Source organism: Bradyrhizobium sp. AZCC 2230 (assembly GCF_036924495.1).
Classification (GTDB): Bacteria; Pseudomonadota; Alphaproteobacteria; order Rhizobiales; family Xanthobacteraceae; genus Bradyrhizobium; species Bradyrhizobium rifense.
In genome coordinates this window covers 5,406,242-5,521,584 of sequence record NZ_JAZHRS010000001.1, presented here as the reverse complement: position 1 = coordinate 5,521,584, position 115,343 = coordinate 5,406,242, and the positions used below count along the sequence as shown (strand labels likewise).

97 protein-coding genes and 3 pseudogenes (2 of these 100 running past the window's edge) are annotated in these 115,343 nt (G+C 61.3%); 58 read left to right on the top strand and 42 right to left on the bottom strand.

Annotated features, from left to right (window positions below; genetic code table 11):
- A protein-coding gene (locus V1280_RS26435; RefSeq protein ID WP_334530949.1) for a bestrophin-like domain crosses the window boundary here: on the bottom strand, nt 1-278 show its 5' portion. The gene continues 472 nt to the left of window position 1, outside the view; only the first 278 of its 750 coding nucleotides appear in the window; the start codon lies at nt 276-278; its stop codon lies off the left edge, out of view.
- A gap of 468 nt (nt 279-746) precedes the next feature.
- On the opposite strand from V1280_RS26435, the pseudogene V1280_RS26430 reads away from it, so the two are divergent.
- From V1280_RS26430 to V1280_RS26385, 10 genes and pseudogenes are all read left to right on the top strand, one after another.
- Nucleotides 747-1,022 (top strand): annotated as a pseudogene (locus V1280_RS26430) (tail fiber domain-containing protein); the annotation flags it as partial.
- A 48-nt stretch (nt 1,023-1,070) separates the two neighbouring features.
- Complete coding sequence (locus V1280_RS26425; protein ID WP_334530946.1) at nt 1,071-3,017, top strand: DUF3604 domain-containing protein; 1,947 nt, start codon at nt 1,071-1,073, stop codon at nt 3,015-3,017.
- Complete coding sequence (locus tag V1280_RS26420) at nt 3,014-3,874, top strand: peptidylprolyl isomerase (RefSeq protein ID WP_334530943.1); 861 nt, start codon at nt 3,014-3,016, stop codon at nt 3,872-3,874. Before V1280_RS26425 ends, V1280_RS26420 begins: the two co-directional genes overlap by 4 nt.
- Before the next feature lie 26 nt (nt 3,875-3,900).
- The gene (locus V1280_RS26415; protein ID WP_442895251.1) at nt 3,901-4,893 is read left to right on the top strand and encodes a HupE/UreJ family protein; all 993 of its coding nucleotides are present in this window, start codon (nt 3,901-3,903) and stop codon (nt 4,891-4,893) included.
- 839 nt (nt 4,894-5,732) lie between these two features.
- Nucleotides 5,733-6,155 carry an IS66-like element accessory protein TnpA gene (gene tnpA / locus V1280_RS26410; RefSeq protein ID WP_334518652.1) on the top strand — a complete coding sequence of 141 codons (423 nt, stop codon included), beginning with the start codon at nt 5,733-5,735 and terminating at the stop codon, nt 6,153-6,155.
- The gene (tnpB, locus tag V1280_RS26405) at nt 6,152-6,505 is read left to right on the top strand and encodes an IS66 family insertion sequence element accessory protein TnpB (RefSeq protein WP_027545641.1); all 354 of its coding nucleotides are present in this window, start codon (nt 6,152-6,154) and stop codon (nt 6,503-6,505) included. Before tnpA ends, tnpB begins: the two co-directional genes overlap by 4 nt.
- Nucleotides 6,506-6,574: 69 nt before the next feature.
- Entirely contained in the window at nt 6,575-8,164 is a 1,590-nt protein-coding gene (gene tnpC, locus V1280_RS26400) for an IS66 family transposase (RefSeq protein ID WP_334518647.1), read from the top strand.
- A gap of 672 nt (nt 8,165-8,836) precedes the next feature.
- Nucleotides 8,837-9,058, top strand: a complete 222-nt coding sequence (locus tag V1280_RS26395; RefSeq protein WP_334525123.1) for a hypothetical protein — start codon at nt 8,837-8,839, stop codon at nt 9,056-9,058.
- A gap of 6 nt (nt 9,059-9,064) precedes the next feature.
- Nucleotides 9,065-9,307, top strand: coding sequence for a PilZ domain-containing protein (locus tag V1280_RS26390; protein WP_334525120.1), 243 nt, complete (start codon nt 9,065-9,067; stop codon nt 9,305-9,307).
- A gap of 684 nt (nt 9,308-9,991) precedes the next feature.
- Nucleotides 9,992-11,328, top strand: a pseudogene (locus tag V1280_RS26385) (serine hydrolase domain-containing protein).
- Nucleotides 11,329-12,184: 856 nt separating this feature from the next.
- Here the strand turns inward: V1280_RS26385 and V1280_RS26380 are convergent.
- From V1280_RS26380 to V1280_RS26360, 5 genes are all read right to left on the bottom strand, one after another.
- Nucleotides 12,185-12,997, bottom strand: coding sequence for an aminoglycoside phosphotransferase family protein (locus V1280_RS26380; protein ID WP_334530937.1), 813 nt, complete (start codon nt 12,995-12,997; stop codon nt 12,185-12,187).
- 197 nt (nt 12,998-13,194) lie between these two features.
- Complete coding sequence (locus V1280_RS26375) at nt 13,195-13,947, bottom strand: phosphotransferase (RefSeq protein ID WP_334530934.1); 753 nt, start codon at nt 13,945-13,947, stop codon at nt 13,195-13,197.
- Nucleotides 13,948-14,047: 100 nt separating this feature from the next.
- The gene (locus tag V1280_RS26370; protein WP_334530931.1) at nt 14,048-15,823 is read right to left on the bottom strand and encodes an adenylate/guanylate cyclase domain-containing protein; all 1,776 of its coding nucleotides are present in this window, start codon (nt 15,821-15,823) and stop codon (nt 14,048-14,050) included.
- 353 nt (nt 15,824-16,176) lie between these two features.
- A complete protein-coding gene (locus V1280_RS26365; RefSeq protein ID WP_334538421.1) occupies nt 16,177-17,262 on the bottom strand; it encodes a Gfo/Idh/MocA family protein in 1,086 nt (361 codons plus the stop codon).
- A 168-nt stretch (nt 17,263-17,430) separates the two neighbouring features.
- Nucleotides 17,431-18,417: an aldo/keto reductase gene (locus V1280_RS26360; RefSeq protein ID WP_334530928.1), complete on the bottom strand. Its 987-nt coding sequence runs from the start codon at nt 18,415-18,417 to the stop codon at nt 17,431-17,433.
- Nucleotides 18,418-18,554: 137 nt separating this feature from the next.
- Here V1280_RS26360 and V1280_RS26355 point away from each other — a divergent pair, with 137 nt between their 5' ends.
- Nucleotides 18,555-19,454: a LysR family transcriptional regulator gene (locus V1280_RS26355; RefSeq protein ID WP_334530925.1), complete on the top strand. Its 900-nt coding sequence runs from the start codon at nt 18,555-18,557 to the stop codon at nt 19,452-19,454.
- 230 nt (nt 19,455-19,684) lie between these two features.
- Here the strand turns inward: V1280_RS26355 and V1280_RS26350 are convergent.
- The 6 genes and pseudogenes from V1280_RS26350 to V1280_RS26325 all read right to left on the bottom strand — a co-directional run bounded on the left by V1280_RS26350 (nt 19,685) and on the right by V1280_RS26325 (nt 28,300).
- A pseudogene (locus tag V1280_RS26350) lies at nt 19,685-21,122 on the bottom strand (IS1182 family transposase).
- Nucleotides 21,123-21,277: 155 nt separating this feature from the next.
- Nucleotides 21,278-21,871, bottom strand: coding sequence for a tyrosine-type recombinase/integrase (locus tag V1280_RS26345; protein ID WP_334530922.1), 594 nt, complete (start codon nt 21,869-21,871; stop codon nt 21,278-21,280).
- 944 nt (nt 21,872-22,815) lie between these two features.
- A complete protein-coding gene (locus V1280_RS26340; RefSeq protein ID WP_334530919.1) occupies nt 22,816-24,291 on the bottom strand; it encodes a hypothetical protein in 1,476 nt (491 codons plus the stop codon).
- A gap of 53 nt (nt 24,292-24,344) precedes the next feature.
- Nucleotides 24,345-25,622, bottom strand: coding sequence for a hypothetical protein (locus V1280_RS26335; protein WP_334530916.1), 1,278 nt, complete (start codon nt 25,620-25,622; stop codon nt 24,345-24,347).
- A 569-nt stretch (nt 25,623-26,191) separates the two neighbouring features.
- Complete coding sequence (locus V1280_RS26330; RefSeq protein ID WP_334530913.1) at nt 26,192-26,944, bottom strand: TIGR02594 family protein; 753 nt, start codon at nt 26,942-26,944, stop codon at nt 26,192-26,194.
- A 3-nt stretch (nt 26,945-26,947) separates the two neighbouring features.
- A complete protein-coding gene (locus V1280_RS26325; protein ID WP_334530910.1) occupies nt 26,948-28,300 on the bottom strand; it encodes a hypothetical protein in 1,353 nt (450 codons plus the stop codon).
- 240 nt (nt 28,301-28,540) lie between these two features.
- Between V1280_RS26325 and V1280_RS26320 the strand changes: the two genes are divergently transcribed.
- The 8 genes from V1280_RS26320 to V1280_RS26285 all read left to right on the top strand — a co-directional run bounded on the left by V1280_RS26320 (nt 28,541) and on the right by V1280_RS26285 (nt 40,245).
- On the top strand, nt 28,541-29,002 hold the full coding sequence (locus V1280_RS26320) for a hypothetical protein (protein ID WP_334530907.1): 462 nt from the start codon (nt 28,541-28,543) through the stop codon (nt 29,000-29,002).
- A gap of 112 nt (nt 29,003-29,114) precedes the next feature.
- The gene (locus tag V1280_RS26315; protein WP_334530905.1) at nt 29,115-29,813 is read left to right on the top strand and encodes a L,D-transpeptidase family protein; all 699 of its coding nucleotides are present in this window, start codon (nt 29,115-29,117) and stop codon (nt 29,811-29,813) included.
- A 977-nt stretch (nt 29,814-30,790) separates the two neighbouring features.
- Nucleotides 30,791-31,213, top strand: coding sequence for a hypothetical protein (locus V1280_RS26310; RefSeq protein ID WP_334530903.1), 423 nt, complete (start codon nt 30,791-30,793; stop codon nt 31,211-31,213).
- Between the two features lie 511 nt (nt 31,214-31,724).
- Nucleotides 31,725-33,716: an McrB family protein gene (locus tag V1280_RS26305; protein ID WP_334530900.1), complete on the top strand. Its 1,992-nt coding sequence runs from the start codon at nt 31,725-31,727 to the stop codon at nt 33,714-33,716.
- Nucleotides 33,713-35,008: an McrC family protein gene (locus V1280_RS26300; RefSeq protein WP_334530897.1), complete on the top strand. Its 1,296-nt coding sequence runs from the start codon at nt 33,713-33,715 to the stop codon at nt 35,006-35,008. Before V1280_RS26305 ends, V1280_RS26300 begins: the two co-directional genes overlap by 4 nt.
- Nucleotides 35,009-35,429: 421 nt before the next feature.
- On the top strand, nt 35,430-37,076 hold the full coding sequence (locus V1280_RS26295) for a hypothetical protein (RefSeq protein ID WP_334530894.1): 1,647 nt from the start codon (nt 35,430-35,432) through the stop codon (nt 37,074-37,076).
- Between the two features lie 543 nt (nt 37,077-37,619).
- Nucleotides 37,620-39,788 carry a DEAD/DEAH box helicase gene (locus tag V1280_RS26290; RefSeq protein ID WP_334530891.1) on the top strand — a complete coding sequence of 723 codons (2,169 nt, stop codon included), beginning with the start codon at nt 37,620-37,622 and terminating at the stop codon, nt 39,786-39,788.
- Nucleotides 39,789-40,047: 259 nt separating this feature from the next.
- Complete coding sequence (locus tag V1280_RS26285) at nt 40,048-40,245, top strand: hypothetical protein (RefSeq protein ID WP_334530886.1); 198 nt, start codon at nt 40,048-40,050, stop codon at nt 40,243-40,245.
- A gap of 78 nt (nt 40,246-40,323) precedes the next feature.
- Here the strand turns inward: V1280_RS26285 and V1280_RS26280 are convergent, their stop codons facing one another.
- Complete coding sequence (locus V1280_RS26280; protein WP_334530883.1) at nt 40,324-41,550, bottom strand: cytochrome-c peroxidase; 1,227 nt, start codon at nt 41,548-41,550, stop codon at nt 40,324-40,326.
- Between the two features lie 127 nt (nt 41,551-41,677).
- On the opposite strand from V1280_RS26280, the gene V1280_RS26275 reads away from it, so the two are divergent.
- On the top strand, nt 41,678-43,255 hold the full coding sequence (locus tag V1280_RS26275; RefSeq protein WP_334530880.1) for an acid phosphatase: 1,578 nt from the start codon (nt 41,678-41,680) through the stop codon (nt 43,253-43,255).
- A 138-nt stretch (nt 43,256-43,393) separates the two neighbouring features.
- Here V1280_RS26275 and V1280_RS26270 read toward each other — a convergent pair whose 3' ends face one another.
- The gene (locus V1280_RS26270) at nt 43,394-44,605 is read right to left on the bottom strand and encodes an MFS transporter (RefSeq protein ID WP_334530877.1); all 1,212 of its coding nucleotides are present in this window, start codon (nt 44,603-44,605) and stop codon (nt 43,394-43,396) included.
- A 68-nt stretch (nt 44,606-44,673) separates the two neighbouring features.
- On the opposite strand from V1280_RS26270, the gene V1280_RS26265 reads away from it, so the two are divergent.
- The 3 genes from V1280_RS26265 to V1280_RS26260 all read left to right on the top strand — a co-directional run bounded on the left by V1280_RS26265 (nt 44,674) and on the right by V1280_RS26260 (nt 47,525).
- Entirely contained in the window at nt 44,674-45,675 is a 1,002-nt protein-coding gene (locus V1280_RS26265; protein WP_334538419.1) for an AraC family transcriptional regulator, read from the top strand.
- Nucleotides 45,676-46,297: 622 nt separating this feature from the next.
- A complete protein-coding gene (locus tag V1280_RS46875; protein WP_442895161.1) occupies nt 46,298-46,546 on the top strand; it encodes a helix-turn-helix transcriptional regulator in 249 nt (82 codons plus the stop codon).
- 79 nt (nt 46,547-46,625) lie between these two features.
- Complete coding sequence (locus V1280_RS26260) at nt 46,626-47,525, top strand: hypothetical protein (protein ID WP_334530874.1); 900 nt, start codon at nt 46,626-46,628, stop codon at nt 47,523-47,525.
- Here the strand turns inward: V1280_RS26260 and V1280_RS26255 are convergent.
- The 4 genes from V1280_RS26255 to V1280_RS26240 all read right to left on the bottom strand — a co-directional run bounded on the left by V1280_RS26255 (nt 47,509) and on the right by V1280_RS26240 (nt 52,556).
- On the bottom strand, nt 47,509-47,973 hold the full coding sequence (locus tag V1280_RS26255; protein ID WP_334530871.1) for a hypothetical protein: 465 nt from the start codon (nt 47,971-47,973) through the stop codon (nt 47,509-47,511). The two genes, V1280_RS26260 and V1280_RS26255, sit on opposite strands and share 17 nt — an antisense overlap.
- A 172-nt stretch (nt 47,974-48,145) precedes the next feature.
- A complete protein-coding gene (locus V1280_RS26250) occupies nt 48,146-49,525 on the bottom strand; it encodes a SagB/ThcOx family dehydrogenase (RefSeq protein ID WP_442895250.1) in 1,380 nt (459 codons plus the stop codon).
- A 93-nt stretch (nt 49,526-49,618) separates the two neighbouring features.
- Nucleotides 49,619-51,865 carry a TOMM precursor leader peptide-binding protein gene (locus tag V1280_RS26245; protein ID WP_334530865.1) on the bottom strand — a complete coding sequence of 749 codons (2,247 nt, stop codon included), beginning with the start codon at nt 51,863-51,865 and terminating at the stop codon, nt 49,619-49,621.
- A gap of 250 nt (nt 51,866-52,115) precedes the next feature.
- The gene (locus tag V1280_RS26240; RefSeq protein WP_334530862.1) at nt 52,116-52,556 is read right to left on the bottom strand and encodes a hypothetical protein; all 441 of its coding nucleotides are present in this window, start codon (nt 52,554-52,556) and stop codon (nt 52,116-52,118) included.
- 242 nt (nt 52,557-52,798) lie between these two features.
- On the opposite strand from V1280_RS26240, the gene V1280_RS26235 reads away from it, so the two are divergent.
- Together V1280_RS26235 and V1280_RS26230 are read left to right on the top strand one after the other, a co-directional pair.
- Entirely contained in the window at nt 52,799-53,668 is an 870-nt protein-coding gene (locus V1280_RS26235; protein WP_334530859.1) for a VOC family protein, read from the top strand.
- A gap of 166 nt (nt 53,669-53,834) precedes the next feature.
- Nucleotides 53,835-54,083 carry a hypothetical protein gene (locus tag V1280_RS26230; protein ID WP_148775685.1) on the top strand — a complete coding sequence of 83 codons (249 nt, stop codon included), beginning with the start codon at nt 53,835-53,837 and terminating at the stop codon, nt 54,081-54,083.
- Between the two features lie 9 nt (nt 54,084-54,092).
- Here V1280_RS26230 and V1280_RS26225 read toward each other — a convergent pair whose 3' ends face one another.
- The 3 genes from V1280_RS26225 to V1280_RS26215 are packed head-to-tail and all read right to left on the bottom strand — an operon-like array spanning nt 54,093 to nt 57,852.
- The gene (locus V1280_RS26225) at nt 54,093-55,958 is read right to left on the bottom strand and encodes a di-heme-cytochrome C peroxidase (RefSeq protein ID WP_334530856.1); all 1,866 of its coding nucleotides are present in this window, start codon (nt 55,956-55,958) and stop codon (nt 54,093-54,095) included.
- A gap of 44 nt (nt 55,959-56,002) precedes the next feature.
- Nucleotides 56,003-57,394 (bottom strand): Dyp-type peroxidase, encoded by a 1,392-nt coding sequence (locus V1280_RS26220; RefSeq protein ID WP_334530853.1) that lies wholly within the window; start codon nt 57,392-57,394, stop codon nt 56,003-56,005.
- A 5-nt stretch (nt 57,395-57,399) separates the two neighbouring features.
- Nucleotides 57,400-57,852, bottom strand: a complete 453-nt coding sequence (locus V1280_RS26215) for a hypothetical protein (RefSeq protein ID WP_148775660.1) — start codon at nt 57,850-57,852, stop codon at nt 57,400-57,402.
- A 337-nt stretch (nt 57,853-58,189) separates the two neighbouring features.
- Here V1280_RS26215 and V1280_RS26210 point away from each other — a divergent pair, with 337 nt between their 5' ends.
- From V1280_RS26210 to V1280_RS26200, 3 genes are read left to right on the top strand one after another with little or no spacing between them, the layout of a single operon-like run.
- On the top strand, nt 58,190-58,864 hold the full coding sequence (locus V1280_RS26210) for an FABP family protein (protein WP_334530846.1): 675 nt from the start codon (nt 58,190-58,192) through the stop codon (nt 58,862-58,864).
- Nucleotides 58,865-58,886: 22 nt separating this feature from the next.
- Nucleotides 58,887-59,591 carry a RibD family protein gene (locus V1280_RS26205; RefSeq protein ID WP_334530843.1) on the top strand — a complete coding sequence of 235 codons (705 nt, stop codon included), beginning with the start codon at nt 58,887-58,889 and terminating at the stop codon, nt 59,589-59,591.
- Between the two features lie 9 nt (nt 59,592-59,600).
- Nucleotides 59,601-60,869, top strand: a complete 1,269-nt coding sequence (locus V1280_RS26200) for a flavin monoamine oxidase family protein (RefSeq protein ID WP_334530840.1) — start codon at nt 59,601-59,603, stop codon at nt 60,867-60,869.
- A gap of 49 nt (nt 60,870-60,918) precedes the next feature.
- On the opposite strand, the gene V1280_RS26195 is transcribed toward V1280_RS26200, so the two are convergent.
- The 6 genes from V1280_RS26195 to V1280_RS26170 all read right to left on the bottom strand — a co-directional run bounded on the left by V1280_RS26195 (nt 60,919) and on the right by V1280_RS26170 (nt 65,857).
- Entirely contained in the window at nt 60,919-61,236 is a 318-nt protein-coding gene (locus tag V1280_RS26195) for a hypothetical protein (protein WP_334530837.1), read from the bottom strand.
- A 110-nt stretch (nt 61,237-61,346) separates the two neighbouring features.
- The gene (locus V1280_RS26190) at nt 61,347-61,922 is read right to left on the bottom strand and encodes a cysteine hydrolase family protein (protein ID WP_334530834.1); all 576 of its coding nucleotides are present in this window, start codon (nt 61,920-61,922) and stop codon (nt 61,347-61,349) included.
- Nucleotides 61,923-62,056: 134 nt separating this feature from the next.
- The gene (locus V1280_RS26185) at nt 62,057-62,635 is read right to left on the bottom strand and encodes a hypothetical protein (RefSeq protein ID WP_334530831.1); all 579 of its coding nucleotides are present in this window, start codon (nt 62,633-62,635) and stop codon (nt 62,057-62,059) included.
- Between the two features lie 202 nt (nt 62,636-62,837).
- Nucleotides 62,838-64,151, bottom strand: coding sequence for a tetratricopeptide repeat protein (locus V1280_RS26180; protein ID WP_334530828.1), 1,314 nt, complete (start codon nt 64,149-64,151; stop codon nt 62,838-62,840).
- 16 nt (nt 64,152-64,167) lie between these two features.
- Nucleotides 64,168-65,178, bottom strand: a complete 1,011-nt coding sequence (locus V1280_RS26175) for an aldo/keto reductase (protein WP_334530825.1) — start codon at nt 65,176-65,178, stop codon at nt 64,168-64,170.
- A 253-nt stretch (nt 65,179-65,431) separates the two neighbouring features.
- Nucleotides 65,432-65,857: a PaaI family thioesterase gene (locus tag V1280_RS26170; RefSeq protein WP_442895160.1), complete on the bottom strand. Its 426-nt coding sequence runs from the start codon at nt 65,855-65,857 to the stop codon at nt 65,432-65,434.
- Nucleotides 65,858-65,929: 72 nt separating this feature from the next.
- Between V1280_RS26170 and V1280_RS26165 the strand changes: the two genes are divergently transcribed.
- Together V1280_RS26165 and V1280_RS26160 are read left to right on the top strand one after the other, a co-directional pair.
- On the top strand, nt 65,930-66,556 hold the full coding sequence (locus tag V1280_RS26165; protein ID WP_334530819.1) for an NUDIX hydrolase: 627 nt from the start codon (nt 65,930-65,932) through the stop codon (nt 66,554-66,556).
- A gap of 53 nt (nt 66,557-66,609) precedes the next feature.
- Nucleotides 66,610-67,827: a hypothetical protein gene (locus V1280_RS26160; protein WP_334530816.1), complete on the top strand. Its 1,218-nt coding sequence runs from the start codon at nt 66,610-66,612 to the stop codon at nt 67,825-67,827.
- A 116-nt stretch (nt 67,828-67,943) separates the two neighbouring features.
- Here V1280_RS26160 and V1280_RS26155 read toward each other — a convergent pair whose 3' ends face one another.
- Nucleotides 67,944-68,246, bottom strand: coding sequence for a hypothetical protein (locus V1280_RS26155; protein WP_334538417.1), 303 nt, complete (start codon nt 68,244-68,246; stop codon nt 67,944-67,946).
- 193 nt (nt 68,247-68,439) lie between these two features.
- On the opposite strand from V1280_RS26155, the gene V1280_RS26150 reads away from it, so the two are divergent.
- Together V1280_RS26150 and V1280_RS26145 are read left to right on the top strand one after the other, a co-directional pair.
- Nucleotides 68,440-68,919 (top strand): hypothetical protein, encoded by a 480-nt coding sequence (locus V1280_RS26150; protein ID WP_334530814.1) that lies wholly within the window; start codon nt 68,440-68,442, stop codon nt 68,917-68,919.
- 87 nt (nt 68,920-69,006) lie between these two features.
- The gene (locus V1280_RS26145) at nt 69,007-69,813 is read left to right on the top strand and encodes an SDR family NAD(P)-dependent oxidoreductase (RefSeq protein WP_334530811.1); all 807 of its coding nucleotides are present in this window, start codon (nt 69,007-69,009) and stop codon (nt 69,811-69,813) included.
- Nucleotides 69,814-69,978: 165 nt separating this feature from the next.
- On the opposite strand, the gene V1280_RS26140 is transcribed toward V1280_RS26145, so the two are convergent.
- The gene (locus V1280_RS26140; protein ID WP_334530808.1) at nt 69,979-71,556 is read right to left on the bottom strand and encodes a cation:proton antiporter; all 1,578 of its coding nucleotides are present in this window, start codon (nt 71,554-71,556) and stop codon (nt 69,979-69,981) included.
- A 70-nt stretch (nt 71,557-71,626) separates the two neighbouring features.
- Between V1280_RS26140 and V1280_RS26135 the strand changes: the two genes are divergently transcribed.
- From V1280_RS26135 to V1280_RS26110, 6 genes are all read left to right on the top strand, one after another.
- The gene (locus tag V1280_RS26135; RefSeq protein ID WP_334530805.1) at nt 71,627-72,388 is read left to right on the top strand and encodes a tetratricopeptide repeat protein; all 762 of its coding nucleotides are present in this window, start codon (nt 71,627-71,629) and stop codon (nt 72,386-72,388) included.
- 185 nt (nt 72,389-72,573) lie between these two features.
- Entirely contained in the window at nt 72,574-74,301 is a 1,728-nt protein-coding gene (locus V1280_RS26130) for a caspase family protein (protein ID WP_334530802.1), read from the top strand.
- 47 nt (nt 74,302-74,348) lie between these two features.
- Nucleotides 74,349-74,936 carry a DUF1353 domain-containing protein gene (locus V1280_RS26125; RefSeq protein ID WP_334530800.1) on the top strand — a complete coding sequence of 196 codons (588 nt, stop codon included), beginning with the start codon at nt 74,349-74,351 and terminating at the stop codon, nt 74,934-74,936.
- Nucleotides 74,937-75,059: 123 nt separating this feature from the next.
- On the top strand, nt 75,060-76,445 hold the full coding sequence (locus tag V1280_RS26120; protein ID WP_334530798.1) for a tetratricopeptide repeat protein: 1,386 nt from the start codon (nt 75,060-75,062) through the stop codon (nt 76,443-76,445).
- Nucleotides 76,446-76,816: 371 nt separating this feature from the next.
- A complete protein-coding gene (locus V1280_RS26115; RefSeq protein ID WP_334530795.1) occupies nt 76,817-78,727 on the top strand; it encodes a propionyl-CoA synthetase in 1,911 nt (636 codons plus the stop codon).
- Nucleotides 78,728-78,814: 87 nt separating this feature from the next.
- The gene (locus tag V1280_RS26110; protein ID WP_334530792.1) at nt 78,815-79,075 is read left to right on the top strand and encodes a hypothetical protein; all 261 of its coding nucleotides are present in this window, start codon (nt 78,815-78,817) and stop codon (nt 79,073-79,075) included.
- A gap of 182 nt (nt 79,076-79,257) precedes the next feature.
- On the opposite strand, the gene V1280_RS26105 is transcribed toward V1280_RS26110, so the two are convergent.
- Complete coding sequence (locus tag V1280_RS26105; protein ID WP_187437228.1) at nt 79,258-79,953, bottom strand: DUF1013 domain-containing protein; 696 nt, start codon at nt 79,951-79,953, stop codon at nt 79,258-79,260.
- A 264-nt stretch (nt 79,954-80,217) separates the two neighbouring features.
- On the opposite strand from V1280_RS26105, the gene ispH reads away from it, so the two are divergent.
- From ispH to rnhA, 3 genes are read left to right on the top strand one after another with little or no spacing between them, the layout of a single operon-like run.
- The gene (ispH, locus tag V1280_RS26100) at nt 80,218-81,186 is read left to right on the top strand and encodes a 4-hydroxy-3-methylbut-2-enyl diphosphate reductase (RefSeq protein WP_148749947.1); all 969 of its coding nucleotides are present in this window, start codon (nt 80,218-80,220) and stop codon (nt 81,184-81,186) included.
- A gap of 6 nt (nt 81,187-81,192) precedes the next feature.
- A complete protein-coding gene (locus V1280_RS26095; RefSeq protein WP_334530783.1) occupies nt 81,193-82,176 on the top strand; it encodes a homoserine kinase in 984 nt (327 codons plus the stop codon).
- Complete coding sequence (gene rnhA, locus V1280_RS26090; protein WP_334530780.1) at nt 82,173-82,637, top strand: ribonuclease HI; 465 nt, start codon at nt 82,173-82,175, stop codon at nt 82,635-82,637. The genes V1280_RS26095 and rnhA overlap by 4 nt, the downstream gene beginning before the upstream one ends.
- A 143-nt stretch (nt 82,638-82,780) precedes the next feature.
- Here the strand turns inward: rnhA and V1280_RS26085 are convergent, their stop codons facing one another.
- The 6 genes from V1280_RS26085 to V1280_RS26060 all read right to left on the bottom strand — a co-directional run bounded on the left by V1280_RS26085 (nt 82,781) and on the right by V1280_RS26060 (nt 90,401).
- Entirely contained in the window at nt 82,781-83,266 is a 486-nt protein-coding gene (locus V1280_RS26085) for a peroxiredoxin (RefSeq protein ID WP_007597501.1), read from the bottom strand.
- Between the two features lie 108 nt (nt 83,267-83,374).
- On the bottom strand, nt 83,375-83,929 hold the full coding sequence (locus V1280_RS26080) for a DUF924 family protein (protein ID WP_334530775.1): 555 nt from the start codon (nt 83,927-83,929) through the stop codon (nt 83,375-83,377).
- A gap of 14 nt (nt 83,930-83,943) precedes the next feature.
- Nucleotides 83,944-85,629, bottom strand: a complete 1,686-nt coding sequence (locus tag V1280_RS26075; RefSeq protein ID WP_334530772.1) for a long-chain fatty acid--CoA ligase — start codon at nt 85,627-85,629, stop codon at nt 83,944-83,946.
- A 197-nt stretch (nt 85,630-85,826) separates the two neighbouring features.
- Nucleotides 85,827-87,284, bottom strand: a complete 1,458-nt coding sequence (locus V1280_RS26070) for a D-alanyl-D-alanine carboxypeptidase family protein (protein WP_334530769.1) — start codon at nt 87,282-87,284, stop codon at nt 85,827-85,829.
- 189 nt (nt 87,285-87,473) lie between these two features.
- The gene (locus tag V1280_RS26065; protein ID WP_334530766.1) at nt 87,474-89,270 is read right to left on the bottom strand and encodes a glucan ABC transporter ATP-binding protein/ permease; all 1,797 of its coding nucleotides are present in this window, start codon (nt 89,268-89,270) and stop codon (nt 87,474-87,476) included.
- A 90-nt stretch (nt 89,271-89,360) separates the two neighbouring features.
- Nucleotides 89,361-90,401, bottom strand: a complete 1,041-nt coding sequence (locus tag V1280_RS26060) for an ABC transporter substrate-binding protein (protein ID WP_334530763.1) — start codon at nt 90,399-90,401, stop codon at nt 89,361-89,363.
- Nucleotides 90,402-90,628: 227 nt separating this feature from the next.
- Here V1280_RS26060 and V1280_RS26055 point away from each other — a divergent pair, with 227 nt between their 5' ends.
- From V1280_RS26055 to V1280_RS26025, 7 genes are all read left to right on the top strand, one after another.
- Entirely contained in the window at nt 90,629-91,006 is a 378-nt protein-coding gene (locus V1280_RS26055) for a hypothetical protein (RefSeq protein ID WP_334530761.1), read from the top strand.
- Between the two features lie 104 nt (nt 91,007-91,110).
- Nucleotides 91,111-91,515, top strand: a complete 405-nt coding sequence (hisE, locus tag V1280_RS26050) for a phosphoribosyl-ATP diphosphatase (RefSeq protein ID WP_148773518.1) — start codon at nt 91,111-91,113, stop codon at nt 91,513-91,515.
- Between the two features lie 56 nt (nt 91,516-91,571).
- Complete coding sequence (locus V1280_RS26045; RefSeq protein ID WP_334530756.1) at nt 91,572-92,153, top strand: YqaA family protein; 582 nt, start codon at nt 91,572-91,574, stop codon at nt 92,151-92,153.
- A 48-nt stretch (nt 92,154-92,201) separates the two neighbouring features.
- Complete coding sequence (locus tag V1280_RS26040; RefSeq protein WP_334530753.1) at nt 92,202-92,720, top strand: hypothetical protein; 519 nt, start codon at nt 92,202-92,204, stop codon at nt 92,718-92,720.
- A gap of 28 nt (nt 92,721-92,748) precedes the next feature.
- Nucleotides 92,749-94,149: an aspartate ammonia-lyase gene (locus tag V1280_RS26035; RefSeq protein WP_334530750.1), complete on the top strand. Its 1,401-nt coding sequence runs from the start codon at nt 92,749-92,751 to the stop codon at nt 94,147-94,149.
- Between the two features lie 260 nt (nt 94,150-94,409).
- Nucleotides 94,410-95,378, top strand: a complete 969-nt coding sequence (locus tag V1280_RS26030; RefSeq protein ID WP_148773521.1) for an NAD(P)H-dependent flavin oxidoreductase — start codon at nt 94,410-94,412, stop codon at nt 95,376-95,378.
- Nucleotides 95,379-95,389: 11 nt separating this feature from the next.
- A complete protein-coding gene (locus V1280_RS26025; protein ID WP_334530746.1) occupies nt 95,390-96,163 on the top strand; it encodes a thioesterase family protein in 774 nt (257 codons plus the stop codon).
- A 411-nt stretch (nt 96,164-96,574) separates the two neighbouring features.
- Here V1280_RS26025 and V1280_RS26020 read toward each other — a convergent pair whose 3' ends face one another.
- On the bottom strand, nt 96,575-98,137 hold the full coding sequence (locus V1280_RS26020; protein WP_334530743.1) for an AMP-binding protein: 1,563 nt from the start codon (nt 98,135-98,137) through the stop codon (nt 96,575-96,577).
- Nucleotides 98,138-98,245: 108 nt separating this feature from the next.
- Here V1280_RS26020 and V1280_RS26015 point away from each other — a divergent pair, with 108 nt between their 5' ends.
- From V1280_RS26015 to V1280_RS25975, 9 genes are all read left to right on the top strand, one after another.
- Entirely contained in the window at nt 98,246-99,211 is a 966-nt protein-coding gene (locus tag V1280_RS26015) for an NAD(P)H-dependent flavin oxidoreductase (RefSeq protein ID WP_334530740.1), read from the top strand.
- A gap of 123 nt (nt 99,212-99,334) precedes the next feature.
- A complete protein-coding gene (locus V1280_RS26010) occupies nt 99,335-99,583 on the top strand; it encodes a hypothetical protein (RefSeq protein ID WP_200471728.1) in 249 nt (82 codons plus the stop codon).
- Between the two features lie 132 nt (nt 99,584-99,715).
- Nucleotides 99,716-100,438: a hypothetical protein gene (locus V1280_RS26005; protein ID WP_334530733.1), complete on the top strand. Its 723-nt coding sequence runs from the start codon at nt 99,716-99,718 to the stop codon at nt 100,436-100,438.
- 115 nt (nt 100,439-100,553) lie between these two features.
- Entirely contained in the window at nt 100,554-101,243 is a 690-nt protein-coding gene (locus V1280_RS26000) for a hypothetical protein (protein ID WP_334530731.1), read from the top strand.
- A 130-nt stretch (nt 101,244-101,373) separates the two neighbouring features.
- Nucleotides 101,374-103,116: a hypothetical protein gene (locus V1280_RS25995; protein WP_334530728.1), complete on the top strand. Its 1,743-nt coding sequence runs from the start codon at nt 101,374-101,376 to the stop codon at nt 103,114-103,116.
- Nucleotides 103,117-103,126: 10 nt separating this feature from the next.
- Entirely contained in the window at nt 103,127-103,594 is a 468-nt protein-coding gene (locus tag V1280_RS25990; RefSeq protein WP_334530725.1) for a hypothetical protein, read from the top strand.
- A gap of 2 nt (nt 103,595-103,596) precedes the next feature.
- Entirely contained in the window at nt 103,597-105,486 is a 1,890-nt protein-coding gene (locus tag V1280_RS25985) for a hypothetical protein (protein WP_334530723.1), read from the top strand.
- Between the two features lie 97 nt (nt 105,487-105,583).
- Nucleotides 105,584-106,447: a hypothetical protein gene (locus tag V1280_RS25980; RefSeq protein WP_334530721.1), complete on the top strand. Its 864-nt coding sequence runs from the start codon at nt 105,584-105,586 to the stop codon at nt 106,445-106,447.
- Between the two features lie 92 nt (nt 106,448-106,539).
- On the top strand, nt 106,540-107,103 hold the full coding sequence (locus V1280_RS25975; protein WP_334530718.1) for a hypothetical protein: 564 nt from the start codon (nt 106,540-106,542) through the stop codon (nt 107,101-107,103).
- Here V1280_RS25975 and V1280_RS25970 read toward each other — a convergent pair.
- The 5 genes from V1280_RS25970 to V1280_RS25950 form a co-directional block, all read right to left on the bottom strand.
- A complete protein-coding gene (locus tag V1280_RS25970) occupies nt 107,100-109,778 on the bottom strand; it encodes a patatin-like phospholipase family protein (protein ID WP_334530715.1) in 2,679 nt (892 codons plus the stop codon). The two genes, V1280_RS25975 and V1280_RS25970, sit on opposite strands and share 4 nt — an antisense overlap.
- Nucleotides 109,779-109,816: 38 nt before the next feature.
- Nucleotides 109,817-111,220, bottom strand: coding sequence for a hypothetical protein (locus tag V1280_RS25965; RefSeq protein WP_334530712.1), 1,404 nt, complete (start codon nt 111,218-111,220; stop codon nt 109,817-109,819).
- Between the two features lie 340 nt (nt 111,221-111,560).
- On the bottom strand, nt 111,561-114,254 hold the full coding sequence (locus V1280_RS25960; RefSeq protein ID WP_334530709.1) for a DUF2235 domain-containing protein: 2,694 nt from the start codon (nt 114,252-114,254) through the stop codon (nt 111,561-111,563).
- Between the two features lie 244 nt (nt 114,255-114,498).
- Nucleotides 114,499-114,750, bottom strand: a complete 252-nt coding sequence (locus V1280_RS25955; RefSeq protein WP_334530706.1) for a GCG_CRPN prefix-to-repeats domain-containing protein — start codon at nt 114,748-114,750, stop codon at nt 114,499-114,501.
- Nucleotides 114,751-114,775: 25 nt separating this feature from the next.
- Entirely contained in the window at nt 114,776-115,018 is a 243-nt protein-coding gene (locus V1280_RS25950; RefSeq protein WP_148755338.1) for a hypothetical protein, read from the bottom strand.
- Between the two features lie 292 nt (nt 115,019-115,310).
- On the opposite strand from V1280_RS25950, the gene V1280_RS25945 reads away from it, so the two are divergent.
- Nucleotides 115,311-115,343 carry the 5' end (the start) of a helix-turn-helix transcriptional regulator gene (locus V1280_RS25945; protein WP_334530698.1) on the top strand. Its footprint extends 927 nt past the window's final position, so only the first 33 of its 960 coding nucleotides appear in the window; the start codon lies at nt 115,311-115,313; its stop codon lies beyond the right edge, outside the window.

Genomic DNA, 115,343 nt, shown 5'->3' with positions numbered 1-115,343 from the left:
TGTGCATCGGCACCTGAAAGCATGAGCATGTTGTCAAGCAAAATGACGTTGGCGGTCATTTGCTTGATCTGATTGCTCTGCGTTTGCAGCGCGCTCTGCGCGGAGGCGATGAGAAGGCCAAGAACGAGGGCCGACAGCGTCGCAATCAACCCGGTTCCTACCCTGACGACATCCCTTGTGTCGGAATTCAGATGGTGCTCGGGGAAGGCCTTGCGCAGGAAGATTCCTACTAAGGCTCCGCCGAACATAAACACGAACGCGACTGCCGCAACAAACATGCTTACCTTCGCCAATTCGTCGGAAAATTATTGCGCTGCGTCGCTTGTTCTCTTTTGGGAAAATGCCCTCGCATAGGGGGTGGACACAAGCACCCATGATCCTGGCCATTGCTGGCAGGGCCCCAGTCGGCACGTCAAGCACGGAGGTGTCGAATTGAACTTAGCGCGGCAGGTGCTCTTCTAAGGACAATTGCTCGCCGGACCATAATCTGATCCTATTGTGCGGGAAGCTTCCCAGTCAACAATAGAACGAAGGAGACAATGATGCGCTCGATGATCTTCACCGTGCTCGGCATTACCGCCTTCTGCGCAACCATGACTGTCCAGGCACCTGAGGCAAATGCTGTTGTCTATTGTGCCGCCGGTGTCTACCGCGCCGGCTGCGTCGTTCGACCTGTTGTCGCGCCCGTCGTTGCGCCGGTGGTCGGTGTGCGCGGTGTTGCACGGCGGACCACCCGGCGTGTCGTCCGGCGATCGGACATGATGCTCAAGCACGACATTGTCCTTCTCGGCCACCTCGAAAATGGCCTCGGCTTCTACCGCTTCACCTACAATGGCGGCAACAAAACCTATGTCGGCGTGATGGCGCAGGAAGTGCAGACGATGATGCCCAGCGCGGTGCTGCGCGGCAGCGACGGTTACCTGCGGGTCTCTTACGATATGCTCGGCGTGAAGTTCCAGACCTACGATCAGTGGACTGCGTTAGGCGCTCATGTCCCGGCTGGCACACCAGTCGAGCAGTAACGCTGGGCCCAAGCAAGGCCAGCATTGACCTTTGACAGGGGCCTGACCATGATCCGTTTCCCTTGCATTGTCGCAGCTGCGCTCGCCGGTTTTTGTGCGGCATGTGTGTCTGTCACGGCGGTTGCCGCCGAAGATCAAACCACGGACATCGGCACGCTCGACAAGGAGACGGCCGATAAGGCGTTTCCGGCCAAGCCGCCATATTCCCCGTATGCGGGCCGCAATTTTCCGACCCGGCCATTTTTTGGCGACACGCATACACACACCGCCTTCTCGTTAGACGCGGGTGCGTTCGGCGCTCGGCTCGGTCCAAAGGACGCGTATCGCTTCGCCAAGGGGGAGGAAGTGATCGCCTCCGGCGGGCAACGCGCCAAACTGTCGCGTCCCCTGGATTTCATGGTCGTCGCGGATCATTCGGACGGCATGGGTTTTTTCCCGCAACTGGTCGGCGGCGATCCCGGCCTGCTGGCAACCCCGCAGGGCCGGAAATGGTACGACGAGATCAATTCAGGAAAGGGTGCGCAAGCCGCCCTCGATATCGTCACCAGCTTCGGCAAGGGCCAGATGCCCAAGGGATTCCCCACGCCAGGGACGCCGGCCTATCGCGGCGCCTGGCGCGAGACAATCAAGGCCGCGGAAGAAGCCAATGAACCTGGCCGCTTCACTGCTTTCATCGGCTATGAGTGGACCTCGAACGCGGGCGGCAACAATCTTCATCGCAATATCATTTGGCGCGACAACGGAGCAAAGGCCGGTCTCGTCGAGCCTTTCACCACGCTGCCGCCGCTGGGCAGCCCAAATCCTCGCGATCTCTGGAAATGGATGGCGATGGTCGAGGAAAAAACTGGCGCCGAGATTCTAGCGCTGGCGCACAATGGAAATTTGAGCAACGGCCGGATGTTTCCAATCATCGAGTCGTTCAATGGAAAGCGCATCGATCGCGAATATGCCGAGAACCGTATGAGGTGGGAGCCGCTTTACGAGGCGACGCAGATCAAAGGCGATGGCGAGACCCATCCATTTCTTTCGCCGAACGACGAGTTCGCCAATTTCGAGCGCTGGGACAAGGGTAACCTCGACCTGACTGAGCTGAAGAAGCCTGAAATGCTAGAGTTCGAGTATGTCCGTTCGGCATTCAAGAACGGGCTCAAGATGGAAGCCGAGCTTGGCGTAAATCCCTATAAGTTCGGTCTCGTCGGCAGTACCGACGCGCATACCGGGCTCGCAGCGGTCGAGGAGGACAATTTCTTCGGCAAGACATCTTCTGCCGAACCCAGTGCCGACCGCGCGATGCATCCTTTCGTCAAGACTGACAAAGCCGTCATCATGGGCTGGGAGACGACTGCATCTGGCTACGCTGCGGTATGGGCCACGGAAAATACCCGCGAAGCGATTTTCGACGCGATGAAGCGGCGCGAAACCTATGCCACCACTGGTCCACGCATGGTCGTTCGCTTCTTCGGCGGCTGGGAATTTGAGGCTGCCGACGCAAACAGCCGCATGCCCGCGCGTGTTGGCTACACCAAAGGCGTGCCGATGGGCGGAGACCTGAACACCGCGCCGACCGGAAAGTCGCCTTCCTTCCTTGTCGCGGCATTGAAGGATCCGATCGGCGCTAATCTGGACCGCATCCAAGTCATCAAGGGTTGGGTCGGAAAGGACGACCAGGCGCAGGAGCGAGTTTACGACGTTGCAGTGTCCGGCGGTCGCACGATCGGCCCCGACGGCCGCAGCAGGACATCCATCGGCAGCACTGTCGATGTCGCAAACGCGACGTGGACCAACACGATCGGCGCGGGCGAGATGATCACGGTCTGGAAAGATCCCGACTTCGATCCATCCTTGCGGGCATTCTACTATGTACGCGTGATCGAAATACCGACGCCGCGCTGGACGGCCTATGACGCCAAATATTTCGGCATCAAGCTGCCGGCAGAAGTCACGATGACGACGACCGAACGCGCCTATACGTCACCGATCTGGTACACGCCTTGAGCGTTCGGCTACTGCGAGAACCGTTACTCCAGTTCCTCGCGCTCGGTGCAGTGCTGTTCGCGCTCTACGGGCTTGCCGGCAAGCGAAGCGCGGATGTGCCCGAAAAAATAGTGGTATCCGCCTCACGCATCGCCAATCTCGGCGACGGATTTGCGCGGACGTGGCGGCGGCAGCCCAACGAGCAGGAACTACAAGGCCTGATCGAGGACTACATTCGCGATGAGGTGTTCTACCGCGAGGGCAGAGCGGCCGGCCTGGACCGCGACGACGTCATCATTCGCCGCCGCGTGCGACAGAAGATGGAATTTCTCGCCGATGACATGTCTGGACCCGAGCCTAGTGACGAGCAGCTCACGGCCTATCTGGCGTCTAATCCGGAGCGCTTCAGAACCGAGGATCAACTTACATTCCATCAGGTATTCGTGAGTGCCACGCGGCGCGCGAATACCATCGAGAGCGATAGCAAAGAGATTGCGAGTATTCTTGCGGCCGACGGAGATGTGGACGCGACGGGACTCGGCGATCCGTTCCCGCTTGGCGAAGAGTTTCGCGGCGTCTCGCCGAGCAAGGTAACAAGCATATTTGGTGAGAGCTTCGCGAAACAGATATCCACCATGGAAAAGGGCCGATGGCAGGGACCGATTTCTTCCAGCTTCGGGCAGCATTTCGTCTTCATCAGCGAACGCGTTTCGGGAAACCTGCCGGCGCTCGATGATGTTCGGCCATCCGTCCGCCGAGAGTGGGCGAACGCGCGCCGCCTGGAGGGGAAACAGAACTTGTACGTCTCACTACGTGACCGCTACGAAATCGTGGTGGAGGTGCCTCGAGCAAAGGCGGCGGGGGCTGCCAGTCCATGAATCGTTTGCGCTTGTTCTTTGCCATCATGGCAATGCTGCTCGCGCAGTCCGCTTCATCAGATGAACTGCGGCCGGGCTATCTTCAACTGCGCGAGACGGGCCCTGGCGCTTATAATGTGCTTTTCAAGATTCCCGCGCGGGGCGAGAACTTGCGGCTCGCGGTTTACCTCAAATTGCCCGAGGGCACTCAGGAGGTAGGGCCCCCTCGCGCGTCGTTTAGCGACGGAGCATATGTCGAACGCCGCAGCATTCGGCGGGAAGGTGGACTTGCGGGGCAGGCGGTGTCACTGGAGGGCCTGTCGGCCACGTCGACCGATGTACTGGTTCGCGTCGAAAGCCTTGCCGGCGCAACCCAGACCGAAAGGCTTTCTCCGACCAAGACAGCATTTATTGTTCAAGCCGTGGCCGGGGCTGGAGAGGTGGCGGCCACTTATCTGCGCCTCGGCGTCGAACACATTCTTTTCGGCTTCGATCACCTGCTATTTGTGCTGGCGCTGGTGATCCTCGTTCGAGACTGGCACCGGGTGGCCGTCACAGTGACGGCCTTCACGATTGCGCACAGCATTACGCTCGCTGCGGCGACGCTGGGTTTCGTGAACGTGCCGGGTCCGCCCGTGGAAGCGACCATAGCCCTGAGCATCATGCTGGTTTCGGTCGAAATCCTGAATGCACGTGGTGAAAAGCCAAGTCTGACCGCGCGCCTGCCGTGGCTGGTTGCCTTCAGCTTTGGGCTCTTACATGGTTTTGGCTTTGCTGGAGCACTGACGGAGGTGGGATTACCTCAACATGCGATCCCTATTGCGCTGCTGCTATTCAACCTCGGCGTGGAGATCGGGCAGTTGATTTTCGTCGCCGCCGTCCTGACCGTGGGTGCCTTGTTCCGCACCGCAATGGCGCGAGGCCTCGGATCTGCCCTGGCTCAGCGGACGGTCAACCGGCTCGACGTGTTCGCAGCGTACGCGATCGGTACGGTGGCAGCTTTTTGGCTGATTGAGAGGACCACTGCCTTTTTCGTGTGAAGTCCGCAAAGGCGGTTCGAGCGTCTCGTCGAGATGGAGTGCTTCCGCATATGGCCCGAAAGCGAAGTGACGGCGCGGCTCGCTGACGTCCGCTCAGCAAGGCACAGCGGACTAGATTTACTCGGGTTGAGTTCTTCGCATTTTGACCCTAAGCGGAAGTGCAAGTCGGCGCCGCTGACATCGGCTTTAGAGGGTGGAGCGGGCGTGATCAACACGCCGGTCAGGTTGCCTAATGACCCAAGGCGGAATCCATTGGAACGACGTGGCTCTTGGCTATTGACGAATGAACACCTTGGCATATGGCCGACGTGGCGCAATGTAGAAACGAGCTTCGCACTCGCTGCAGGTCAGATGCTCGGCGATATCGACGCGGAGTGCGGATCGCAATTTATTTGCGCCGCAATCCGGACACTCATGGTTGTTTAGCACGTCAAGAATATCGGTCTCGCTCATCATGCTCACGCTTGGGCGACGACAGGTGCAATTAGGCACCAAAGGAGTGTCTAATCTGCTTGGCCATCATGATGACCGCATCGGTATATTGGCCATTGGATGTGTATTGATCGCACATTGATAAAAAGATTAGCGCTAGAACGGCAATCATGAACCCCTTGAGCATAACGGCCTCTCGCATGAAGAGACTGCCAACCGAGCAGGTCTTGATCAATCGAACTTCGATATTGGCGTCGCCGCCGCGACGATTTGCAATGGCTACAGGTTGGCAATGAGCCGTAACTAATTCCTTAAAGCGCGATAAGGGGTAAGCGCTTAGCCGGAACCCTTGCTTCGGGATCGGGATAGCTGTGCGAAGAAGCCTCCGGCTTGGACGGAGGTTTGGGATGGGATTGGACAGCAAAAAGGACGTCCATTTGGACGGCTCATCGGCGGGGGCGGTGAGCCGGCTGGAGGTTCTTGAAGGGCCATCGGGGCGCCGCGTGCGTTCGGAAGCTGAGAGAGCCCGGATCGTCGCCGAGAGTCTGCTACCCGGCGCCCAGGTGTCCGAGGTGGCGCGCAAGCACGGAGCGACGCGCTGGCAGATTTACGATTGGCGACGACGCTTTCGACAGCGAGGCATGTTGGCGCCGTGCGAGGTATCGCAGTCGACATTCGCACCGCTGGTCGTGGAAAGCGCGTTGAAGGAGCGTCACGTTCCGGCGATCAAGCTTGAGATCTCGATCGGTGATGTCGTGCTGCGGACGGACACAGCCATAGATGGCGAGCAGCTGTCCCGGGTGATCCGCGCAGTGCGAGCGTCACGATGATCGCGGCCGGTGCCGATCTGAAGATTTACATCGCGACGCGGCCGATCGACTTCCGCTGTGGCCACGATGGGCTTGCGGCGAAGGTGCAGGAGATGCTTCGTCTCGACCCGTTCAGCGGCGCAGCCTTCGTGTTCCGATCGAAACGAGCGGACCGGATCAAGATTTTGGTCTGGGATCGAACGGGCCTGGTGTTAGTGCACAAGCGTCTCGAAGGTTGCAGGTTCGTTTGGCCAACGATTGCAGACGGCGTGATGCGCATATCGCCGGCGATGTTCGCAGCCCTGTTCGAGGGGCTGGATTGGAGGTTGGTCCGCCCGGAAGAAGCGCGACGTCCCCAGGCGGCTGGATAGCTGCGGCAGAATGACTCGGCAGCTATTTTGAATGTGGCACGTGCGGCGGCGATGTGCTCGAAATAGCGCATGAGCATCGCGGCGCTGCGCGACGAAAATGAACAACTCAAAGCGCTTTTGGCGCAAACGCAGGCGGCGTTGAGCGAGCATCAGGGGGCGCTGGCGGCGTCGGAGGAAGCGCGGCGTCGGCTGGAGGTCATCCTCGGCGAATTGCGACGCGAGAAGTTCGGCGCGAAGTCCGAGAAGCTGCGGCCAGATCAGTATCACTTACCGCTGGAAGACGTAGAGATCGCGCAAGGCATCCTGGACGCCGCGCAGGAGAGAGCCGAGGCTGTGATCAAGGGCCGATCGCGGAGCGTGCCGGATCAAGGTTCTCATCGCAATCGCGGCTGCTTGCCTGCCCATTTGCCGCGGGTGGAACGGATCATCGAGCCTGCGAGCACGCTCTGTCCGTGCGGTTGCGGCGCCATGACGAAGATCGGCGAGGACGTCAGCAAACGCCTCGACGTGATCCCGGCGCAATGGCGGGTGTTGGTCACGCGCCGCCCGAAATACATCTGTCGCCGCTGCTCGGGCCCTGTCGTGCAGGCGCACGCACCGGAGCACGTCGTGCCCAGCGGGCTGCCGACCGAAGCGGCCATTGCGCACGTGATCGTCTCCAAGTTTGGCGACCATACGCCGTTTTACCGTCAGGCCGAGATCTATGCGCGCCAGGGGATCCGGCTTGATCGGGCAACACTGGGCAACTGGTCCGGCCGCGCCTGCTTCCATCTTCAGCCCATCGCGGACCACATGCGCCGCCGCCTGGCCATGGCGGATCGTCTGTTCATGGACGAAACCACGGCGCCGGTGCTCGATCCCGGGCGAGGCCAAACGAAGAAGGGCTACTTCTGGGCGATCGTCTCCGACGACCGCGGCCACAGCGGCCCAAGTCCGCCGATCGTGCTGTTCCGATATGCCCCCGGTCGCAGCGGTGCCTTCGCGGAGCAGTTCCTGGACGGCTTTGGCGGACGCTTCCTGCAATGCGATGCCTATGACGGTTATGACCGGCTGACCGAAGTCGCTCGACCGCAAGGGCCATGGACGCTCGTGCATTGCTGGAGCCATTTGCGCCGGCGCTTCGTTAAATTGGCCCGTAACAGCAAATCGCCGATCGCCGAGGCCGCCGTTCGGCACATCGCGCAGCTTTACGCCATTGAAGCCATGGTACGCGGTGCATCGCCGGACACGCGGCTGGCCGCCCGCAAGGAGCATTCGTCGCCCCTCATCGCTGCTTTAAAGCCGTGGTTTGAGAAACAGCTTTCTATGATCTCCAGCGGTTCGACGCTCGCCGAGGACATCCGCTACGCGCTCAATCACTGGCAAGGGCTGACCCGCTTCCTCGAAGACGGGCGCCTCGAGCTCGACACGAACCCTGTCGAGAACGCCATCCGGCCAGTCTGCCTGACCAGAAAAAATGCGCTCTTCGCGGGCCATGAAATTGGGGCTGAAAATTGGGCCTTGCTGGCGTCGATCGTTGCCACCTGCAAGCTCAACGACGTCAACCCGGCTGCCTACATCGCCGAAACACTCGAGGCGATCATCGACGGCCATCCCCATAGCAGAATCGAAGACCTCATGCCGTGGCGATTCCGCAAAACGTCAAGCCTGCCTCAATAGGGTCCCGGCTGAGCGCTTACGATAAGGGGCAATGTCGGCGACGTTAAAGTGGCAACTGCCCTGATCTTCTGACCAATCGATGATCTCGAAGAACATCCCTCGCCCGAGCATTTCGGTTTCAAGATTGGCGGCATGCTCCTTCCAGTCACGCGTTTCCCGCACCTGAAAGCAGGGCTTGTCTCCGACGGTCCTTGCAGCGTCGTCGGAAGCGAGAGCCCCCGAACACTCTCGTACATCATGGTGAGACTGTCGTTCGTGAAAGCTCGCTAGTCCATGTTCACCGCAACAAAAAAGGCCGTCGCCGGGTTGAGATCAGCGACGGCTCCCAATGTGTGAGTTTCTGGATGATCTATCCACGCTAGTCAGCGTTGATGATCGGGGTGGATGGGTTAACAATCCATTACCGTCCAGGAAGTCTTCGCGGCTCACTCGGCCCTCTTCCTTGGCAGCAGTATCCGGGCGTAGCTTTCGAGGTGCCGGGGCTGGCCAATATTTCGTTGATTTCATTGACCCAGCGTTTGATCAGGCAGGGCCGCGGCGGTGAAAGCCGCTGCGGCTTATTGCGTTCACCGCCTTGGTCCCCGCGCGCCCTTACCCGGTTGTCCTTGAAGAATTCTTAATCTCTATCCGTGATTATGCGGGAATTCATTTTTCGCTTTCCTATGATTTTCCATGCATCTCGTCGCCACGCGAAAGTATGCATTTATCGCAACTCAAACGCTTGCTGAATGTCAGGCGCGCGATAGCCTTTTTAGGTTCGCCGAGAATAAGTTCCTGCTGCATATGACTTCTGACGAAGACCTCGAAGATGAGCGGCTGGTTTGGCTCGATACTAGAGCCGCTCTGCTCTGGATCAATCAAACGACCGACGAGTATGGAATAAATTGGGAGTGATCACCAGTGGTCGAAACCCGGATTGCGCCTCGCTATCGCGTTTCAAAGCCGGCGCAGATTGAATATGGAGGCGACAAAACCTCCTGCATTATTCGTGATCTCTCTATTACGGGCGCCGCTCTGCAGCTTTCCGATCTGAGCGCGACCATTCCTGCCGCGTTTACGTTGATCATACCTGAAGACAAACTAAAAATATCATGCCGCGTGGTCTGGCGAAGAGCGTACAAGATTGGCGTAACTTTCAATTAGCGGCATCAAGAGACCTTTCAGTCGGCGTCACTGTCACCACGTACTTGCGTCAGCGGTTGACAATCCAGCTCGGTAACAACGCGACCGTGACCGGCACGATGAAGGCCACGGCTTGCCATGGCGGCATCGTTAACATCACTGCTGATCGTGCGGCGGCTCTCCGTCCCTGGCGAGCAATCTGCTCGATTGAGTTTTCAAAGCTCGCAGATAGGCAGCCTGCGAGAGCCCCCGCGACCGACGACGAGTTCCGCTTTTGGCCCATCGGCGAAGTGGCAGCACGTCTCGCTGAGGTCCGTTTAGCGGGGTTCAGCGGACCGGGTTCACTTACGTTGCGTTTATCGTTTTTGACCCAACTCAGACATCGCGGGCAGGACGACTGCCAGCACCAGCGAGTTTGGCATTCATCCGAAGAGCGGCGCTAAGAAGGCTGGACCGGTTTGTTTGCACGGCCGCCACGCGATGGCTTCCACGCCGGAGGAAATCGCTCTAAACTAACAAGAGACGCAAGAGTAGCAACGCGCCGGGTCTTTGTTGATCTGTGTCAAGCTGGATACCGCCAACTCGGAACGCACTGCAAGATGATCTTTCCAGAGCGATCTCAGTTGCTGGGCGCGAAAAACAGCAGCAGGCTCGTTCGCGACCGCAATGACGGCGGCTCGGCACAAACCATTGGGGCGAGGCAACATGTTTAGTACGTCCTCGTCATGCGGCACCTCGGCCTATTTTAAAAGTCTGACGCGAGCCGGCCAACGAATCAAGGCGGCTGCAAGGAGAGTGCCGTTCGCGCTCGTTGCCGCGCTCGTTGCTGCAAGTTCGAACGCCACGTTTGGAGATACGCCGGCCGCACGAAGCTTTTCGCAACCGGGCCTTCAGCGGGTTGGTGATTATCTACGACATGAGATCGCGATCGGTAAAATTCCAGGTGCGATCCTGTTGATCCAGCAGCATGGAAAGCCAGTCTACTATGAAAAATTCGGCCTGCGCGACGCCGCAACCAAGGTAGCGATGACGGATGACACCATCTTTCGGTTCTATTCCATGTCGAAGCCGATCACATCGGTTGCCGCGCTGATGCTGGTTGACGACGGCAAGCTGTCGCTCGATGACCCCCTCTCCAAATACATTCCGGCCTTTGCCGACGTAAAGGTCGGCGTCGAAAAGCTCGACGCGACTGGAAAGCCAGTGTTTACGCTGGAACCGCTCAAGCGCCCAATTACCGTACTCGATCTGATGCGACAAACTTCCGGTATCACCTACGGGTTTTACGGCGACGGCCCCGTGCAAAAACTCTATCGGCAGGCCGACCTTTACGGCGGCGATTTTGACAACGCCGAGTTCGCTGCGCGCCTAGCGAACCTGCCGCTCGCCGAGCAGCCGGGCACCACTTGGACCTATAGCCATTCCGTCGATGTGCTCGGGCGGGTGATCGAGGTGGTTTCAGGACAATCGCTGTTTCAGTTCGAGAAGGAGCGGCTGCTGGTTCCCTTGGCATGAGCCATACCGCGTTTTTTGTCGCGGACGAGGCAAAGCGCCCGCTGGTTGCCCAGTTCCTGCCTGATGATCTGATAGATCCACCCATTGCCGGAATCAGGGAACCGATGGTGCATAGGCGCTGGGAATCCGGTGGTGCCGGAATGGTAGGGACGACCGGCGACTACGCGAGCTTTGTGCAGATGCTCCTGAATGGCGGCACGCTTGACGGACGACGCTATCTGAAGCCGGAGACGGTGGCCCTGATGACGTCGGACCAAATCGGTCCTGAGAGCGGAATCGCACCTGCTAGTGTTTATTTTCTGGCAGTCCACGCCGGATTCGGACTGGGCGTTGCCGTGCTTACATCGCCGCAGCCGAAGAGGCCGTGGCCGCCAGGCATATATGGATGGGATGGCGTGGCCGGCGCCTTTTTCTTTGTTGACCCGTATGACGATCTGTTCGCGCTCTGCATGATGCAGTCACCATCGCACCGCGGCCGGATCGAGACGGAGTTGGCGCCGCTGATTTTTGATGCGATGGTGAGGTAGGCTGCCAAAGCTTGATCGACTTCAGGGACCGATCGCGATTGCCGTTAGCCAGGAGTGCATTCGGCTCCATCCTCGAGTTGCCCACGTCACTCCTCGACTTCGCCGGCGAGGTGATCCGATCAACTTCGAATGATTGACGCCGAGTACGTTGATCGCCGCTGCCATCGAACAACATAGCCTCCTAGTATCTCTGACACGCCACAAAACCGTTCATCGTTCCGCCGCGATAATCCAATCTTAGTACGTATCTAGTCGTACCGACCGTCTTGGTAGTAGGCAGCCCGGATTCGAGTGGTGTACCAGCTCAAACGCCGTGATGTCGGGTTTAGGACTGAGAGCGGACCGAGGTAAGACGGCGCCGCGATGCCCGTTGTTGACCCCTAGCTAGCCGAAGCCAACCTGTCGTGCTCTTAATTCAGGACTGGCTTTATCTTTGGCCGCGCGGTCGCTTACTTCGTAGCGCGATAACCCCGTGGAGTCGCAGCCATGGTGCAGAATCTCGTAGCCGGATTTGTCGTAATGGCTTTGATTGTCATGGGCGTGCTTGCTTATGCCCAGAAACATGAAGGGTGCTTGCGCGGACGCTCGCTCCAAACCTTCCAGCCCTGCGGATCAATCGGCTCTGACATATAGCGCTGCCCGCGACGCCGCGGCTTGTCTGGCGAGACTGTGTTTCAACAGCCTAGGTCTGGTTGTGGCCCATCAGCGAAGTGGCCGGGCACCTCGTCGAGGTCCGCCTATCGAGGCACGGCGGACTAGATTTGCTCAGGTTGAGTTCTTCGCATTTTGACCCAAAGGAGACATTGACTCCTCGCTTCGACAGGCCACTCCGGCTCGCGCGCGCGACCAAAACAATTCAGACTTCCGAACGCAGTCCCGCTTCGATGCGTTGGAGCAGTCGCTCCCGTAGCGAAGGCACCACGTTGCCGAGGACGACGAAGGTTCGGACGATAGGTAAATAAGGCTCCATTGCCGACGTCAGATCCGCGAGAGACATGCCCGCCAGCCGCGCATACTCGGATTGCACCGCCGCATTGGTCGCGCGCGGCCGCTCTGGATTGTCGGCTATTTCCGGGCCGAGTTCGGAAAGGATGATGTGCAGGAAGCCAAGCTCGAGGGCGGCGGGCCCGCGCCTCGCTCCGCTCCAGTCGACGAGCCTTGGGCCTTCCGCCGTCATGATCACGTTGCCGGGGCTAAGGTCGGAATGGCAAAGCCCGTCGCCCGGCGGCAAGCGATCGATCAGCGCGAGGATTTCAGCGGCGATGCGCTTCGGAACCTTGCCATCGTCGGCCTGCAACTCGTTCTCCATATAGTCACGTATCGAGATGACCTCCGGCGGCAGGGGCGTCTTGTGAACGGACATGGCAAGAGCCGCGATGATCGCACCGGCCTGTTCGAACGTCACCGCGCCGGTTCGGGTTAGCTGCAGCAGGGTCGGTCCGTCGAGGCGACGCAGCACGATGCCGAAGCGCTCCTCCAAGGTTACCTCGCCGAACACCTCAGGCACAGGGACGCCTGCGGCGAGGACGGCGCGGAGCATGCGCACCTCGAACCAGGGCATCCACCGCGACACGCCGGGTTTGAACAGTTTGACGACTTGCCCTGGCGCCCAAACGTAGGCCTCGGAGTAGGCGCCTTCACCGATTTTTTCCCCCAGCGATCCCTGCATCTTTAGCTCCTCGCGTTGCCATGAACCCTCAACCTATGGTCCTTCGTCATGGCCGGGCATGCCGCCTTCGCTGAAGCTCCGGCGGCCGGGCGAGTATGTTGGCCCGGCGTAGCCTTGGCGTAGACGGGATGACCGAAAGGAATCACCCCGCTGAGCGCAGGGCCGCCTCGACGCGCCGGATCAACCGCTCCCGCATGTCAGGCATGGCCCCGCCGAGCAGGAGGAAGACGCGGACCATCGGCAAATAGGCCTGCATCGCCGCCGTCAGTGCTGCAGGGGCTATGCCGGCGAGCCGGGCATACTCCGCCTGCAGAACCGAATTGACGGGGGCGCTCCGGATCGTCGGCGTGGTCCGGGCCAATCTCGGCAAGCAGGGCATGGCACTGTGCAATCTCGTAGGCGGCGGGCGCACGAGCCGCACCAAGCCAGTCGATCAGCCTCGGACCCTGCGCCGGCATGATCACGTTGCCGGGGTGAAGATCGGAATGGTACAGCACGTCATCGGGCGCGAGGTGCTCGATCAGCGCGGGGACGCCGGTGGTGATGCGCTCCGGAAGCACGCTGCCCCCGAACCGCAATCTGGCGTCCATCGCCTCGCGCAGCGAGAGTGCGCCCGGCGGCGGTCGCGTCTTGTGAACGGCAACGCAGAGCGTCGCAAGGATTGCGCCCGCTTGCTCACGCGTGATAGCGTCGGCGCGCGTAGCCTGCGCCAGGGTCGGCCCATCGAACCGCGGCAGCACGATGCCAAAGCGGCCGTCCAGGGTGACTTCGCCGAGAACCTCCGGCGCCGGGCCGCCGGCGGCAAAGACCGCGCGGGTCATTTGCGCCTCATGCTGGACGACCCACTGCGGGATACCTGGCTTGGACAACTTGACGACCTCGCCGGGCGCCCAGGCGTGGACATCAGCGAAGACGCCTTGGCCGATCTTCTCTCCCAGCGATCCCTGCATGCCCGTTCTCCGCCGTGCAGAGGAAACACCGGCGGCGAGCAAAAAGGAACCCCGTCGAAGCTCGCGTCCGCGAAAGGCAGCGCCGTCGCATCGGTGGTCATCACCCCTCAGGCACCCCGGCGAGGTGCATTCCCTCACAGATCCGCGCATGCCCCGCAAGATATGTCGGATTATCGCTTGACGAGTTGAGGCGAAAACGGCGGATAGTGAAGCCCGGGTTGAGCGCAAGTCCGGCCTCTGCGGCGGTTCGGGCCTCTTCTATTGCACCCAGCAACGCCAACGCAGCGGTCAACACAAAATGGCTATTGGCGAAATTGCGATTTGCCTCGATGCTTCGCCGAAGCCAACCGACGGCTACGGCATCCGCGCCGCATTGTACCTTGGCCAAGCCCACACAGAATATCCACCAGTAAGCACCGAGGTCACGAGGGGAGAGACGGAGCGCTTCAAGCACATGGCCTTCGGTCTCGGCCGCGCGACCCATGCAATATTTGGCGTAACCAATAAGGCCATGCGCATTGGCCGAATTGCGATTGAATGCTAGTGCCTGCTCGCATTCAGCAATGCCTTGCGCCGCGCGGTTTCTAAAAATGTGGACCATACCCAGGACCAAATGGGCCCCGGCATGGTCCGGGGCCAATGAAAGCGCCTTGATCGCATTTGCTTCGGCTGTCGGGAGAAGCGCGGCCCGGTCGTCAATAAGGAGAGCGGCTCCCATAACCAAATCGACGCTGGCGATACCGACCGTCGCGTCGACATTCTCGGGATCGAGACCCAAAGCCCGTTCATAAAAGCTCCGGGCTTTAGCCATGTGCTCAAGCGTTGGCCCTCTGTTCCATGAAGCCCTACCTTGGAAAACAAGATCCATAGAGTTGGGGTGCGGCGAGCGCTGAGCGCGCTGCGCCTCAGCTTCGGTAAGCTGGGCATTCAGCGCGTTGGCGAGCCGCGACACGATTTCGTCCTGCATGTCGAATAGATCGGCGACGGGTTTATCGAAGCGCTCGGCCCATAAGTGGTTGCCGCTTTCGGCATCGATGAGCTGTACGTTGACCCGAAGCCGGTTGCCGTTACGTTGTACAGACCCTTCCAGCGCATAGCGGATGTTCAACTCGCGGCCGACCTTCTTGAGGTCGATCGCTTTGCCCTTGTAGGTGAATGCGGTGTGTCTCCCGATCACGAATGAGCCGCTGATGCGCGACAAGTCTGTCGTCAAACTTTCGGTTACGCCATCAACAAAATAGTCTTGTTCCGGATCATCGCTCAGGTTGCCGAATGGCAGCACAACGATGGAAAGACGAGGGGGCGAGCTATCTGACGACGCCGCAGCGGCGGATGATCCATCTCGGGCAATTGCATAGACTCGGACTGGGCGCGCGATGTTCTTGAGAGATTGCTCGCCCAAGTCAACGAACGCAACGCTGACCTTGCCTTGGACTTGCTCGTAAACGGAAGACGAGACGAAGATGCCGCCCGGCTCCGCAATGCTCTCTAGCCTTGCCGCAATGTTGACGCCGTCCCCGAAGATGTCGTGGGGCTCGACGATTACATCACCGATATTGATGCCCACGCGGAAAGCAATACGCCTGTTTTCCACCTCGCTGATCGTAGCTTCTCTGACGCGGGTTTGGAACTGCACAGCGGCCCGGACCGCCCGGACGGCGCTGGGAAATTCGGCCAAGAACCCGTCGCCGGTATTCTTCACCATGCGACCGCCATGTTCCGCGATCGCGGGCGCGACACTGCCCGCGAGAAGCGCTGTCAATCTGGTATGGGTAGCCTCTTCGTCCTGGTGCATGAGACGCGAATAGCCAGCTACGTCGGCGGCCATGATCGCCGACAACCTTCGTCCGATCTGGTCTGAGGCGTCCTGCGACATGGGCCGCGCAGCTCCGATCCAAAGGATACTTTACGACCGATCAAGGGGCCACGCCAAACGCGTTTTGTTTGGATGCCCATTTGCGGTCGCTATGGCCCGGAGCCGACACGGCGGTAATTTCAGTCGAAGCCGGTTTTGGCCCATCTGCGAAGTTACGCCGCGTCTGTCGGAGGTCCGCTCATCGCGGTAGCGCGGACCAAATATGCTCGACCTGAGTTCTTCGCATTTTGACCCCTAGCGGACTTCGCGCCGCCTCAGTTTTTGGTTCAACGGCAAAAATTGCTAGGAAGTGCCGAGTAGCCTTCCGCTAACATGATCTATCGCGATTGGGGTAGCTCTGTATTGACTCTGGCTCAGGTTAACTTGGTGCGACGCCCGGTTTCGGCAGCTTGCTCAACTGCCGCGATCACCCGATGCAGCGCGACCGCGTCGTCGAAGCTTGGCGCCGTGTGGGTGCCTTCCTGCAGGTCCTTGGCCATTCTGGCGTAGTTGCGGGCGATGTTCCCGGGGATCACCTCCTTAGGGAAGCCAGTACGGTAAGACGCAGGAACCTCCAGCGTCTGGAACGCCTTCTGGTCGCCCCGCGCGCCCTTGAGCGAGAGCGGCACGAGCTGCGCATGGCCGATGGGGCCGGATACCCGGATATCTCCCTTCGTGCCGTTGATCTCCCAGAGGAGGCCGTCGCCGTCCCGCGCCATCCCGCCGCGATAATGAATGGAGACGGGTGCGCCGTTGGTCAATAATCCACTCACCAGTACCTGGTCAGGAGCGGACACGGGCAACGTCTCGCCGGTGTCGGCGACAAGCGCCGTGGTGCGCCTAGTGGCGAGCACCGAAGATACATCTGCGAACTTGCCCAGCACATCTGTAAGCGCAGCGAGCGTATGTCCCACCGGAATCGTCAGCATGGTGGCGCCACCAGCCTTGTCGAGCAGATAGGCATTGTCTTTCTTCTGAGGGATGACCCCGCCCCAGCCACCGCCTCGCGCGATTAGTGTGGTCGACAGCACCTCGCCGACGAAGCCGTCCGCGATGAGCTGCTTCAAATACTCAATTTCTGGGGCGACACGCGCTTGCGTTCCAATCACGCCCAACACGCCCTTGGCCCGGGCGAACGCGGCGAGTTCCTCGGCTTCCGCCAGGCCGTTGCCCAGAGGCCATTCGCAATAGACGTGTTTGCCCGCTTCGATCGCCGCCTTAACGATCTCCCGATGATGGGTCACCTTGACCGTGACGGTCACGATGTCGATCTCGGGTGCCGAAACCATCTCGGCAACATTTGCGTATGCCTTCGGCAGACCCATAGCGGCGGCCGCCGCTTGAGAACTTTCCAGGCTAGTGTTAGCGACGCCGGCGATCTCGAAGCTCTCAGGCAGCGCGCGCAGCGCAGGGACATGGCCTCGGGCTGCCCAGCTCCTGCTAGGTTGCAACCCGACGATGCCTACCTTAAAGCGTTGTTTAGTCGTAATGTTCGGTTCTCCATCGGCCTGTCGCGGCCGGGCCGTAGTTTGTGCTCAAGCCCATGCAAGCCGGAGGCCGATGGCAGAGACCACAAGGGCGCTCCTGCCCATTCATGCGTCTTCATCCGGTTACTCCGGGTGCGGTGATTAGCGCTCGGACAGCTTGAGGACAGCGGGCGGCAGCCGCTCGCCAGTGACCTCGATCCGGGCCAGGCGCGCCTCGATAGCGGCCATGTCCTCATCGGAAAGGATCACTTCGGCCGCGCCGAGGTTTTCCTTCACGCGGTCCAGGCGACGCGTGCCGAAGATTGGCACGATGCTGGGCCCTCTTGCGAGAAGCCAGGCGAGCGCCACCTGCGCGGCCGTGGCGCCCTTGGCCGCGGCGAGCAATTCGACCGCCTCGACCACAGCCTGATTGGCTTTCATCGCCTCTGGAGTGAAGCGCGGGGATCCGGCGCGGAAGTCGTTCACGCCGAAGCTCGACGTACTCGCAACCTTGCCGGTCAGGTAGCCGGTCCCGAGCGGGCCCCAGGGCACGAAGCCGATGCCCAGTTCCTCGCAGAGAGGCAGCACCTCCGGCTCCGGGTCACGGGTCCACAGCGAGTATTCGCTTTGGATCGCAGTGACAGGTTGGACGGCATGGGCGCGGCGGATGGTGTCCGCCGCCGCCTCTGAAAGACCGAAGTGGCGCACCTTGCCGGCCGCGATCAGGTCCTTCACCGCGCCGGCGACGTCTTCGATGTGGACGTTCGGATCGACGCGGTGCTGGTAGAGAAGATCGATGTGGTTCGTGCCGAGGCGTCGCAGCATCGCGTCCGTTGCGCGCTTGATGTGCTCCGGCTGGCTGTTGAGCCCGCGGCGTTCGCCTGTCGCAGGATCAATGTCAAAGCCGAACTTGGTGGCGATCACGACCTCGTTGCGGACGGGCGCCAGCGCTTCCCCGAGCAGAGCTTCGTTGGTCCAGGGACCGTAAACCTCGGCAGTATCAAACAGGGTGATGCCGAGGTCGTGCGCGCCGCGAATGACGCGAATGCTCTCTGCCTTTTCCGGCGCTTGGCCGTAAGTCGAAGCGAAGCTCAGGATCCCGAAGCCGAGTTCGGACACCTCCAGGGCGCCCAACTTTCTCATGCGCATCTTGCAACTCCTATCGAACCGGATGGGCCGAGCGCCGTCAGAGGCGCTGGCGTCCGTGATGTGGTCTAAAGATGGACTGACAGCGTGCAGTCGATTAGAGTGGTAATCGCGCATGAAGTTATTAGTCAGGCTTATGAATGCTGAACGACGAACTGAGCGACCTCGCGATCTTCGCCGTTGTCGCTGACGCCCGCAGCTTCACGCGGGCGGCGGCCAAGCTTGGGAAATCGCAATCGGCCTTAAGCCAGTCGGTTCGCCGGCTGGAAGAGCGCCTGAAGTTGCGCCTACTCACGCGCACCACCCGCAGCGTGATGGCGACGTCTGCGGGCGAGCAGCTCTTGAGCACGCTTCGCCCTGCTCTGGGTGAGATTGAGGCTCAGCTCAATGCACTCAGCGAGCTGCGCGAATTGCCTTCGGGATCGCTCCGGCTCACCGCCGGCCGGCATGCCGTTGAGACGGTGTTGTGGCCCGTCCTGCTTCGGCTGAATACGCGCTATCCCGACATCAAGGTTGAGGTGTTGATCGAACCCGCTCTCAAAGACATCGTCACCGAACAGTACGACGCCGGCGTCCGGCGGGGGGAACAGATCGCCCGGGATATGATCGCCCTGCGCATCGGCCCTGATCTACGGATGGTGGTCGTCGGATGCCCGGCCTACCTCGCTGACCACGGCATCCCGGTCGAGCCCCAGGACCTCACGCATCACCGCTGCTGTAACATCCGGCTGCCGACCTCCGGCGGGCTCTATGCCTGGGAGTTCGAGCGCGACGGACGCAGGGTCACCGTCCACGTCGATGGTCCCTTCGTCCTGAATGACACGCACCTGCTCATCAGCGCCGCCCTTCATGGCGCCGGATTGGCGTTCGTGATGGAAGACATGGTGGCGCCGTTCATCGCCGATGGACGCCTGGTCCGGGTATTGGAAGATTGGACCCCGCCGTTCTCCGGCTACCATCTCTATTACCCTAACCGGCGCCACCCCTCCCCGGCGTTCGCTGCGCTTCTGGAGGAACTACGGGCCAACTCTCATCTGTAAGCAGGGTGAATGACGACACTGTAGGTTTTTGAGATCGTGTATGACGACGCTGCTTTTGCTGCAGTGCATGAGTCTGCTGTTGGCCCAGGCCGTGTGAAAATCCCGCAACTTGGGGCGCTTTGGCGCATTTCGCACCGCCTAGCTTCTAATTCGGTGGAATCGACCCCCTGTCATCTCAGTGGCAACCAGGAGCGTCATATAGACGCTGATTTGGTCGCGCAGAGCCGGCCTCACGCCCGCATCGCCTCCAGCAATCCGCCTACGCCCACGATCATCATCACGCGCTTCATGTTGTAGGCGAGCACGTTGAGCGCCATTTCGGTGGCCACCTTTGGCAGCTTTTTCGTGAGAAAGTGCGTTGCCCCCATCCAACACTTCATCGTGCCGAACGGATGCTCCACTGTCTGACGGCGAACCCTCATTGCATCGGGGTTGTGGTCAAGCCGATTCTGAACTTTCTCCAGAACGACCTCGTGCTCCCAGCGTGAGATGCGGCGCTCGGGGCCTGTCGTGCACTGAGCTTTTAGCGCGCAGGTTTTGCAGGCGCTTGTCCAATAGCGGCGCAGTGTCTTTCCGTCCTCTACGTTCGTATAGTGATAAGTTAGCCGCTCGCCGGCGGGACAGCGATAGACATCGTCGGCGGCGACATAGACGAAGTCCTGTTTGCCGAAGCGGCCAGCAGCTTTGGCGCCCGAAGTCATCGGCTTCGGCAACGTCACCGTGATGTCGGCTTCCTCGCAGGCCCTGATCTCCTCACCATCGTAATAGCCGCGGTCTGCCACGACTTCGAGCGCCTCGACAGCCATCTCGCCGCGCGCCTGTCCGGCCATGTTGGCGAGTTGGTGGCGATCGGTGCCCACGTTAGTCACCTCGTGAGCCACGATGAGATGATGCTGCGTATCAACCGCAATTTGCACGTTGTAGCCAACGATGCCGGTGTCCTTGCCACTGGTCGCCATCGAGCGTGCGTCAGGATCGGTCAGCGAGATCTGCTTGTCCTCGCTCTTCATCATCTCCGCATTGATCGCATTGAGCCGGACAATCTCCTCCTTGAGCTTCTCGATCTTGCCATTCAATCGCTCAACCTTCGCCTCCGGCACCGCATCGCCGTGTCGATCGGCGGTCTCGAGCTGTGAGAGATACCGGGCGATGCTCTCGTCGATCCGCTCCAGACGCCGCTTCATCTTCGCCTCGGTGAAGTTCTTGTCCCGCGCATTGACGGCCTTGAACTTCGATCCATCGATGGCGACGCTCGCTGCAACAAGCAGATCAAGGCTTGCGGCACAGCGCGACGAACTCGCGGCAGACCTCACGAATGGCCTTGCCATTGTCCTTGCGGAAATCCGCGATGGTCTTGAAGTCCGGCGTCAACTGCCCGGTCAACCAGATCATCTCGATATTGCGCTGGCATTCCCGCTCCAGGCGCCGGCTCGACGGAACCCGATTAAGATAGCCGTAGATGTACAGCTTGAGCATAACACCGGGGTGATAGCTGGGTCGGCCGGTATCGAGGGGCTGGACACCGACAAACCCGAGCTTATCGAGATCGAGACCGTCGACGAACACGTCGACCGCACGCACCGGGTTATCCTCGGTTACATAATCGTCGAGCGATGCCGGAAACATCGTGCTCTGCCCGCGATCCAACCCTTCAACAAAGCGCTTCATCAGATGCCCCGCAAAGTCACCGGGAATCTTATCGTGCGAATCACGGAAAACAGAGCGTTTTCACACGGCCTGGGCCCATAGCTGACATAAACGGCGCTCTGGCCTAAGGTCCTCTTTCGAGGGCAAAACCGACGTGCCCGCACTAACCGGTGTATTTACCGCCAAAAGTTCTTGAAGCGGGTAGGCGACAACTCGGTGTAGCGTACAGTGTGCTGAATATTCTTGTGCCCCAGATAGGCTTGCACCGCGCGGGTGTCGTGTCCCTTGTTGGCGAGCGTATAGCCGCAAGCATGCCGTAGCATGTGTGGATGCGCTTTGAATTGTAATTTTGCAGCCGCGCCTGTCCGCTCGATCATTCGCGCAAATCCCGCGGTGCTGAACGGAGTGCCGCGTTCGGAAGTGAAGACGAACGGGGATTTTGGTTGCTGTTCTCGCTGAAGCTTGCGCAGAGCACGAAGCTCGTCTCCGAGGATCGGATGCGTACTTGGCGTTCCATTTTTGACTCTTCGGACATGAAGAGTAGCTGACGAGAATTCGATTTGGTCCCAACGAAGGTCCGTCAACTCTGAAGCGCGGAATCCGTGGCGATAGGCCACCAGGACCATGGTGGCGTCGCGATGGCCGTAGCGATTTGCTTTGGCGACATCGACCAAGGTCTGTACCTCGTCATCAGTCAGATATTCTCGTGTACGAAGCTCGGCATTCTTCCGCCGAATAGGCATGACTGTTCGTTTTACGATGGCTGGCATCGTATTTCTCCTCGCTGATTTGACCGTAGTTTCTTGGCGGTTTGATTGTGAACTGTTCGAAGAACGGCTGCTTTACGAACGCGAGATGCGCTCGATTTGAGACTCGATAGCTACTCGTGGCGCTAATACGCGGCTGATTGCGACTTACGAGCGGGGCAGGCCATACCAGCGGGTATTGGGCTCAGAGCCTTCTGATGAGTCTTGGAGGGCGGCTCGCAAGCGCATCGCGGCGCTCTGAGTGAACCGGAATGATTCGACCGTGGCATTCATGGCGGCGCGGTCGAGCAACTCTAACACTGTGCTGATCGCACCGTGCGGCTAAGAACTATCTGCCCCATGTGAGGTTCGCAATCTTGCGGCGCGCAGACTCAGCTTACACCGAGCACACGGTCTCGAAGAGGATACCGAGTCGTTTCGGCAAACAGTTAGGAGATGGTCGATTTGGTCAGCAGCTAAGATTTTCGCCTGCTTGCCCAGCATAACGTTTGTGAATCTAAACACGATTCTATCTACAAACCATAGCCACGCAAGCGCAATTTACTGGAGCAAATCAGAGCGAGAACTGTAAACGTAATAGCGAAAAGGTATCGAGTTCGACTGAGTTGGAGCGGGCCTCAGAGCCTCGGCGTCGTCACTATGCGCGGGTCACCTCCTGAGCAAAACTATGCCAATGCTCGAACGTTTAGGCCCATTGCTATTCAGCGGCGAGAAAGATGGAAGGTAGAAGAAAGACCTTTGCCTCTCGGATGGGAAACTGCTCGCTGAGAGAGACCGCACTGCCCATAAACTGTTTTCCCGCGTTCTTACTCGTAAAGGCTAGAAACGAGAGCTTGAGCGTTTCGATCTTCGAACGCAAGGCCGCCCGGTCGCAGCCGCTGCTCTGCGGACCACCCATCGTTACCCTGGACATCCTTAACTAGGTCCACCGATGAGTACCCGCCCTTCTACCGAATGCGTCGATCACGTGAGACCTTGGCAAGGTATTCATCAGCGTTAAGAACGTTCAGTGGGCTCGGATCAACGCAAGTCAGACTAGGCTCTACGCTTAACTGAGATCCAAGTTTCAGTTGGCTCTGCATTCCTCGCGTCCACGAGTGTTTACCTTCCCAGTTCAAAGCCGCCCTCGGCCCCCGCTTCGTCTCAACCGAGTATCTTGCTCCGTTACCAAGAAGGGCATCCATGCCTTCGCGAGAACGAAAAAACGATATCACGCGGCCATCCCCAATGCCTTGCTCCCAAACCAAGTATCCATCTTGATCAAATTTGAGGATCCATGCGCGCCGTCGCTCATCATCATATTTGGACCGCGTTTCTCCTCCCACGTAGATCGCTCCGCCGTTTAGATTGAGAGACCACCCCTCGTCGTCAGACGCGCCCCCGCAAATGCGCGTCCAAACAACCTCGAATGCGTTGCTCAAACGCTGCAGAATAAGATTCTTATCCTTTTTTCCATTGCCGATGGTCCATCCCGTCACGAGGAAACCATCTTCAATCTCTTGAATCCGCGTAAACTCGCTTGTCGTTTGAGCCGGAGCTAAGCCAATCGGAAAAGTATACGAATTATTGCCTGTGCTCGCATCCACAGCATAGACCCATGGCCTGTTCGTGCCTTGTTCGAAATACGATCCGACCAACAGGAGCAAGTCGTACTTAGCCCAATACATGATAGACCGCGGTTCTTGGCGAAAGGTCGATTTCGTTGCCGCGTATTTGCGGGTCCAAAGCATTCGCTCCTTATCGTCAAATACGATAATCCGCGCGCTGGACTCTCCTTTATCTTTCTGAACCACCAGGGCCGCCCATCGCTGAACGACAGCCTCTTCAGTGATGCGGGAAAAACGTAGGAGGTACCGTCCTTCCGAGCGTAGCTTAATGAAAAGGCGTTGTGGATCTATATCAACTTCGCCAAATTGATCTAATCGCCACAGACGCGCATGCCATTCGTCATCTGGTCCGACTGCATTCCCGAGGGCATATCTTTTCTCACCCAGATTGACGGAAGCTGCGATTTCGAGTGGAGGTTTTCCGAAAATCTCCGGCCCCTCTTTCGGCTCTTGTCCCTGGATGGCGATCATCAGCCTGGTGGACGAACTGCTCTTGCGGCCTACAACGCCTAAGCGGTCTGCATCCGCGACGCCGTAGTCATCATTCGCGGCAGCCCAAGGTGCTTTAGCGATCTCGCTGACGGTAGTTGTATCTTCCTCATTATACCGCAATGACAGACTGGCAGGACCGGCGCGTAGCGCGGCACCACCCGGAATAAGATTTGGTGATTGAGTCGGCGTTGGTTGTTTCGCCAAAAAGTCATTCGGACTTTGAGCGGTCGATGGAGTAACCGCTTCCTCACCAAAACAGCAGTCAAATCTGCAGCAAAAGAACAGTAATGCGATGATGGAGACTTTATTCCGCAGACGTTGCATCGCCCTATCTCGAACTCGGCCAATTCTTCGAAAGCGAATATTGTTGAGTGCGTCTAGGTTTCACCGAATAGCTTAGGCAGCTTTAGCTTCTCGTACGTGATTTTTCGTTCTGACGAGGTAAGACAATCTCTTGCAGACACCTTATCACCAAAGTTGTTTTCACGGCTTGCCAGGATTGACCAGAACACGGCATAGGTGTCGAATCCACCGAAGTAGCTTCGCAGATCCTCTTTGATGCTATTGCATGCCTCTACTAAGTCTGCACGAGTGCTTTGCGTGCCTAGTTGGGCCAAGAACGTCCGACGGATACTGTCAGCCTTGTAAATTTGCTCGATGGTCCCATTCGTCGTGACGGCTGCTCTTAGAATAGAATTCGGATCATCGCTGTACTTCGGAAAATTGCAGTCACCATCAAGGTTATTGCTGATGATCGAGGGAATTACCGCCGCATACGTCCGCACGTCGTAGTTCTCAATCTGATTTCCGTTGACAACTTCCGCGCTGTACACCGCAACGTTGTTTAAATCGATTGCGATCCCTGGTAGGAAGCCTACAGACTTTATCTTTTTCAGACTTTCTATTGGCTCAAACCGCTGACTGATAGCAGTTGCGACATCCTGGATCGGCTTTGTCAGTCCTTCAATTACAGATGATACTGCCTGCGACTGCGGGAAGGTAATTCCTCCAGCAAATCCAAGTACGCTACCCAAAGCTCCCGCAATTTTTCCAATCAAGCCTGTCTCGATTTGCGTTTGCTTTGATTTGAAAAACTCAAATTCGAGCTGAACTATGTTGGTGTTTGCTATGATCTCGATCCGAGGAGTTAGTGGAAAAAGTCCTTCTGACTCCGTGGTGGTTACAAACCTACGATCTCCTGCCTGAACTGCGGTTGTCAGCAACTCAAGGGTCCCGCCCTGACCAGCCTTGAAATGATACAAGATTTGCTTTCCCAACTCCACGCGCTTGAGCGTGCCAGAGTTAGCGTCGGGAACATTCGCAAATGCACCTACGGTGAATAAGTACTCTCGATTTTCTGAAAACAGGCCTGTCGCAATTAGAGTACGTCGAAAGCCTTCGAACCAATCTGCGGACGCTTGAGATTTGCCGCCTTTTCGAAAATCGAAGAAAACCTGCCCGTAGGCCTCCCCGTAGTTGTATGCGTTTCCGACCTTTAGGTTAATCCTAATGTCCCGCTGACCATTTGCTCCCAGTGCGCGCGCAAAATCGCAGGTCGAAACGGTAGAGGCGCTGAGGGTGACACGCGGTGATTGAGCGGTCGCAGAGGAAGTGAAGCTTGATAGGACCAGAATAGAAAAAAGAACTCTGAACATGCATCGTCTCCGAATATCGTACGATGGAGGAGTGATTTTCTGACTCGGATCTCCAGCCCGGCCCTCACTAATCCGAACGTCGCGCGAAGCCGAGGAGCACGATAAGCACGAGGGTCGCGAACGATTGAGGCGACCTAATCATTTCCCAAGCAACTGCTGGGGACGTGAGCCGCCGGAAATGGGCGGACCTTCTACTGGTGGGACTTTGGGACTAGGGTCGCCCTGTTGCTCTCTCCGCGGATCTCTGCGCGCTCTCGAATCCGAAATTTCCGGCACCCCCTTGCTAGCATCGCCTTGTTGCAGAGGAGGCGGCGGCTCTACTGATGGAACTCTGGGACTAGGATCGCCCTGTTGCGGACTTCGGACATCTTTGATCGCGCTCGAATCCGGAAATTCGGGCACACGCTTGCTAAGGTCGCCCTGCTGTAGAATAGGGGGCAGACTAGGGCGAGGAGTTAGCTTACTACGATCAATACTTAGATCCAACGCAGTTACAGGCTTTAGCATTGATCCAAATAGAACCACGATCATCAGAACGAGCTTCATGGCGTTTCCTCGTTCAATATTGCTTAAGAGACCTGGCGGAAGCTGTGCAGAACGAGATCCGCGCTCTGTTTTGGCATAGTTGTTGTTGTCACGGCACCCGTGCTTCTTGTTGCACCTCTCTGGTTTCCGCCGAGCATCTTTATCCCGTCTTGCTCCATCGCTAGAAAAAAGCCGACGTGTCCAAATCCTTTTTTACCGTCCTCCCCCCATTTTGAGAAAACCACAAGATCGCCAGGTTTTGGATTGTCGGTGGGCTGTCCATATTTTCTAAAACTGCCCGATAGCGCACTGAAGGTCCCCTTATGGCCAGAAAGATATAGGCAAAAATTCGCGAACGCTGCGCACCATGAAGTTTGATCTCCCTCGCTCGGGAGGGTGTTCGTAAGTGAAAAGAAGCCGACTATCAGTGGATTTGCGCGATTGCTCCATTCGAAGTTATATGGCTCTCCATCGGCATTCTTATTCGGAATCGTTTCGAAATACGAAGCAATTGCCAGTTGGTTCGTGTCGCGAGGCGCATTCAATAGCAATCGAAATGCAGTTGCGACCTCTTCGGGACGCGACGGAGCGCTGCCCACGACATTGCCCACTAATGGCTCATCTTTCGCACGAATGGTGGGACCAAACTCAGGATCGTCGGCGGGCCCGACAAATCCAAATTCTCTTAAAAGGTTCTTATCGGTCGAGACGGATTGCGCGAATGCTTTAGACGCTAACAGAGCAGTGGTTGCTCCGCCGATTGTGCTGATTGATAATAGTTTTCGTCGAGTAGTCATAACTTACTCCATCCTGCACCATGTCAATTGTCCAAAGCCTTCGTCGATTTGAATGCGGAGTGTGCCTTTCCCCATGCAGGCGAGTACCCCAGCGTCCTCCATTTGCTTGCACGAGGGAGGCAGCTCGGCTGTCACACTGGCTCTGGGACGCGGGCGGCCGGGGCGGTATTCGTCGAACACGGTGAGTGTAACTAGCGCGCGCGTCGTCGAAATGGATTGGACGCCGCGGAAAATCACGTCGGTGCAAGGATTATCGCGCTTCGGAGGCTGGGAGGGGCGCCCCGCTTGATCTTGAAGCCAATCGCGGTATTTGGACAAATCGATAAAATAAGAGCGCCTGTCAGAACTAGCATCGCAGGTCTCGGAAGACGCGGGCCAGAAATAGGAGGCGACGCCTACTATGCCCATGTTGCCATCTTCGCCGACTGCCAGTAGCGGGGATCCAGAATCGGCAGGGCAAAGTCCGACCGTTTGCTTCGGGCCGCTTCGGGCGGCAAGGCTACTGTACCAAATGCACAAGGTATCTGCGCCAGCTTCGGGACAACTTCCCTGGTCATCCAGCGGTGCTTGCTGACCGGATAGCGTCGCGACTCCCTCTTGGTATGCTGTATTCGACTTGAAACCTCTACCCTCGATGCCTGCTTTGAATGACAACAGACCGAAACTAGCGAGCAGGAAGCGCTTGGCATCGTGAAACGAGGCCAAGAAGACCGATTTGGCCTCTGCTTTTGCGTCGAATTGGATCACTCCCAAGTCAGCGAGTACGCTGACGTGAGGAGAGAAGCCGCCTGCAGGAGATTTATACTCGGGATGAATTGAAGGAGCGCCTTCCGTGTCAAACAAGCCAGAATTTGGAAAAAAGATTCGATATTTTGTCTTTTGAAATGTCGCGCTCCCGACACAGCTTCTCTGGTCAGCAAAATAGACACCAGTTGCAGAGTCTCTGCAGAAGCAGTGAGCTGCGGATAGGAATTTATTTGGGGAGATCGCCGCGCCCGAACAGGACCAGACAAGCTTCTCGATTCCATCCTGAGTTACAAAGGCAAGTAATCTACCTGTACTCGGCACCTGAGTTGAAGTCGGAAAGAGCCCGAAGTCATTTTCGTCCGTCGCGAATTGTCGTGCTGCCGCGGTCCAACCTTCCAGCCGTTTTGCAAACCGGTCAGCCTGATCGGCAGTTGTTTCATTCGCAGTGATGATGAGTTGAGCCGGGGGGGGGCCACTTTCACAACGACCAGCGACGGTTAAGCAGGCAATGAGCCATGCAAAGCAAGAAGCTAAAAGTAGGGGGCTTAAATAACGCCTCGCCATCATTCGAAAACTGCTTTTGTAGACATGAGGTCCGGAAAGTGACAAGTAAACATCAGGTTTTAGGCAATGACAACACTCGTTGTCCGGGAGTCGCGTTAAAATTGTAAATTGGGCAGCGATGCTGACTGTCCCTGTACCGACGTTTTTGGCCTTTTCGCTAAGGTGGAGGATGTCCGCTAATCCAATAGGTGCTGATAGGTACCGCACTTCAAGAGGGGTGCGGCTAGCAAGGGTCCGAGAACATGCTCACGTTATACTTTTCCATTATTGCAAGGGGGAATAGCCATGAACCGACGAAATCTCACCCTTAGTTTGCTCACGACGTGCGCGGCTGTTTGCTTTGAGATTCGCCGCGCAGCCGCGTGGGCCTTGATCACTGCAGAAGAATTGGAGCGCGAAAAGATGACGCCGCAACTCGCGGCGTCTCCAATTGAAGCTCAACCAGGCGCACCAACGATTGAAGTCGAGCAGCCGGATGCCACCAAGCCGATCAAGTCTCCTGTAAGCGTCCGTGTTCGCTTTAAGCCCCAAGAGGGCGCTACTATCATTCCGGAAAGCTTTCGAGCCAAGTACGGTTGGCTCGGCATTGATGTGACGGATCGAATAACTGCGAATGCTAAAATTGATTCGTCAGGACTGGTCGCCAACAACGCCGAGGTTCCGGCCGGAAAATACAAACTGACGCTCCAAATAGAAGATAGCTTGCACAGAGTCGGTACGCGCGTCCTAGAATTCAGCGTGCTCTAGCTAGAGCTGTCGCAACTTTTTTCTCAAGTCATTTTATGGGCTGAATGATCGTAGTTCAGGAAAAGCGAGACCGTTAGATGGTCTCTTGTATTACTGCAGAGGGAGCCGGGACTTGTTGATTGACCAGAAATCCCAGTTGGCTTGCGGTAAGGTCTTATGCTTACCCAGTATTTCGCTTGTCTTAATCTGGAGCGGCGTCGCGTTCGCGGATGCTAACCCAGGCACTCAGCGCGTTTTAGACCGTCTTGCCGATACGTCACAAGCAATCGTCGTCGAGGGCCGAGAGGGCGTCCAAGCGGAACTCCGCGCCTTTGAAAAAATCGGAAGCACGTGGACGGAGAAGTTTCGCGTACCGGCGGTCATCGGCAAGAAGGGTTTCGCTCCCGAGGACGAAAAAACTGAAGGCGATCTCCGTACACCCACGGGGATCTACACGATAGGAACGGCGTTCGGCTACGGGCCCATCATGAAAACGTCCGTCCCCTACCGCCAAGCCACGGCGGAAGACAAATTCATCGATGACGTGGCGTCCGACCAATACAACACTTGGGTGCACGGAAACACGAACGCCAAAAGTTTCGAGGAAATGAAAAGAACCGATGGACTCTACGAATTCGGTTTGGTTGTGAACTATAATATGAACCCAATAATCAAAGGCAAAGGAAGTGCGATCTTCATTCACGTCTGGAGATCGAGCACAGATGGAACGGCGGGGTGCGTTGCCCTTGAACGCACGAATGTCGTTCGCTTGCTCGAATGGCTAAAGCCTCAGGCGCGAGCCGTCTTTGATCCGGATTCGCTGAAAAAGTAACCGGACTTGCGCTTCGGTGAGGCCGGGGCGTCTGGGCACGCTGCTGCAAGACGCCAACTTTGTCGTCCTACTCATCAAAGTGTCGTAGTCGCGGCGATTGCATCAAAAGTCCAAAGTCTCTGAAAGACTGGAATGACGAGCTGGACGCGCAATTCATTGTAGTTTGATCGAGAGCTTATCGCCTTCTCGAACGATCACTCAACCCTGAACTGACCATCAGGCTGCGGCTCCATCCTGGATCCCGGTCGAGGATCTCCGAGCGTTTTTGAATACGTTACCCGGCCCGCCGCAGACGAAAACCAATGTTGAGCAGCGTTTGCGCGCTATTTGGGAAGAACCACATACAAATTATCCCAAGGACGAACTCAAGGACGGCTGTGTTGCGCTGTATCAATCAGAAGGGCAGACGGTACCGAGATCCGCACTGCTTTCCTTTGTCCTGGCTTGAGCGCTACTGGATCGTTTGTTTTGGAGCAGAGCTAGAGGATGCTCCGCCGAGTCGATGCCGTCCTCTCCAGAAACGCAGCCGTGGGTATCGCGAGACGCAATAACGAACCCGAAATGCATCCCCCTTTCATACAAGTTGGGCACCTGCTATCAGACCGAAAAATGAAAACCAAATCAGCGTGAGTCGGTATGATGACGCCGCAGGCACTTCGCCGAAAAATTAAGGGATTTGAGGCGCCCCCACCTGTTACGCTCAGCTTCGAGAGAGCCTTGACCAAGCAAGGAACGTGGAGCGCTGAAGGGGTCTGGTACAGATCACAGAAAGAGCATTGGCTAGGTTGGCTCTCGGAATATGATGGGCCGGGAGCTTACGGCCGCAAAACGTCGACAACCATGTTGTCTGCCCACCAATGGTCCTTTGGCTAGGGGAGGCCAGCGGCGTCGAGACGCCGTTAATAGTTCAGGCAAAGAAATCGGCTCTTGGAGTATCTCGCAAACTTCAGGGCAAGTGTGCTGCAATTCGGAGGATCGTGCCTTGGTCGAAGATCGAAGCGTCGCTGCTCAATTCTGCGACGACGGATGGTTTGATGCGTGCTTATTCCGTCAAAGAACTGCTGCGAGCGGTGCGACGGCTTCCGGCCACAGCGCCTCAGTCAAATAAGGGGGGTTATGAAACTCACCGAGATCACTGGATCGTATGGCTAAAGGAGTATTCCGGACCGGGCTATTATGGACGGTCCGACTGGAGCGTAGATGCGCGCGCCGTGTATCAGCGTCTCGCCAACGGGCGTATGATTGTGTGGCTTAATGAAGTAGCGGGCGTGGATCCTAAACGAATCAGAGCCGCCATCACCGCAATGATGCGTCATGGCAATGGTCGAAAACAGACCGAAGCCAAAATCGCTCGATTCCACTTGCCTTGGGAGCAGGTCGCGGCGCTACTATTCAAATGACAAACCAAGCCCCCCCGACGAGACGAGGGCCGACAGTTGTCACCGCAGGACGCTGCGTCCTTCTAACGATTTCGTAGACCACGGCAGGCCACGCTTTCGAACGCGAATCGAATATGCGAAATCCCCTGCTTTCTCTATTTTAGGATGCTATCAGTTTATTCTCCAGTTGTTCCAATTTTCGGTGTAGCCGATGATTAGCATAGATCCGAGAGTTGATAAGAGCATTGCGCAATGCGCACGACACCTTGGTGCTGCGCGGAGAGTTGATCTCGGTTGACCGCATGCGTGCAAGCTATGCCGCGTTTCGCTCCCACTTCGGGCCAGATCAATTGAGGGCACTAGATGGGACGGCGCTGCTCAATGCCATGCATACTCACGGCAACAAGGAAAGCTTAGTCTACTGGCTTGAGTTCAAGAACGACGACGAGTTTCCCGGTCCAGCGTTTGGTAGCATTGCTGGAGGAAGTGCCCACAGTTCGGCCTTTTTCGACGCAAGGAAACTCAAGAGTGGGTGGTCGGCTCTCCCAAGAACGATAAGAACATCTCTGAATTGGACGCTATAAATATAGCGCGTAAGCATCGCGACCAGCTTCTCTTAGGTGTCGATTTGCTCGAGGCGTTGTCAGTTAGGGCGGACGATAATGCCTACATTGCTTTGCAAGCGGCATTAGAAAAGCAAGCGCCAGATATCTGCAGATTGGCTTGGTCGCACAAATACTGGAGTTTGCTATTCCCTGAAAAACTTGATGACTACCACAATGAGCGATGGCAGCGATACAATCTACTGCGGATCCTTGAAATTCCACCTGCGCACGATGGTCTCTACGTCTGCGCAGGGCGATTCGTGCAGCTCGCGGCGAAGATGGGTTGGCCGATAAACCATCTCACCAGCGTGCTCAACGAGCGAAACGGTCAGCCTGTGCGCTATTGGCGTGTTGGCACTCGCTTGGGCAGCGGAGAAGGGGACTTCATTTGGCCTGCAATGCTGGATGGCGAATATGCAGCAATTGGTTGGCCGGGCCTCGGAGATTTGTCATCGATTGCCACAGGTGACCAGGTGAAGGAAGCCGCGCGTGCCAAGTTGGAGAAAGAATATCCAAAAGACCCCGCGAGGATGTCGCGCGAAGCTGGCGAGATCCGTAATTTCATTTCGAGTATGCAGGATGGCGATGTCCTGCTCGCCGCCAACGGTGAACGAGTTTTAGGCGTTGGCCGGGTAACTGGTCCGTATCGCTACGAAAACACAGCGCCCGCTGATGCACCACACCGCCGCCCTACGATGTGGAGTTCGACTGAAGAATGGAAGCTACCCAAGTCCGAAGGTCTGCGTACCACGGTCTTTCCGATTGGCAAGAATCCGGAAAACATCGTCGAGATCGAACGGCGGCTGCTCGAAGGTGACACGACCCCCGCGCCTAAGCCCAGTCAAAACACGCCTACCCACGCTCTTCGGCTTGAAGGTATTCCCGGGCGCATACAAGCGATACTCGAGCGCAAAGGCCAAGCAATCGTCTATGGCCCGCCAGGAACAGGAAAGACGTACTGGGCACGTCAAACTGCGCTAGACTTGGCGGCAATTGGAGCTTTTGGACGGCAATTTGTGCAATTGGCCGTTGGCGAGCGTGCCGTGGTTAAAGGAACGGACCAAAAAGAAGGATTGGTACGCTGGTGCACCTTCCACCCGTCATATGGATACGAAGATTTTATCGAGGGATTTCGTCCTCAAACTGACGTAGCCAAACAACTTGTTTTTGTACGATGGGCTGGCATCTTGAAGAAGCTCTGCGAAGATGCCCGCAGCGATTCCGCGCAGAGAAAGTACTTCCTTGTCGTGGATGAGATCAATCGAGGCGATATCCCTCGCATTTTTGGTGAACTACTAACACTCCTAGAAAAGGACAAGCGCAGCTTAGAGGTAACTCTGCCGCTCTCGGGTGATCGCTTTGCGGTACCGCCGAATGTTCATGTACTCGGAACGATGAACACAGCCGACCGTTCCATTGCTTTGCTGGATACTGCACTACGCCGCCGGTTTGGTTTCGTGGAGCTAATGCCGGACATTTCAGTACTCGGTGTAGCCTCGGCCGGTGGCAGCATTCCTCTGGGCCTATGGCTCGCTGCGTTGAATGATCGCTTACGCGTTCATCTCGGCCGCGACGCACGAAACCTACAAATCGGCCACGCCTACCTCTTGGAGAATGGCCACCCGGTGACGGATTTTACGCGGTTCGTGCAGATCCTTGCTGAGGACATCGTTCCGTTGCTGGAGGAGTATTGTTACGAGGACTATGGTGCGCTCGCGCAGATTTTAGGTTCTGGATTGGTGGACGAGGCAGGGCAGCGCATCCGGCACGAGCTTTTTGGTCCGGCTAGGAGAGGGGAGTTAGTCCAGGCTCTGCTTGAGCCCGCACCAGACATCGTAACCGCCTCCTCCGCGACGGATGCGGCTGAAGAGCCAGAGGAACCAGAGGAGTCTGCTGACGCCGAGGAGCCTGAGGCTTGACGCTGGTCAACCTTCGAGAATGGGAGACTCGGCGTCCAGAGCCCGACAACGTCCTTTTTGAACGGTCGCTAGTTGCCAATCCCGCCGGACGGCGGTTGGCTGAAGAACTTACAAAAACCGGGCGAATGGAGGTTTTGGAACTCAGCCGCGGCCTCGAACTGCGTGCGACATCCTTTGTCGGCCGCTTCGTCCTCGGCGAGTTAACAGTAACCGTTCATCCGAAAATCTCAGATGCACCTTTGCTGAACCTCTTTCGCTATGCTTACGGCTTGCGGGACCTGGAACTTTACGGTGCCGCGGATTTCGCTTCGTCGCAATGGACTTTCCAAGACTTGCTTGTGCAGCAGCTCGCAGCAGAAGCCACCGAATTGCTTGGGCGCGGTATCCATCGCGAATACGAATGCAGCCGCAGCAAGCTCAAAAGTCCACGTGGTCGCATCGATTTTGCGCGCTATTTGGAGACCATCGGTCGCACCCAGACGACGCTGCCGTGCGTTTATCATCCGAGAAGTGAAGACACCTTGCTTAATCGCGCGCTACTCGGCGGACTGAATTTTGCCGCTGGTCTTGCTACCGACGGAGAATTAAAGGCGCACGTTAGGCGGATGGGCAAGATGTTGGGTGCTACAGTTACTGCGCAGCCAATCAATCGTTCAACTCTGGCCGAAGCGCTGGGGGCGATAGACCGCCGGACCTCCGCATATAGGCCCGCATTTACGATCATAGAGTTACTGCTTGGTGACCTGGGTGTGGCGCTTGGCGACCAAGGTACTCAAGTTAGCCTGAGAGGCTTTTTGTTTGACATGAACCGCTTTTTTCAGGCCCTTATTTCGAGGTTTCTGCGCGAGCATCTAAGCGACGTAGAAGTTCAAGACGAATTTCGTCTCAAGGGAATGTTCAAGTATGTTCCAGGGCAGAATCCACTTTATCGCCGGGAGCCAATTCTACGGCCCGACTTTGTTATCAAGCATCGCGGGCAGATGCTGGCAGTTCTCGACGCAAAATACCGAGATTTATGGGTGACTTCATTGCCGCGGGATATGCTCTACCAATTGGCGCTCTACGCTCTCGGTCGTGTTAGCGGCGAGCGGCTATCTGCGATAATCTACCCCGCAGTCGATGATACCGCTCGCGAGCAGCAGATCGCTATTCAAGAGCCCGTTTATGGAGTACCCCAAGCTAGGATAGCATTGCGACCGTTAAATTTGCTCAAGCTAGACCAGCTACTCCGCGGCGGGTTGGCGTCACAATCCCAACGGGTGACGTTCGCAAAACAGCTCGCCTTCGGCTAAAGCCAGGGCGCATCTAACGCTTCTTGCGACCGTCAATTGATTTTCTTGGTGGGCGCCTGCAACCAGACGGTTATGAGCGGTCTGACCCCACAAAACTGTTTTGCATCGCCGCAGAGCGGCGGCCTCCTCTCGTTTGTTAGACAAAGCTGGGCCATTGAGCGTCTAGCCTAAGTCACTGTCTCTCCAGAACAAATTTGAGCCTGAAAATCTCGGATGTGAGGGATCCAGAGGCCGTCAATGGTCCACGCGGGCTGATCGGGCACTCGAATTTGTTACTCGATTCCGGGCAATGACAATCACGAGATTTTCGCGCGTCCTCAGAATGCAAAATCAAGTGGAAGGAGCCGTTATACCCGAGTAGCGCAGCGTGCGACTCTGCTACTATGAATTGAGTGACCGGCTTGTGCTAGCGGGGGGATCGGTGAGCGCAGTCTTTTCGGAACGTCTCGCGCCCTTGCGCGCTAGGTTGCAAGGCCAGCGACCAGTCATTCGACCTGTCTCGCGGGTTAGGTTCGAGCTAACTGACAAATCCGCATTTGAAGTTTGCATCGACCTCAGCCTCAAATGGATGACGGGACGCGCGCAAGCCAAACTACCAGCCGCAGCCTGGCGCGGAGAGAGCTTTGACGTAACAGATGTATTGGGAGCCAACCCAACGAAGGCGGTGCGCATATCGGCTTCGGACGGCGACATTTGGGCGGCTAGGCTTGACTTTCCGGACCCGGAAAACCCGCGCACCTGGGTAACCGAATTCTTTGCGGAACACCGCAAAGGTCATTTGTCCCGGTTTGGTACGCAGCTGACGTGCGTAGTACGAGGCGAAAGCCCACCCTTCGACTTTACACGGCCAACGTTGGTTCGACACATCCTCGACGACCTTTCCGCCGAGGCAGATGGTTGGCAACTCACGAACTCAGCACTCAAGATCGAAGCCAGCGATGTGTTGGACTTTGTAAACCTCCTATATCTTCCAAATCGGCGGCTTCCCGTTATCGCGATTTCCGAAGGCGTAGAAGGGACAACTCACGTAGCGCCGAACGAGTTAGCGCAAGCAATAGCAGGCGCGGCTCACATCGTACACTTGTCCACTGAGGCTTCATGGGAGCTGACGCGGATCGTGACCAAACGCATGTCAGCCTTTAATGGAGCCGTCCGAATGTACGCTCCGGGGCTGAAAGAAGACGAAGAGGATCCCTATCAACATCCCTTGTGGTTACTGCGGCCAGAGGACAACGGTGCTTTTACGAAGTCGCTAGCATCGCGCGTACTCCCATACGCTTTCTTGACCTCAACTGAAGTGGACGACTTTCCCCGTTTTGCTGCTCTGCGCGAAGCTGCCGCAAAGCAGGAACTGCGGCAACGGCCCGCCCAAAACAAGAATGAGCAGATCCAAGTTGAAGTCGAACTGCTAAAACTAGAGCTTGAAGGGTTGGAAGATGACCGAGACGCTTGGCAGGCCCTCGCGCAAGATGAAGAGACAAAGCGAATAGCTTCGGAGGCAGAGCTAGAACGTCTGAAGGATGAGAATCGCCGCCTTGAAGCTAAGGCTGCGGCGCTTGAACACAGCTTGAATAGTTCTGCGTCTGATGCAGTCTCAGTCGCCGCGAGCCCACGTACGCTTACATCGTACGACGATCTCGAAGAGTGGGCTGAAGAAGTTCTTGGCGAGAAGATATATATTCATCAGGCAGCGTTACGGGATTGCAAGAAAAATGGGCACGACAACATGCTCGTACGCATAAGTGCCGCACTCATTGTGATTCGCGATTACGTGGTTCCCGCACGGCTGTCTGGGGGCCTGGAGCGTTACAACATAGCAAAATCGAAGCTCACAGAGCTGGGAATGGAAGATTCGCCTTGCTTTGTGAACCGAGACGACGCGAAGCGAACAACAGGCTACTCAGTGCAATATGAAGGCACAACGCAGTATCTGTATGAGCACATCAAGTATGGAAATGGATACGACAATTCCAACCAAATCAGAATTTACTATTTCTGGGACGAGCAAAAGTCACGATTTGTAATTGGCAAGATGCCTTCGCACTTGCGCAACAACCTAACAAATTAAGGGGATCGGATTTCACTAGATCCTCAGATGTACTTTGGTGAATGTGACGAAGTGAAGTTGCGCTAGCCGCGAAGCCCGCCGCCATCAATCGACGCAGTTCAGCAGTGCGTGTAATACTTTGGGGGTTGGATCAGCCGACGCCTTATTTCTTCCGGTTGGTGCAAATTCGACATCTGCAGTTATGGTCATGAGTGTCATAAATGTGTGGGGCCAATTGCCAGGGATACCGGCGAGGCTTCTTTGGCTTGGGTCCAGGTCGTGGCGGCTTATTCAGCCGGTTAAAATAACGGTCGCATCCGTAGCGGATCAGCGTGTCGTTTGCACTCAACCGAAGCGCCCATCTGTAGTACTCCCTGCGCCACTTTTTAGGCAGTCGCACGGGATCAGCGCGCCGTCTTATCGTTGATTGATCGTCGTCGCGACAGCGTAGGCTCGTGAAGCAAACCTCTGAAGTTGGGATTAGCTAATAGTCCACTTGTCGAACACATTTGGCTCGTGCACAACCGTTCGTCGAGCGGCCCGCAAAAGTGAAGAGCAGACTTTATGGCATTGCATCCAAATTTTCCTGAGTCGCCTTACGAAATACTTGCCCCGGAAGTTCGCTGGTTTCCTGCCGCTGAAGAGCTTCGCAGCACGGCATACGAAAAGCTGTTGCCACCGTTAGTTGCCAAAGTCCGGGAAGAGGTCAGGGCATGGAGAGATACTGGGTACGTCGGCGCTTCGAATACATCCCGTGCATTGTTGACATGGTGGTTTGAGACCGATCACCTTGTGGAACAGGCTGACGGCACGCAAATGCAATTCCGTTATTACTTTGCTCAGCGGGAAGCCGTCGAAACGGTGATCTGGCTGTACGATGTGCGAGGTGCGCGCGACAAATACGATCTTCTGCGCTTTGATGCCTCAGGAGCGGTTTCAGCCAATATGTTCGATGAGGACTGGCCGCGCTTCGTGGTCAAAATGGCTACCGGCGCAGGAAAGACGAAGGTGCTGTCGCTGCTAATTGCGTGGTGTTATTTCCACAAGACCTACGAGTCTAAATCGAACCTTGCGCGCAACTTCCTACTCGTAGCTCCCAATATCATTGTACTGGATCGGCTACGCGCAGACTTTGATGGGCTTCGCATTTTCTTCAATGACCCTATTCTGCCGGACAATGGCCACGCAGGACAGAATTGGCGGGACGACTTCCAAATCGCGCTCCATATTCAAGATGATGTCCGCATTGTGCGCCCGACTGGGAATATCTTTCTCACAAACATCCACAGGGTCTATCTTGGTGAGGTGCCGGAACCATCGCTGGAGGATGATGACCTTCGTGAATACTTCCTTGCGCCGTTTGGCTCGAAGCCCGTCGGTAAGACGAATGATAGCGGTACCGACCTCGGAGAGATCGTGCGAGAGATTGATGAATTAGCCGTCTTCAACGACGAGGCGCACCACATCCATGATCCCAGCATGGCTTGGTTTCAGAGCATCCAAGATATTCACCACCGTTTGCTGCAAAAAGACTTGCGGTTAGCCATTCAGGTAGATGTTACGGCCACGCCGCGCCACGACAATGGCGCGATCTTTGTTCAAACCGTAAGTGATTACCCCCTCGTTGAAGCTATCGCTCAGAACGTTGTAAAACACCCGGTGCTGCCGGATGCGGCCAGCCGAGCCAAGCTTGCAGAGCATAAGAGTCCTCTCATCACGGAGCGATACGCCGACTATCTGCAGTTAGGCATCGAGGAATGGCGCAAATGCTATGCTGAACACGAGAAGCTAGGCAAAAAGGCGGTCCTTTTTGTAATGGTTGACGACACTAAAAATTGCGATGAAGTCGGCTCGTATCTGCAAAAGATGTGCGCTGAGCTGCAGGGGGCAGTCTTGGTGATCCACACCAAGAACAACGGAGAGATTTCCGAGGCAGGTTCTGGGAAGAAAAAGGATGAACTCGATCTCCTGCGCGAGCAGTCAAACCAGATCGACAGCTGGAACTCGCCATACAAGGCGATTGTTTCGGTGCTTATGCTGAAGGAGGGTTGGGACGTTCGAAACGTAACCACCGTCGTGGGCCTTCGTGCGTTTGCTGCCAAAAGCAATATCCTGCCGGAGCAAACGCTCGGGCGCGGTCTGCGCAGGATGTATTTCGGCAGTGATCAGCGCGAGACAGTCGCTGTTATGGGCACTCCTGCCTTTATGGATTTCGTTGAAACAATTCAAAACGAAGGGGTGACTTTCGAGCGCGTTGCGATGGGCGGAGCGGCTGGACGAGAGCGACAGGACTCTTTGGTTGTGGAAGTCGAAACAGAAGCTGCGGACAAGGACATAGACGCTTTAGATATCGCGCTACCACGGCTCACCCGCCGTTTTAACCGCGAGTTCAAGGACCTCGGTGAGCTTGACCCCGCTTCGCTTGGAAACCAAAAACTCCCGGTCAAGCCGTTCACGCCCGAGCAGACCCGCGAAATTGTCTTTAAGACCATGTTGGACTCGGAGGCTGCGGTCGGCGGTATCATCGGGGCCGCGGCCACCTACCTGATCTTTGACGGCTTCACCGCCTCGACCATGGGCGCAAGCTTCAGCCAGGTGGTGTTCAACTTCCAGCTCAGTCCGCGCCTGATCGGCCAGGGCCTGCTGCTCGCGCTCGTGGTGGGCCTGCTCGGCGGACTGTTTCCCGCACTCCGCGCCGCCCGCATGCCGATCGTCGCCGGACTCTACGGCTGATTGCTCCGCGACTTGATCCAGTGCGAGGAATTCTCAATAGCCAAGCGCACTCCCGTGGCAAAAATTACAAAGCCATGTCAGTGACATACGAGTTTGCGGGTTTATTCTGAATGGCGCACCATTCCACTTCAGCGCCACGTTTGATCAAGCGATAGCCTCCGCTTGGTTCATATTGTCGTCAATCCTCTCGCCTAGTGTCGCTTCTGCTCCGAGACACACGGATCGAGGGAATAGTCCGACGCTTGCAAAGGGGACGACCATGGATGTCGACAAGGCCACTGCCGTGATTTCCGCCGCCGGCATCGAGCTTACCGATCGGCGCCGGAACGGTGCGGATGATGGCTGGTCCCTCAGTTTCTCCAACGGCGCCATCCTGGAAGTCAGGGACAATGGGGAAGTCTCCGCCTCCGGCAAGGGGGCCGAGGCGGTCGCCAGCCTTCTCGATCTTCCCAAATAGCCTGCCCAAGTCACTTGCCCAAGCAGCGGGCTGAAGCCGTGACCTGAAGGTCGGCCAACCGCCGAGCGGCGCGAGCCTTCACTTCTCCGGCTGGTATCCGTCGGTAAGCGTCCCGAGAAAGGCGACGACATCGTCGATCTCGGCCGGGCTCAATGCTGGCGCATCACCGGCCTTGCGGTCGAACGGCGGGTCCGTGGAGACGTTGGCCTTCGCCGTTTCGGGCAGATCGTCATATTTGTCGATGCTGCCGTCGGCCTTGCGTGGGTACCAACGCTCGGGCTGGGTTTCCCTCTCGACATAGAACCGCACGGCGTCGCTCAGTGAATGCATGGCGCCGTTATGAAAGAAGGTCTGGCGCAGCGCGACATTGCGCAGCGTCGGCGTACGGAAGAGGCCGCAATAGTCCTCGCGCTTCAGGAAATCCGTGCGCAGGGGCCCACACAGGCCGAGGTCGAAATAAGCCGGGTCCATGTTGGCGGGAATGTCGCGATTGCGCGGCACGGCGAGCGCGATCAGCCCGTAATCGGTGAACTGAGGCGGCGTGCCGTCATTGCCCCGCTGGCTGACATGGCAGGACGCGCAATTGCCCTTGTTCGGCGCTTTGAACAGCTCAAGCCCGCGCGCTTCCTGGGACGTAAGCTCGGCCTTGCCGGCCAGCACCGCGTCATATTTGCTCGAATAGGGATAGAAGGTCCGATAGTCCTGCTGGTACACCTCAAGCGCCTTGAGGGCCGTCTTGTAGACTGTGGCGGCATCGGCAGTCGATTTGGCCCCGGCAATTGCCGCGATCTCCCTGCCATGGCCCGCGGCGAGCACCCGGCGCGCCACATCGGCCTCGTCCCGATTGCCCATCTCGAGATCCGAGAGCAGCGGAATCCTGGCCTGGTCGGCGCCACGATCAACCCGCCCATCCCAGGTGAGGCCCCCGGTCGGACCATTGTCGATGCTTTCGTCGGCCTCGTCCTCGGAATCATGGAAATGCTCGGTGAAGGGCGGTACCACTTGCAGATATTTCAAGGAGGGGACGGCCCGCGTCCCCGGCTGGCGCATGTCGCCGCCTCCCAGTTGCACCGCGAGGGCATTGGGCGGGCCGAAACCGTGGGCGGGATCGTGGCAGGATGAACAGGCAAGCTTGCCCGATCCCGAAAGAGACGGATCGAAAAAGAGCGACTTGCCGAGCGCGCCGAGCCGCTCGGCCTGCCGACGTACCTCGGCCCGCGACATCCCCTGTCCGGCATGGCCGGCAACAATGGTCAGAGCCGGCAGGACAATCGCCGATGCGAAGACCCAATGTTTAATCCGCATGTTGCAAACCGAGCCTATGGCTGAGCACCATCATCGCGATCCGAACATGCCTTCGGTGGTCGTCGTGGCCATGACGAAGACCGAATAGAGAATGATAGCAACGAACAAGTGAGTGCAGGAGAATTGAATGCGAACGAAATCGGCGGTCGTACTTTGTGGATTGAGTCTCTTCGTCGGCGCGATCGGCCCGGCGATGGCCGCCGGAAGCAATACGGGTCCCAAGGCCCATTCGGGCGATGATGCCGCCGGCGATCTGACCCTGATCGACACGGTGGTGGTGATCTATGCGGAGAACCGTAGCTTCGACAATCTCTATGGCAGTTTCCCGGGCGCGAATGGCGTGTCCAAGGCGCCCTTGTGGACGCGCATCCAACGCGATCGCGACGGCAAGGCGTTTCGCGAATTGCCGCCGGTTTGGGAAGGCCTGACCGCCAAGGGCGTGACGCCGCCGGTCACTCAGGCCGAGACCGAGCATCTGCCCAATCGACCCTTCCGCGCGGATGATCCGAAGGGTTTCAACCTCAGCTACGGCACCATCACGCGCGACCTCTGGCATCGCTTTTACCAGAACCAGATGCAGATCAACGGCGGGCGCAACGACAGGTTCGTCGCCCATGCCGACTCGGGCGCCCTGGTGATGAGCCTGTGGGACGGATCGAAAACGGCGATGTGGAAGGTGGCCCAGAAATACGTGCTGGCCGACAATTTCTTCATGGGCGGCTTCGGTGGCTCCTTCTTCAACCACCAATGGCTGATCTGCGCCTGCGCGCCCTATTATCCGAAAGCCGACACCGATCCTGCCAAACCGTCGATCTCGGTTGTCGAGCCCGACGGCGTGACATTGAAGGAAGCCGCCAACTCGCCGAAATCAGCGATGGACGGCATTCCGAAGTATGTCAGCGACGGCAATCTCACCCCCGATTTCTATGCGGTGAATACCATGCAGCCGCCCTATCAGCCGAGTGGCAACGACCCGGCGAAGGACGGCGACAAGGCGTATGCCGATCCGGCCAAGCCGACGACGCTGCCGCCACAGCTTGAGCCGACCATAGGCGATTTGCTCAGCCTCAAGCATATCACCTGGGCCTGGTACGGCGGGGCCTGGCAGGACACGCTCGACCATGGCTACAAGTCGCCGGTGCCGAACTTCCAGTTTCACCACCAGCCTTTCAACTACTATGCGAGCTTCGCCCCCGGCACCGCGGCCCGCGCCGAGCACCTGCGCGACGGTGGCCTCGCGGGCACCGAGTTCATCCAGGCGATCGACGGCGGCAAGCTGCCGCAGGTCTCCTTCTACAAGCCGCAGGGCGATCTCAACGAGCATTCAGGCTATGCCGACATCCAGTCCGGCGACGCCCATATCGCCGATGTGATCGCGCATCTCGAAAAGAGCCCGCAGTGGCCGCATATGCTGGTCGTCGTCACCTATGACGAGAATGGCGGCCTGTGGGATCATGTCGCGCCGCCCAAGGGCGACCGCTGGGGCCCCGGCTCGCGCATCCCGGCGATCATCGTCTCTCCCTACGCGCGCCGCGGCTATGTCGACCACACGCCGATGGACACGACCTCGATCCTGCGCTTCATCACGCGCCGTTTCGAGCTACCGACCCTGCATGGCGTCACTGTGCGTGACGCTGCGATCGCCGCTCACAAGCAGAGTCCGCTCGGCGACCTGACCAGCGCTGTTGTGCTCAAGGGCAAGTAAAGCGGCGGTGGAGCGACCGTCCGCAAATCCTGCCGCGTCTCCTCCACATATGACCTACACCGCCAGGGCGAGGAAGTGCTCCACTTCCTCGCCTCGGCGCGTTTGGCGCGCGATGCGCGCTTACCGTAATCCCGCACGTCAGGGCCGCACCTCGCCGCTACGCGACAGCGACACAAGCAAGGCGCCCGCCGCCGTCGCCGCCGCGAGATAACCAACCGCGCCGAACGGGCCGAAGCCGTCGACCAGAATGCCGCCAACGACTGCGCCGACCGTGATCGCGACCTGGAAGGCCGAGACAAGCAGGCCACCGGCAGATTCGGCTTCGTCCGATGCGACCCGCACCATCCATGTCTGGAAGCCAACCGGGAGCACGCCAAAGGCAAAGCCCCAGAGGCCAACCGCGACGCCCGAGACGAGGCCCGAGCTGCCAAAAACAACAAGCACCAGCGCGAGCATGGCGATGGCTGCAGATCCAGTGACGATCGCTATTTTCGCGCTGCGGACGACAAGCGTGCCGCCCGCGAAATTGCCGAGGAAGCCGCCCACGCCATAAGCCAGCAGGACGAGTGAAATCGTCGTGACCGGAAGCTTTGGCACTTGCTCGAGGAAATGGCGGACGTAAGTGAAACCGGCGAAATGGCCCGAGATACAGATGGCGACTGCGATCATCACGAGCCGGACACTTGGCCGACGCATCAATACAAAAAGCGTGCGCACATCCGGTGACGTGAGCGGCGGCAAGCGCGGCAGCGTCAGCACCTGAAAGGCCAGCACGATGGCGCCGACCACAGCGGCAAGCAAAAACACGTTCCGCCACCCCCAGAGATCGCCAAGATATGCCCCGATCGGCGCAGCGCTGACTGTGGCAATCGATACGCCGCTGAAGATCAGTGAGATCGCGCGCGGCAGCGCGTCCGCCGGGACAAGCCGCATCGCGGTGGCCGTTGCCATCGCCCAAAAGCCGCTGAGACTGATGCCGAGCAACGTGCGGGCGAACAAAAGTATCGTCAGGTTGCTTGCGGTCGCCGACAGCAGATTGGACACGATCAACAGCACCGTCAGCGACCACAGGACGACGCGGCGATCCATGGCGCGTGTCACGATGGCAGTTGCAAGCCCGGCGACGATCCCGACAAGGGACGTTGCCGTCACCACCTGCCCGGCAGCGCCGACCGAGACACCGAGATCGGCGGCGATCGGCGTGAGCAGGCTGGCAGGCAGGAACTCGGCCGTGACCTGGCTGAACGCGCCCAGCATCAAGGAGACGACAGCCGCCCACGCCGATGCAGTCGGCGCATTGGTTATTGGAGAAACATCGGCAGCAAGTGCGGCATTGGCGGAATCGGACATGATCGTCTCCAGAGGGAACGCCATAGATGGACGTGACCGTTTGGAGTTTCCATGCTAGGAAACCCGAAATGCTTGATAATTCGTCCAAAGATACCGCAACGCACCCCCTCACCGAGATGCTCCGGGGGCTGAAGCTCGAGGGCGTGGATTACGCGCGCTGCCGCATGACGGCCCCGTGGGGTCTGTTATTTCCGGCGCAGCCAAAGGCCCAATTCCACTTCGTCGCGGGACGAGGTTGCTGGCTGCGAACTCCCGACGGCACGTGGGTCCCTCTTGAAGAAGGTGATGCGGTCTTGCTGCCGCGCGGCGCCGAACACGCATTGGCGAGTTCGCCTGATGCCTTCCCCGCGCCCGTGGAGCATTGCCGCTTCGAGCCGGTTTGCTGCGGCATCCGCGACACCTGCAGCGACGGCAATAGGGATGGCGAAGAAACCGTGCTGTTCGGTGCCGGTATGACCTTCAACCTCGACAGTCAGCATCCCCTGCTTCTGATGATGCCCGAGCTGATGCAGATGCACGAACTCGCCACCGACGAGCCCGCCATCCCGCATTTGCTCGAGGCCATGACCGCCGAACTCGCGCTGGATCGCGTCGGTGCGGGTGGAATGCTGACGCGGCTGGCCGATGTCGTTGCCGCGGCGCTGATCCGCAACTGGGTGGAGAAAGGCTGCGGCTCCGAAGGTTGGGTCGCGGCAGCGCGCGACCCGGGTATCGGGCGCGTTCTCGCCGCGATCCATCGCGATCCGACCGGGGATTGGACGGTCGAGGCGCTGGCGGACGTCATGCATGCGTCTCGCTCGGCATTTGCGTTGCGCTTCGCCAATGTGGTCGGCCAAACACCTGCCCGTTACGTGGCGCGGTTGCGGATGCAGGAAGCAAAGCAGTGGCTGCTGCGCGACCGCTTGAAGATCGCGGTCGTCGCACGTCGGCTTGGATATGAATCGGAGGCAGCGTTCAGTCGTGCCTTCAAGCGCATCATCGGCGCGCCGCCAAGCTATTTTCGCGCGACACCGATTGCGGCTGACCGCGGGGAACGGTCGGGTCCGACAGATCGTCCATCTGACAATTGAATGCGATCCGGGCTTCGTCTCGTGAGTGCCGCGAACTGAAGCGGGCCTTACTCCTTATCGACCTCTATTCGCAGGCAATGTTCGCACCGGAAGACCGAGATCTTGCGGCGCAGTCCCATCGCTCCCAACGTGCTGACATGGGTCATGGTGCGACGGCACCCTTCGCAAGGCCGCTCTGGTCGTTTCGCCTCGGATATGTCCATGGGCAATGATCGGCGGTGCGGGATCGGGTCCGGACAATGAAATACCCCGGTGATGGCATAAATCGCATGACCGCGTTCTGCGGTCTGAGCACAATTGCTCGCTTCAAAAACACTCAATCCACACCTGCGGCACTGTAATCCCCGCTGGACCGCGAACAGTGCGTCCGGTGTTAACGAGGCTTCTACCGACAAAACGCCCGACGTTGCGCATGCCAAGTATATGTCTCGGCCACGGAGGGACAGCGGCCGGAGAAAGGGCCCTGTCGGACGAGTCGGTCAAAATGGAAAGTGAGTAAGACAATATTAAGATACTCCGGTTAGCTTGTATCCTGCGGGGAGTTCGTCCGGACCTCTGATTTTATAGGAGAATCCGGGGAAGCAGACCCGAATGTAAGAGAACCAGCCATCGGAGACAATCAATGCTCGGGACCGAATTGAGGGCTTGGCGTAAGCGTCACGGTATGACCCAGGAGACGCTTCGTGTTGAGCTCGGCGTTTCCCGCCAAACGATCGTAGTGTGGGAGCAGATGGAAACGCCGCTCCCCCGGCTGACTGAACTGGCGCTGGTGGCGCTTGATCAGGTGCCGGAGTGCCGGACCGCGACAGGTCACCGCTACACCGCTGCGGAGCTCCCCGCTGTCCGGGAGAACGTAAGGATGCGGACCTAATTTGATGTCCTTGTCCGGGATCAGCCAGCTTGCCCGTGACGCGATTGCCCGTATGCTCCCAATCAGGGAGGGCCGGGGAATGGCGAGGAAGGCGGCTGGCTACGATGCCGGCGAGAAAGACACTGTCGAGTATCTCACAAAGTTATTTGAAGCGGCGAAGTTTGAGATTCAGCGAGAAATGGACCTCGGGGACCGTCCACGTTTCGATCTGGTCGTAAGTCGAGAGGAGCTAGGGCGCTACCGCAAATTCGTCGTGGAGCTTGTCTTGGTACAGGATGCACGAGGACTTGTTGATAAATATGAGCAGCTTGTCAGCTATTCCCGGTCTCGGAAAGTTCAAGACATCGACGAATACTGGCTTGTGTCGAACCTGTCGCTGCCAGATCGGCCGAGGATTCACAGGAGTCGCTTTCCGAACGTGCGGGCCTTCACCGTCAAAGAACTCGAACGCATGCTTGCACGGCTCTCGCCCAAGCGTTCCGCCCCCAAAGGGAAGGCCAAGACGAAGATTGGCAAGGCCATCGAGGCGAACGAGAAAGAAATTGTGCTCGCCATCGAGGGTCTGATGCTTCAGGTCAATGACAAGCTGGCGAAGCTCCGAGACGAGCGTCCGAATGACCCGGATGCCGTCAAGAAAAAGGATGACGCAATAGCGGAGTTTGAGGACATGCGCGCCGAATTGGAGCGCATCAAGGTCGCCGTCCAACAACTCAAAAAGAACGAGGTGAAGGAAAAGGACGTGGTTCAGACCGTTACGACATTCAAGGATACGATTGGCAAATGGTGGAATAAGAACCACGACGCGATCTGCTCGACCGCATCCAATAGCGCGCTCTTCCTGACTGCTACTGGTCTACTTCACGCCATCGGTGCCGACAGCACCGCCGCGCTCACCATTGCCGGTTCTCTGATAGGCGGGGAGACGGTGGCAAAGGCGCTAAAGGCGCTGCCGAGATCACTGTTTAAGAAAGAGCACTAGGGCTTCGTTTTTTGTTCTCAGTGGCGACAATGATGCAGGAGCCGCAATGTGTGAAGGCTGACATTGCGAGCTGAACATTTGTCATCGCCTTTTCGTCCTTGGCGCTTTGTGCTGAAAGTGCTGCATAGGCGGCGCGGAGTTCTACCATCGCATCGTTGACTTCCGGCCCGTCAATTTTATGGGCAACTGCGTTGCGCAGCCGATTGGCTTTCTTCAGGACTTCCCAGGTAGCCGTGTCAACTTCCGGCGGCTTCAATCCCTCGCATTGGACGATCTTCTCGTAGAAGGTATCCGCAGCCTTCTGTCCATGCGCTTCGATCAGCTCCGCCAAAGATTGCTCGACGCTGACGTGATATTTGAGAACCGTGACGATGAAGTCGTCAAGCTTCTTTATGCGCTCAGTGAGATTTTTGTTGCTCTCGACCAAGCGCGGATCGTTAGTGTCCATTGCTCTCCCCCCTGTCGTTATGGAGAGAGAATAGCAGGAGTGGCGTATGGCAACCACGGGCCAGATATCGACCTGTGCAAGTATGCCTCGCCTGAGGGGTTCACGGTCGGCAGCCGACACGCGCGATCTGCCACGACCGCAGACAGGCCGGAGAGATTCGAAGAATAATCCCCTACCCCCTACCCCCCACCTTCCTCCCACGCCCCAGCGCAAACTGCCCCACTGGCCCCTCGACATAAAATTCCAGCCCCGTCATTCTTGCAAACAGCTCGATGTTGCCAGTGCCGATGGCGCAGCCATCGAGGCCCATGTCGGTCGCGGCCAGGTAGAACGTCTGGATCAGGCAGCCTGTGTCTTTCAGGATCAGCGAATAGGCGATCGAAGAGTATTTCCAGGAGATCCGCCCGAAGCGCGCGGCGATCGTGATCAGGACTTGCGGCGGGCCGGATGCGTCCATGGCAAACTCGGCGGCCATCGCGAGTCCCTGGAGTTGCTGGGTGGAGGTCTCGATCGCGACCAGGGCGTGGCCGCCGGCGTCGTAGTGATACAGGCCGCGCGCGAGCCCCTCGCAGTTCGAGACGTTGAGGTACAACTCCAGCTCATACGCGCTGCCGGCCGCCGGATACGGCCTCGAGCTGTAGGTGACCTCCGGGCCACCATCGGCATCTCCGCCGCTCTTCCATTCCGACAGCACGCGGGCGGTGGTGTCGAGAAACTGCGCGAGCTCGGCGAGCGTGACCGGATGCTGGTCGTCGAAATCCCGTGTCGAATGGCGCGCGCGTAGCAGCGTCGCGAAGGGCGACGCCGGCTGCTCTGGCGTGGCGAATTTGCGCAGGGAGATCGTCTTGCCGGGCCAGGGCGGACGCACCGCGGGCAGCGGCGGAATAACGCCCGCATGCGCGTAGGTACCGCCAACCGGATTGGCATGCCGCCCCTCCGTGCTCCGCGCGTGAAACACGAGATCGTGGAAATCCCAGAGAGCGAGATTGCGGTCGCGTTCGTTCGCCGCGCGGCCGTCTCTGTCTTTCGCATCGAGCCTGATCAGCATCTCGCTGTCGAGCAGCAATCCGAGAAGATCGGGGTTCAGGGAGGCCATCTGCTTGCGAAGCTTGCTGATCTTTTGCGGCTGCGACAGGGTAGCCAGCGTGGCGGCGATGGCGGGATCGCAAATCCGGAACAGCGCGCCGGCGCGCGGCGATTCCAGCACCATCTCGTTGCCGCGCCGGCGCAGATAAGCGAAGCGCGACAACACGATCGTATCGCTGCTCGACAGCTTTGCGCGTTGCGGCCAGTAGTCGGCAATTTGTGGTTCGATGACCACCAAATCCTGCGCGTCACGGGGAGAGAACAGGCGATAGTCGAGCAGCCCATGCTGTGCCAGTCGCCGCAGCAGAGCATGGACCTGCCGCGCGAGGGCGCTCTTGCCGGCAAGGGAGGCGAGCGGCAGGCCGGTGGCGAGATGCCCTGCGCGCGCGATTGCTGCGGTGCTGAATTGTCCGAGGCTGACCGAATAGTCGTTCGAGACCGCGGCAATGCTTCCGTCGGCCTGCATGTGAAGGGAGAAGCGGCCGTTCAGTCGGGCGGCGATGATTGGCGCGATTGTCCTGCTCGGCTTTTTCCGGGGAGCGCGCAACGAGGCCAGCCTTCAGGTGTGTGGCAGGAACGGAGTCAGTTCGCTTTCGAGTCGCGGGCGATCCAAGAGCCCAAGCTTCACCGGGACATCGTAAAGCCGGCCCGGACCGAAGCGGCGATAGAAATGCCGCAAGCCCGGGACGAGCACCCTGACCACGGGCACCTCGACGTCGGGGCGCGTCTGGTCGAGCACGAGGAAATCGTAACCTGCGCGAGTTGCGATCTCGACGCAGGCATTGACCTGGTCGCGCGTGTTGTCCGCAACTGTGATGCCAGGCGCGGGCGGGATAATCGGATTGTCGCTCGGGATCAGGAACGGATAATCGTCCAGCCGCAGCGGCGTGACACCGTCAAGCGACGACTTCTCGCCGCTTCCGCCGCCCATCATCCCGATCGACATGAACTGGGTCAGTTCAGTGAGCGAACGCAAAAGCGCGATGCGGCGATCGAAATGCGAACCGGAGCCGAACTCGATGTTTTCGTGTCCGTTCTGCATCCAGTGCATGATCGCAACGTAGGAGGGAATGCCGAGATCGCTGGTGATGTCGAGCACCCAGAGCCGGCGCCCCGCATCGGCAAACTGGCTCTGGAGATCCCGCACATAGGAATCCTCGAATTGGGTGAGATCGAGTTCGGCACGCCGCACGCGGTTGTACCACCAGATCGCGTAGGCATCGCGTTCGACCAGCTCGAGGAAGCCTTGAACGATGGCCTCCTCGCGGGTGTTGCCGGCCGCGCATCCGTTCGAATCCGTGTGGAAGCCGCCATAGAAGAAATACAGCAAGCCGGTCGGAAGATACTTGAAACGCTTGTCGCGCAGCGACCAGACCGGCGACCACTCGGTTTTGGTCGCGGGGTCGAACGGCTCGGGAACCGGATGTGAATCGTCCGGCAGCGGGACATGCCTGTTTTGAAACTGCGCATCGCTGAAGAACTGGATGTCGTTGGGAAGAAGCGCGTCACCGGGCGCGAAATCGGCAAAGCGGCGCGTCGTCCTGATCTCGTCACCCTGGAAAATGCCCGAATAGCGCTCGATCGACTCCATCAGCGCACTGGCCTCGCCCTGCTCGGCCGTGGAGCCCTTGCCGAAGCTGCCGCCGCTCAGGCCGGACCTGAGCTGGTCGATGTTCCAGGCCGGTGCAGAGAAATTGTGGTGCGCGAAAAAATTGGTGTTCATCGGCAGGTCGGCCTCGATCCGCTCGAGCCGCGACACCACGCCGGTCAGCGGACTGACGTGTTTGCGGAACCGCGCCACGGTGGCTCGCGACGTCACGGTGCGGTATCCGCCGCTGGTCATGACGAGCTTCCTGCCCTCGGCAAGCTCGATCGGCACCGCTGCCCGTCGCGGATTCCGGAGCTTCCTGCTGCCGCAGGTCGCGCATTGCGGACGCTTCGCGACGTAGTGCTTGGCGATGGCAGCCCCGGTCAGGTCGAAGCTTGCGACGTGATCGCTGAGATCGGTGCGGAATCCGGAGGCGATCGCCTTCGCGATTTCAACGGCGGCGAAGTGGATCGCGGTTTCGCCGACGGTGTCACTGACCAGCGGCGATGTTGCGACCGCTTGCGCCGCGCCACGATCGAGAAATCCCTTGATCTCGCGATTGCGGATCATGCGATCGTGTAGGCAGGTCCAGCAGGCGCTCTCGCCCGGCCTGAACACAGGTCCCACCAGCGGAAACACGCCGGATGGCTGGACCAGCAGCCAGGGTGTCCCGTTGGCGACGCGCTCCCCGTTCACCTCAGCGAGTTGCCGTTCGAGGTAGTCGTTCACCAGCGTGATGATGAGCCTGGGCGATCGCCTGGTGATGTGAACCCCGAGCTTGCCCAACGCCGCGCTCAGCTCGCCCGCGCCTTTGACATCGATCGATTCGACCCGCACAGGCCAATTGCGCAGGTTCTCTTCGGCGATCTCCGGAGGCAGGCCGAGGCTTGCCCAATAACCATCAACGGCGCCGGCGTAGGCGTGCGATGCTGCGCTGACGACGTAGCGGCGCTCCAGCAGCCGCCGGATCGCTTCCTCGATCTCGGTGACAGGAAAACGCTTCGAGAGCTGGCGGATGATCTCCGGCGCAGTCGTGCCGTTCTTTCCGATTGCGCTTGCCACGGCGCAATAGAGATCGCCGTGCAGGAAGAACTTGCGGTTCTCGGAATAGAGACAGACCGCATTGGGCGGAAGCAGATAGGCGGTGAAGTTTGGTGCGAATCGCAAAATGTCCTTGCGGGTCTGCTTCGCAGCGCTGCTCTTTCGCTTGACTGTCATCGGGTCAGCACGCAGATCCTGTTGCCGTCATGTCCGATTGCCGGCGCACGACGGGCACTTGGCGCGGCCCGATCTGTGCGCCGAGTCCGACCGGCCTTCGAATAAGTTGGAACACACTCGCTCGCCATCGGCAAGCCGAGCAGCCGGGTGAAACGAACCCCGTGGCGAGAACAGCAAATTGGCCGGGTCGTTAGCGAACCCGGCCAATGAAATCGCGACCTGTCGATGTCCAGTCAAGAAGCGCCAGCGCCTAGCACCAGCGGCAGCGGCCCCACGATGCGCAGCACCCTGTGCATGCCACCGGCGCAACAACGGCGCAGCCAATGCCAACACCACAACCGACGCCGCAGCGGCAGGCCCTGCAGCCTGCGCAGCCTCGGCAGCCACCGCAACCTCTGCAGCCACGGCAACCGCCGCAGCCACCGCATCCGCGCGCGAGCAGCACGCCGCTGAAGGTTTTTTCATCGCCGGCGAGGTGGAAGGTGGCGAGGTTGACGTCGGCGAGTTCTTCCTCGCTAAGCGCGTTGAACTGGCCGGGCGTAAAATTCAGTTTTTGTTGAGGCTCGTCTGCCGGCACCGCGGACGCCATCGCGCTTCCCGCCAGCGAAAAAGTCAGTCCGGCGAATCCGAGCGCCGGTACTGCAGCTTTGGTCATTCGCTTCTTTTTCGAAGCTTGCTTCGGTCGCTGCATGGCCGCATCCTCCATGGGTCGAAGAACGATCTTCTACGATCATCGTACGCCGAGCAATCAACGCGAGCAAGATTCACGTGAACACGAAATGTAATGGCGCTCGTTCAGATTGCATTCATCTTCATGAATGGCATTGCCGCAAATTCTTGTCCAGATTCCCGTCCAGATTCGTGTCGATGTCACCGGGCTGCGGCGCATGATGCAGTGCGCAACCGTCTGTCCGTCCAAACGGGGAGACTAGCTTGGTCGATCAACTCGGATGCTTCGTTTGGTATGAGCTTCTGACGACGGATATGCCGTCGGCAGCAGCTTTTTACGCCGGGGTGGTTGGCTGGGCTGTGAAAGATGCCTCGAGCCCGGAACTGGCCTACACGCTGCTGACTGCAGGCGACACTCCGGTCGTCGGGCTGATGGATCTCCCCGAAGAAGGGGTGCGAATGGGAGCAACGCCGAGATGGCTTGGCTACGTCGCCGTCGATGACATGGATGCGCGGGTCGCGCAGGTCCGCCGGCTTGGGGGCGCGATCCTGGTCTCGCCGACCGATAGCAATATCGGCCGCATTGCCGTGGTCGCCGATCCGCAAGGCGCGAATTTTGCGCTGGTCGCCGGGCTGACATACGGCCAACCGCAACGGAGCGGGTTGGACCAGCCCGGGCGCGTCGGCTGGCACGAGTTGCTGGCTGAAGACCGAAGCAAGGTCTTTCCGTTTTACGGCAAGCTGCTCGGCTGGCAACAGGCCTCCACTGAGGCCGACCCGGCAAGCGTGTATGAATTGTTTTCGGTGGCCGGGCAGACGATCGGCGGCATGCTCACCAAGCTTCCGAGCGTATTGCAGGCGTGTTGGCTCCACTACTTCAATGTCGACGACGTCGGCGCGGCGGCCCGGCGGGTCCATGATGGCGGGGGCCGGGTTCTTCTGGAGCCGATCGAGTTGCCCGATGGTTGCTGGATCGTGCGTTGTGTCGATCCCCAGGGCGCCCTGTTTGCGCTGCAGGGGGCGTGGGATCAGAAGGGCATCGCGCGGTCCTCCGCCTCGGAGGTCACCTGGTCCGCCAAATGGGGTGACATTGCTTCAAAGGGCAGGATGGTGGTTCACAAGACGAAGCGCTAGGACGAGACGTTTCGCGGGTCGTCGTCCCGGCTATTTCAGGCCTATTTGTGAACGGGGAACCCTGCTTTTCAGCTCAGCCGCGCACGCCGTTTCCTGGCATTCCGCTTGCTCAGTCAGGGCCAAAGCCAGGCCTCAGCAGGGAGGCCGTTTCAGGTTGAGGCATGTGATGCAGGAAGTGTCCCGTTCTGGTGCGGATGGAGAGCTCCGGCTCGACGCGTTGATCGCCGATTTGTGGTGGCGCGTCCGGCTGCTCAACACCGACATTCTCGAGGAAGAGGCCCGCGCCGGGGTGTTCGACGCGCGAGAGCCGACCTATCCGCCGCTCGCAGCGAACCTTCGCGCGCGACGCGACAATCTGGTTGCGACGATCGGGGTGCTCGAGCGGCGTGCGGGATCGACGTCCGAAGCGGCTTGAGAGCCCGCCTCACATTGTCTTCAGAAATTCGACCAGCGCCCGCCGCTCTTGCGGCGTCAAAAGGCGCCCGATCACGCCGTCCTTTTCATTTTGCTTTGTCCCATCGCCGTTGAACTCGTGCCCGGAGTTGGTATTGCCACGAAGCCTCGTATCGAGCTCGAACCCGTTCTCCAACTTGTCATAGCGATATCCGACATTGACCGCGTCATATTCGCGGTTGCCCAGGTAGAATTTCGTCGGTCGCTCCGCGACGGGCGACAACAGGGCATATAGATTGGGCACCGAGCCGTTGTGCAGGTACGGCGGCGTTGCCCATATCCCGTCGAGCGGACGCGCCTTGTAGCCCAGCGGAGCCTGGATGCCGTTATCCCGGTATCCGTTCATCTCCTCGCGCTGTTCTGGCGCAACCGGTGGCGTCTGGCCGTCATACCAATGCTTGATGGTCTTTTCGGTGACTGCACCGAGCGCTTGGCCGAAACTGTCGGACGAAATATCGAGCTCCCGCGGAACCGTGACCTTGCGATCGAACATATCCTGGGCCTGCGCTCGGTCTGTGCCGATATGCGCGAACGGGACGATCTCGACGCGAAGATAACGCTCGCCTGGATAACGCTCCTCCGTCCGCTTGTCTGGCAGCGACCAGCGATCGGACTTCCAGAACTCGGCACTGCTCACCGGCGGCAGGTGGCATGCCTGACAGTGCTCCTTGTAGAGTGCCTCACCTTGCCCGGCGAGCTTCTTGTCGATCGGAGGGAGCTCGGAAGGCCATTGTGGTGACTTCAATCCGGTGAAGCCTGTACTTTCATTCGGCTGTTTCCCGGCCAACGATTTCTCGATCCTGTCCAGGTTCACAATTTCGACGCCTGAATTGAAAAGCCCGCCCTGCACGCTTGTCAGATTGATCATCGCGGACACGCCCATGGCTTCACCGACGTTACGCACCATGGGTTGTTCGATCGATGCGTTGTACTGGACCCAATCGAACCATGAGGCGTCCCAGATGCGCGGGAAATGCACGGGCGCCGATGTGGCGGCATAGTTGGCGGGAATCTTGAGATCGACCGCAAAGACCTCGTTGCCGATGCGGTTCAACGCGTCGAGTCTGCCGAACCCCTCGACGACACTTTGTGGAGCAACCACGGTGTCGAGATCGGCGAGCCCCTTGCCCTGCGCCAGGATCTTGTCGAGTTGCGCGAGCAACTGAGTCTTTTCCACTTCGCTTGGGTCTGCTCCGATCACCTTTTCGGCAAACCGGTCGAAGCGGAACGGAACGAAGCGCGTGAACGCCAGCGAGAGGCCAAGTGCGGTGCGGAACTTGCCGAGATCCGTAAGCGCCGGGCCGCCGTCGACCAGCAGTTCTGTCCCCTGGTAGGTGAAACGTCCGGTGTGGCACGCCGCGCAGGTCAGCCCGATCCGCGTCATGTCATTGTACGGGGCTCGTGGATTCTTCCAGGGCTTTGCGGTGGCGTCGACCATCGCCTTGCCGCGCGCCATGCCTATAGGCAATCCGAGCTTGGGATCCGACGGATCGGGAATGAATCCGAAACGATCGAGATAAGTGGGGTCGCTCAAAAGTCCCGCCGACCTCAGCGACAAGACCGGCTGTTCAAGGGCCATGAACCATTCGTAAGGGATGTGGAAAGTCGCCGTCCCCTGATCGGCGTGGTGAACCCATTCGCGCTTGTCCGTCCAGTTCTGGTCGAGCCAGCGGGTCTTCTGGGCGACCGGATACTCCGGCAACTTCACCATGATCCCGTCATAGACCTTGGAGACATAGGGGTAGCCCACCACTCCCGCGACCACGATGACCGCGGCAACAAGAACCGAGAAGAGCAGGGCCAGCGAGGCGACGATCGAATTCGGTTTCCACGCCATTTTGTTCTCCCTGGCAGGTTGTCGAAGAACTCAGCCTGAATCGGTCATGAGGCTGTGTCCGCCGGGGAGTCGGCAAAGGATCGCAGCGCGGCGATGCCCGGCAGGAAGAAGTACTCTCCGCCGCGTGTACTCACGAATGCCGGCAGATTGGGCAATCGACGCCGCGGCGCTCCGGCGCGCGGGATCGTGAAGCTTCCGCTTCCGTCATTGCCGCCGATCATCGGATCCTTGTCATTCCCGAGGCCAGCGAAGTCACCGTCGTTGATCCAGACCTTCTGAACGAATTCGAATTGACGCGCGATGTCGGCGTTCACCAGCAACATGATGGCGCCGCGCTCGGCGCCGTCATCGGCAGCCGCATCCGCAGGCAGGCGCGATCCGTAGGGCAAACCCTGGCGCAGCAGCCGATGCCGATGGACGGATGCGCCATTCGGGCCCGTCAGCCCCGAGCGCGGATTGAGGCGCCGCACATGTGCCCCCAACGGGCAGTTCATTCCCCGCAAGTCGTCGAGATACGTAAATTCATTATTTCGCTTCGGATCCGCGGCGAGCGCTGCGTCGTCCTGATCTGCTGTCAAGGCCAGCGGTGCGCCACTTTGCCAGCGTCCCATCAGCTTCGCCGCCAGCAGCGCGACGTCGGCTTCATTCGTGGCAGAGCGCCGCAGAAAATCCCGGAAGGCCCAGACATGTTGGTGTAACTTGCGCAACACCACGAAGGTGCCGTTGCCACTGAGACTTGTCGGGCTGGGCAAGTCAGGGACTGCACCGGTCTCATCGGGCCGCCCGAGCACGAACTCACCAGCCTTCAGGGCTCGCCAACCACCTGCCTCCGGAATGCCCGCGCCGGGCAGGACGGGCTCCCCACTGCCTTCGATGGCTGGTTGCGTAATTCCGTCACGAAAGCCGAAGTGCTCGATTGGAACAGGCCTGCCATCTTGCCCGGCCAATAGTTTCGCATCGATGGCACCTACGGCGGTCAAGCCGTTATCGCGCAAATCAGACAGCAATGCTGTCGAAGCGGTGTCGCGATCCGCGACCGTCATCGCACTCACCACGACGAGCGCGTGCACTCTTTCGTTGAACGGTGCGTCCCACCGCGTCGGTGCATTTTCGCCGACATCGCCGAGCCGATCAGCGCGCGCAGCCATTCCCTGCTGGAATTCCTGTGGGAAGCTCAGCAAGCTGGCTTCTGGTAGACCTATCGCCGACAGACCTTGCCACGAGAGGGCGACGTTGAAAGCCTGCGGCGAAGGCGATGCGTCCAGACCCGCCACACTGGTGCATCGCCCGGCGACACCGCTGAACCATCGCCGGGCTCGCGCCTGGTCGCTCACGTTCAGCAGATGATAGTGCGCAAACGGGAAGCGATACGGCCGCATCCCCATCCCCTGGATATCGTTCCGATCCAGGTCGCCGGCTGCGGATTGGGCAGCCATTCCCGTCAACCGATCTGGTCAAGGAACGTGTCGAACTTGGCCTTCCAATCCAGCGCCTTGTTGATATCGGCGACGGTAGAGTTCGGATAGGCGCAATAATAACCGGTGGTTTCGATGGCGCTTCCGAGAATATAATCACGCAGCTTTGGATAATCGCGTGCTCCCGGATATCCCTCGCAATGACCCCAGATCGCGTCGATTCCATCGGGGGCCCGCTCGGCAAAATCGCGCATATAGTCTTCCACGTCGCCGTCAAAATTCGTCGCAAACAGCAACCGCGTGTCGTCATCGAAGATGACCCAACGCACGATATGGATGGTTCCGAGAGACGAGATTTTACCGCCGTTTGCGGCGGTGAGCCCCTGAAGTGTCTGACGTAGCGCCGGAGCATGACCAGAAACGATCTTGGTAATGGCGGTGAGAGCGCTGATCTTTCCAACTTTCAATACAACTGTCATGGCAACTCCTCCCTGGGATGAGCTGGAACCGTTGCGAATGGCTCATGTGCAGCGGGCAGCAGAGCTGGCTTTACGCCCGAGCTTTTAACGCAGAATACATCTACAGCGTGTGATGTGTTTCACACCGAAAAGGTCCCGGTTGCTCTTGGAGCATGTTACACAAGGTGCTTCACCGTCCGGTCACCGGGGACGTCACCGCAAATTGCGCGCAGACGACCATGTGACCGAGCTCGCTCAGCATTGAACTCCTCGATGTTGGTGAAGGCTTCCGGTTCCATTCCGCTCGATTCGTGCCGCTCATGTGCTATTGCTGCCTGCGCAACGATGCGAGGTCTCCATGCTCCCCATTCCCGCCGACATCTTCACCGAACAAGAGGACGTCTCGCCCGACAGTCTCGCCAATCTTGGGCCGCTCCGCCGGCTCGCCGGCACCTGGCAGGCGAACAAGGGTATCGATATCAATCCGAAGGCGGAGGGGCCGGAGCGGCGGACCTTCATCGAGCACATCCGGATGGACCCGATCGATCCGCAGGCCAACGGGCCGCAGCTGCTTTACGGACTGCGCTATCACATCCACATCAACACGCCCGAGGAAGACATCACCTTCCACGACCAGGTCGGCTACTGGCTGTGGGAAGCTGCCACCGGGCTGATCATGCAGACGCTGGCAATCCCGCGCGGGCAGGTGCTGCTGGCCTCCGGCCAGGCCAAGCCGGATGACAAAAAGATTTCCGTCACGGCGAAGCGTGGCGACACCGCTTACGGGATCTGCTCGACCGACTTCCTGGAACAAGCGTTCCGCACCGACAGTTACCGCTGCGACATCACCTTCAACGACGACGGCAGCTGGAGCTATGAGATCCAGACCGAATTGTTCGTCCGCGGCGCGCCGTTCAATCATCATGACAGCAATACGCTTAAGCTGGTCGCGCCGCCAAAACTCAACCCGCTCGCGGTGATCGTGAACGATCGGGCCAAGAACGATCGCGCCAAGAACGACAAGCCGGCCTGAGAAGCCGGTTCGGAGAATCTGCATGAAGCCTTATGTCATCTGCCTGATGCACGCGAGCCTCGACGGCCGCACCCATTCGAGCCGCTGGCGTCCGAAGGGGGCCGGCACCGACTGGTTCGAGACAATCCATGACGAGCTCGGCGGCGATGCCTGGGTGATCGGCCGCGTCACCGGCTCCGAGTTCGCCAAGGGCAAGCCCTATCCCGAGACGTCGCGCGAGACATTCCCGCGCGAAAACTGGTTTGCGCGGCGCGATGCGAAAACCTACGGCGTGGTGCTCGACGCGCACGGCAAGATCGGCTGGGGCCGCTCGGACATCGGCGGCGATCCGATCGTCGCGGTGCTCACCGAGAGCGTGCCGGATTCGCATCTTGCCGGCCTGCGGGGCGAGGGCGTGTCCTATATCTTCGCCGGAAAATCGGAGATCGACCTCGCATCGGCGGTCGAGATCCTCAATCGCGAGCTTGGCGTCAAGCGCCTGCTGGTGGAGGGTGGCGGCGTCGCCAATGGCGCGTTCCTGCGCGCCGGCCTGATCGACGAATTCAACCTGATCCTCAGCCCCGCGATCGACGGCGCCAGGGGTGCCCCGTTCGTGTTCGATTCGACCGACGCCGACAGCGACAAGCGCGCGCCGCTCACCGCGATGACGCTGGAGAGGACGCGGCAGCTCGGCGGCGGCGTGCTGTTGCTGCGCTACCTGATCCAGAACGACGCCGCGGGCCAATAAGCAACGGCAATGTCTGATACGTCAGAGCATATCGTCATCGTCGGCGCGGGCGCGGCCGGCCTGATGGCCGCCCGCGAGCTCGCGAGCGCCGGCAAACGGGTCACGATCCTGGAGGCGCGCGACCGCTGCGGCGGACGCATCCATCCGCTGCCGGCATCGGAGTTCGGCTATCCCGCCGACGGCGGTGCCGAGTTCGTCCATGGCGAGGCGCCGGTCACGCGCGATCTGCTGAGCAAGGCGGCGCTGTCGGTGCAGGCCATCGAAGGCACCCAACGGAGCTTTGACGGCACTAAACTTTCGCGTGAAGGCCGGGACAATCCGCATGAGGCCGAGCTTCTTGCCGCGCTGAGGGACCTGAAGGACGACCTCACCGTCGCCGAGTTCCTGCGCCGACATTTTGCGGGCGATGAATATGCGCAGGTGCGGCACACGATTGAACGGATGGTCGAAGGCTACGACGCCGCCGACCCCGAGCGCGCCTCGACGCTGGCTTTGCGTGAGGAGTGGATGGAGGGCGGACTCCATACGCAGGGGCGCGTCGTCGGCGGCTACGGCGCGTTGATTGCGTTTCTGGCGGCCGAATGCCGCAAGCATGGCGTTGTGATCCGGCTCAATTGCGAGGTGGTGGCGATCGAAGAAGGCGCCACAGTTGCGGTCCGTTGCGCGGGCGGCGAGACGTTCGCCTGTGACAAGGTGATCCTCACCGTGCCGCTGCCGCTATTGCGCGAGATCGCGCTGCCGCAAGCCGCGCGCGAAAAGGCGGCTGCGGCAGCCGACATCGGCTTCGGCAATGTCATCAAGATCCTGTTGCGCTTCAGCCGGCCATGGTGGCGCGACAGGGCGGTGGATCTCGCCGATCTCACCTTCCTGCTGTCGGACGAGACGATCCCGGTGTGGTGGACGCAGAATCCATCCGAGCATCCCGTGCTGACTGGCTGGTTCGGCGGGCCGCGCACCGCAGCGCTGGCCGGACTCGATCGGCAGGCGTTGATCGACGCCGGCATCGATTCGCTCGCCACGATCTTCAGTCTGTCACGCGATGATCTCGTACGCGACCTCGTGGTGTCGGAAGCCGCCAACTGGGCGCACGATCGCTTTGCCGGCGGCGCCTATTCCTGGGCGACGCCGCAGACGCGGGCGGCGCAGGAAATTTTCGCGCGCGCCGATGGCCCCGTGCTGTTCTCCGGCGAGGCGCTCTATCGCGGCCGCGACATGGGAACGGTCGAGGCTGCGCTCGCGAGCGGCCGGGAGACGGCTCGCCTCATCTTGCAGGGTTGAGAAAGAAGGCCCGCATCTCTGCGGGCCTCTGGTCTCACCAGTGATGGGCTCACCAGCGACTGCCGCCGAAGCCGAACGTCACGCCGGGGCCGCCGCCACCATAGTAACCGTACGGCCCGCCGCCGTAATAGCCCTGGTGCCGTGGATAGTAACCGTAGCTGCGATAGTGCGGACGGTAGTAGCCGCCGTGGTGAGGGTGCCAGCGGTGATGACGATGGCCGTAATGGCGGTGCCTATGCTGCGCGCTGATGTCGGTTGACTGGCCAATTCGCGCGTCGGGCTTGGCCTTGCCGCCGCCAGCCGCGTTGGCCGTGGACGCGGTGAGCGCCACGGCACCGATGGCCATCGCGACAAAGAGATACTTCATGTCATCACTCCAGTTGAGATGTCGAGTGACAACAGATGGGTGTTTGCTGCGTTCCGGCGAGTGCGGGCGTCGAAACGACGCAGACAATCAATGCGGAATCGCGCCGAGATTTATTGTCGCACCGCTGCGAGCGAGCTGACGACGTCGTTTGTGGTCACGATGCGGGCGAATTCACCGTTCAAATTCGACAGCGTCATCGCGTGAATGGATTCGGCCGAATGCGTGTCGCCGTCGGGGCCGACGCGATCGAATGTCCAGGTCGCGTCGCGCACGAGCCTTGCGTCGAAGCCGAGATTGCCGGCCATTCGCGTCGTCGTCTCCACGCAATGATTGGTGGTGGCGCCGCAGATCACGAGGGCGGCGATGTCGTTCGCGCGCAGGCGCGTCTCGAGATCGGTGCCGATGAAGGCGCTGTTGACGCGCTTGACGATCACGGGTTCGCCGGCCTGCTCGCGCGCCTCGTCCTTGACGGCGTAACCGGTGCGCGACGGCAAAAACGTCGAGTTCGGCTTGGTGCCTTCGTGGCGGATGTGGAAGATCGGCGCGCCGTTCGCCCTGAACGCCGCGAGCAGGTCAACAATGCGCGCCACCGCATCCGGATTGTTGCGCCGCTTGCCCGCGGCCTCCCATTCGTCGAATGCGCGCTGGACGTCGACGACGATAAGGGCGGGGAGGGGATGGGGCATGGCGTGCGGATTCCGAAGTTTTGTGGAGTATGCGAAGCGATCCCTGACCAACGCAATGTCGATCTTCCCTCGTTTCGGGACGGCTCGAACTCCGCAATGACGAAATGAGAGGTCGTCTCGCGCCAATGATGCCGTTACTTGAACGGATCCTGGACCGACGGCGACGACTGCCGGATACGGCGCACGCTCACAGGCTTGCCGTCGGAGACGAACAGCAGCTCGTATTTGCGGCCCTCGCTGTCGGTCGCGGAGCAGGTGACGTCGTTGACCTTCCTGGCGGCGAAATTGCCGGTCTGGCGGCAGGACCCGGTGGAGGTCTGCGCCGCCGGCACCGGCAGGCCATCGACCTTCGGTCGGTTCTTGGAGTTGAGCAGCATGCGGTCGACCGGCAGCTCGTAGGAATTGTCATCTGCCCGTTTGCCGTTCTCGCCCGAGAACGACACGACGTGGTTGTCGTCGCTGGGGTCGTCGACGGCGACCGCGAAATTGACCCGGCCCTTGTCGTCATGGGCGAAGGCCACGGTCTTGCAGGCAAAGGGGCGCCCGGCGACCTTCAGCGTCTTGCAATGACCCGACATCAGGGCCAGCACGTCCATGAGGGAGTTCTGCTGTGCCGGCGGATTGTTCACCGGGATCGGGCTGGAAGATTCGGCAAAACAAGGGCTTGCGAGGACAATGAGGATTGCGGCCAGGGCCGGTCGGCGGAGGCGCATCGTCAGGCTCATGTGCCAGGGGGCCACGGACGGGCGAAAGTTCCGCCCAATAACCATCGAATCGCAAATTGGTTGCGATCCCGTTTGCTCCGCCAATCCCGACTGGAATACCACCGCGCCACCCATCGGCGATTCACCCCGATCACCGCAACCCGTCCCGCCAGGCACTTGCCGCCAGGCCGGTGTTTTTTTCGTGGCAGAGCTAACCCATCGCGGCCTGCCAGCGCGTATCGCGCAAGGACGGGCGGCGGTGCAGGCGGGCATCGAGCAGGCTGCGGGCGCGCGGCAGTTCGCCGCTGCGCATCAGGGCCACGAGGAAAGTGTCCTCGATCAGTTCGCGCTGGGCATGGCTGCCACCGATGCGCACGACCTCAGTGAGGACGGGGGCGAGATCGCGCACGCAAGTGGCGTAATTCTCATCCGCGAAGGCGACAAGCGCGCGGCAGATCGCGGGCACGACGGGGCCGGCCGGCAGCTTGCCGTCGGCAAGGCGCTGCTCGATCACGCCAAGGCGCGCGGAAAGCGCCTCGCGATTTTGCGTCGCGGCCGCGAACAACGCCATGTGGACGTCGGCGAAGGGCAGGCTCGATTTCGGAAACAGTTTTTGCGCGGCAGCGTCGGCCTCGACCCAGAGCGCCTTTGGCACGGCGTGGCCGTAGGCCGACAAACGCCAGAGCAGCGAGGCACTGTCGGTGATGACGTTGAGCGGCGGTGCCTGTGTGGCGGAGGGCTGCAGCACATCGGCATAGATTTTGAGCGCGCGGGCCGCATCGCCATGCTCCAGCGCGCCGAGCGCCTGGTGCCAGAGAATATGGCCGTGCAGGATGCCGGCGCGGTCGTAAGTCGGAATCCACTCGTCGACGAGACGGTCGGCCGCCTCGATCGAGCCGTCCTCGAACATCGCGTGCAGCACCGCGTGTGCGGCGTGGGCGTTGGCCCGGCGCAGATTGAAGCCGCGCTCGGTGACGGCGCGGCCGCGGGCGACGTCGCCATTCTCGGTCATCGCCCAGCCGGACATGGTGAGAAACCACCAGTCCTCGCCATAGTGATGCGCGACGCGTTCGCACAGCTCATGCCGGGCACGGTCGTGATCGGCCATGCCGGAGAAGGCGAACAGGCCGAACGCGCCGAGCGGCAGCGACAGCACCACGGCATCGCGCGGCCAGCTCTCGATGTGCTCCGACATGGCCGCGATGGCCTCGGGCAACCGGCCCTCGATCGCAAGCGCCAGCGTCTCGACATGCGAGCGCTCGCGCTCCGTACCGCGTTTCGCGACGAGCTCGCGCGCCAGTGCTGCCTTCTGCCCCGCAAGATCGCCCTGCTGGTAGAACGCATGCACGCGGGCGCGGGCGATGTGGGCCAGCGCGAAATCCGGATCGGCCGCGATCGCGCGCTCCAGCGTCTCCGCCGTGCCGGTCCAGCCGGCGAGCATGAGGTCGACGCCTTCGCGATAGGCGGACGCGGCCTGATCGGAGGTGGTGGAGAGCGGCAGGCCGTAGCGGTCTTCGAGCGCCATCGTTGTCTCCGAGCCTTCACGCCGTCCGCGCGCGGCGTCCTTCGATCGGATAGGCCGGGTCGTTGTAGCCCGGCGTCGACGGATGGCCGGGCACGACCAGGCGGTCGATCAGCGCCTCGTCATCCGCGGTGAAGCGGTAGTCGAGCGCGCGAATATAGCCGTCCCACTGCTCCTCGGTGCGCGGACCTGCGACGATCGACGAGACGAAGGCCGAGTTGAGCACCCAGGCCACCGCGAATTGGCCGGCGGTGATGCCGTTCTTCTCGGCGTGGCGCTTGATCTCCTGCGCGAGCTGAAGCGACTCGGAGCGCCATTCCGTCTGCATCATGCGGGTGTCGTTGCGGCCGGCGCGCGTTTCCTTGTCGGGGGCTGCGTCCGGCTTGTACTTGCCGGTGAGCACGCCGCGCGCCAGCGGGCTATAGGGTACGATGCCGAGGCCGTAATTGGCGCAGGCCGGAAAGTGCTCGACCTCGGGCATGCGGTTCATCGCGTTGTAATAGGGCTGGCTCGCCACGGGACGGTCGATGCCGAGCCGGTCGCAGATGTTGCAGATCTCGGCGACGCGCCAGGCGCGGTAGTTGGAGACGCCGAAATAGCGGATCTTGCCGGCGCGGATCAGATCGCCCATCGCGCGCACCGTTTCCTCCAGCGGCGTCGCATGGTCTTCCTTGTGCAGATAGTAGATGTCGATGTGGCCGGTGCCGAGCCGCTTCAAGCTCTCCTCGGCCGCCTGCAATACCCAGCGCCGCGACAGCCCGACGCGATTGGGATCATCACCCATGGGATTGGCGAGTTTCGTCGCGAGCACCCAGGCGTGACGGGTGTTGCCGATGGCGCGGCCGACGACCTCCTCGGAGCCACCCTTCGAATAGGCGTCCGCGGTGTCGATGAAGTTGATGCCGGCCTCATGCGCCTTGGCAATGATCCGCGTTGATGCCGCTTCATCCGTCGGGCCGCCGAACATCATTGTGCCCAGACAAATCGGCGAGACCTTCAGGCCGGAGCGGCCGAGTTGGCGGTGTTGCATGGGCTGTTTCCTCGAGGCTTCAGTTGCGAGGCACCATAGCCAGCTACAGCCGTCATTCCTAGCGCAGCGAAGCAATCCAGAAATGCCGTCTCCTCTCGTCGTCCCGGACAAGCGCAGCGAAGCGGAGCGCAGATCCGGGACCCATACGCCGCAGCAATAGTTTTGCGAAGACTCGGAGTTACCAGCTTCGCCTCAGACTCCTCCCTGTGGCTATGGGTCCCGGCCTTCGCCGGGACGACGGCGGAGCAAGAACCTACGCCGGCCCCTTCAAAATCTTGAACACACCGTTCGCCATCACCACGCAGCGGTCATCCACGCTCACCTCGGTGCTCATGAAGATCAGGCTGCGGGTCGCGCGCACCACGCGGGGGCGGGAGATCAGGATGTCGCCGATTTTGCCCGCTTCCACGAAATGCGTGTCGAGCTGCACCGTCGCCATATACTCCTTGCCGGAGACGTAGCGGGCGGTCATGCCGCAGGTGCGGTCCGCGAATGTCATCATCACGCCGCCCTGGACCATGCCGCGGCGGTTGTGGTGCTTGTCTTCGGTGGCGAGTGCGAACTCATATTGACAGTCGACCTTGCGCTCCCACAGCGGGCCGACCAGGTGCATGAAGCCGGTGGTCTCAAGGATGGTCCAGCCGTCTGATTTGAGCTTTGCGGCGGTCTTGCTGATCATCGCTCCGTCCATCCTTGCAACGCTTGATCTCTCCTCGTTTCATCGAGCGCGGTCCTGGTGTAGTCAAGCATCATGAGAGCTTTCGGCGATGCCACCAGACGGAATATCGCAGACGCCTGCGCTTCATTCGCGCGGCTGCCCGATGCGACCGAACCGTCGGCGCTGAAGCGCGCCGCGGTGGTGCTGGCGCTGACTGCATCCCATGACGGTGACGACACCGCGTTTCTGCTGACCAGGCGCGCATCGAGTTTGCGCTCCCATCGCGGCCAGTGGGCGTTGCCGGGCGGACGCTGCGATGCCGGCGAGACGCCGGTCGAGGCGGCGCTGCGCGAGCTCGATGAAGAGCTCGCACTCAAACTTCCAGCCGACGCCGTGCTCGGTCTGCTTGATGACTATCCGACTCGCTCCGGCTATCTGATCACACCGGTCGTGATCTGGGCTACCGAGAGCAATGCGATCACGCCGAATCCGGACGAGGTCGCCTCCGTCCATCGCATCGCGCTCGACACGATCGAGCGCGATGACGCCTTCGACTTCACGGCGATCCCCGAAAGCAACCGTCGCGTGATTCGATTCCATCACCAGATGAGCCTGATCCACGCGCCGACGGCGGCGCTGATCTATCAGTTCCGTGAGGTGCTCGCGGGCCGTCAAACCCGCGTCACCGACCTGGAACAGCCGGTTTTCGCCTGGAAGTGATGGTAAACGGCGCGTTAACGTGACGGTTACCGGATGCCTGCTAAGAGGGCAGCATGCATCATTCGATTCGAACAAAGCTGGCGCTGGTTCCACTCGCGCTGGTCCTGCTCATCCCCGCCGCACGCGGCGGCGAGTCCGACGCGCTGCCATCAGCCGTCAGCAATGCCAATGCTCAGCTGTTGTCGCAGTTTTTCGCGCAAGGCGGTGGCGCGTCGCCGGCGGTGCTCGAATATCGCCGCAAGCTGGCCGAATATCAGCAGATCCGCGGCGCGTTCGATGCCGAGGCCGGCGCCTATTGGGGCCAGGTCTCGGAGAAGCGGAAAGGCCGCAACGCGAAGCGACGCAGCGGGCAACAGATCACGCTCGACGACTACGTGCTGGACCAGCCGCCGGTCTATACCGGGCCGAAGCGGCCGGTGAATCCGGAGCCCGAGGAAACGCCGGAGCGCCCCGTGCGCAAACCGCTTCCGGTGGCCTCCGATCTCCTGCGTGCCGCACAGGATCTCTATCAGTTCACGCCGCAGCGTCCGGCCAATGAGGTCGAGTTCAAGCGCGCCTATGCGCGCTACGCGCTCGCCTCGGGGCTGACGCGCGAGCAAGCGGTGCGAGTCTATTCGTTCGAGACCGGCGGCACCGGCAATTATGACGTGCAGGCCGGCATCGAGCACGGCGGCAAGCGCGCGATCTCGACCGCGATGGGCTACAACCAGCTGCTCACCACCAACAGCGTCGAGCTGCTGGCCGAGCAGGGCCATGAGTTCATCCGCGCGCTTTCCGACAAGGTGGCGCGCACCTCAGGGCCGGCGCGCCAGTCGCTCGAGCACAAGCTCGGCGTTCTGAAGAAGATGGTGGCGCATGCGAAGTCGGTGCCTGACACCTGGTCGGAGCATGAGAAGATCGGCGATACCGCGCAGGGTTGGGCCATGCATGCGATGGTGCTGGACATCGACATCGGGCCGATGCTGCAGACCCACAAGCTCCTGACCTCGGTGCTGTTCGCCCGCGCCAAGGGCTACACCCGTCCGCTCACCGCCGCCGAGCTCGAGATGATGAACCTCACCGGCGACGGTACCGGTCTCGACATGGTGACGATGCCGCAGGCGATGCGCGAGCAGGTGCCGACCTCGAACTTCTTCCAGCGCGGCGGCTACGAGCGCAACCCGGTCGCAATCCGCCACAACACGGTGGCGAAGCTGCTCGCGGTGACGGATACGCGGATGGACAGCAACAGCAACAATGCCGGCGCGCGAGAGCTGGCGGCAGCGTTTTAGGACGGTGCCGTAGGGTGGGCAAAGCGAAAGCGTGCCCACCACTGCCAGATCGTGGGCACGGCGCTCACGCGCCTTTGCCCACCCTACGGCAGCTTCGTTGTGGCGAGAGCCGCGCCCTACTGATCCGACCCGAACTTGAACCTGCCGTCGCCTTCGAGATACTGCCCGCTGCGCATGTAGAGCTGGCCGTTCTGACCGATGAAGAACAGCGTGCCCTTGGGCACCTTCTTGGCGCCCTTCAGGAGTTCGCCGGCATTGCTGGTGCCCATCTTGTAGGAAAACGTCTTGCCTTCCTTGTCATAAGCATAGCCGGTGTCCGGCTTGAGCTCCCACGGCGTCGCTGCGTTTTGTGCGCATGCGGGAGCGGCGAGCGCGCCCAGCGCGGCTGCAATCGCAAATGTCTTGATTGAAAATGCCATCATCCATCCTCCCCGTCATGGGGTGCCCTGCTTGAACAAATCACGAACGACGTTTCCGGGTCAATCCGCGATGACGCCGCAGCGCATCACGTCTCGCCCAGCAGTTTGTGATTTTCCCTTCGTCCCCTCGCGACTATGTTCCGCTTTCAGTCTAGAACGCAACACGACAAAGATATTGGTGGGGATGATTCGAATGCGCCACGTCATTAAATTCTGCTGGATTGCCGGGTTGTCGCTGACGGCGCTCGCGCCGGCCGCCCGGGCCGATGACTTCCAGCTCAGCCACAACCAGCGGATTTCGTGCAGCCGCGGCCTTGCCCCGGGCAAGCTCAACACCGCGACCTGCAAGTCCTACACCTATCTCTTCAACACCAAGACCTCGGAATATTTCCGCTGCCAGGTCTCGCTGGCGCTGACCCGCGACAACAAGGAAGTCATCAACGTCCAGACCGACGGCGGCTGCACCAAGAAGCCGCGCATCTTCGAGACCGACGGGCACTACGACTTCGACGCGACCGAGACCGAGCCGCCGAACACCAACTCGTTCTTCGGCCCCGGCGGCTACTCGATCTGGGCCGCCGACATGGCCGCGCAGAAGATCCGCGGCTGCATCACCATCTCCTCCGGCCTCGGCTCCGACATCTCTAAGTGCCTGGACATGACGTTCCAGTGACGGTGACGGTGACGGCACGGCGCGCGTAGCCCGGATTACGCTTCGCGCCATCCGGGCTACAAAGAAAAATAATAAGGGAGAGGTGCGATGGACCGGCTCAAGGGCAAGGTTGCGATGGTGGTGGGCGCCGGTTCGATCGGGCCCGGCTGGGGCAACGGCAAGGCCACTGCGGTGACCTTTGGGCGCGAGGGCGCGCAGGTGTTTTGCGTCGACCGCAACGGCGCTGCCGCCGAGGAGACCGCAAAGATCATCACCGGCGAGGGCGGCAAGGCGACCGCGTTCACCGCTGACGTGTCGCGGCCTGCCGAGATCGAGGCGATGGTCGCGGCGTGTCTGAAGGCTTATGGCCGCATCGACGTGCTCGACAACAATGTCGGCATCGCCGAGATGGGCAGCGTGGTCGAGGTGACCGAGGAGAGCTGGGACCGCGTCTTCTCCGTCAACCTCAAGAGCGCCTATTTCGCCATGAAGCACGTCATCCCCGTGATGGCTCAGCAGGGCGGCGGCTCGATCATCAACATCTCCTCGATCGCCTCGATCCGCCACATGGGCATCTCCTACGTCACCTACGGCGCCTCCAAGGCCGCGATGAACCAGATGACGCGCACCACCGCGATCGAGTTCGCGCGGCATCATGTGCGGGTGAATGCGATCCTGCCCGGCCTGATGAAGACGCCGATGGTGGAGCATTCCGCCGGCCTCGCCAACAGCTACGCCAAGGGCGACGTCGAAGCGATGTGGCGCGCCCGCGACGCGCAGGTGCCGATGGGCCATATGGGCGACGCCTTCGATGTCGCCAACGCCGCGCTGTTCCTGGCGTCGGACGAGTCGAAATATGTGACGGGGATCGAGCTGGTGGTCGATGGCGGGATCACGTGCAAGGCGGGGGCGTAGCTCCGATCTCCGCTGTCGTCCCAGGGCGCGCAAAGCGCGAACCCGGGACCCATACCCACAGGGAGTGGTTGTAGCGCTAAGAGGCAACTCCGAGTCTTCGCAAAACGATTGCTGCGGCGTATGGGTCCCGGATCTGCGCTTCGCTTGTCCGGGACGACGGCGGAGTTAGCCGCCCGCACTCAACTCCGCCCGATCCAGCTCCTCCTCCAACCTATGAAACGCGTCATCACCGATCACCTCGGTCGCGCGGAGGCCAAAGATCGATTTGCGTGCGGCCTCGATGGCGCGGCGGCGCAGGGGATCGGCGGGCAGTTCGCCGTTGGCGATGCCGCCATGCGGATCGTCGTCGGCCCGCATCAGGACGGCGCGATATTCGAGCCGAAGGATTTCCGCTTCTTCCGATGGATCGTCCTCGATCGCATCGAGCGCGGCGCGATAGGCGATGGCGCGGGCGCGCGCGACTTCGACGCCGACGGGGTCGTCGTCCTTCAGGCCGAACGCCAGGATCAGCGGCCGCAATGTCAGGCCCTGGATCACCAGTGTGCCGAGCACGACCGCGAATGCGCAAAAGACGATGAAGTCACGATAGGGAAAGTTCTCCGGCAGCGCAAAGGCAGTGGCGAGTGTGACCAGGCCGCGCATGCCGCACCACGAGATGATGAGGCCGCCCTTGGGCGAAGCGACCTGTTTCGGATCCTTCGGATGATAGATGCCATGTGCGATCAGCACGCGCAACGTCGTACGGTAGAATGTGATCCAGAGCAGCCTGACCAGAATCACCGTGAGCAGGATCCAGGCGGCCGCCACGCAATATTCCCAGCGCACCTCCTGGTCGAGCCGCGTCCAGATCGGCCGCATCTGCATGCCGATCAGCATGAAGGCAAGCACGTTGAGCACGAACACCGTGGTCTCCCACACCGCGTAGGATGGCACCCGCAGCCGCGCCGGCATGCGGGCCGGAGCCGTTTGCGCGATGGTGATGGCGTAGACGACGATGGTGAGGATGCCGGAGAGGCCGAGATGCTCGGCGGCAATCCAGACCATGAACGTGGTGGCAAATTGGACGATGATCGCGCTCGGCACCTGCGTCACGCGTTCCATGAGGTGCGGGATGATGCGGCCCGCGAGAAGACCCGCAAGGACGCTGCCGACTAGCCCGAGCGCGATCGTCGGTGCGACCTCGCTCCATTTCAGATGCTCCATCGCGACCGCGCCGACCGCGATGCGATAGATCAGCAGCGAGCTGGCGTCGTTGAGCAGGCTTTCGCCCTCCAGCACCTTGACCATGCGGTAGGGCAGCTTGACCTGGCTCAGGATCGCGACCGCGGCCGCGGCGTCCGGCGGCGCCACGATCGCGCCGAGCGCCACCGCGGCGGCCCAGGGCATGTCCGGAAACAGCCGGTGTGCGACGAAGGCCACGCCGACCGTGGTCAGCCCGACCGCGGCCACCACCAGGGTCGAGACCGGAACCCAGTTGTTGCGCAGGTCGCGTAGCGAGGTGTCGAAGGCGGCATCCATCAGCACCGGTGCGACAAAAAGTGCCAGCGCCAAGTCGGGCTCCAGCGCCCAGGACGGGCTCGACGGGATGAAGGCGACCAGCGCGCCGCCGATGGCGAGAAAGGCCGGGTAGGGGACCTTGATCCGCCGCGCCAGCGCCGATAATGCAACGGCGCCGAGCAGAAGCCCGATGATCCATTCGAATGTCGACACGACGATCCCCGAAACCGATGTAAGCAGCGCCACAAGCTAGCACCAATCCGGCCGTATGATGGATAGTACGGCCTCAAGGCAAGCCTTTCCGACTGCAGCGAGCATGCGTTTTCAAAAACTTCTTCAATTGTCCGGAGCCGTGGTGCTCTCAGCGCTTTGGCTCGGTGCCGCTCGGGCCGCGACCGGGGGCGAGCCGGCCGCCGTGCAGATTGACGTCGCCGCATGCCTGTCCGCAGCCGCGGCCGATGACATGGACAAGGCGACCCCGGCCTGCGCCGCCGTCATCGACAACGAGAAGACGGCAAAGCCCGATCTGATCAGGGCGCTGGTCGCGCGCGGCGCGCTGCTGGCACAGCATGACCAGATCGACCGGGCTATCGCCGACGACAGCCGCGCGTTGCTGCTCGATCCCACGCTGGCCGACGTCTTCAATGCGCGCGGTGAACTCTGGCTGAAGAAGGGCGACAAGCCCAAAGCGGTGCAGGATTTCGGCGCTGCGCTGCGGATCGATCCGAACCACGAAAAGGCCAAGGCCAATCACAAGGCGATCGCGCGTGAGCTCGAGCGGATCGGCGCGCAGATGGCGGTCGCCGGCAAACCCAGCTTCAATTGCGCAGGCGCGCGCCGCCCGATCGAGAAGGCGATCTGCGGAAACCGTGAGCTCGCCGACCTCGACCGCGAGGTCTATGCCGCCAATGCGCGCGTGTTGCGCGAGGCGCGCAACGAGGGCGAGGCCAGGAAACTCCAGCGCGAGCAGGATGACTTTGTTACGCGTCGGAACGCCGGGTTTGGCCGGCCCGGATTTGATTTGAAGAAGGCGATGCAGGACAGGCTGCAGCGGCTGAACGGGGTGGACGGGTATTGACGCCCGGAGGCGCGCCAGTTGTGGCGCCCGTTATGTGCGCGCCATGCGACTGGACGAAGCATTGACTGCGCTAAGGGAAGGCGTAAGCTAGGGCCTTTCTACTTAAGATCGAATTCCCATTGTTTCATTTGAATCGAGTATTTGCCATGCAAACTATGCGGCTGGGAGTTTTGGCATTTGTTGCCATGCTGATCGCAAGCGGTCCTGCCACAGCGGGCGGCATGCATGTGAGGCCGGACAGCGTTACCATTGAGGGCGGTCCTCTCCACACCTTCAAGCCGAACGACTCGATCACAGTTTCCTTCGACGCCGTCGATTTTGAATTCGGCTCGAACAAGGCCAAGTCCATCATCCTGGGCGTCGCGCCCTTCTCGCCGCGGCTGCAGCGTCTCACGCGTGCGAACATGGCCGACTGGCGCATCTTCGGCGCACGCATGAAGGACGCGAGCCGGCGTTATATGGCCACGAAGGCAGCCACCGGGCGTGACAGTGACTATGAAGGGCTGATGCAAGTGCAGATGACGTTCACCGCGCCGGACAGGCCCGGTATCTATCATCTGGTCTACAATCGTATTCCCATTTTCACGTCCGAGAGCCTGTTTGCCGCCGGCAATCTTGGCGAGGTCGTCGAACTCACCAAGGGAGAGCGTACGGCAGCAGAGTCGCTGATGGGACCGTATCTCGGCCAGTTCGAGCAGATTGCTACCTTCACGGTATCGAATGCAGAATCGGCGGATCAGAGCTTGACGGTCTATCTGCGTGCAAATGGAGAGACGCCGACCGATGCCGACGTCAAAGGCGGCGTCGTCGACAAGCCGCTGGAATTTTCCTGGTTCGTGGGACCCGAGTTCAAGCTCGACAAGCGGAACGTCCTCTTCCGCTACAAGATATTTCCGATCGATACGGACTGGTCGGCCTGGACTTCCGAAACCAGCGTCAAATACCATTTCCTCCCCAGGGGAACTCTGAACTTCCGGGTGGAAGCGGAGTATGACGACAAGAAAATATCGTTCGTCTCGCAGCCCGCCAAGTTCAACTTCGTCCTGCTCGATCATCTGGTTGCAAAGGCGACCGCTGCCACGATCTTGAAGGGGCCCAATGACAAGCAGTTCGAATCCGGTGGCAAGGTCCTGGAAACCAAGATCGCCTTTGACGCCGTCTATGCGTCGAGCCGAGCTTTGATTGTCGGAGTTCATACCTTCAAGGACAATCTCTCCTTCAGGGAATTTCCGGCGGACAAGATCCAGCAGGATGTGAACACGCTGGAGGCTGCGCTGGTTGCCAACGGATTTCAGGTCACCAAGCTGTTCAAAGAACAACTGAACCGCGACGAGATCATGGTGGCGCTCGACAAGCTCGTCAACGAGGCGCAGGAGAACGACCGGCTGTTCATCTATTTCTCGACGCACGGGTTCGCGGACCGCAATGCGCCGAGCGAAGGGTATATCGCGACGACCGATTGCAAGTACTTATCCCCGTCGGTCGGGTGCATCCGCCTGTCCGATATCGGCTATCAGGCCAAGCGGGCGCTGGAGGGCAGAAAGGTCCGCCAGGTCCTGATCGCCGTCGATAGCTGCTTCTCGGGACTCGGCGTGATCAGCAAGGCGGCCGGCGTGCCGGACTTCTCGAGGCTCGCCGTCGCGCCTGGCGCCTATATGCTGACGGCAGGCATGGCCGATCAGATCGCCCAGATCGATCCCGAACTGAAGATGAGCACCTTCACCTACTTCCTGGCCAAAGGATTGCAGGGCGATGCCAGTATCTTCGACAAGAATGGCATCATCTCGCTCACGGAGTTGTTCCTCTACACCCAGTACAACGTGGCGAGGCAGACCGATTCCAAGCAAATTCCCATGCTCGGCCGTCTCAGTGGTGACGGGGAGATGCTGTTTCGGCCGAGCCACATACACTGACGGAGAGATAGATGCCAGCAGATCGACGCGAATGCCTGCGCCTCCTGGTGGGCTCGCTCGCCGTCATGCCCGCGGTGATGGTGCAACCTTGCCTGGGAGAAGGAGCGGCGGCTGATCGCGAGCCGACACAGAAAGAATGGCTGGACGAGGTATTCTCGTCCGGCAAAGCCGTGAAGGGCGGCCTTTACCTCTACCGTTTCTCCGACGAGATGTATGCACTGACGCAGCCGATCTCGTGGGCGCCGAATGCCAACTCTCCGAAGGACCTACAGCGCGTCGACGTGCCGAAGGGTTTTATCACGGACTTCGCCAGCGTGCCGCGGATATTCTGGTCCGTTCTGCCTCGAGACGGAACCTATCTCTATCCGGCAATCGTGCACGACTACATGTATTGGAACCAGAGCACGTCCCGGGATCAGGCCGATGAGACGCTGCGCGAGGGGATGCAGGACTTCTCGGTCGACCCGATATCACTGAATGCCGTTTACTGGGGCGTGCGTGCTGGCGGGTGGGTGGCGTGGAACAAGAATGCCAAGCTGAAGGCAGAGGGCGCGCGACGTACGCTTTCGAAAATGCCTGAGGATCCGCTGATCAAGTTGAGCGATTGGGAAAAGGATCCTTCGCACTTCCAGTGACGTGACGTCATCGCCTGATCGAGCCAGGCGGTGCTATCGCCGATGGCTGCCGGTGTTGTGCTTGAACCAGACGTAGCGTGGCCGCGACAATGGTGAGAACCTGACGTCACGGAGCCCTATGCCATGTGCGGCACGCATTCTTCCGCGCAAAGATCCTCTTCCGCCAAGATACTGCTGCGCGCGCTTCTCCTCGGAGCCGCGATGAGCCTCGTCCTCGCGGCTCCAGCCTCAGCCGCCGTCGATTGCGTGTCCGGCAGCAAAGCCACCCCGGCCGAGCTGATGCCGGCCTGCACCGCCATCATCGACCAGATCTCAAATCCAGGTTCAGATCGCGTCGCGGCGCTGCTGGTTCGGGCCGATGCCAATGCGCGGACCTCCGGCGGTCTCACCCAGGCGCTGCGCGATATCGACCGCGCCATCGCGCTCGACGGCAAGAACGCGCGCGCCTGGCGCCTGCGCGGCGATCTGTTGCGCGAGGCGGGCGGCGATCTCAACCGCGCCACGTCCGATCTCAGCAAGGCGATCGAGCTCGATCCACAGGATGCCGAAGCCTATGAGCTGCGCGGCGTCGCCTACACCAACCAGCGCCGGCTCGACCGGGCGCTTGCCGATTACGACAAGGCGATTAAGCTGAAGCCGGATTATGCGCAGGCCTGGTCCGATCGCGGTGCGACCTATTATCTCAACGGCGACAACGACAAGGCGGTCAGCGACCTCAGCCAGGCCTTGCTGCTCGATCCGAACCGGGCGCGCAGTTACACCAATCGCGGTGCGGCCTACAAGAAGCTCGGCCAACTCGACAAGTCGATTGCCGACGACAGCAAGGCGATCAGGCTCGATCCGAAAGTGCCGGAATATTACGACAATCGCGGGCTCTCCTATGCCGCGATGAAGGACTACGACAAGGCGATCGCCGATTACGACCAGGCGCTGCGGCTGGCACCGCGGCCGAACTTCTTCACCAATCGCGGCGATTCCTACCAGTTCAAGGGCGAGTTCGGCGCAGCGCTCAGCGACTACAATGACGCGCTGAAGCTCGATCCGAATTTCGCGAAGACCTACAACAACCGCGCCGTGCTCTACACGAAAATGGGCGACCGCAAGAAGGCGCTGGCCGATTACGAGACGGCGCTGCGGCTCGACCCCGGCAACACCAATGCCGCGGACGGCCGCCGCACCATGATGGCGGAGATCGCGAAGTTCGGTGCCGAGCCAGCGCAGCCGTTGGCCGCGAATTCCGGCAACGGCCCGTCATTCGATTGCGCCTCTGCGAAGCGCGAGGTGGAGAAGGTGATCTGCGCCGATCCGCAGCTCGGCATGCTCGACCGCCAGCTCGCCGAGGCCTATCAGCGCGTGCTGAAATCGATAAGCCGGCGCTCGGCCGCCGATCTGCGTAAATCACAGCACGATTTCCTCGCCACCCGCGACGCCAGCTTCCGCCGCCCCGGCTACGATCTGAAGAAGGTCATGCAGGACCGGTTGCAGCGGTTGAATGCGATGGAGAGCTGAGAGGCGCTGAAGGAGCCGAAGCCGTGCGGCTGGCTCGTTCACCTCTCCCGCTTGCGGGAGAGGTCGACGCGCTCGTAGAGCGTGGCGGGTGAGGGCTTTCTCCTCTTGGGGACTTCCTCTGTGAGCCGCGCACAATCCCGGCGCGGAGGCACCCCCACCCCAGCCCTCCCCCGCAAGCGGGAGAGGGAGCGTACCGCCGGTGCCGCAGCGACGGTGGCTCCCCAAACGGCCCACCCTTTTCAGCTTGAACCGCGCCCCGATCCCGGGAAAATGCTCCCCAAACAAGGCCGGTACTTGATCCCTGCCATGGCGGGACTGACGTCCTGCCGCCAGGTCAAGGCGAGGCCAATAAAGGGAACGGGAGCGCGGGAATGAACGACCGAGGAAAGAGCCGTTATCACGAGGTCCATACGCGCTCGTTGAGCGATCCCGAGGGTTTTTGGTCGGAGGCGGCGAAAGAGATCGACTGGATCGAGCCGCCGAAGACAATCTTCGATGCTACCCAGGGCGTCTACGGCCGCTGGTTCACCGGCGGCGTCGTCAACACCTGCTACAATGCACTCGACCGCCATGTTGAACGCGGTCGTGCCGACCAGGTCGCGCTGATCCATGATTCGCCGCTGACCAATTCGGTCACGAAGTTCACTTATGCCGAGCTGTTGGCCGAGGTGCAGGCGCTCGCCGCCATCATGCTGGACTTTGGCGTCGCCAAGGGCGACCGCGTCATTCTCTACATGCCAATGGTGCCGGAGGCCGTGGTTGCGATGCTCGCCTGTGCGCGTATCGGTGCGGTGCATTCCGTGGTGTTCGGCGGCTTTGCCGCAAAGGAGCTTGCGACCCGCATCGACGACGCGCAGCCAAAACTCATTCTCTCCGCAAGCTGCGGCATCGAGCCCGGCCGCATCGTGCAGTACAAGCCGCTGCTCGACGAGGCGATCAGGCTGGCGTCGGCGAAGCCCAAGGCCTGCATCGTGCTGCAACGGCCGCAGCTGATCTGCGACCTCACGCCAAAGCGCGACTATGACTGGACGAGCCTGCGCCGCAAGGCGATGAACGACGGCAAGAAAGCGCCGTGCGTGCCCGTTGCCGCGACCGATCCGCTCTACATCCTCTATACTTCAGGCACGACTGGTATTCCCAAGGGCGTCGTGCGCGACAATGGCGGGCATCTGGTCGCGGTGAAATGGTCGATGTTCAACCTCTACGGCGTCAAGCCGGGCGAGGTCTGGTGGTGCGGTTCCGACATCGGCTGGGTGGTCGGCCACAGCTACATCATCTACGGCCCGCTGCTGCATGGCGCGACCTCGATCATGTTTGAGGGCAAGCCGGTCGGCACGCCCGACGCCGGCGCGTTCTGGCGCGTCATCAGCCAGCACAAGGCGGTCGCCCTCTTCACCGCGCCGACCGCGTTCCGCGCCATCCGGAAAGAGGATCCGGAAGGCAAGTTCATCCGGCAATACGATCTGTCGAAATTCCGCACGCTGTTCCTCGCCGGCGAGCGCGCCGATCCACCGACGGTGGAATGGGCCGAGCAGCAGCTGAAGGTGCCGGTGATCGATCATTGGTGGCAGACCGAAACCGGCTGGTGCATTGCCGGCAATCCGGTGGGCTTGGGGATGCTGCCCGTGAAGCACGGCTCGCCGACGGTGCCGATGCCGGGCTATCAGGTCGATGTCGTCGACGAAGCGGCAAAACCGGTCGGTCCCAACACCATGGGCTCGATCGTCATCAAGCTGCCGATGCCGCCGGGCTGCCTGCCGACGCTGTGGAATCAGGACGAACGCTTCAAGGAGGCCTACCTCACCGAATTCCCCGGCTACTACAAGACGTCGGATGCCGGCTACAAGGACGAGGATGGCTATGTCTTCGTCATGGGCCGCACCGACGACATCATCAATGTCGCCGGCCACAGGCTCTCCACCGGCGGCATGGAGGAGATTCTGGCGTCGCATCCGGATGTCGCCGAATGTGCCGTGCTCGGCATCAAGGACGCGATCAAGGGCGAGGTGCCCTGCGGCTTCCTGGTGCTGAAGGCCGGCGTGAAGCGGCAGCCCAGCGAGATCGAAAAGGAGATCGTAGCACTTGTGCGCGACCGGCTCGGCCCGGTCGCCGCGTTCAAGCTCGCCATCACGGTCGGCCGCCTGCCCAAGACGCGCTCGGGCAAGATCTTGCGCGGCACCATCAAGAAGATCGCCGACGGCGAGGCCTGGACCATGCCCGCCACGATCGAGGATCCCAAGGTGCTGGACGAGATCGGGGAGGCGCTGAAGGGGCGGGTGTGAGGCGCCAGATGGGGCTTGAAGTGGCCGCATTTTTCCGCTCAACCCTCGTCGCGCGGAGTGCGCCTCGCAAAGGATGAAGGGCCTGTTATGAATTCGAAGCCGTTTGTTGCGATTGTTTTCGCGGGCCTCGTTCTCTCCGCCTGCTCGCCGCGTTACCAGACGCCGACGGCGATGGGCGGTGACGACGACGATGCCGTGTGCCAGAGCCGCGGCCTCGCGGTCGGCTCGCCGGAATATGTGGCCTGCCGCAAGGATCGTGACGTGCAGCGCAATGCCGCGGTCGCTCGCTCCGACCGCCGCCAGCGCGATCTCGGCGAATACATGCTGAACCATCCGGATCGGCCGTAAACCACCAAAGCCCGTAGCCCGGATGGAGCGAAGCGCAATCCGGGACAATTACATCGACGCGCGAGCTCTCCCGGATTTCGCTGCGCTCCATCCGGGCTACCAACGAAGCCGCAAAACAAAAAACGCGGCAGGTCACCCCGCCGCGCTTGAATTGCATTTGATCGCGAACGAAAGAGCGAGGACTACTCCTCCTCTTGCTCCTGCTTCTTGCCGCCCAGCGTCTTGAGCTTGGCGAATACGGCGTCGACGTTGAGGTCGTCGCTCGACTTCTCCGACGGCTCGTACTCGTCCTTCTTGGTGGTCTCGGAGGCCGGCAGCAGGGTGGCGCCGCCATAGGCTGCGTCGATCGGCTTTTCCTTGGCCGCGCGCGCCACTTCGAAATCGAGCTCGATCTGCGAGCAGAGGCCGAGCGTCACCGGGTCGATCGGGGTCAGCTGCGAGGTGTTCCAGTGGGTGCGGTCGCGGACGCTGGCGATGGTGCTCTTGGTGGTGCCGACCAGGCGCATGACCTGGGCGTCCTTGAGCTCCGGATGGCTGCGCAGCAGCCAGAGGATGGCGCTGGGGCGCTCGTGGCGGCGCGACACCGGGGTGTAGCGCGGGCCCTTGCGCTTGGGCTGGGGCGGCAGCACGACCTTGCTCTCCTGGAGACGGAGCCGGTAGTCCTGGTTCTTCTCGCCCTTCTCGATCTCCTCGCGGGTCAGCTGGCCGTTCGAAATCGGGTCACTGCCCTTGATGCCCTGCGCGGCGTCACCGTCGGCGATCGCACGCACCTCGAGGGGGTGCATCTTGGTGAAATCGGCGACCTGGTCGAAGGTCAGCGCGGTGTTGTCGAGCAGCCAGACGGCGGTCGCCTTGGGCATCAGAGGTGCGTTGCTCATGGCAAATCTCCTTTGTGCTTCGCCCACCCCTTTGGAGGCGAAACCGGTGGTCATCAGCGATGACAGGGAATTCGCGCTATATAAGCCCGGAGGGGGTAGCCACGCAATGGTTCTGCTATAGATAGTGCCTTGACAGCGCCCGAAAGGGGGCCCAATTCCCTCTCAAGTCGCTATAAAGTCCAAGCAGACCGCTTTAGGCCCTTTTCATCCATCGACCGTCCCCCGCCAGAAGGCGAATGGGTGATTCGGTCCCGAGATCGCTCAATGTCAGCCAAACCAGACCTCAAGTTAGTGCTTTGTTCTCCCCGCGGCTTCTGCGCCGGGGTGGTCCGGGCGATCGACACTGTGGAACGGGCGCTCGATAAATACGGCGCCCCGGTCTATGTTCGCCATGAGATTGTGCACAACAAGTACGTCGTCGATGGGTTGAAAAAGAAGGGTGCCATCTTCGTCGAGGAGCTGGCCGAGATCCCGGAAAATACCACCGCGCCAGTCGTATTCTCGGCCCATGGCGTGCCGAAGTCGGTTCCGGCTGACGCCACGTCCCGTAATCTGTTCTCGCTCGATGCGACCTGCCCGCTGGTGACCAAGGTGCACCGCGAGGCTGCGATCCACTTCAAGCGCGGCCGCGAGATCTTCCTGATCGGCCATTCGCATCATCCCGAAGTGGTCGGCACGCTTGGCCAGCTGCCGGTCGGCGCCGTCACCCTGATCGAGACCGCCGAGGACGCCAAGACGATCGCTCCGAAGGACCCCAACAATCTGGCCTTCGTGACCCAGACCACGCTGTCGATCGACGACACCGCGGAGATCGTGGCGCTGCTCAAGGAGCGCTTCCCCAACATCAACGGGCCGCACAAGGAAGACATCTGCTACGCCACCACCAACCGCCAGCTCGCGGTGAAAAAGGTGGCGCCGGTGGTCGACGCGCTCATCGTTGTCGGTGCCCCCAATTCGTCAAACTCGCAGCGCCTGCGCGAGGTCGCCGAGCGCGAAGGCTGCAAGGTTGCGGTTCTGGCGCAGCGCGCTGCCGACCTCGACTGGACGCGGTTCGAAAACATCACCAGCCTCGGCATCACCGCGGGTGCGTCGGCGCCGGAAGTGATCGTCGAGGAGATCATGGACGCGTTCGCCGAGCGCTACACGCTGCATGTGGAGACGGTCTCGGCCGCGGAAGAGAACGAGTTCTTCCCGCTGCCGCGCCAGGTGCGCCCCGAAGCCGCCGCCGAGTAGACTTTTATGGCGGTCTACACCGACGTTGCCGCCGACGAGCTTGCGGATTTCCTGAGGCAATACGATCTCGGCGAATTGCTCTCGTACAAGGGCATCGCCGAGGGCGTCGAAAACACCAACTTCCTGCTGCACACCACCAGCGGCTCGTTCATCCTTACGCTCTATGAGAAGCGCGTGGCGAAGAACGATTTGCCGTTCTTCCTCGCGCTGATGACGCATCTCGCCGAGCACGGCCTCAATTGCCCGCTGCCGGTGAAGGCGAAAGACGGCGAGGCGCTGCACGAGCTGCAGGGACGGCCGGCGGCGATCATCACCTTTCTCGAAGGCGTCTGGCCGCGCAAGCCGAACGCGACGCATTGCGCCGGCGTCGGTGAGGGCCTCGCCCGGATGCATCTGGCCGGCGAGAACTTTGCCATCAAGCGAGCGAACGCGCTGTCAGTCGCGGGCTGGCGGCCGCTGTTCGATGCCGCTTCGAGTCGCGCCGACGAGGTGCAGCCGGGCCTGCGTGCGTTTCTCGCGGCTGAGCTCGACTATCTCTCGGGCGGTGTCTGGCCGACTAATCTGCCGGAAGGCGTGATCCACGCCGACCTCTTCAACGACAACGTCTTCTTTCTCGGCGACAAGCTCTCGGGGATCATCGACTTCACCTTCGCCTGCAACGACATGTTGGCCTACGACGTCGCGATCTGCCTGAACGCCTGGTGTTTCGAGCCGGATCATTCCTTCAATGTCACCAAGGCGCGCGCCTTCCTCAACGCTTACGGCCGGGTGCGGAAGCTCTCCGAGGCGGAAGAGGCTGCGCTGCCGCTGCTGGCGCGCGGTGCCGCGATCCGCTTCCTGCTGACGCGGCTGGTCGACTGGCTCAACGTGCCGCCGGGCGCGCTGGTCAAGCCGAAGGACCCGCTGGAATATTTCCGCAAGCTGCGCTTCCACCAGAGCGTCTCCAGCGCGCGCGATTATGGGCTGCTGCCGTCAGGATTAGTCGTGTGAGCGAGCTTCCCAATGTCACGATCTATACCGACGGCGCCTGCTCGGGAAATCCCGGGCCCGGCGGCTGGGGCGCGATCCTGAAGTTCGGCGACAAGGAAAAAGAGCTGAACGGCGGCGAGCGCCACACCACCAACAACCAGATGGAATTGATGGCGGCGATCTCGGCGCTTGAAGCGCTGAAGAAGCCGTGCACCGTCGATCTCTACACCGACAGCCAATATGTCCGGCAGGGCATCACCGGCTGGATTCACGGCTGGAAGCGCAATGGCTGGCGCACCGCCGACAAGAAGCCGGTCAAGAACGTCGAGCTATGGCAGCGCCTCGATGCCGCGCTGAAGGCGCATGACGTGCGCTGGCACTGGGTCAAGGGCCATGCCGGGCATCCCGAGAACGAGCGGGCCGATCAATTAGCGCGGGACGGGATCGTGAAGGCCAGGACGCAGACGCGGGTGGCGGAGTAGGCGACGCGCTATCGGCGTCGCCCGGTTTCGTAGGGTGGGCAAAGCGAAGCGTGCCCACGGCTTTTTTTCAATCGGGGAAAGACGGTGGGCACGGCGCTGATGCGCCTTTGCCCACCCTACGGCACCGCCGCCGCGGCTAACGCTTACAGCTGCCCCAGCAGCGTATCGCCGCCGGACACCTCGACCTTGCCGGGCATCGCTTCGAGATTCAGCTTCTTCACCACGCCGTCCTCGACCAGCATCGAATAGCGCTTGGAGCGGATGCCGAGGCCGTTGCCGGAGGCGTCGAGCTCCATGCCGATCGCCTTGGCGAAGTCGGCATTGCCGTCGGCGAGGAAGATCGCTTCGTCGCGCTGGTCGGTGTCGCGCTTCCAGGCGTTCATGACGAAGGCGTCGTTGACGGAGACGATCGCGATGGTGTCGACGCCCTTGTCCTTCATGGCATAGGCGTTGAGGAAGATGCTCGGCAGATGCATCTTGTGGCAGGTGCCGGTGTAGGCGCCGGGCACCGCGAACAGCGCCACCTTCTTGCCCTTGAAGATATCGTCGGTGGTCTTCACCTGCGGGCCTTCCGCCGTCATCACGCGGAATTTCGCTTCGGGCAGCTTGTCGCCAGTCTGGATCGCCATCGTCAGTCTCCCTGAAAATCGGTCCCGCTTTGTAGACCGTGCGGCCGGGAGGCACAATATTGCCAGCGAGGGAAGCAGTAAGGACCTCAGCCCTTCACCGTTATGTCATCAGCCGGCAAAACCGCCGCCATCGAGGAAGGCCTGTTCGTCGGCCGTGGTTTCGCGGCCGAGCAGGCCGTTGCGGTGGGGGAAGCGGCCGAATCGCTGGATGATGTCGGCATGCTCCCGGGCGTATTTCAGGTTTTCGGCATTGTCGGTGTTTTCGAACAGCGCGACGCACTGCAGCTGATCGGGCAGATGCTCGGAATGCATGAAGGGCAGATAGAGGAATTCGAGCAGCAGCGGATCGACCCTCGCGTCGGCGCCCCTTTCGATGGCACGGCGGACGACATCGCGCGCCAGCGCGTCGCTGGCGAAGGCCTGCGGCGTGCCGCGGAAGATGTTGCGGGGAAACTGGTCGAGCACGATGACGAGCGCGAGCGCGCCGTCGTCGCTGCCTTCCCATGAGACCAGTTCGCCGGCGACGGCCTTCTGCCAGAGCGCGAGAAAGCGGTGCTTGACCTCGGCATCGAAAGCATCGTTGCGCTTGTACCAGCGCTCGCGACCGGCCTCGCGCCAGAAGGCGAGAATGCCGGCTGGCGTCACGTTAGAGGTCTCTGACATCAGCAAGAGACGGCTTACGCCGCCTGAGCCTTCTTCTCGTCGCGCAGCTCGCGGCGCAGGATCTTGCCGACATTGGTCTTGGGCAGGTCGGCACGGAATTCGATCTGCTTGGGCACCTTGTAGCCGGTGAGCTGCTCGCGGCAGAACTTGATGACGTCCTCCGCCGTGAGGTTCGGATCCTTCTTCACCACAAAGGCCTTCACCGCTTCGCCGGATCCGCTGTCGGGAACGCCGATCACGGCGCATTCGAGCACGCCCGGATGGCTCGCGATCACTTCCTCGATCTCGTTCGGATAGACGTTGAAGCCCGAGACCAGGATCATGTCCTTCTTGCGGTCCACGATCTTGGTGTAGCCCTTCTCGTCCATGATGCCGATGTCGCCGGTGCGGAAATAGCCGTCCGCGGTCATGACCTTCGCGGTCTCCTCCGGTCTGTTCCAGTAGCCCGACATCACCTGCGGGCCCTTGGCGCAGATCTCACCGGGCTGGCCGAGCGCGACTTCGTTGCCGTCGTCGTCGCGGATCGAGATCCAGGTCGAAGGCACGGGGATGCCGATCGTGCCGTTGAACTCGGCATTGGTGGCGGTGTTGCAGGTCAGCGTCGGCGAGGTCTCGGACAGGCCGTATCCCTCGGCGATGAAGCAGCCGGTCACGGCTTTCCACTGCTCGGCCACCGGGCGCTGCACCGCCATGCCGCCGCCATTGGAGATCTTCAGCTTGGAGAAGTCGAGCTTCTTGAAATCAGGATGGTGCATCAAGCCGTTGTAGAGCGTGTTCACGGCCGGGAAGCTGTTGACCTGATATTTTGCCAGCTCCTTGACGAAGCCCGCGATGTCGCGCGGATTGGGGATCAGGAGATTGCAGCCGCCGGCGCGCACCGCGAGCAGGTAGCAGGCCGTCAGTGCGAAGATATGATAGAGCGGCAGCGCGCAGACGATCATGAGCTGATCGACATGCGGCGGCGCAGCCATCGCCGGCTGCAGCCAGGCATCGTTCTGCAGCACGTTGGCGACGATGTTGCGATGGACCAGCGTGGCGCCCTTGGAGACGCCGGTGGTGCCGCCGGTATATTGCAGGAAGGCGACGTCGCCGGGCGACAGCTTTGGCTTGTTGAAGGTTGCACCTCGGCCGGCCGAGAGCGCGTCGTTGAACGAGACCGCGCCCGGCAGCGACCAGGCCGGCACCATCTTCTTGACGCGGCGGACGACGAGATTGACGATCACGCCCTTGAAGCCGAGCAGATCGCCCATGCTGGCGACGATGACGTGCTTGACCGGCGTCTTCGCGATCACTTGCTCGACGGTATGCGCAAAGTTCTCCAGCACGATAACGGCTTCGGCGCCGGAATCCTTGAGCTGATGCTCGAGCTCGCGCGGGGTGTAGAGCGGATTGACGTTGACCACGGCGAATCCGGCGCGCAGCACGGCTGCGGTGGCGACCGGATATTGCAGCACGTTCGGCATCATGATGGCGACGCGCGCGCCGCGCTGCAGGCCGCGTCCCTGCAAATAGGAAGCGAGCGCCAGCGACATCTGGTCGAGGTCGCGATAGCTGATCGCCTTGTCCATGCAGATGAACGCCTTGCGATCGGCGAACTTCGCAAAACTCTCCTCAAGGAGGTCGACCAGCGATGCGTATTGCGTCGGTTCGATATCAGCGGGCACGCCGGGCGGATATTGCTTGAGCCAGATGCGCTCCATGGAAACTCCCCTCTCTTACATCAGAGCCCGTTGTGTCTCGGGCTTGCCTCATTGCCGGCAGTATCGAGCTTGCCGCAACGGCTGGCAAGCGGTCGAGGCTTAGGGCAAAGGTCGGGGAGTTGGCTACTGGAATCGTCGCAAATCGCTGCCGCAGTTGCGAAGTGCGACCCGCAACCCGGCGGGCCTGGAGTGTTAACCTAGCTGTTGTTGGGCGCGGGCTTCGGCGCAGGTTTTGTCGCTGCCTTGGGCTTGGCCGGCTTGGCAGCCTGATCGCCGCTCGCCGCCGGCTTGTCCGCAGCGGGCTTGGCCGCCGCATCAGGCTTGGCCGCGGCATGCTTGGCCCCTGCCGGCTTGGCCGCAGTCTTTGCGTCAGCTTTGGGCGCAGCGTCAGGCTTGGCCGCCGCCGGTTTCGCCGCGGCCGTTTTGGCGTCGCTGCCGGCGTCGGGCTTCTTGGCGACGCGCGACTTCTTGCCACGCGCCTTCGGCGGGGTCTGCTGGTCGGTATCGGCTGCGACCGCCGCGACCAGGGCCGCGCCGGTGCGGGTCGGGCCGGTATAGACCACCACGGGCTCTGCGGCTGCAGGCGCCGAGGCCATCAGCTCGGAGGCCTTCATCAGCGGCGGCTGGAGGCCTGCGGTGAAGAAGGTCACCTGGGCTTCGCCGCCGGTGGCAGAACCGCTCGTGCCGCCGCTGTTGGTCGCGATCAGCGCATCGTCGTCGTCGCTGGCCGGCCGCTTGCGGTGACCGCCGCACATCTCCTCGCGCAGGTTCGGCGGCGAGGCATCGATCGGCACCAGGTTCTCGACGGTGCCGAGCGAGGGCCGCAGCCACGACAGATTATCCTGGCTGAAGCCGCGCTCGAGCAGCTGCGCCGCCTTCACCGCGCGCGCGGTGCCGGAATTGGCACCGAGCACCACCGCGATCAGGCGGCGGCCGTTGCGCGTGGCTGACGCCACGAGGTTGTAGCCGGAGGCGCAGATGAAGCCGGTCTTGAAACCGTCGGCGCCGGGATAGCGGCCGATCAGCTTGTTGAAATTGCCGGTGACGCGCTTGCCGAAGCGGATCGCCGGGATGTGCACGAAGTACTCATATTCCGGCAGGTCGCGCAGGAACGAGCGGGCGAGAATGCCGAGGTCGCGCGCCGAGGTGACGTGTCCGTCCGCGGGCAGGCCGTTCGGATTGACGTAGTTCGTCTGCGTCATGCCGAGCTTCTTCGCGGTGTCGTTCATCATCACGGAGAAGCCGTCGATCGAACCGCCGAGGCCTTCGGCGAGCACCACGGCCATGTCGTTCGCCGACTTGACCATCATCATCTTCAGCGCGTTGTCGACGGTGAGCTGTGTTCCCGGACGCAGGCCCATCTTCGAGGGCGATTGCGAGGCCGCCGTCGGAGACACCGTCAGCATCGAGTCGAGCGTGATCTTGCCGTCCTTCACCGCCTTCAGCGTCACATAGGCGGTCATGATCTTGGTGACGGAGGCCGGATACCAGGGAATGGTCGCGTTGTCGGCCTGCAGCACCTTGCCGCTGTCGGCTTCGATCAGAAGCAGCGCTTCCGCGTTTGCGATGCGCGGTGCGAGCAGCGCGCCGACGGCGAGGGCCGCAGCGAACAGGTTGAACAGGGGCTTGCGAAGCAGCGGGCGAAAGGCGTGCACTATCCGATTCCGGTCCTTGGAGATCCGCCGGTTCCGGTCGGAATCTCGTGATCTCTGTTCGGTTCTGAAATCCAGCGCCGCCGCTCGCGGCAGCGCAAACCTATACCGGCTCTTGCGTCGAGAATAGGGGTTTCGGCCGGGTATTCCGCAATGAAATAGGCCGAATTTCGACGCTGCTACGGGGACTTGCTAAGGGGACTTGGCGGCAGAGGCCGCGGCCTCGGTGGCACCCACGCTAGCCCTCGTATGTTCCTGCACCATGAACTGGGCCTTGGCGAGCTCGGCAAAATGGCCGCCTTTGGCCACGAGTTCATCGAAAGTTCCGGTTTCGATCACCCGTCCGTTCTCGAACACCAGGATCCGCGTGGCATTGCGGATGGTGGAGAGGCGGTGGGCGATCACGAAGGTGGTGCGGCCCTTCATCACTTCATCGAGAGCAGCGTTCACCTTGGCCTCGGTGAGGGCATCGAGCGCGCTGGTCGCTTCGTCCAGGATCAGGATCGGCGGGTCCTTCAGCAACGCGCGCGCGATCGACAGCCGCTGCCGCTCGCCGCCGGAGAGCATGCGGCCGCGCTCGCCGGCATTGGTCTCGAAGCCGCCGCTGCGATCGATGAATTCGAGCGCCTGCGCGCGCGCGGCGGCCTTGCGCATCTCCGCCTCGGTCGCGTCCGGCTTGCCGACGCGCAAATTCTCCGCGATCGAGCGGTTGAACAGCAGCGCTTCCTGGAACACGACGCCGATGTTTCGCCGCAGCGATGTCAGCGTGACGCCGCGCACGTCCATGCCGTCGATCCTGATGAAGCCGGATTGCGGATCGAAGGCGCGATGCAAGAGCGCGATCGCGGTCGACTTGCCGGCGCCGGTCGGGCCGACCAGCGCGATGGTCTGGCCGGGCAGCGCGGTGAAGGAGAGATCCTCGATCGCCGGCCGCTTGCCGTCATAGGAGAAGGTGACGTCGTTGAACTCGACGAGGCCGGAGAGCCGCCCCGCATCGATCGCATCGGGGCGGTCATGCACCGCGGGCACAGCATCGAGCACGCTGAAGAATTCGCGCAGGCGCGGGGCTTCCATGAACACGTTGTTGATGAAGCTCACGACCTGCTCGAGCTTCTGGATCAGCAGCGTCGCGAAGCTCACGAACATCACGATCTCGCCGACCGAGGTCAGGCCCTGGTCATGCAGCGCGATGCCGAGGGTGAAGATCGCGAGCACGGTGATGGTGGTGGAGGCGCGCGTGATCACAGTGACGAGCGCCCACCACGACAGCACCGGCATTTGCGCTGCGAGCAGCTGGTCGGCGACGGAGCGCAGGCCCTGCACCTCGGACTCGACGCGGACGAAGCTCTGCACCAGCGCGACATTGCCGAGCGCGTCGGAGGCGCGCGCGGAGAGTTCGCTATATTGCTCCTCGACCGCCATCTGCATGCCGAACGTCCTGCGCACGACGAAGGTCGTCAGCGCGGTGAAGACGACGCAGAGCACGAACAGCAGGATCGCAAGCCGCCAGTTCAGGTACAACGACAGCGGCAGCAGCACCACCACCGACAGGATCGCGGCAAAGTGCTCGCGGAAGAAGCCGAGCCACAGCCGCCACAGCGCGTCCGTGCCGTTGAGCATCACCTTCATCAACCGGCCCGAATGGGTGCCGGAGTGGAAGGTCAGCGGCAGTTGCAGGATGTGCTCGAAATAGCTGGTCAGCACCGCCTGGCGCTGGCGGTGGGAGAGCCGGTCGGCCTGCAACGCCACGAGCGCGCTGCAGCCGATGGTGAACAATCCGAACGCGACCCATGCCATCAGGAATGGCCAGGCCGAGCTGGAGCCTGCCACCGCCTTGCCGGAGAGCACATCGACGATCCGGCCGAACAGCACCGGTTCGGCGAATTGTGAGGCGGCAAGCAGGAGATTGGCGAACGCCAGCAGCCAGCCCAGCCGCGCCTCTTTTCCGAGCAACTCGAGAACGCGGGTGTAGAGGCTGAAAATGGACATGCGGGGGCGAACTCTGGGAGATCAAACGGGATGGGCCGATATTCTAAGCAGGGATTGCCCGCGAGATACAGCGGAAGCTGCCGGTTTTGCTCAATTGATGAGCCGGCTTTCGACCGGCGGCAGGAACCCGCCGTCGAAGATGTCGTCCGCCGCCGGACGCTTGCGGAATCTGAAATCCTCCGCGATCTCATCGATCGAACGCTCCAGGCGCGCCGGGTCGATGCCGCCGAGGCCGTTGCGGCGGACCTCGTCGGTCAGGATGTCGTCGGCGAGCACCGTGCGCAGGCGCGCGAGCTCGAGGTCGCGGTCGCCGTCGTCGATGCGGCCGGCGGCCTCGTCCGCCGCGCGCGCCGGCTCCTTCGCAGTTGCGTTGATGCCCGCAATCAGCGCGCGGACAAAACCCTTCAGCGCGTCCGGCCTCGTCGCAGCGAAGCCAGGATTGACGACGACCGCAAAACCGTAGGCCTCGCAGCCATAGTCGGCATAACGCAGCACGGCGAGATCGTCGGCCGGCACGCCGCGGTCGCGCAAATTCACAGCCGAGAGATAGGAAAAGCCGGCGACGGCGTCGACCTGTCCTGCCGAGAGCACCGGCTCGCGCACCGCCGCGCTCATCTTGAAGAATTTGACATGCGCGACGTCGATCCCGTTCTGCCGCGCCAGCGCCGGCCACAGCCGGATCGACAGATCGCTGTCGGCGACGCCGACGGTCTTGCCGTCGAGGTCGGAGAGCAGATGGATGCCGCGGCTCTTGCGGGCGACGATTGCGTAAGGCGCGCGGTTGAACAGCACGAACACAGCCTTGATGGGCGGTGCATCGGCCTTGTCGCGAAAACGAATGAGCTCGTTGATGTCGACGAGCGCAAGCTCGCTGTCGCCTTTGGCAACGCGCGCAAGTGCTTCCGGCGAGCCGGCCGCGCTGTCGAAGGAGACGTTGAGGTGCTCGGCGCCGAACTTGCCGTCCCTTGCTGCCACGAAGAACGGCGCCATGCTCGCATCGACCGGGCGATCGAAGGTGACGTGGATCGCCACAGACGGCGCCGCGGTCTCGCCCGCATGGACGTCGCGTGCGGCAAGCACGAGCGAGAGGACCAGCAGGCAGTGAGAGATGATCGTCTTGAATCCAACCATCGGTCGCGCCGGTTCCGCATTGTTGTGGTTTCGTGACGCTCGCAGCGCCGGCCGGCGATGAGTGTCTCCGCATCAACATGAACGGCGGATGAGCGGTGGTTGCGTCACGATCACGCAGCCCCATTCATCTTCCGTTGGGGTTGGGGAACCCAACATGGGCTGCGGGTGTTTGAAAGACATGAGCCTGTCTCGAGGCACCATTGAAGGTCCCAAGGAGGGTCCAAGCGATGTTTGACCGATTTTCGAAATTTGCCGGCCGCAAGGCCATTCTCGCCACCGCCGCGGTGCTGGCGCTGACCACCGTCGCCCCCACCGCATCGTTCGCAGGCGGCCGCCACTGGCATGGTGGCGGCGGCGCGGCCTTCGCCGGCGCGGCCATTGCCGGCGCCATCGGAACCGGCCTTGCGATCGCCGCGACCCGTGACGCCTACGCCTACGACGCCCCGGCCTATTACGGCGGCGGCCCGGTCTATTACGATGACGGCCCGACCTATTACGGTGGCCCTGGCTATTACAGGAGCGGTCGCGAATATCTGGGCAATAATGGCAGTGGCAGTCGCGACCCCTTTGCCACTTGCAGCCGAGGCGGCGCGGGTTGTTGGTAAGTCGTTGACCACAAAAGGCCGGCGCGCTTGTCGCGCCGGCCTTTTTGTCTTTTATTGTCAGGCGTTAACGCGCTCGCCATTGGTTTAGAGTAGTTTTGAGTACCATGAGTGATTCGCTTGAGCGGCTATATCTGGCTGTGCTCGCGGCCAGAGACCTTGATCCGGCAACGTCGCGTACTGCCCGGCTGTTTCAGCGTGGGCCCTCCAAAATGGCGAAGAAACTGGCCGAAGAGGCGATCGAGGTCGTGATCGATGCGGTCAACGGCGACAGCGAGGCCGTGGTCCGGGAAAGCGCCGATCTGCTCTACAATCTCACCGTGCTCTGGGCTTCAGCCGGCGTGCGCCCTGAAGACGTCTGGCGTGAAATGTCGCGGCGTGAGGACATGTTGGGCATTGCCGAAAAGCTGCCGAAGTCGCCGATGAAGCTGCCCAAAGTCGCGTCACCGCGCATCTCTGCCCGGCGGCCAATTGTCGCGCTCGAGGGTCGCGCGGCGCGCAAACGGCACTAAACCGTCACAAAACTGGCGATGGACAAATCCGCCCCAGGGTGCTTCATCGCGGCGCCATGCTGAAACGTATCTACGACTGGTGCATCGACGCCGCTCACAAGCCCTACGCGCTCTGGATCCTGGGTGCCGTGGCTTTCGCCGAAAGCTCCTTCTTTCCCGTTCCCCCGGACGTGATGCTGATCCCGATGTCACTGGCGCGCCCGCAGCGCGCCTGGGTCTACGCCGCGATCTGCACGGCGACCTCCGTGGTGGGCGGTCTTCTCGGTTACGCCATCGGCGCGCTGCTGTTCGACTCGGTCGGCCATTGGCTGATCCAGGTCTACGGCCTCGGCGACAAGGTCGATGCTTTCCGCGCCTCCTACGCGGAGTGGGGCGCGGTGATCATCCTGCTCAAGGGCCTGACGCCGATCCCCTACAAGCTCGTCACCATCACCTCGGGCTTTGCCGGCTACAATCTCGTTCTTTTCATCCTGTGCTCGATCGTCGCGCGCGGCGGGCGCTTCTTCATCGTGGCGATCCTGCTCAACCGCTATGGCGACTGGATCCGGCACAAGCTCGAGGAGCATCTCGGCCTGTGGGTGGCGCTCGGCGCCGCGGTGCTGGTGCTCGGCTTCGTCGTTGCAATCAAGTTGATCTAGGGCTGCTGCGGCTTTGCCGCCGCGCCGGCTTCGGCTACGGTTGTCCCTATGATGGTTCGATCCGGAAATCCGGCAGTGCGGCGCGGGACGGTGATCTCGGCGATGCTGCTGCTCCTGCCCGGTGCCGGCGGGACCGGGTGGGCGCAATCGGCGCCATCGCTTGGCTTGCAGGAGCAGGGGCCGCAGGCCGCGCCGCCGCCTTCGACGCTCGCACCTTCGGAAAACCCCGGGCTGATCAATGAAATGGGCAAGCTGTTCGACAAGCTGCCCTCGATTCTGCCGCCGATCAAAAGCCCGGGCGAGGCCATGAACGATCTGTCGCGCCTGGCGCGGCCGTCCACCATGGTGTCGGGACGCATGGCCTGTCCGGTCTCGTCAAGCGGCGGGCCCGACTGCAAGCTCGCGGCCGATCAGCTCTGCCAGGGCAAGGGCTACAAGGAAGGCAAGAGCCTGAACACCGATTCCGCCGAGAAGTGCTCGGCCAAGGTTCTCATTCCGGGCAGGCAACGCAAACCGGATGATTGCCGCACCGATACCGTCGTCACCAGCGCGCTGTGCCAGAACTGAGGACGTCGCGCGAGCATAAGGAGCGCCCATGAGCCGCACTGAGCAGGACTTCCTCGGACAGCGTGAGATCGCCGACGACATCTACTACGGCGTCCAGACCATCCGGGGTAAGGAAAACTTCCACATCACCGGAATTCCGATGAGCCAGGAGCCTTACTTCGTGAAGGCGCTGGGTTACGTCAAGAAGGCCGCCGCGATGGCCAACCGCGATCTCGGCGCCATCGACACGAAGGTGGCGAATGCGATTATCCTCGGCTGCGACCGCGTCATCGCCGGCGACATGATGGACCAGTTCGTCACCGACTTCATCCAGGGCGGCGCCGGCACCTCGACCAACATGAATGCCAACGAGGTGATCGCCAATCTCGCGCTGGAATCGATGGGCTTCAAAAAGGGCGACTATCAGCACGTCAGCCCGAACGACCACGTCAATTACGGCCAGTCCACCAACGACACCTATCCGACCGCATTTCGGCTGGCGCTGATCCTGCGCCTCGAGAGCTACATGACGGCGCTGCGCCAGCTTCAGGAGGCCTTCTTCGCCAAGGGCCGCGAGTTCGAGCGCGTGCTGAAGATGGGCCGCACGCATCTGCAGGACGCAGTCCCGATGTCGCTCGGCGCCGAATTCCGCGGCTGGGGCACCACCATCGGCGAGGAGGTCGACCGCATCTCGGAAGCGCGCGCGCTGCTGCGCGAGATCAATCTCGGCGCCACCGCGATCGGCACCTCCGTCACCGCGGCGGTTGGTTATCCCAAGCTCGCGGTCCGGCATCTCAGCGGGTTGACCGGCGTCGATTTTATCCTTGCCGGCGATCTGGTCGAGGCGACGTCGGACACTGGCGCTTATGTGCAGCTCTCCGGCGTGCTGAAGCGTACTGCGAGCAAGCTGACCAAAATCTGCAACGACATCCGCCTGCTCGCCTCCGGCCCGCGCGCCGGCTTCAACGAGATCAACCTGCCGCAATTGCAGCCGGGCTCCTCGATCATGCCGGGCAAGGTCAATCCGGTAATCCCCGAGGTCGTCAACCAGACCAGCTTCCTCGTCATCGGCCTCGACATGACCGTCACGCTGGCAGCAAGTGCCGGTCAGCTCCAGCTCAACGTGATGGAGCCGGTGATCTCGTTCGCGCTGTTCTTCTCGATTCGCACCATGGAGCGCGCCGTCAACAGCCTGCGCGAGAACTGCATTGTCGGCATCACCGCCAACGAGGAGCACACCCGCAACATGGTGCTGAACTCGCTCGGCATCGTCACCGTTCTGAAGCCGCTGCTCGGCTACAAGCAATGCGCCGAGATCGCGCGCGAGGGCTACAAGAGCGGCAAGTCACTGCACCAGATCGTGGTGACCGAACGCAAGCTGCTGACGCAGGAAAAATGGGACGAGATGTTCTCGTTCGAGCGGTTGATCAATCCGGATTTGCTTGGGTGACGCTGGTCTCTCCTCTTGTCATTCCGGGGCGCGCGAAGCGCGAACCCGGAATCCATTTCGCCATAAGCGCTGACGCCCAATGGATTCCGGGCTCGACGCTACGCGTCGCCCCGGAATGACAAGGGAGGAATTCCGCGCGTTGGAATTGCGGTAACGGCATCCGCCACGGCGTCAAAACGCAATACTTGACAGTGGAAAGATTGCCTTGTTGGTATGGCTCCCAACCTTCAATGCGTCTGCCAGCAAAGGATCGTTCCGCAATGTCCATGCCTGCTCTGTTCAAGGGACGCCTGTCGATCCCCGTGATCGGTTCGCCGCTCTTCATCATCTCGGTGCCCGACCTCGTGATCGCGCAGTGCAAGGCGGGCGTGGTCGGCTCGTTTCCCTCGCTGAACGCGCGGCCGCCGGAGCTTCTCGACGAGTGGCTGGCGCGGATCACCGAAGAGCTCGCGGCCTATGACCGCGCCCATCCCGACAAGCCGTCGGCGCCGTTCGCGGTCAACCAGATCGTGCACAAGTCGAACAACCGGCTCGACCACGACATGCAGCTCTGCGCCAAGTACAAGGTGCCGATGATCATCTCCTCGCTCGGCGCGCGCGAGGAGCTAAATCAGGCCGTTCACGGCTGGGGCGGCATCGTCTTCCACGACGTGATCAACCAGAAATTCGCCCACAAGGCGATCGAGAAGGGCGCCGACGGCCTGATCCTGGTCGCGGCCGGGGCCGGCGGCCATGCCGGCACCATCTCGCCGCTCGCCTTTGTTGCCGAAACCCGCAAGTGGTTTGACGGTCCGATCGCGCTGTCGGGCGCCATCGGCAACGGCAAGGCAATCCGCGCCGCGCGCATTCTCGGCGCCGATTTCGCCTATATCGGCTCGGCGTTCATCGCGACCAAGGAAGCCAACGCGATCGAGAAGTACAAGGAGATGATCGCGGGCTCGACGGCCGACGACATCGTCTATTCCAACCTCTTTACCGGCGTGCACGGCAATTATCTGAAGCCCTCGATTCTCGCCGCCGGCATGGATCCGGAAAACCTGCCGACCTCCGATCCCTCCAAGATGAACTTTGGCACCGACGCTTCAGGTGAACGGGCCAAGCCGAAGGCCTGGAAGGAGATCTGGGGCTCCGGCCAGGGTATCGGCAGCGTTGACGGCATCGTGCCCGCTGCAGAGATGATCGCGCGCTTCAAGAAGGAATACGAGGAAGCGATCGACCCGCCGTTGTGATGGCACTCGCTATGCCCGCCATCTACCGCGTCGACGGTAACAGCGTCGTCACCAGCCCCAATGCGGCGGGGCCGTGGGACCGGCGGATGCAGCATGGCTCGGCGCCATCGGCGCTGGTGACGTGGGCGGCGGAGCGGGTTCCGACACCCGTGCCGATGAACATCGCGCGCGTCACCATCGATCTGATGCGCCCGGTGCCAGTCGCGCCGCTCACGATCGAGATCGAGGTGTCGCGCGAGGGCCGCAAGATCCAGCTCTGCGAGGTCAAGCTGCTCGCCGACGGCGTGCAGGTCGTCGGCGCCACCGTGCTCAAGATCAAGCAACAGTCACAGCCGCTGCCCGATGACGTCAGGGAGCTGCCGGTCACGCTGCCGTCGCCGGAGGACTCGCTGGTCGAGGACGGTCACGGCGCGACCAGTCCGTTCGCGGGCATGGTCTCGATGCGCGCCGCACGCGGCCGCTTCGGGCAGGCCGGTGCCGGCGCGATCTGGTTTCGCCTCGACCATCAGCTGGTCGAGGGCGAGGCGGTCTCGCAGGCGATGCGCGCCGTGGTCGCCGCCGATTTCTCCAACGGCACCGCCTCGACGCTCGACTTCCGCGCCTGGACCTACATCAACGCCGACCTCTCGGTGAACCTGGCGCGCCAGCCGGTCGGCGACTGGATCCTGCTCGACGGCGAATCCTGGATCGGCCCGGACGGCGCGGGGCTTGCGATATCGCGGCTCGCTGACAGGCAAGGCTATTTCGGTCGCGCAGTACAGAGCCTGGTCATCGAGAAGCGGTAAGCGTCACGCGCAACCGTCGCGGCTGCTCTTGGGCCGATTGAACGGCAGGCTTCCGCCGCCGCGGAAGGGATGCTTGGTCGTGCTCGACCAGGGCATCCTGCCTGTTCATGCGCCGTAGAAGATCTTGATCTCCCACAGCACTATGATGATAGCCGTGATCAACGTGACCGCGGCGACTGCACTTTCCAGGGAAGCGACTCGCATGTCTTACTCCGCTTCCCAGCCCCGTTCAGCGGTCTAGTTGATTCCCTGATTCGCCGGCAATCGGGCAGCCGCCACAGACGCACACTCCGTCACGCAATGTGGTGCCGGGGCCACAGCGACTCCGTAAAATCCCGGGTAAGAACGCTGATCATTCCCGGCATTTCGCGCGATACGTGTATTCTGAACCCGCCGCTGCAATCAGGGAGATTACCCCACCATCCGGTCCCGTCCGCTCCAGAAGCCCGCGCGCAGCACCTTCTTGTCGACCTTGCCGACGCCGGTCATCGGCAACTGCTTGACGAACTGGATCTGTTTCGGCGCATGCGCGGAACCCTTTCGCGTCCGCACCAGATTGATCAGCTCGTCGGCGTCCGGTTTTGCGCCCTCGCGCGGCACGACGATGGCCGTGACGGCCTCGCCCCATTTCTCGTCGGGGACGCCGACGACGGCGACCATCGCGACATCGGCATGTTGCGACAGCACGTCCTCGACCTCGCGCGGAAAAATGTTGAAGCCGCCGGTGACGATCATGTCTTTCTTGCGGTCGAGGATGAACATGTAGCCGCGCTCGTCCTGGCGCGCGATGTCGCCGGTGTGGACCCAGCCGTTCTTCAACGTCTCCGCCGTGATGTCAGGCCGCTTCCAGTATTCCGCCATCACATGCGGCGCGCGCACGCAGATTTCGCCGGCCTCGCCGGTCTTCACTTCCTGGTCGTTGTCGTCGAGAATTTTGACCTCGCAGGCCGCGATCGGAAAGCCGCAAGACAGAAACAGCTCGGGCGTCCTGGGATCGTGATCCCTCTTGCGCAACACAGAGACAGGATAGCATTCGGTCTGGCCATAGAGCTGCGAGAACACCGGGCCGATGCGCTCGATGCCTTCGACCAGCCGGCTCGGCGACATCGCCGACGCCCCGTAGAGCACAAGTTCGAGCGAGGAGAGATCGGTCGTGCTCAGCGCGGGATGATCCAGCAGCACATAGATCATGGTCGGCACGAACAGCGTGAAATTGATGCGCTCGCGCGCGATCGTCGCCAGCACGGTCTCAGGATCGAAACCTTTCAGCATGTGCACGGTGCCGCCGCGCATCAGCGTCGGCAGCACCTTTGTGCCGGCGACATGGCTGATCGGGGCGACCGTGAGATAGCGCGCGGCGTCCGGGATCTCGAAATCGGCGAGGATCGCGCCGGCAGCGCCGGCGTTCTCGCGATGATAGCGCAGCGCGCCCTTGGACTTCCCTGTCGTGCCGCCGGTGTAGTTGAGCGTGGAGAGATCGTCGAGGTTGGCGAGGCACCGCGCGCTGGCATGTCCCGCGCCTTCGATCGCTTGCAGGAGGTCGACGCCGTAGTCGGCCAGCCCCATGGTGAAGACTGCTTTGAGCCGCGTTGCTTTTGCGGCGAGCTCGCCACCGCGATCGCGGAAGGCGGCCACATCGACCACCAGCACTTCCGCTTCCGAATCCTCGAGCTGGAAGAGCTGGTCCGTCTCCGATCCCAGCGGATGCAGCCAGGTGACGCAGCATCGCGACAATTGCGCCGCGACACCGGCGCACCAGGTGTCGGCGCGGTTCGCGGTGAGGAAGGCGACGCGCGCGCCGTGCTGCAGGCCGAGCCGCATGAATACGCCCTGGATGCGTCCGATCAGATCGAGCGTGCCCTGATAGCTCAGCGATCCGCCGGGCCAGGCGAAAGCCGTGCGGCCGGGATAGCGCGCCAACGCCCGTAGCGTCTGCGCACAAGTCGGGGACGATGCGTGGAGCGGATCGGACATATGTTTCCTCGTTGCTTTGTCATCGGCTTGTGTCGTGCCAATGTTTGCGCGCAAGGCTAGCACAGGGAATGCGGGATGGAACGACAAAGCCCGCGCCGGGAGATTTGCGTGACATCCGATCGACTGCAATTTTTTCGCGATCGTCTCAGCCTGCCTTTGATCGCGGCGCCGATGTTTCTGGTGTCGGGCGTCGAGCTGATGGTCGCAGCTTGCCGCAACGGCGTGATCGGCAGCTTTCCCACCGTGAATTGCCGCAGCACCGAACAGCTCGATGAATGGCTCACCGAAATCGCAACCCGGTTGCGTCAGCATGAGGATCAGACCGGCCGCAAGGCCGCGCCGCTCTGTCCGAATTTGATCGTGCATCGCTCCAACGTACGGCTGGAACAGGATCTCGCCGTGCTGCTCAAACACAAGCCCGAGATCGTCATCACCTCGGTCGGCTCGCCCGCGCCCGTGCTGAAGTCGCTGCACGATGCCGGCGCATTGGTGCTGGCAGACGTCGCCTCCATTCGCCACGCCGAGCGTGCGGCAGCGGCAGGCGCCGACGGATTGGTGCTGTTGACCGCGGGCGCAGGCGGACAGACCGGCTGGCTCAATCCGTTCGCGTTCGTCCGTGCAGTGCGCGCGTTCTATGACGGCATCATCGTGCTCGCCGGCGGTGTCAGCGACGGTCACGCACTGCATGCGGCCGAAGTGCTTGGCTGCGATCTCGGTTACATGGGCACAAAGTTCATCGCGACGCGCGAGAGCATGGCGGATGACCGCTACAAGCAGATGCTGGTCGAGAGCAGCGCCGACGACATTCTGCTCACCACCGCCTTCACGGGCTTGCAGACCAGCATGCTGAAGCCGTCGATCGTCGCCGCCGGGCTCGATCCTGATGACCTCCCGGCCCGCGGCGCCATCGACATCGGCAAGGACATCGACGTCACCGCGCGCGAGAACCGGCCCAAGCGCTGGCGCGACATCTGGAGCGGCGGGCATTCGACGTCGGGCGTCACGGACGTGATGGCGGTTGCCGATCTCGTGGCCCGGACGGCCGCCGAATACCGCGAGGCGACTGGGCGATAGCGTTCCGCGTCGCCCAGCACGGTTAATCCCGCATGGCTCCGCAAGCCCACGCTTAACGGCAGATTAACCATCGCCCGCCAACAATCCCCTCACGGCCGCCAATCAGGACGAGAGGGACAGGCGATGGATTTCGATTTTCTCAACAGCAAGACAGCCGCAACGCTGGACGAGATCCGCGTCCGCGTCGCGCATGCGCTGGCCCGTCACCCGCTCTGCCGCACTGTCCGCTTCGACATCGTCAGCGTTCCCCGCACCCGCCGGGGCGGCAATTGGACGGTGACGCTGCAATCGGTCGAGCCGCGCGCCGTCTGGGAGGCCTCCGAGATCGTTGCCGATATCCAGGACGCCTACGATCTGGCCGCAGCTGCCTGATTTCATTTGGCTTTTTGGCTTGTCGCGGCAGACATGATGAATGTCGCCGCAAAGGCACACTCAAGCCTTATTTCGTTCCCTTTTTCCCGGCATCGCTAACAACATCGTGAAGCGGTCCTTCCGGAGAGACGTTTGTCCAGAGCCATCACCCTCATCGTGCTGACCTGCTTTCTTCTCCTCGGTGTCGCCACCACTGCCATTCTCGGCCGCGACAGCGTGCCCAACGTCAGCGCAGAGATGATCACGCAGGCTCCGCCCAAGCCGCTCGCCGCCAACCGCGCCGCCAAGGCCGACCGGCTGGTTCCGACGCTGGCGCTGGCCTCGGCCGCCATTAACCCGGTGCAGGTTCCCGCCGACCAGCTTTCGCAGGCCCCCGTCCTGACCGAGCCGCTGCGCCAGGCCTTTGCCGCAGCGACGCCCGCTGATTTCCCGATGTCCAAATCAGCTTCATCGCCGAACGTGAACGAGGCGCCCGCTGCTTCGGAAACCACCGCCGCCATCGAGGCTGCGCCGAAGCCGAAATCCGTGGCGAAGCCGCAGCCGCAAAAGACCTACTCGCTGCTCTCCGAGGTGCAGATCGCCGGCATCAGGGATCGCCTGAAGCTGTCGTCGTCGCAGGAATATTACTGGCCCTCGGTCGAGTCCGCGCTGCGCAACGTCGTCCGCAAGATCTCGGCCAACAAGCTCTCCAATCCCAACGGGCCGAATGTGCAGATCGATCCGAATTGCGACGAGGTCCAGCAGTTGAAGTCGGCCGCAATGCCGCTGCTGTTCCAGCTGCGTGACGACCAGAAGGAAGAAGTGCGCAAGCTCGCCCGCATCATCGGGCTCGAGAAGGTTGCGCAGCAGATCTGAGGCTTGAGATCTGATGCTTGAGATCTGAGGTTTGGGTTCCTGAGAGGAACCGCGCTCTCATCAGGAACATCCGGCAATCGACAGGCGTTGCCTGCTCCGAACAGGGAGTGGACCAATGCGCGCCTCGACAGCCTATTTCGTCGGTGCCGGATCGATCGTCGCCGCCATCGTCATTGGTCTCGGCGGCGGTATCGTCGCCGGCAATATCATGCACCCGATCGCGCCCAAGCAGGGGCCCGACACCGGCAAGATGGCGCAACGCGCCGAAGCCGCTGCGCCGGCCACGACAAACGCGCCATCGGAGCGCGTGCAATATATCACCGGCTCGCAAACCTTCGGCGCGGTGATCGCCGCGCCAGCGCAGGCACAGAGCGAAGCCAATGCTGAAATCAAGCCTGAAACCAAACCTGATGCGCAGACCACTCAGGCGAGCGCTGAGCCCGCGGCACCGCCGCCTCCGCAGACAACGGCCGCGGTCGAGCCGCCCAAGCCAGCGCCTGCGCCGTCTCCGCAAGCAGCAAAGCCCGTCGAGCAACAGGCTTCGACCGAACCGGCATCCTCACCTGACAACGCCTATGCCAAGGCCAGGGATTCTGACGTGAAGCGTGCCGCGTCCGAGCGGCGACGTGCGGAGCGTCACGAGCGCTGGGCCGAGCGACGCCGCTATGACACGCGCGATGCACGCGGCGGGCGTGATCAGACCGACTGGGATGATGTCGCGCGCAATGTCCGCGCGGATTCCGATACCCGTGATGTTGTCGTGCGCCGTCCGCGCGGTGGCTTCTCGTTGTTCGGTGACGACTAGCATCTGAGGCGTTCGCCGCGCACGCGAACGTGAGCAGCAGTTCGTTCTGCGGCAGCGCGTGCCGCAAATTTCAACTTCCGGATGATCTCGGTCCAAGGCATGATTGACGCTGCCAGCCAGAGGCCGCGTCATGGGAGTAGCGCTGCTAGCTTGGGGACGCTTCTTCGGTCCGCACGGCGAACGCGTGACCGTGCCGGCGCCGGTTGATGGGCGCGGCGCACCCTGGCTGCTCGATTTCCTCACCACACATGTCCGGGCGCTGCGCAATGTCGGCTTCACCGCGATCCAGCTGCCGCCGACCTCGAAGGCGCAGCGCGGCGCCGGCCCGGGCTGTGACGGCTATGGCGTGTTCGATCCCCGCGACATCGGCAGCAAGAGCCAGCAAGGCTCGGTCGCCACGCGCTACGGCACCAGGGCATCGCTGACGCGTCTGGTCGCCGTCGCGCATGCCTGCGATATCGACGTCTATCTCGATCTCGTTCTGCATCAGCGCAGCGGCGAGAATGGCGGCCCTGGCGTGTTCCGCTATCTCGGCGCGGACGGGCAGTCGCTGAACGGCAGGCACACCACGTCGCCCGGCTGGTTTCGCGGCGTGCCGCCGGACGATCTGCCCGACGATGACGTGCCGAGCCCGCCCGACGATTTTCCGTTCGGTCGCGAGCTGTCCTACCAGCGCTGCCGCCCGCCGCGCGTCACGATCGAGGATGCGCTCGATTTCGGCGAATGGGTGTTCCGCACCACAGGCGCGGACGGCGCGCGCTTCGACGACGTCAAGGGCACCTGGGCGCCGTTCGTGCACGAGTTCATGACCCACGGCGTGATGACGTCGAAGTTTTTCTATTCGGAGTATTTCGACGGCAATCGCGCCATCCTCAATGGCTGGGCGACGCAGCCGCCGCTCAATGGCCGGTCTCTCGTCGCCGACTTCCCGATGCATTGGGCCCTGCAATCCGCCTGCGACGGCGGCAATGCGCGCGTGCTGGATGGCGCCGGCTATACCAGCTGGCGTCCCGATCTCACCTGCACCTTCGTCGACAATCCCGATACTGACACCTCGCCGGGCCAACAGGTCATCAGCAACAAGCTGCTCGCCTACGCCTTCCTGCTGTCGATCGAAGGCTACCCCTTCGTCTACGGCAAGGACTACTTCCCGCCGAGCGTCTGGCCCGGCGCCTACGGGCTGAAGCCGTGGATCGACAATCTCGTCTGGATCCACGAGCACCTCGCCAACGGGCCGACCAGCGGCCGCTTTCTGGACGACAAGGTGATCGTGCTCAACAGGACCGGCGCACCCGGTCTGCTGACCGCGCTGAATTTCGACACCATGAATGCGCGCACGATCAGCTGCCAAACTGCTTTCGGCGCCAACGTGCAATTGCACGACTATAGCGGCCATCATGACGATATCCGGACCGATGGAAACGGCGTCGCAAGCTTCACGATCCCGAGCAACGCTTTCAGCAAGGGCCAGAGCTATCTGTGCTTCTCGCGTGCCGGCTTGAACGTGGCGTCCATCCGCCATCCGCGCCATACCACGCAGACGATCTTCGGCGCCGCCGACCTCGATACGGGGCCTGCCAGCAATGCCGAGACCGAGACGGCACGGATCTGGGTGGAGCAGGGCAGCAAGATCGCCCTCCGGGTCAGCCTCGATCGCCACGGCGTGCCGACAGATGGCTCGCTCAAGGTCATCGTCACCGATACGCAAGGGCACAGCGTGGTCGAGGCCGTGTGCAACGGTGACCATGTCAGCGCGGAAGCAACGGTCGGTGCGACCGGCGAGCATCATATTCGCGTCGCGGGCCGGCTTTTGCCGGAGCACGGTGCGGCGTTTTCCATCGACGTCACCTACCTTGCCCCACAGATTGTTTGAGAGGATCCCAATGTCATTGCACCTGTTGTGGACGTCCGCGGACAGCCTGATTGCCGCCTTCGCACTGTCCTTCATTCTGCCGGGGCGGCATGCGCTGCCGCTCGCGCTGATGTTCGGCCTGTGCGACGGGCTCGGCTCGGCATTTGGCGTCAGTCTGCCGCTCGCGGGTGGGCTTGCCGCGATGCTGCTGATGGTGTGTGGTGCGGCGCTTCTCGTCGGCCTGCCCATTGTGCAACGTCTGTTGAAGGCGCCGGGCTGGCTCTACGTCTTGCCGCCGCTGCTGGCGATCGACAATGTCGTGTCGCACGTATCCGATGCGCCGGCTCTTGCGGCGCTGTCGAGCGCGATCATGGCCGGGCTTGGCTTCGCCAGCGGAATGGTCATGCTGAGCTGGTGGCGCGCAGGCTTGCGCGATGCGCGACCATTGGCTGCTGTCTGCCTGATCGCGGCCGGAAGCCTGCTTGCCTGGGGAGCCTGACCATGGCCGGCTCAGTCACCACCCGCAGTTATGACCTTGCCCGAACCGGCGCAAATAATGCCGAGACGGTGCTGACGGCGACCGCCGTCCGCACCAAAGGCATCGCAAAACTCTTCAGCATCGCTATCCCCGACGATCCCCGGCTCGAGGCGCAGCCGCTGGCAGTCGGCGGCGTGCACACACCTGATGGCAAGACCCGCGACCTGATCTTTCAGGCCACCATGGGCAATTGGGTCTACGCCTTCGATGCAGTGAGCGGCGAAAAAATCTGGGCGACGAATCTTGGTCGTCCCATCGTCGGAACGCCGGCCATCGACGGTCACATGACCAATGTCGATTGGGGGATCCTCTCGACCCCCGTGATCGACGAGGGCACCGGCATTCTCTACACCTGCGCCTGGATCAGCGACGATGGCAGCGTGGCCAGGGCCCAGCATTTTCTTGCAGGCTTGCGGATCAGCGACGGCTCCAAGGTGCACGACCTGCTCAATCTGGAGGGCGCAGTCTACACCCCGCCGGGTGGCCTGCCCGTGCAGAAATTCGTCTCGATCCAGCGCAAGCAACGCAGCGCGCTGACGCTGACGCGGAACCACGTGCTGATTCCCTTCGGCACGGTCAGGGAGACCTCGGCGGCAGCGCGGGGTTGGCTGATCGCGGTCGACATCCATGCCTGGCATCTTGCGGCCGCATGGTGCTCCACCGTGACCCACTCCGGTGGCGGGCTGTGGCAGAGCGGGGCCGGCCCCGCTATTGCTCCCGATGGGTCGATCTATGTCATCACCGGCAACGGATCGTTCTCGCCGCAGCAAGGTGATTTCGGCGAAAGCGTGGTGCGGCTGGCCTTGCACACCGGACCTCTCGCTCATTTCGAGGTGTTGTCGTGGTGGACGCCGTGGACGGACGCCAACCGGGTCGGCGCCGCGGCCGCGGCGCTGCTCGACGACGACGATGACGATGCGCACGCGCTGCCGTCGAACGTCTCGCTGACCGCGGTGATCGGCCATGCCAAGCGGATGGGAATGGCGCTCAAGCCGCTTCATGCGCGCGAGATGGCGCATGTCGCGGTGACGTCCGGGCCTGACCCGATGGATGCAGAGATCGCGCCGGTCGTGGCGCATCATTTGGCGGTGATGAAGGAATCGGCGTGGAGCGACCAGGATTTTGGTTCGGGCGGACCGGTCTATGTCGCATCGGCCCACGCCGTGCTCGCGGCGGGCAAGGACGGCATTCTCTACACTGGCAATGCCGCGGCGCTCGGCGACACGCAACCGGGCGATCTTCAGGCCGGTCACTTCGCCGCCAACTATGCCAGGCTCAAGATGCCGCCGATCCTCTACACGTTCTTCGATCCTGGCGTGCCGCCGGCGCCGGCCTCGCCGACGGAGCTGAATCTGTATCCGGGCGGCGCGACGCGGCATCTGCATGGCACACCGCTGCTGTTCTCGTCCACAACACATGGCGTGATGCACATCGTCGGCGGCGAGAACAGCGCGCTGCGGGCGTGGTCGATCGCGGCCGACGGGACCTCGACCTATCTCGCCGGATCCAACGAGATCGCCTCGCCGCAATCGCCGCGTCCATCAGGCGGCATGCCCGGCTGGAGCATCACGCTCGCCGCCAACAACGGCACTGACGCCATCATCGTCGCAATGGTCCCCTACAAGGACAGCAACATGATGCTCAGCCCCGGCCGTTTCCTGGTCTATGACGCCCAGAATTTCGCGACCAATCCGGATGGCTCGAAGCGGCTTCAGGTGATCTGGGACAGCGAGAACTGGGGCCCTGAGCACGCCTTCACGCATCCGAAGTTCAACCGTCCGATCGTCTGGAAGGGCCGCATCTATCGCCCGACCTATGACGGGCGCCTCGACGTTTATGGGTTGACCGCTTAGCTGCGGCGCCTCCCTTGTCTCCTTCCTTTTTATCTACTTTTGGTTGTTGTAATGTTCGACGGTATTTTTAAGAACTTGTCATGTTGTAGGGATTGCCATGCTTGCACGCATTTTCCCGCTTTTGATGTTTGCATCCGTCGCCTCGGCCGACATCTCTTTTGCCAGTGACAGTTGCCGGTTTTTGCCGGATAGCTTGGGCCCGTTGCAGGACGGCCAGCTTTTCGCATCCGGCAAGTCGGGCTGGCAGACATTCGACACTCTGTCCGAATTGGTTGCGAGGTCGCCGCAGGAGGTTGAGTTCGCCTATGTGATCGGGGCCAATGGCGCTTCCGATCGTGCGGGCGTGTTCGTCGTCAAGACCAACCGGCCCGTCGCTTCAACCGATACCGAGCAATTGCGCAACAGGGTCAAACTTGTGCGCCGCGATATCGTGAGCGATCCCGGTTGCGCGGCGGCCGGGCTCCCTAATTCAGAGACATCGATTTCGACCCAGTCGTTTCGCGACTACCATGATTTTCCTCCACGCGCGACTGCAGCCTTGCGTCAGACCACGGAAGGTGGCGTCACCGAATTTGACGCGGTCAGGGCGTTTCACTTCGAGTACCGTTCCGCACGCAAACGGAAATGTGTGCGGACCGACAATGATGAGTACGACGACTTCCCGACCAACACGAACAGCAACCGGGCTCAGTTTTCCTTCGACAAGACCGTCGTGGCCGGCGGTGCCTATACCGTGTTCCGGCTATTCTGGGTGCCAGCATCGCCATTCGACGGCACTGCGGAACATCGTGTGCTCGTCAGGAAATATGCGACCCAGGGCGGCTTGGCCTGCGTCCGCTTCTCGGTGCCACTGCGGTCGACCGATTATTCGTTCCGGATCAATGACCTGGAAGCGCGGGTCTCGGAATCGTCAAACCGCCGCAAAGACGAGCTAGCTCGAACATGGCCGCCTGGACGATGACATGATTAACGTGACATTATCCTGCCGTCGCCATGATCATCGAGACTTCAGGCTTGGAAAGGCAGCAGGCTTGGAAGGAGCAGGTTTGAAACATGAGTGACGCCCTGATCCCTTCGGTGCAGGAACGCCGCAGCCCGGTGCTCGGTGGCGGCTCCATCGCGGGCTTTGTCGCATCTCTCGCGGCGGGATGTGTTCTGTTCGTCGTCGATCGCAAGCTGACATGGGGCGTGGAAGAGCCCTTGCTGACTCCCTGGCTGCTCTGGTTTGCCGTCGTCCCACTCGGCGCATACGTCGCTCTTGCACTTGCTCTGCCATCATCCCCGTACCATCGCAATCTGCCTATGGCCCGGTACGGCCGACTTTCCTCCGTCTGGATCGCGTCTCTGGTTCTCTATGCCGTGGCACAGATGGCGACACTGTCGCGCTGGATCGACGATCCGCTCTACGAGACATTCGGCCTGAACCTGGCCGCATACGCTTTGCTGACGGCTATCTACGTCACGGCGTCGTTCGCGGCCGTCTGGGCGATCGAAGCCGTGCGGCGGAGAGATCGAGAAGGGGATTCCCGCGAGGTGGCGCGGCGCATGGAGATGGTCGTCGGCGCAACGATGTGCGTGCCGATGTTCCTGCTCTTCGTATTGTATCTCCCGGTCTAAGGCCGGCTGCCACGAACACGGGTCATTCTACGGTTGAGTCTGGCCCAGAGTCGTGAAGGGACTTGACCGCCTGGCGGCTGTGGTCGCGGCCTGTTTCGATACGCGGTGAGAACTGCATTTGTATCGATGGGGTTGGACCCGAGATTGAGTTCGCCGATCGCCTTGTCCATGTTCGCGAAGCCGACGATGCGGTAGGCCTCGACCTGCTCGGGCACGAAGAACTGATCGGTGGTCGGCTGGTGCGGGAAATCCGCGTGCTGTGCGCGATATCCCAGGGCGTCGAACCCTAGTCCCTGAACCAGCGAAAGCTTCACATAGACCAGAACGCCGCGGCTGCCGTCATCATAGGTGATCTCGGCGACGAAATACGGGCGGGTGACGAAACTCACCCCCTCCGGATAACCCTTGCCCTTCTCCGGAATGAGATCGTCCAAAACCCCGTCGAGGTCGATCTTGGCCTTGAAATCCTCGCGAATGCGTTGCGCGACGGAATAGAGCGCCGGCAGCGCCATGTTGGGGTCTTCCTCACCGTCAATCGCGATGATGACCGCACATTTCCTCCGCGCCAGCTCGTAGATGCCGGAATTGTCGAAGTGACCTCCATCGGTGAGCTCGACGAAACTGCTGTCGGATCGGTAGCCTGAGCGGGTCAGGCCGTAGCGAAAGCCGGGCGACCAATGGTTGGGCTCGCGTTTCAGACGGCTGGCGCCATGATCGTCAGGACGCGTTGCCCACATGCCGAGCCGAAGATTGAGCAGCACCAGGACGATCGAGACCAGCCGGTCACGTGTGACGCCGGCGCCGACATAGGCGGCGTTGGCATTGATGGCCGCGCCCGAGGCCGCCATCGCGGAGGGCACCGACACCGGACCGTTCTTGGCGATGTAGCTGCTTGTTCGCTCCCATCCCGTCGCGGACGAGCCGACGAACAGTGGGCTCACGATGAAATTGTCGCCGCCCCGCCACGACAGCAGACGGTCGGGGTCATTCATCATGATGACGTTGGTGTTGACGATGGGGTAGGGAATGTCGCGCAGCGGCGCGCCCGCGGCGCGTGGTGGCGGCCACAAATCGGCCATCGAAAGCCGGTCGGCGGTGGGGGAAAAGTCGATGACGTTGCGCCGGACCGCCTCGTCCGAGGGCATGAAAGCTTCCATCAGGCGGTCGCGATAGAAGCGATGCAGCCCGACATAGTTGATGTTCGTGAATGATGCCATCACCAGCGCGACGAAAACCCATGCCGTGATGCCTGAGCGGATCAGATTGGATGCAAGCTGGTTGTCGCCTGAACCGAGCAGGAATTCCGGAGCGAACCAGAATTGCGCGATGCTGTAGGCCACGACCGCTATGGAGTAGATGAAGACCGCCGAGGCGACCATCAGGATCCATCTGCTGAGATCGGTCGGCGCGCTCTGTGCTGACTGCGCCTGGTGACCGAATACACCTGCATACAGACCGCTCGCGAGCGAAGCGACCGTCGCTGCGGCCTTTGCAGCGAAGCCTGCCTTGTTGATCAGCAGATAGGGAATGACCGGAACAGTGCCGAGCGCGATCAGGATCGTGATCCACGGCAGCGACCATCCGGCCGTGATCTCGAACCTGCGCCGCCAGTTGTAGTTCGCAGAGACAGTCCGGTTTGACTTCTGAAGCCGATAGAGAACGCCCGCCAGGTAAGCAAAGACGAGGAACAGTATCGCGACGGCAAAAGAGATGGGATCCAGAACTGGTTCACCCGTGATCCAGAACCAGACGGTCAGCCTCAGGAAGATCAGGCCGCACAGCAGCGAAATGGCGCCGCAAAGCAGGCGCAGCCGGGGATTCGGAGCCACGTCCTGCTTCGGAGATATCCGCGTATCCACCGAGAACCCGATCGCCCAGAGCGCGAAGCGGGCGATCCACAGCAGCGCGGCCACCAGGCATATCTCGAAAAAAAGATCGAGTTTCCAGAAGCATTCCGGTTGCATGGCTTTGGCAGCGAGGCTGGTCGCCGCCGTGCAGATCTGGGCTCCACCTGGAATATGCGCTGCCGAAGCCGCCGCCGAAGCCGTCTCGGCCGCGCCCTTGCAAATCGCCAGCGCGTCGCCTTCGCAGTCGTTCCGCCACCGCGAGGCCATCACGACTGCCAGCAGATTGGGAAGCTTGTCGATGTATGGAATCTTTTCGAGCAGCCGGAACAGCAGCATCATGAAGACATAGGCAAGCGCGCCGATCGGCAGCCAGACGGAGAGGTTCAGAAACAGGGTGCGAGTGACCACGGCGCTCAGTGACCAGATCGACAGATGTTCGTCCGGGATGAGGTATTGTCCGTGTGAGCGGAGATAGGCGAGCCGCTTGTCCTTGGTCTCGTTGCCGCTGCGATAATCGCGGGTGGCGCCGAAGGGAAAGCCCGCTTGCGACGACCCGGTGGTGGTATCGGTTCGCCAGAGCCATTGCAGCGCGGCCGCGACATAGCCGCCGCCGGATACGCTCGACATGTAGTCGAAGCTCGGCATGACGTTCTTGGCGGCGAGCGCCTGAAGCGCGCCGAGACAAAAGATCGCCGACCTGATGCCGCCGCCGGAGAGTGCGAGCCCATACCAATCGGTTCGCCCATCCCGCGCACGGTTGCTCGCGATGAAGGTCTTTTCCTCCGTGAGGAGCTGTTCGGCCTGATCCTTTTCAAAGTAGTCGGTCATGCCCCCATCCCCTTGATGCCGGTTCGACTTTCCGCGGGCTATTTCGGCGGCAGCGACAAAGGGACGTTGCCCTGGTTCCATTTCTCGATCTTGCCGAGGATGCCCCAGAGCGTCATGGCTATGAATATCGGCACACCGATCTGCGGAACGAGCGCCAGTCCGCCAGCACCGGCTCCTCCCAGACCGGCTGCCATGCCTGCGCCACCGAACAGGCCCGAGGAGCCGATGATCGGCGCAAGCCATGAAGCCAGCGAACCGAAGATTCCGAGCGCAGTCTTCTTGCCATTGAGGAGCTCACCGATGGTCTGCCCTAGTGCGCCGTTCACCTGGCCGAGCTGCGGAATCTGCTTGCTGAGCGCCGGCACGATGATCTTTGCGATCAGGTCGATGATCTGTGCGCTCGGATCGGCAGCAGGGACCGGGGCGGGCGTCGGGGACGCCGGGCCGGGCGCTGCATTCTGTCCCTGGAGGAATTTGAACAGCTGCTGAAGAATGGCGCTGACGTCGTCGGCTGGAAGCGGCATCTTGATGGCTCCGTCCTTCACGATTTTCTGCAGCAATACGAGAATTGGCAGCGCGGCCTCTGGGGTCGCTTGCGGGCCTTGCACGGCACCCACGAATTCCCAATCGACGACGCCTTTGCCCGGAACGCCGATCGCGCGCGCGGCGCCCGGCGTGAGATCGATACCGGCACCGTTGGTCCGTCGTCCCGTCAGGTCCGTTCCGGACTCGGCCTGCGGCCTTGCGCCCTTCTCCCAATAGGGATCGCGGATGTTCCAGGGTCCGACATCGACGATGTTGCAGACCACGGATTTGCCGTTCGCCCTGTTGGTGACCCGGACCTGGGGACGCGGTCCGGAGAAGCGAGATGGCAGGGCGACGCCAAGCTCCACGTCGTCGATTCGGTGGCCGTCATAGGCGCTCTTCTCGTCCCGGTCAGCGCTGCCGCCGAAGACCGTCGCCGTGATGTTGATGCAACGGCTCGTGCTACCGGCCGCAGCCTCGGGAAAGATCTTGGCTCGCCGCATGAGGTTGGGATCGATCTGCCAGGCCGACGTATCGTCATACAGGCTCGGCGTATCCATGACGGAAACATGAACATGATGCTCGTGAGCGTTGGCGCCATTGTAGGGTCGCCATTGCCAGGGCGAGACGACGCTCGAGGCGATCCGGCGGTTGGAGATGATGTACTTGATGCGCTTGTCCTGCGACTGGCGGAGCGTTTCTGCGAGGTCGCCCGCGTCGACGCCATGAGCCGGATCATGGCTGATATCCATCGCGGTCACCACGCCGTTGGCGTCGGGGTTGTGGTCGGATTTGCGCGTCTGGTGGGATTGATCGCCGAGTATCCCGTCGCTCGATTTGTCGCGCCCGGGCGCCATGTCGTTGACCTGCTTGAGCAGGACTTCAAGGCTCCTGGCCGGCCTCCAATCGATGCTCATTCGCGCGCTCCAAATATTTCAAAGTGAGCACAGCTGGTCCGCGATCAGGGCCGACATGCCGGAGCCTGACCGGGTTGATAAAAAAATCTGCGATTGCCACGAAAAACGGTCTTCGGGTGGCAACGCCCATGCGTCCGGTGTCCTTAACTTGCCTTGCAATCTTTCGTTGTGCAAGATGCTATGTCACGAATTATCGAATTTGCGCGACGGTCTGCGACAAAGCAGCGCAAGCCGGGGTCGTGTCGTCGTCCCCCAAAGTGGACCCGCGCCGGGTGGCTGGCTTCCCCAGCCCAGGATCGCGGTGGTCGCGCATTCGGCGCTGCGGGCGCGACACCCATAATCATGGGGGCGCGGGCGCTGGCAACCGCTGGAGGCGGATCGTCGCCGTTCCGCTGTTGTTTTTGTAGAACTGCACGCGCCGGCCCTGCACCGGCACGAGCCAGCGCGGCGCGAGCCGCGTGGAGATGAATCGCGGAAAAAGCTGGACGGCGTCGTTGACGTAGAAGAACAGCTCGCCGGCCTCGGGCGCCTCGAATTCCGCGACGAACAGCTCGGGCAGTCCCTGCTTGCGCCAGAGCGCGCGCGCCGCCGGCAGCGCGGCGGCCGGGATCTGTTCGAAATCTCCGAACGGCTTCCAGACACGATTCAATTCGCTGCCTTGTGTCTTGAACTCGGCGGAGTCCTCGACATGGATCGGGTAGTTGTTCTTGCTCTCGTCCTCATAGGCCGGCACCGTCGCATTGACCCGCCGCGGCAGCTCGTTCGCGGGCAGTCCGTTGATGGCCTGCAGCGGCAGATCGTACGATCCGCGCGCGCCTATCCGCACCACCGGCTGGAACCAGTCGGCGCCCTGCAGCCGCAGGAGCGGGACGGCGAGGCGGTGGGTCGGATCCAGCGGGGTCTTGAATCCGTTGAGGCCGGTCATGATGGTGCGGTCGAACCACGGATCGGCCATCTCGATCCAGACGCGGTATTTGCGGCCCTTCTCGACCGCGAGGCGGCTTGGCCAGCAGAAATCGCTGACGTCGAACAATTCGCCGTCGCGGGCCGCGACCGGCGTATCGCCGACGGCATTCGTCGATGCGCTGCTCTTGCAGAAGTCGCCGACGCCCGCGCGCCAGTCGAGATAGCCGCGCGACAGCAACAGCAGAGCGGAGCCGAAAATGGCGATGAGGAAGACACCCGGCATCAGGACGTTGGTGAAGGCCATGCGCACCGGCCAGGCATGCAGCCGCATCCAGCGGCCGATCGCGAGCAACCAGCCGGATTTGCTGACCCGGCGTCGCGAGGCCATCCGGTCGGGCCGGTACCAGGCCAGTCGGGCGCGTTCCTGAATGCTGTCGCGCAGCGCCGCATTCCTGTTCCACGCGATCAGGATGATGATGACGAGGACCGTGGTGACGAAGGGATAATACAGCGCGATCGCAAGCCATGGTGCCGCGTAGGACGGCAGCACGCTCGCGAGCAGATCGGCGAACGGCTTGACGACCGTGCTCGTGCCGTTGTCGATCGCCGTGATCCATTTGAGCAGGGTGGTATCCTCAAGCCAGTGCTCCTTGGTCGAGCCCACGACGGAGCGCGCGATCCAGGGCCATGCGACCAGGATGCCGAGCGCGATCAGCAGCGAGAAATAGGCGAAGCGGCGCCACCACACGGTATCGAGAACCTGCCGCGCCATCTCGGGATTCGGCGGGCTCATCGCCATGAAGGCGTCGGCTTCCGCCGCCCTGTGGCCGTCGCCTTCTCGCTTCGCGTAGGCGGACCGCATGGCCTTGCGCGTTTCGTCGCGCGTCAGCGGCAGCACCTGTCCCTCCGGCAGCAGCACTTTGGCATTGGCCGGAAGCATCAGCGGCGCATAATTGTCGCATCCGTGCAGCATGCGCTCGACCACGCCGAAGTGCACCACCGGCGGTCCGCCATCCTCCACGCGATCGTGGATCGGCCGCGGACCGTAGCGGTACAGCACGCCGGCGCCGCTGCGCGAATCGTGCATCGGCCCGATCGCCGACTGGTACTCGCGGAAGCGCGCGATCGTGCCGTCCTGGAAGCGGAGCTGGTTGCCGAGCTGCTCGGCCATCCAGACCAACGGCACGAAGGACAGCGTGGATTCCGGATAGCCGCCGCCGATGTCGGAATGCGAGCCCGCGAACCACACCTCCTTGACGATCTGCCCCTCGGCAAGGCCGGCCTGGTCGATGCGCAGCGGATGGAAGGTGGTGCGCTCGTCATCGAGTGCGAGTGCCTGGCAGGCGTGCTTCACCTTGTCGGAGAGCCGGTAGTTTCGGAACGAGATCGGCCAGATCGCCCAGTCGATCGCGACACGGAGCTCCTCGATCGGCACGCCGAACGCCTCGACTGTGTCGAACAGTCCGAGGAATTCGATTCTAACCTCCTTGCGGCCGTCCATGGCCTCGCGGACCGTCGCGTAGGAGCGTTGCCGGAAAACGAGTTGATAGAGATAGATCAGCACGTCGCGAATCCAGCGGACGACCCAGATCGTCGGCAGGCTGCGATAGCCGACCGACTCCTTGCGGTACTCCCGCCACGCGGCCATCGTGTTGCGCTGCATCTCCGCATGCGACACGGCGACCTTGTCGATCACCGCCGGTACCAGGCCCTGGCTCGCGATCAGGGCTGCCAGCGTTCGCGCGGTGAAGGCGCCGCGGCTGAAGCCGAAGATGTAGATCTCGTCGCCCTCGCGCCAGTTCCAGCACAGGAAGCGATAGAGCCTGCGGACGTTGGCGGGCACACCGATGCCGGTGGCGCCGTCGAGGGCTGCGAGCGGCGCCCAGCCGGCGGTGCCGACGCCCTTGATGTAGTAGGCGATCTGATCGGGCTTGGTATGGTCGAGCGCCTCGTAGAGCCGCCAGACGCTGGATTCCTGAGTGGTGAAGGCATTGCCGGTGCCGTCGGCGAACAGCACCAGCTTGCGCGGCGGATTTGCGTCGGGTGCATTCGCCGCGGCATTTGATTGATCGAGCGTATGGTCCGCCCTTGCAGCACCGCCATGCAGCGCCCTGTCCTGGTGCGTCATGGACTCCTCCAGAAATCAGTTGGGGATGCTTGACGCCCCGTTCGGGCGGCATCCTTCAAATTCAATCAGTGGTTACATCGTGATTTAATGGATGTATTTCGTCCACAATCGCGCTGAGGTAGCAAGGACGATTGCGCCGTTTCGCTGCGGCTGTCTATGATCTCCGCCACAATCGGCAAAAGAAATGCCCGGGCAAGCCCGGGCATGACGGCTATTTGCAAAGCGTGGTGTGTGTGGCTGGGGCTTACCTGCCGTTGCCGCGGCAGGCGCCGCCGGGGCCGATATGGAAGCCGCGCGGGCAGGCATGCGCGGCGGGGTTGGCGAAATTTCGCAAGCAGCCGCCATAGGGCCCGCGGTGCCAGCCGGCGCCGCAGCCGCCGGCGACCGCAATGACATCGCCATTGCTCTGCGCGCCGAACGGCGCCAGCGGCATGGCCTGGGCAGAGCTGACGATGGCGCCGAGCGCGAGCGCCGCGGCAAACACGGTTCGTATCATGCTGTGTCCTCCTGGATTGCGTCGCTCAGTGGGTGGCTGCGAAAGCGATGCCGGCGCGCACTTCGGTGATCGCCTGGTCGATCAGCCCCAGCGCCCGTTCGCGATGGCCGCCCTTGTTGGGCTCGGCCTTGACGAGCTCGGCGCGGGCCGATTGCAGGATCGCCACCGCCTCGTCCATGTGCGGTTGTGCGCCGAGCGCGTAGCCGATGCAGAGGCTGGTTGCGATAGCGCCGCCAAGCACGAGGCTGCGGGGTAGAGAGGTTCGCATGTTGTCTCCTCCAGCGGGCGTCAGGCCGGGGCCGCCCGGTTGCCCGGACGCGATTCGCGTGTGGCGGGATGTCGCATCCGCTGCCTGAATAGGATGGGTGTGTGCGGGCCGTCTTGGACTGTCCGGCGCCCGAGGCGCTGCGGCTTGGACTGACCGGCGCAGCTTGAATCAGGTGGCCGTACTGGTAGCCTGTGACCGTCGGCCTTCAGCGCGGGCTCATCCCCGGCTTGCAAGGCTCAATCGTTTTCTGCGCGATTTTTTCCGAAAAAGCCTTTCCCGGAAGTCCTTGTCGATGTCCGTCATCAGGAAGTCGCTCTCGACCGAG

What these genes read in the sequence shown, in the direction of transcription:
- V1280_RS26425 (WP_334530946.1), top strand. Translation starts at nt 1,071, where the DNA reads ATGATCCGTTTCCCTTGCATTGTCGCAGCTGCGCTCGCCGGTTTTTGT.
- V1280_RS26415 (WP_442895251.1), top strand. Translation starts at nt 3,901, where the DNA reads ATGGCAATGCTGCTCGCGCAGTCCGCTTCATCAGATGAACTGCGGCCG.
- tnpA (WP_334518652.1), top strand. Translation starts at nt 5,733, where the DNA reads ATGGGATTGGACAGCAAAAAGGACGTCCATTTGGACGGCTCATCGGCG.
- tnpB (WP_027545641.1), top strand. Translation starts at nt 6,152, where the DNA reads ATGATCGCGGCCGGTGCCGATCTGAAGATTTACATCGCGACGCGGCCG.
- tnpC (WP_334518647.1), top strand. Translation starts at nt 6,575, where the DNA reads ATGAGCATCGCGGCGCTGCGCGACGAAAATGAACAACTCAAAGCGCTT.
- V1280_RS26395 (WP_334525123.1), top strand. Translation starts at nt 8,837, where the DNA reads ATGCATCTCGTCGCCACGCGAAAGTATGCATTTATCGCAACTCAAACG.
- V1280_RS26380 (WP_334530937.1), bottom strand. Translation starts at nt 12,997, where the DNA reads ATGCAGGGATCGCTGGGGGAAAAAATCGGTGAAGGCGCCTACTCCGAG.
- V1280_RS26375 (WP_334530934.1), bottom strand. Translation starts at nt 13,947, where the DNA reads ATGCAGGGATCGCTGGGAGAGAAGATCGGCCAAGGCGTCTTCGCTGAT.
- V1280_RS26370 (WP_334530931.1), bottom strand. Translation starts at nt 15,823, where the DNA reads ATGTCGCAGGACGCCTCAGACCAGATCGGACGAAGGTTGTCGGCGATC.
- V1280_RS26360 (WP_334530928.1), bottom strand. Translation starts at nt 18,417, where the DNA reads ATGCGCATGAGAAAGTTGGGCGCCCTGGAGGTGTCCGAACTCGGCTTC.
- V1280_RS26355 (WP_334530925.1), top strand. Translation starts at nt 18,555, where the DNA reads ATGCTGAACGACGAACTGAGCGACCTCGCGATCTTCGCCGTTGTCGCT.
- V1280_RS26345 (WP_334530922.1), bottom strand. Translation starts at nt 21,871, where the DNA reads ATGCCAGCCATCGTAAAACGAACAGTCATGCCTATTCGGCGGAAGAAT.
- V1280_RS26340 (WP_334530919.1), bottom strand. Translation starts at nt 24,291, where the DNA reads ATGCAACGTCTGCGGAATAAAGTCTCCATCATCGCATTACTGTTCTTT.
- V1280_RS26335 (WP_334530916.1), bottom strand. Translation starts at nt 25,622, where the DNA reads ATGTTCAGAGTTCTTTTTTCTATTCTGGTCCTATCAAGCTTCACTTCC.
- V1280_RS26330 (WP_334530913.1), bottom strand. Translation starts at nt 26,944, where the DNA reads ATGACTACTCGACGAAAACTATTATCAATCAGCACAATCGGCGGAGCA.
- V1280_RS26320 (WP_334530907.1), top strand. Translation starts at nt 28,541, where the DNA reads ATGAACCGACGAAATCTCACCCTTAGTTTGCTCACGACGTGCGCGGCT.
- V1280_RS26290 (WP_334530891.1), top strand. Translation starts at nt 37,620, where the DNA reads ATGGCATTGCATCCAAATTTTCCTGAGTCGCCTTACGAAATACTTGCC.
- V1280_RS26285 (WP_334530886.1), top strand. Translation starts at nt 40,048, where the DNA reads ATGGATGTCGACAAGGCCACTGCCGTGATTTCCGCCGCCGGCATCGAG.
- V1280_RS26280 (WP_334530883.1), bottom strand. Translation starts at nt 41,550, where the DNA reads ATGCGGATTAAACATTGGGTCTTCGCATCGGCGATTGTCCTGCCGGCT.
- V1280_RS26275 (WP_334530880.1), top strand. Translation starts at nt 41,678, where the DNA reads ATGCGAACGAAATCGGCGGTCGTACTTTGTGGATTGAGTCTCTTCGTC.
- V1280_RS26270 (WP_334530877.1), bottom strand. Translation starts at nt 44,605, where the DNA reads ATGTCCGATTCCGCCAATGCCGCACTTGCTGCCGATGTTTCTCCAATA.
- V1280_RS26265 (WP_334538419.1), top strand. Translation starts at nt 44,674, where the DNA reads ATGCTTGATAATTCGTCCAAAGATACCGCAACGCACCCCCTCACCGAG.
- V1280_RS46875 (WP_442895161.1), top strand. Translation starts at nt 46,298, where the DNA reads ATGCTCGGGACCGAATTGAGGGCTTGGCGTAAGCGTCACGGTATGACC.
- V1280_RS26260 (WP_334530874.1), top strand. Translation starts at nt 46,626, where the DNA reads ATGGCGAGGAAGGCGGCTGGCTACGATGCCGGCGAGAAAGACACTGTC.
- V1280_RS26255 (WP_334530871.1), bottom strand. Translation starts at nt 47,973, where the DNA reads ATGGACACTAACGATCCGCGCTTGGTCGAGAGCAACAAAAATCTCACT.
- V1280_RS26250 (WP_442895250.1), bottom strand. Translation starts at nt 49,525, where the DNA reads ATGCAGGCCGACGGAAGCATTGCCGCGGTCTCGAACGACTATTCGGTC.
- V1280_RS26245 (WP_334530865.1), bottom strand. Translation starts at nt 51,865, where the DNA reads ATGACAGTCAAGCGAAAGAGCAGCGCTGCGAAGCAGACCCGCAAGGAC.
- V1280_RS26240 (WP_334530862.1), bottom strand. Translation starts at nt 52,556, where the DNA reads ATGCAGCGACCGAAGCAAGCTTCGAAAAAGAAGCGAATGACCAAAGCT.
- V1280_RS26230 (WP_148775685.1), top strand. Translation starts at nt 53,835, where the DNA reads ATGCAGGAAGTGTCCCGTTCTGGTGCGGATGGAGAGCTCCGGCTCGAC.
- V1280_RS26225 (WP_334530856.1), bottom strand. Translation starts at nt 55,958, where the DNA reads ATGGCGTGGAAACCGAATTCGATCGTCGCCTCGCTGGCCCTGCTCTTC.
- V1280_RS26220 (WP_334530853.1), bottom strand. Translation starts at nt 57,394, where the DNA reads ATGGCTGCCCAATCCGCAGCCGGCGACCTGGATCGGAACGATATCCAG.
- V1280_RS26215 (WP_148775660.1), bottom strand. Translation starts at nt 57,852, where the DNA reads ATGACAGTTGTATTGAAAGTTGGAAAGATCAGCGCTCTCACCGCCATT.
- V1280_RS26210 (WP_334530846.1), top strand. Translation starts at nt 58,190, where the DNA reads ATGCTCCCCATTCCCGCCGACATCTTCACCGAACAAGAGGACGTCTCG.
- V1280_RS26205 (WP_334530843.1), top strand. Translation starts at nt 58,887, where the DNA reads ATGAAGCCTTATGTCATCTGCCTGATGCACGCGAGCCTCGACGGCCGC.
- V1280_RS26200 (WP_334530840.1), top strand. Translation starts at nt 59,601, where the DNA reads ATGTCTGATACGTCAGAGCATATCGTCATCGTCGGCGCGGGCGCGGCC.
- V1280_RS26195 (WP_334530837.1), bottom strand. Translation starts at nt 61,236, where the DNA reads ATGAAGTATCTCTTTGTCGCGATGGCCATCGGTGCCGTGGCGCTCACC.
- V1280_RS26190 (WP_334530834.1), bottom strand. Translation starts at nt 61,922, where the DNA reads ATGCCCCATCCCCTCCCCGCCCTTATCGTCGTCGACGTCCAGCGCGCA.
- V1280_RS26185 (WP_334530831.1), bottom strand. Translation starts at nt 62,635, where the DNA reads ATGCGCCTCCGCCGACCGGCCCTGGCCGCAATCCTCATTGTCCTCGCA.
- V1280_RS26180 (WP_334530828.1), bottom strand. Translation starts at nt 64,151, where the DNA reads ATGGCGCTCGAAGACCGCTACGGCCTGCCGCTCTCCACCACCTCCGAT.
- V1280_RS26175 (WP_334530825.1), bottom strand. Translation starts at nt 65,178, where the DNA reads ATGCAACACCGCCAACTCGGCCGCTCCGGCCTGAAGGTCTCGCCGATT.
- V1280_RS26170 (WP_442895160.1), bottom strand. Translation starts at nt 65,857, where the DNA reads ATGATCAGCAAGACCGCCGCAAAGCTCAAATCAGACGGCTGGACCATC.
- V1280_RS26165 (WP_334530819.1), top strand. Translation starts at nt 65,930, where the DNA reads ATGAGAGCTTTCGGCGATGCCACCAGACGGAATATCGCAGACGCCTGC.
- V1280_RS26160 (WP_334530816.1), top strand. Translation starts at nt 66,610, where the DNA reads ATGCATCATTCGATTCGAACAAAGCTGGCGCTGGTTCCACTCGCGCTG.
- V1280_RS26155 (WP_334538417.1), bottom strand. Translation starts at nt 68,246, where the DNA reads ATGGCATTTTCAATCAAGACATTTGCGATTGCAGCCGCGCTGGGCGCG.
- V1280_RS26150 (WP_334530814.1), top strand. Translation starts at nt 68,440, where the DNA reads ATGCGCCACGTCATTAAATTCTGCTGGATTGCCGGGTTGTCGCTGACG.
- V1280_RS26145 (WP_334530811.1), top strand. Translation starts at nt 69,007, where the DNA reads ATGGACCGGCTCAAGGGCAAGGTTGCGATGGTGGTGGGCGCCGGTTCG.
- V1280_RS26135 (WP_334530805.1), top strand. Translation starts at nt 71,627, where the DNA reads ATGCGTTTTCAAAAACTTCTTCAATTGTCCGGAGCCGTGGTGCTCTCA.
- V1280_RS26130 (WP_334530802.1), top strand. Translation starts at nt 72,574, where the DNA reads ATGCTGATCGCAAGCGGTCCTGCCACAGCGGGCGGCATGCATGTGAGG.
- V1280_RS26120 (WP_334530798.1), top strand. Translation starts at nt 75,060, where the DNA reads ATGTGCGGCACGCATTCTTCCGCGCAAAGATCCTCTTCCGCCAAGATA.
- V1280_RS26115 (WP_334530795.1), top strand. Translation starts at nt 76,817, where the DNA reads ATGAACGACCGAGGAAAGAGCCGTTATCACGAGGTCCATACGCGCTCG.
- V1280_RS26110 (WP_334530792.1), top strand. Translation starts at nt 78,815, where the DNA reads ATGAATTCGAAGCCGTTTGTTGCGATTGTTTTCGCGGGCCTCGTTCTC.
- V1280_RS26105 (WP_187437228.1), bottom strand. Translation starts at nt 79,953, where the DNA reads ATGAGCAACGCACCTCTGATGCCCAAGGCGACCGCCGTCTGGCTGCTC.
- ispH (WP_148749947.1), top strand. Translation starts at nt 80,218, where the DNA reads ATGTCAGCCAAACCAGACCTCAAGTTAGTGCTTTGTTCTCCCCGCGGC.
- V1280_RS26095 (WP_334530783.1), top strand. Translation starts at nt 81,193, where the DNA reads ATGGCGGTCTACACCGACGTTGCCGCCGACGAGCTTGCGGATTTCCTG.
- V1280_RS26085 (WP_007597501.1), bottom strand. Translation starts at nt 83,266, where the DNA reads ATGGCGATCCAGACTGGCGACAAGCTGCCCGAAGCGAAATTCCGCGTG.
- V1280_RS26080 (WP_334530775.1), bottom strand. Translation starts at nt 83,929, where the DNA reads ATGTCAGAGACCTCTAACGTGACGCCAGCCGGCATTCTCGCCTTCTGG.
- V1280_RS26075 (WP_334530772.1), bottom strand. Translation starts at nt 85,629, where the DNA reads ATGGAGCGCATCTGGCTCAAGCAATATCCGCCCGGCGTGCCCGCTGAT.
- V1280_RS26065 (WP_334530766.1), bottom strand. Translation starts at nt 89,270, where the DNA reads ATGTCCATTTTCAGCCTCTACACCCGCGTTCTCGAGTTGCTCGGAAAA.
- V1280_RS26060 (WP_334530763.1), bottom strand. Translation starts at nt 90,401, where the DNA reads ATGGTTGGATTCAAGACGATCATCTCTCACTGCCTGCTGGTCCTCTCG.
- V1280_RS26055 (WP_334530761.1), top strand. Translation starts at nt 90,629, where the DNA reads ATGTTTGACCGATTTTCGAAATTTGCCGGCCGCAAGGCCATTCTCGCC.
- hisE (WP_148773518.1), top strand. Translation starts at nt 91,111, where the DNA reads ATGAGTGATTCGCTTGAGCGGCTATATCTGGCTGTGCTCGCGGCCAGA.
- V1280_RS26045 (WP_334530756.1), top strand. Translation starts at nt 91,572, where the DNA reads ATGCTGAAACGTATCTACGACTGGTGCATCGACGCCGCTCACAAGCCC.
- V1280_RS26040 (WP_334530753.1), top strand. Translation starts at nt 92,202, where the DNA reads ATGATGGTTCGATCCGGAAATCCGGCAGTGCGGCGCGGGACGGTGATC.
- V1280_RS26035 (WP_334530750.1), top strand. Translation starts at nt 92,749, where the DNA reads ATGAGCCGCACTGAGCAGGACTTCCTCGGACAGCGTGAGATCGCCGAC.
- V1280_RS26030 (WP_148773521.1), top strand. Translation starts at nt 94,410, where the DNA reads ATGTCCATGCCTGCTCTGTTCAAGGGACGCCTGTCGATCCCCGTGATC.
- V1280_RS26025 (WP_334530746.1), top strand. Translation starts at nt 95,390, where the DNA reads ATGCCCGCCATCTACCGCGTCGACGGTAACAGCGTCGTCACCAGCCCC.
- V1280_RS26020 (WP_334530743.1), bottom strand. Translation starts at nt 98,137, where the DNA reads ATGTCCGATCCGCTCCACGCATCGTCCCCGACTTGTGCGCAGACGCTA.
- V1280_RS26010 (WP_200471728.1), top strand. Translation starts at nt 99,335, where the DNA reads ATGGATTTCGATTTTCTCAACAGCAAGACAGCCGCAACGCTGGACGAG.
- V1280_RS26000 (WP_334530731.1), top strand. Translation starts at nt 100,554, where the DNA reads ATGCGCGCCTCGACAGCCTATTTCGTCGGTGCCGGATCGATCGTCGCC.
- V1280_RS25995 (WP_334530728.1), top strand. Translation starts at nt 101,374, where the DNA reads ATGGGAGTAGCGCTGCTAGCTTGGGGACGCTTCTTCGGTCCGCACGGC.
- V1280_RS25990 (WP_334530725.1), top strand. Translation starts at nt 103,127, where the DNA reads ATGTCATTGCACCTGTTGTGGACGTCCGCGGACAGCCTGATTGCCGCC.
- V1280_RS25985 (WP_334530723.1), top strand. Translation starts at nt 103,597, where the DNA reads ATGGCCGGCTCAGTCACCACCCGCAGTTATGACCTTGCCCGAACCGGC.
- V1280_RS25980 (WP_334530721.1), top strand. Translation starts at nt 105,584, where the DNA reads ATGCTTGCACGCATTTTCCCGCTTTTGATGTTTGCATCCGTCGCCTCG.
- V1280_RS25975 (WP_334530718.1), top strand. Translation starts at nt 106,540, where the DNA reads ATGAGTGACGCCCTGATCCCTTCGGTGCAGGAACGCCGCAGCCCGGTG.
- V1280_RS25970 (WP_334530715.1), bottom strand. Translation starts at nt 109,778, where the DNA reads ATGACCGACTACTTTGAAAAGGATCAGGCCGAACAGCTCCTCACGGAG.
- V1280_RS25965 (WP_334530712.1), bottom strand. Translation starts at nt 111,220, where the DNA reads ATGAGCATCGATTGGAGGCCGGCCAGGAGCCTTGAAGTCCTGCTCAAG.
- V1280_RS25960 (WP_334530709.1), bottom strand. Translation starts at nt 114,254, where the DNA reads ATGACGCACCAGGACAGGGCGCTGCATGGCGGTGCTGCAAGGGCGGAC.
- V1280_RS25955 (WP_334530706.1), bottom strand. Translation starts at nt 114,750, where the DNA reads ATGATACGAACCGTGTTTGCCGCGGCGCTCGCGCTCGGCGCCATCGTC.
- V1280_RS25950 (WP_148755338.1), bottom strand. Translation starts at nt 115,018, where the DNA reads ATGCGAACCTCTCTACCCCGCAGCCTCGTGCTTGGCGGCGCTATCGCA.